Source organism: Pantoea sp. B9002, from assembly GCF_013385945.1.
Taxonomy (GTDB): Bacteria; Pseudomonadota; Gammaproteobacteria; order Enterobacterales; family Enterobacteriaceae; genus Pantoea.
Genome location: NZ_JACAPA010000033.1, coordinates 57672 through 173014, shown reverse-complemented (window position 1 = coordinate 173014; position 115343 = coordinate 57672). Strand labels below are relative to the sequence as shown.

At 53.8% G+C, this 115343-nt stretch carries 92 protein-coding genes, 1 tRNA gene, 1 pseudogene and 1 riboswitch (2 of these 95 cut by a window edge); of the genes and pseudogenes, 38 read left to right on the top strand and 56 right to left on the bottom strand.

All coding sequences use genetic code 11. From position 1 onward, the window contains the following. A protein-coding gene (locus HX773_RS16610) for an ABC transporter substrate-binding protein (RefSeq protein ID WP_176972433.1) crosses the window boundary here: on the top strand, nt 1-353 show its 3' portion. Its footprint begins 445 nt before the window's first position; only the last 353 of its 798 coding nucleotides appear in the window; the start codon falls outside the window, past its left edge; its stop codon occupies nt 351-353. A gap of 112 nt (nt 354-465) precedes the next feature. Continuing rightward, on the top strand, nt 466-1581 hold the full coding sequence (locus tag HX773_RS16605) for a succinylglutamate desuccinylase/aspartoacylase family protein (protein ID WP_176972432.1): 1116 nt from the start codon (nt 466-468) through the stop codon (nt 1579-1581). A gap of 33 nt (nt 1582-1614) precedes the next feature. Here HX773_RS16605 and gndA read toward each other — a convergent pair whose 3' ends face one another. From gndA to wbaP, 25 genes are all read right to left on the bottom strand, one after another. Continuing rightward, the gene (gene gndA, locus HX773_RS16600) at nt 1615-3024 is read right to left on the bottom strand and encodes an NADP-dependent phosphogluconate dehydrogenase (RefSeq protein WP_176972431.1); all 1410 of its coding nucleotides are present in this window, start codon (nt 3022-3024) and stop codon (nt 1615-1617) included. Nucleotides 3025-3154: 130 nt separating this feature from the next. After that, nucleotides 3155-3928, bottom strand: a complete 774-nt coding sequence (locus HX773_RS16595; protein ID WP_061717720.1) for an ABC transporter ATP-binding protein — start codon at nt 3926-3928, stop codon at nt 3155-3157. Between the two features lie 4 nt (nt 3929-3932). After that, the gene (locus tag HX773_RS16590) at nt 3933-4733 is read right to left on the bottom strand and encodes an ABC transporter permease (protein ID WP_101763379.1); all 801 of its coding nucleotides are present in this window, start codon (nt 4731-4733) and stop codon (nt 3933-3935) included. Next, on the bottom strand, nt 4733-6028 hold the full coding sequence (locus tag HX773_RS16585; RefSeq protein WP_176972430.1) for a rhamnan synthesis F family protein: 1296 nt from the start codon (nt 6026-6028) through the stop codon (nt 4733-4735). Before HX773_RS16585 ends, HX773_RS16590 begins: the two co-directional genes overlap by 1 nt. Nucleotides 6029-6045: 17 nt before the next feature. Further along, nucleotides 6046-6981, bottom strand: coding sequence for a glycosyltransferase family 2 protein (locus tag HX773_RS16580; protein ID WP_176972429.1), 936 nt, complete (start codon nt 6979-6981; stop codon nt 6046-6048). Between the two features lie 55 nt (nt 6982-7036). Next, a complete protein-coding gene (gene rfbC, locus HX773_RS16575) occupies nt 7037-7585 on the bottom strand; it encodes a dTDP-4-dehydrorhamnose 3,5-epimerase (protein ID WP_176972428.1) in 549 nt (182 codons plus the stop codon). Further along, entirely contained in the window at nt 7585-8466 is an 882-nt protein-coding gene (rfbA, locus tag HX773_RS16570; protein ID WP_061717725.1) for a glucose-1-phosphate thymidylyltransferase RfbA, read from the bottom strand. The genes rfbC and rfbA overlap by 1 nt, the downstream gene beginning before the upstream one ends. A gap of 39 nt (nt 8467-8505) precedes the next feature. Then, nucleotides 8506-9393: a dTDP-4-dehydrorhamnose reductase gene (rfbD, locus tag HX773_RS16565; protein WP_176972427.1), complete on the bottom strand. Its 888-nt coding sequence runs from the start codon at nt 9391-9393 to the stop codon at nt 8506-8508. Beyond that, entirely contained in the window at nt 9393-10472 is a 1080-nt protein-coding gene (gene rfbB / locus HX773_RS16560) for a dTDP-glucose 4,6-dehydratase (protein WP_176972426.1), read from the bottom strand. Before rfbB ends, rfbD begins: the two co-directional genes overlap by 1 nt. Nucleotides 10473-10894: 422 nt before the next feature. Beyond that, the gene (gene galE, locus HX773_RS16555; RefSeq protein ID WP_176972425.1) at nt 10895-11908 is read right to left on the bottom strand and encodes a UDP-glucose 4-epimerase GalE; all 1014 of its coding nucleotides are present in this window, start codon (nt 11906-11908) and stop codon (nt 10895-10897) included. Between the two features lie 48 nt (nt 11909-11956). Further along, nucleotides 11957-12850, bottom strand: a complete 894-nt coding sequence (gene galF, locus HX773_RS16550) for a UTP--glucose-1-phosphate uridylyltransferase GalF (protein ID WP_176972424.1) — start codon at nt 12848-12850, stop codon at nt 11957-11959. Nucleotides 12851-13176: 326 nt separating this feature from the next. Further along, entirely contained in the window at nt 13177-14517 is a 1341-nt protein-coding gene (locus tag HX773_RS16545) for an MOP flippase family protein (RefSeq protein ID WP_176972423.1), read from the bottom strand. Continuing rightward, entirely contained in the window at nt 14514-15737 is a 1224-nt protein-coding gene (locus tag HX773_RS16540) for a glycosyltransferase (protein ID WP_176972440.1), read from the bottom strand. Before HX773_RS16540 ends, HX773_RS16545 begins: the two co-directional genes overlap by 4 nt. A 4-nt stretch (nt 15738-15741) precedes the next feature. Then, nucleotides 15742-17004, bottom strand: a complete 1263-nt coding sequence (gene wcaK, locus HX773_RS16535; protein WP_176972422.1) for a colanic acid biosynthesis pyruvyl transferase WcaK — start codon at nt 17002-17004, stop codon at nt 15742-15744. Nucleotides 17005-17253: 249 nt separating this feature from the next. Continuing rightward, nucleotides 17254-19464: a phage tailspike protein gene (locus HX773_RS16530; protein ID WP_176972421.1), complete on the bottom strand. Its 2211-nt coding sequence runs from the start codon at nt 19462-19464 to the stop codon at nt 17254-17256. Nucleotides 19465-19521: 57 nt separating this feature from the next. Then, nucleotides 19522-20556, bottom strand: coding sequence for a glycosyltransferase (locus tag HX773_RS16525; protein WP_176972420.1), 1035 nt, complete (start codon nt 20554-20556; stop codon nt 19522-19524). A 157-nt stretch (nt 20557-20713) separates the two neighbouring features. Further along, nucleotides 20714-21466, bottom strand: coding sequence for a glycosyltransferase family 2 protein (locus tag HX773_RS16520; protein WP_154155945.1), 753 nt, complete (start codon nt 21464-21466; stop codon nt 20714-20716). A gap of 73 nt (nt 21467-21539) precedes the next feature. Next, nucleotides 21540-22457, bottom strand: a complete 918-nt coding sequence (locus HX773_RS16515; RefSeq protein ID WP_176972419.1) for a glycosyltransferase family 2 protein — start codon at nt 22455-22457, stop codon at nt 21540-21542. A 73-nt stretch (nt 22458-22530) separates the two neighbouring features. After that, nucleotides 22531-23709, bottom strand: a complete 1179-nt coding sequence (locus HX773_RS16510; protein WP_176972418.1) for an acyltransferase — start codon at nt 23707-23709, stop codon at nt 22531-22533. A 24-nt stretch (nt 23710-23733) separates the two neighbouring features. Further along, a complete protein-coding gene (locus HX773_RS16505; RefSeq protein ID WP_176972417.1) occupies nt 23734-24456 on the bottom strand; it encodes an SGNH/GDSL hydrolase family protein in 723 nt (240 codons plus the stop codon). 15 nt (nt 24457-24471) lie between these two features. After that, entirely contained in the window at nt 24472-25608 is a 1137-nt protein-coding gene (locus HX773_RS16500; protein ID WP_176972416.1) for an EpsG family protein, read from the bottom strand. A 180-nt stretch (nt 25609-25788) separates the two neighbouring features. Then, nucleotides 25789-27966 (bottom strand): tyrosine-protein kinase Wzc, encoded by a 2178-nt coding sequence (gene wzc / locus HX773_RS16495; protein ID WP_176972415.1) that lies wholly within the window; start codon nt 27964-27966, stop codon nt 25789-25791. A 12-nt stretch (nt 27967-27978) separates the two neighbouring features. Next, the gene (locus tag HX773_RS16490; protein ID WP_061717739.1) at nt 27979-28413 is read right to left on the bottom strand and encodes a protein tyrosine phosphatase; all 435 of its coding nucleotides are present in this window, start codon (nt 28411-28413) and stop codon (nt 27979-27981) included. A 9-nt stretch (nt 28414-28422) separates the two neighbouring features. Further along, entirely contained in the window at nt 28423-29553 is a 1131-nt protein-coding gene (locus HX773_RS16485) for a polysaccharide export protein (protein ID WP_155726391.1), read from the bottom strand. A 273-nt stretch (nt 29554-29826) separates the two neighbouring features. After that, nucleotides 29827-31260: an undecaprenyl-phosphate galactose phosphotransferase WbaP gene (gene wbaP, locus HX773_RS16480; protein WP_176972414.1), complete on the bottom strand. Its 1434-nt coding sequence runs from the start codon at nt 31258-31260 to the stop codon at nt 29827-29829. 789 nt (nt 31261-32049) lie between these two features. Here wbaP and HX773_RS16475 point away from each other — a divergent pair. Next, on the top strand, nt 32050-33606 hold the full coding sequence (locus HX773_RS16475; protein WP_176972413.1) for a TerC family protein: 1557 nt from the start codon (nt 32050-32052) through the stop codon (nt 33604-33606). 56 nt (nt 33607-33662) lie between these two features. On the opposite strand, the gene asmA is transcribed toward HX773_RS16475, so the two are convergent. The 3 genes from asmA to udk form a co-directional block, all read right to left on the bottom strand. Then, complete coding sequence (asmA, locus tag HX773_RS16470) at nt 33663-35462, bottom strand: outer membrane assembly protein AsmA (protein WP_176972412.1); 1800 nt, start codon at nt 35460-35462, stop codon at nt 33663-33665. A gap of 144 nt (nt 35463-35606) precedes the next feature. Further along, a complete protein-coding gene (dcd, locus tag HX773_RS16465; RefSeq protein WP_007888946.1) occupies nt 35607-36188 on the bottom strand; it encodes a dCTP deaminase in 582 nt (193 codons plus the stop codon). A gap of 72 nt (nt 36189-36260) precedes the next feature. Next, nucleotides 36261-36899, bottom strand: coding sequence for a uridine kinase (udk, locus tag HX773_RS16460; RefSeq protein WP_008104883.1), 639 nt, complete (start codon nt 36897-36899; stop codon nt 36261-36263). A gap of 230 nt (nt 36900-37129) precedes the next feature. On the opposite strand from udk, the gene HX773_RS16455 reads away from it, so the two are divergent. From HX773_RS16455 to yegD, 3 genes are all read left to right on the top strand, one after another. Beyond that, nucleotides 37130-37741 (top strand): phosphatase PAP2 family protein, encoded by a 612-nt coding sequence (locus HX773_RS16455; RefSeq protein WP_176972411.1) that lies wholly within the window; start codon nt 37130-37132, stop codon nt 37739-37741. 161 nt (nt 37742-37902) lie between these two features. Next, nucleotides 37903-40467 (top strand): diguanylate cyclase, encoded by a 2565-nt coding sequence (locus HX773_RS16450; protein ID WP_176972410.1) that lies wholly within the window; start codon nt 37903-37905, stop codon nt 40465-40467. Between the two features lie 77 nt (nt 40468-40544). Further along, nucleotides 40545-41897, top strand: a complete 1353-nt coding sequence (gene yegD / locus HX773_RS16445) for a molecular chaperone (RefSeq protein ID WP_176972409.1) — start codon at nt 40545-40547, stop codon at nt 41895-41897. 114 nt (nt 41898-42011) lie between these two features. Here the strand turns inward: yegD and HX773_RS16440 are convergent, their stop codons facing one another. Both HX773_RS16440 and HX773_RS16435 read right to left on the bottom strand, forming a co-directional pair. Further along, nucleotides 42012-43346, bottom strand: coding sequence for a carbohydrate porin (locus HX773_RS16440; protein ID WP_176972408.1), 1335 nt, complete (start codon nt 43344-43346; stop codon nt 42012-42014). Between the two features lie 218 nt (nt 43347-43564). Continuing rightward, nucleotides 43565-44527: an aldo/keto reductase gene (locus HX773_RS16435; RefSeq protein WP_176972407.1), complete on the bottom strand. Its 963-nt coding sequence runs from the start codon at nt 44525-44527 to the stop codon at nt 43565-43567. Nucleotides 44528-44764: 237 nt separating this feature from the next. Between HX773_RS16435 and HX773_RS16430 the strand changes: the two genes are divergently transcribed. From HX773_RS16430 to yegS, 10 genes are all read left to right on the top strand, one after another. Further along, the gene (locus HX773_RS16430; protein ID WP_176972439.1) at nt 44765-45991 is read left to right on the top strand and encodes an MdtA/MuxA family multidrug efflux RND transporter periplasmic adaptor subunit; all 1227 of its coding nucleotides are present in this window, start codon (nt 44765-44767) and stop codon (nt 45989-45991) included. Continuing rightward, the gene (locus tag HX773_RS16425) at nt 45991-49113 is read left to right on the top strand and encodes an MdtB/MuxB family multidrug efflux RND transporter permease subunit (protein WP_176972406.1); all 3123 of its coding nucleotides are present in this window, start codon (nt 45991-45993) and stop codon (nt 49111-49113) included. Before HX773_RS16430 ends, HX773_RS16425 begins: the two co-directional genes overlap by 1 nt. Then, complete coding sequence (mdtC, locus tag HX773_RS16420) at nt 49110-52181, top strand: multidrug efflux RND transporter permease subunit MdtC (protein ID WP_176972405.1); 3072 nt, start codon at nt 49110-49112, stop codon at nt 52179-52181. Before HX773_RS16425 ends, mdtC begins: the two co-directional genes overlap by 4 nt. A 71-nt stretch (nt 52182-52252) precedes the next feature. Beyond that, nucleotides 52253-52486 carry a type II toxin-antitoxin system VapB family antitoxin gene (vapB, locus tag HX773_RS16415; RefSeq protein WP_176972404.1) on the top strand — a complete coding sequence of 78 codons (234 nt, stop codon included), beginning with the start codon at nt 52253-52255 and terminating at the stop codon, nt 52484-52486. Beyond that, nucleotides 52486-52884 (top strand): type II toxin-antitoxin system VapC family toxin, encoded by a 399-nt coding sequence (locus tag HX773_RS16410; RefSeq protein WP_137386130.1) that lies wholly within the window; start codon nt 52486-52488, stop codon nt 52882-52884. Before vapB ends, HX773_RS16410 begins: the two co-directional genes overlap by 1 nt. A gap of 16 nt (nt 52885-52900) precedes the next feature. Beyond that, nucleotides 52901-54307, top strand: a complete 1407-nt coding sequence (mdtD, locus tag HX773_RS16405) for a multidrug transporter subunit MdtD (RefSeq protein ID WP_176972403.1) — start codon at nt 52901-52903, stop codon at nt 54305-54307. Continuing rightward, nucleotides 54304-55689 carry a two-component system sensor histidine kinase BaeS gene (baeS, locus tag HX773_RS16400; protein ID WP_176972402.1) on the top strand — a complete coding sequence of 462 codons (1386 nt, stop codon included), beginning with the start codon at nt 54304-54306 and terminating at the stop codon, nt 55687-55689. Before mdtD ends, baeS begins: the two co-directional genes overlap by 4 nt. A gap of 9 nt (nt 55690-55698) precedes the next feature. Next, nucleotides 55699-56406 carry a two-component system response regulator BaeR gene (baeR, locus tag HX773_RS16395; protein ID WP_176972401.1) on the top strand — a complete coding sequence of 236 codons (708 nt, stop codon included), beginning with the start codon at nt 55699-55701 and terminating at the stop codon, nt 56404-56406. Between the two features lie 145 nt (nt 56407-56551). Continuing rightward, nucleotides 56552-57919, top strand: a complete 1368-nt coding sequence (gene yegQ / locus HX773_RS16390) for a tRNA 5-hydroxyuridine modification protein YegQ (RefSeq protein ID WP_176972400.1) — start codon at nt 56552-56554, stop codon at nt 57917-57919. Nucleotides 57920-58150: 231 nt separating this feature from the next. After that, nucleotides 58151-59050: a lipid kinase YegS gene (gene yegS / locus HX773_RS16385; protein ID WP_176972399.1), complete on the top strand. Its 900-nt coding sequence runs from the start codon at nt 58151-58153 to the stop codon at nt 59048-59050. Nucleotides 59051-59141: 91 nt separating this feature from the next. Here yegS and HX773_RS16380 read toward each other — a convergent pair whose 3' ends face one another. Beyond that, nucleotides 59142-60263 (bottom strand): Gfo/Idh/MocA family protein, encoded by a 1122-nt coding sequence (locus tag HX773_RS16380; RefSeq protein ID WP_176972398.1) that lies wholly within the window; start codon nt 60261-60263, stop codon nt 59142-59144. Nucleotides 60264-60569: 306 nt separating this feature from the next. Between HX773_RS16380 and HX773_RS16375 the strand changes: the two genes are divergently transcribed. The 5 genes from HX773_RS16375 (at nt 60570) to HX773_RS16355 (ending at nt 65533) form a co-directional block, all read left to right on the top strand. Further along, nucleotides 60570-60645 (top strand) — tRNA-Asn (locus HX773_RS16375). A gap of 219 nt (nt 60646-60864) precedes the next feature. Further along, nucleotides 60865-61875, top strand: coding sequence for a Zn-dependent oxidoreductase (locus tag HX773_RS16370; RefSeq protein ID WP_176972397.1), 1011 nt, complete (start codon nt 60865-60867; stop codon nt 61873-61875). A gap of 84 nt (nt 61876-61959) precedes the next feature. Then, nucleotides 61960-63243: an MFS transporter gene (locus tag HX773_RS16365; RefSeq protein ID WP_176972396.1), complete on the top strand. Its 1284-nt coding sequence runs from the start codon at nt 61960-61962 to the stop codon at nt 63241-63243. Nucleotides 63244-63287: 44 nt separating this feature from the next. Next, nucleotides 63288-64748, top strand: a complete 1461-nt coding sequence (locus HX773_RS16360) for a mannitol dehydrogenase family protein (protein ID WP_176972395.1) — start codon at nt 63288-63290, stop codon at nt 64746-64748. 98 nt (nt 64749-64846) lie between these two features. Continuing rightward, nucleotides 64847-65533: a GntR family transcriptional regulator gene (locus HX773_RS16355; RefSeq protein ID WP_176972394.1), complete on the top strand. Its 687-nt coding sequence runs from the start codon at nt 64847-64849 to the stop codon at nt 65531-65533. Nucleotides 65534-65724: 191 nt separating this feature from the next. Here the strand turns inward: HX773_RS16355 and fbaB are convergent, their stop codons facing one another. The 3 genes from fbaB to thiM all read right to left on the bottom strand — a co-directional run bounded on the left by fbaB (nt 65725) and on the right by thiM (nt 68507). Next, on the bottom strand, nt 65725-66777 hold the full coding sequence (fbaB, locus tag HX773_RS16350; protein ID WP_176972393.1) for a class I fructose-bisphosphate aldolase: 1053 nt from the start codon (nt 66775-66777) through the stop codon (nt 65725-65727). Between the two features lie 147 nt (nt 66778-66924). Next, on the bottom strand, nt 66925-67725 hold the full coding sequence (gene thiD, locus HX773_RS16345; RefSeq protein WP_176972392.1) for a bifunctional hydroxymethylpyrimidine kinase/phosphomethylpyrimidine kinase: 801 nt from the start codon (nt 67723-67725) through the stop codon (nt 66925-66927). Then, nucleotides 67722-68507: a hydroxyethylthiazole kinase gene (gene thiM / locus HX773_RS16340; RefSeq protein ID WP_176972391.1), complete on the bottom strand. Its 786-nt coding sequence runs from the start codon at nt 68505-68507 to the stop codon at nt 67722-67724. The genes thiD and thiM overlap by 4 nt, the downstream gene beginning before the upstream one ends. 33 nt (nt 68508-68540) lie before the next feature. Continuing rightward, nucleotides 68541-68636, bottom strand: a riboswitch (TPP riboswitch). A 267-nt stretch (nt 68637-68903) separates the two neighbouring features. On the opposite strand from thiM, the gene HX773_RS16335 reads away from it, so the two are divergent. The 6 genes from HX773_RS16335 (at nt 68904) to HX773_RS16310 (ending at nt 77523) form a co-directional block, all read left to right on the top strand. Then, nucleotides 68904-70301 carry an OprD family outer membrane porin gene (locus HX773_RS16335; protein ID WP_176972390.1) on the top strand — a complete coding sequence of 466 codons (1398 nt, stop codon included), beginning with the start codon at nt 68904-68906 and terminating at the stop codon, nt 70299-70301. Between the two features lie 51 nt (nt 70302-70352). Continuing rightward, nucleotides 70353-73016 carry a beta-N-acetylhexosaminidase gene (locus HX773_RS16330; protein WP_176972389.1) on the top strand — a complete coding sequence of 888 codons (2664 nt, stop codon included), beginning with the start codon at nt 70353-70355 and terminating at the stop codon, nt 73014-73016. A gap of 53 nt (nt 73017-73069) precedes the next feature. Beyond that, nucleotides 73070-74194: a sugar efflux transporter gene (locus HX773_RS16325; RefSeq protein ID WP_176972388.1), complete on the top strand. Its 1125-nt coding sequence runs from the start codon at nt 73070-73072 to the stop codon at nt 74192-74194. Nucleotides 74195-74250: 56 nt separating this feature from the next. Then, on the top strand, nt 74251-75285 hold the full coding sequence (gene galE, locus HX773_RS16320; RefSeq protein WP_176972387.1) for a UDP-glucose 4-epimerase GalE: 1035 nt from the start codon (nt 74251-74253) through the stop codon (nt 75283-75285). Continuing rightward, nucleotides 75282-77147 carry a GNAT family N-acetyltransferase gene (locus HX773_RS16315; protein WP_176972386.1) on the top strand — a complete coding sequence of 622 codons (1866 nt, stop codon included), beginning with the start codon at nt 75282-75284 and terminating at the stop codon, nt 77145-77147. Before galE (HX773_RS16320) ends, HX773_RS16315 begins: the two co-directional genes overlap by 4 nt. A gap of 178 nt (nt 77148-77325) precedes the next feature. Next, nucleotides 77326-77523, top strand: a complete 198-nt coding sequence (locus HX773_RS16310) for a hypothetical protein (protein WP_176972385.1) — start codon at nt 77326-77328, stop codon at nt 77521-77523. A gap of 21 nt (nt 77524-77544) precedes the next feature. Here the strand turns inward: HX773_RS16310 and HX773_RS16305 are convergent, their stop codons facing one another. From HX773_RS16305 to HX773_RS16265, 10 genes and pseudogenes are all read right to left on the bottom strand, one after another. After that, complete coding sequence (locus HX773_RS16305) at nt 77545-78165, bottom strand: response regulator transcription factor (RefSeq protein WP_176972384.1); 621 nt, start codon at nt 78163-78165, stop codon at nt 77545-77547. Between the two features lie 33 nt (nt 78166-78198). Further along, on the bottom strand, nt 78199-79278 hold the full coding sequence (locus HX773_RS16300; protein ID WP_176972383.1) for a fimbrial protein: 1080 nt from the start codon (nt 79276-79278) through the stop codon (nt 78199-78201). Beyond that, nucleotides 79279-81267, bottom strand: coding sequence for a fimbria/pilus outer membrane usher protein (locus HX773_RS16295; protein WP_255433245.1), 1989 nt, complete (start codon nt 81265-81267; stop codon nt 79279-79281). Nucleotides 81268-81330: 63 nt separating this feature from the next. Beyond that, nucleotides 81331-81792 (bottom strand): annotated as a pseudogene (locus HX773_RS26170) (FimD/PapC N-terminal domain-containing protein); the annotation flags it as partial. A 151-nt stretch (nt 81793-81943) separates the two neighbouring features. Next, a complete protein-coding gene (locus tag HX773_RS16290) occupies nt 81944-82666 on the bottom strand; it encodes a molecular chaperone (RefSeq protein ID WP_176972381.1) in 723 nt (240 codons plus the stop codon). Between the two features lie 56 nt (nt 82667-82722). Beyond that, complete coding sequence (locus tag HX773_RS16285; protein ID WP_176972380.1) at nt 82723-83250, bottom strand: fimbrial protein; 528 nt, start codon at nt 83248-83250, stop codon at nt 82723-82725. 26 nt (nt 83251-83276) lie between these two features. Beyond that, the gene (locus HX773_RS16280) at nt 83277-83813 is read right to left on the bottom strand and encodes a fimbrial protein (RefSeq protein ID WP_176972379.1); all 537 of its coding nucleotides are present in this window, start codon (nt 83811-83813) and stop codon (nt 83277-83279) included. 311 nt (nt 83814-84124) lie between these two features. Beyond that, nucleotides 84125-85513, bottom strand: a complete 1389-nt coding sequence (locus tag HX773_RS16275; RefSeq protein WP_176972378.1) for an FKBP-type peptidyl-prolyl cis-trans isomerase — start codon at nt 85511-85513, stop codon at nt 84125-84127. Beyond that, nucleotides 85510-86337: a tetratricopeptide repeat protein gene (locus tag HX773_RS16270; protein ID WP_176972377.1), complete on the bottom strand. Its 828-nt coding sequence runs from the start codon at nt 86335-86337 to the stop codon at nt 85510-85512. Before HX773_RS16270 ends, HX773_RS16275 begins: the two co-directional genes overlap by 4 nt. Before the next feature lie 7 nt (nt 86338-86344). After that, nucleotides 86345-86734: a hypothetical protein gene (locus HX773_RS16265; protein WP_176972376.1), complete on the bottom strand. Its 390-nt coding sequence runs from the start codon at nt 86732-86734 to the stop codon at nt 86345-86347. Nucleotides 86735-87307: 573 nt separating this feature from the next. Between HX773_RS16265 and HX773_RS16260 the strand changes: the two genes are divergently transcribed. Then, nucleotides 87308-88012 (top strand): response regulator transcription factor, encoded by a 705-nt coding sequence (locus HX773_RS16260; RefSeq protein ID WP_176972375.1) that lies wholly within the window; start codon nt 87308-87310, stop codon nt 88010-88012. Here the strand turns inward: HX773_RS16260 and HX773_RS16255 are convergent. The 4 genes from HX773_RS16255 to ahpC all read right to left on the bottom strand — a co-directional run bounded on the left by HX773_RS16255 (nt 87978) and on the right by ahpC (nt 95016). Beyond that, complete coding sequence (locus tag HX773_RS16255) at nt 87978-90290, bottom strand: ATP-binding protein (protein WP_176972374.1); 2313 nt, start codon at nt 90288-90290, stop codon at nt 87978-87980. The two genes, HX773_RS16260 and HX773_RS16255, sit on opposite strands and share 35 nt — an antisense overlap. A 126-nt stretch (nt 90291-90416) precedes the next feature. Continuing rightward, on the bottom strand, nt 90417-92693 hold the full coding sequence (locus HX773_RS16250) for an ATP-binding protein (RefSeq protein ID WP_176972373.1): 2277 nt from the start codon (nt 92691-92693) through the stop codon (nt 90417-90419). 123 nt (nt 92694-92816) lie between these two features. Next, on the bottom strand, nt 92817-94385 hold the full coding sequence (gene ahpF / locus HX773_RS16245) for an alkyl hydroperoxide reductase subunit F (protein ID WP_176972372.1): 1569 nt from the start codon (nt 94383-94385) through the stop codon (nt 92817-92819). A gap of 67 nt (nt 94386-94452) precedes the next feature. Continuing rightward, nucleotides 94453-95016, bottom strand: a complete 564-nt coding sequence (ahpC, locus tag HX773_RS16240; protein ID WP_007889514.1) for an alkyl hydroperoxide reductase subunit C — start codon at nt 95014-95016, stop codon at nt 94453-94455. A 325-nt stretch (nt 95017-95341) separates the two neighbouring features. Between ahpC and HX773_RS16235 the strand changes: the two genes are divergently transcribed. Then, nucleotides 95342-95794: a GNAT family N-acetyltransferase gene (locus tag HX773_RS16235; RefSeq protein ID WP_176972371.1), complete on the top strand. Its 453-nt coding sequence runs from the start codon at nt 95342-95344 to the stop codon at nt 95792-95794. On the opposite strand, the gene apbC is transcribed toward HX773_RS16235, so the two are convergent. Beyond that, nucleotides 95791-96903 carry an iron-sulfur cluster carrier protein ApbC gene (gene apbC, locus HX773_RS16230; protein WP_176972370.1) on the bottom strand — a complete coding sequence of 371 codons (1113 nt, stop codon included), beginning with the start codon at nt 96901-96903 and terminating at the stop codon, nt 95791-95793. The genes HX773_RS16235 and apbC overlap by 4 nt on opposite strands. 161 nt (nt 96904-97064) lie before the next feature. On the opposite strand from apbC, the gene metG reads away from it, so the two are divergent. The 6 genes from metG to sanA all read left to right on the top strand — a co-directional run bounded on the left by metG (nt 97065) and on the right by sanA (nt 104104). Then, nucleotides 97065-99098, top strand: coding sequence for a methionine--tRNA ligase (gene metG, locus HX773_RS16225; protein WP_176972369.1), 2034 nt, complete (start codon nt 97065-97067; stop codon nt 99096-99098). Nucleotides 99099-99301: 203 nt separating this feature from the next. Further along, the gene (locus tag HX773_RS16220) at nt 99302-99685 is read left to right on the top strand and encodes a CidA/LrgA family protein (protein ID WP_176972368.1); all 384 of its coding nucleotides are present in this window, start codon (nt 99302-99304) and stop codon (nt 99683-99685) included. Next, entirely contained in the window at nt 99678-100370 is a 693-nt protein-coding gene (locus HX773_RS16215) for a CidB/LrgB family autolysis modulator (RefSeq protein ID WP_176972367.1), read from the top strand. The genes HX773_RS16220 and HX773_RS16215 overlap by 8 nt, the downstream gene beginning before the upstream one ends. A gap of 124 nt (nt 100371-100494) precedes the next feature. After that, complete coding sequence (gene cdd, locus HX773_RS16210) at nt 100495-101391, top strand: cytidine deaminase (protein ID WP_176972366.1); 897 nt, start codon at nt 100495-100497, stop codon at nt 101389-101391. Nucleotides 101392-101551: 160 nt separating this feature from the next. Continuing rightward, on the top strand, nt 101552-103249 hold the full coding sequence (locus HX773_RS16205) for an NAD-dependent malic enzyme (protein ID WP_176972365.1): 1698 nt from the start codon (nt 101552-101554) through the stop codon (nt 103247-103249). Nucleotides 103250-103384: 135 nt separating this feature from the next. Beyond that, nucleotides 103385-104104: an outer membrane permeability protein SanA gene (sanA, locus tag HX773_RS16200; protein ID WP_008104952.1), complete on the top strand. Its 720-nt coding sequence runs from the start codon at nt 103385-103387 to the stop codon at nt 104102-104104. Nucleotides 104105-104200: 96 nt separating this feature from the next. Here sanA and mglC read toward each other — a convergent pair whose 3' ends face one another. The 7 genes from mglC to HX773_RS16165 all read right to left on the bottom strand — a co-directional run bounded on the left by mglC (nt 104201) and on the right by HX773_RS16165 (nt 112427). Continuing rightward, entirely contained in the window at nt 104201-105211 is a 1011-nt protein-coding gene (gene mglC / locus HX773_RS16195; RefSeq protein ID WP_007889502.1) for a galactose/methyl galactoside ABC transporter permease MglC, read from the bottom strand. Nucleotides 105212-105229: 18 nt separating this feature from the next. After that, nucleotides 105230-106750 carry a galactose/methyl galactoside ABC transporter ATP-binding protein MglA gene (gene mglA, locus HX773_RS16190; RefSeq protein WP_110866613.1) on the bottom strand — a complete coding sequence of 507 codons (1521 nt, stop codon included), beginning with the start codon at nt 106748-106750 and terminating at the stop codon, nt 105230-105232. 70 nt (nt 106751-106820) lie between these two features. Next, complete coding sequence (mglB, locus tag HX773_RS16185; protein ID WP_176972364.1) at nt 106821-107816, bottom strand: galactose/glucose ABC transporter substrate-binding protein MglB; 996 nt, start codon at nt 107814-107816, stop codon at nt 106821-106823. A 303-nt stretch (nt 107817-108119) separates the two neighbouring features. Next, nucleotides 108120-109160, bottom strand: coding sequence for an HTH-type transcriptional regulator GalS (gene galS, locus HX773_RS16180; RefSeq protein WP_176972363.1), 1041 nt, complete (start codon nt 109158-109160; stop codon nt 108120-108122). A gap of 142 nt (nt 109161-109302) precedes the next feature. Continuing rightward, the gene (gene yeiB / locus HX773_RS16175; RefSeq protein ID WP_176972362.1) at nt 109303-110463 is read right to left on the bottom strand and encodes a DUF418 domain-containing protein YeiB; all 1161 of its coding nucleotides are present in this window, start codon (nt 110461-110463) and stop codon (nt 109303-109305) included. A 53-nt stretch (nt 110464-110516) separates the two neighbouring features. Next, complete coding sequence (gene folE, locus HX773_RS16170; protein WP_049852430.1) at nt 110517-111182, bottom strand: GTP cyclohydrolase I FolE; 666 nt, start codon at nt 111180-111182, stop codon at nt 110517-110519. Nucleotides 111183-111299: 117 nt separating this feature from the next. Beyond that, the gene (locus HX773_RS16165) at nt 111300-112427 is read right to left on the bottom strand and encodes a YbfB/YjiJ family MFS transporter (RefSeq protein ID WP_176972361.1); all 1128 of its coding nucleotides are present in this window, start codon (nt 112425-112427) and stop codon (nt 111300-111302) included. A 99-nt stretch (nt 112428-112526) separates the two neighbouring features. Here HX773_RS16165 and HX773_RS16160 point away from each other — a divergent pair, with 99 nt between their 5' ends. From HX773_RS16160 to fghA, 3 genes are all read left to right on the top strand, one after another. Continuing rightward, nucleotides 112527-113438, top strand: a complete 912-nt coding sequence (locus tag HX773_RS16160) for a LysR family transcriptional regulator (protein ID WP_101763711.1) — start codon at nt 112527-112529, stop codon at nt 113436-113438. A 67-nt stretch (nt 113439-113505) separates the two neighbouring features. Beyond that, the gene (locus HX773_RS16155; protein ID WP_176972360.1) at nt 113506-114630 is read left to right on the top strand and encodes an S-(hydroxymethyl)glutathione dehydrogenase/class III alcohol dehydrogenase; all 1125 of its coding nucleotides are present in this window, start codon (nt 113506-113508) and stop codon (nt 114628-114630) included. A gap of 12 nt (nt 114631-114642) precedes the next feature. Further along, nucleotides 114643-115343 carry the 5' portion of an S-formylglutathione hydrolase gene (gene fghA, locus HX773_RS16150; RefSeq protein WP_176972359.1) on the top strand. The gene runs 142 nt beyond the window's last position, so 701 of the gene's 843 nt are visible here — the first part of the coding sequence; it begins with the start codon at nt 114643-114645; its stop codon lies beyond the right edge, outside the window.

Genomic DNA, 115343 nt, shown 5'->3' with positions numbered 1-115343 from the left:
AGGAGCGTTATGCGCTGGCCAAATGGCAGCCGCATGGCGTGCAGGTTGTACCTTATGGCGATCAGGCGCAGGTGGAAAGCGACCTGATTTCGGGTCGACTTGACGTGGTATTTACTGATGCCGCCCAAGCCGCAAATGGCTTCCTGAAACATCCGCAGGGCAAAGATTTCGAATTAGCAGGCCCGATTGTGCAGGATCCGATTATCGGTCCGGGCACCGCGATTGGTCTGCGTAAAGGCGACACCGAACTGAAAACCGCGCTTGATAACGCTTTTGCCGAACTTAAGAAGAACGGCACTTTCGATAAAATCCAGAAACAGTACTTCGCTACCGATATCTCCATTCAGCAGTAATCTTTTGGGCGGCTTTTTTGCCGCCCTTTTTGCACTCAGCACTATAATTCCATCAGAAAATGAATCAGGCGTCGCTGAAAGCGTGCCATGAATAAAGGACATCGATAGCGTTATGCAACAACAACATCATCCTCTATTAAGCGCCTCGCTGGGCACGCAGCGCGAAATTGTTAGCTTCCACTTCGGCACCGATTCGCAGCAACGCGTCTATATTCAGGCTGCGCTTCACGGTGATGAACTGCCGGGTATGGCGGTGGCGTGGTACTTGAAACAGAAGCTGTTAGCACTGGAATCTGCGGGTCAACTCAAAGCCAAAATCACATTGGTGCCGGTAGCGAATCCTTTAGCCATGGGACAGCATTGGCATGGTAGCCATTTGGGGCGTTTCCATACGTTATCAGGACAAGACTTTAACCGCCGCTTCCCGGCATTGGGTGAAGCGCTGGTAGAAGAACTGGCTGATTCTCTGACGCAGAGTGAATACGAGAATAAACGCCTGATCCGCGAAGCGATTGATCGTCATTATCGTGACCGTATCGCCCACACCGAACTCGATGCCCAGCGCTTTACGCTGATGCGTATGGCCAGCCAGGCCGATTTAATGATTGATCTGCACTGCGACTGGGATGCGCTGCCGCATCTCTATACCACGCCGCACGCATGGCCGGATATCGAACCGCTTGCCCGGTGGCTGGGAAGCGAAGTGCAGTTGCTGGCGCAGATTTCTGGTGGTGAACCTTTTGATGAGGCTTGCTGTGAACCGTGGCTGACGCTGGCAGAGCGTTTTGGCGATGAGTATCCCATGCCGCGAGGCTTGCTGCCGGTAACGCTAGAACTGCGCGGTGTGGCGGATGTATCGCCTGATATGGCGGAGAAAGATGCTGACGCGATTATCAATGCGCTGATTGAAAGTGGGTATATTGCGGGTGAAGTGGGTGAATCCCCTGCCCTGATTCATCCGGCGACGGAGTTGGCGGGATGTGAGTATATCCATGCGGCACATTCAGGGTTGGTGCTGCATCGTCGTAAGTTGGGTGATTCGATTAAGGCTGGGGAAGTAGTGGCTGAGGTTGTTGACCCGATTACTGACCAGGTAACGCCGCTGGTGGCTGAGTTTGGTGGTGTGCTGTATGCGAGGAATTTGACTAAGTTTGTGACGGCTGGGATGTTGGTGGTGAGGTTGGCTGGGGAGAATGCGGGGCGACGTGGGGAGTTATTGGTGGGGTAAAAATAAGGCTTCCCGAAGGAAGCCTTAATGCTGTTAGTCCAGCCATTCGGTATGGAACACACCGTCTTTATCGATACGCTTGTAAGTATGCGCACCAAAGTAGTCACGCTGAGCCTGAATCAGATTCGCCGGCAGAACTTCTGAACGATAGCTATCGTAGTAAGCAATAGCAGCTGAGAAGGTCGGCGTTGGGATACCGTTCTGAATAGCGTAAGACACTACATCACGCAGCGCCTGCTGGTACTCATCTGCAATGTTCTTGAAATAAGGATCCAGCAGCAGGTTAGCAATATTAGCGTCCTGTGCGTATGCATCAGTAATCTTCTGCAGGAATTGCGCACGAATAATGCATCCGGCACGGAAAATCTTCGCAATTTCACCGTATTGCAGATCCCAGTTATTCTCTTCCGACGCAGCGCGCAGCTGTGAGAAGCCCTGAGCATAGGAAACGATCTTGCCCAGATACAGAGCGCGACGCACTTTCTCGACAAACTCAGCCTTATCACCAGTAAATGCTTTAGCCTGAGGACCGCTCAGCACTTTAGAAGCTGCAACACGTTGGGTCTTCAGAGAAGAAAGATAGCGGGCAAATACTGACTCAGTAATAAGTGAGAGCGGTTCGCCAAGATCCAGTGAGCTCTGGCTAGTCCACTTACCGGTGCCTTTGTTAGCGGCTTCATCCAGAATCACGTCAACCAGGTATTTACCGTCTTCATCTTTCTTAGTGAAGATATCTTTGGTGATATCGATCAAGTAGCTGCTTAACTCACCGTTGTTCCAGTCAGTAAAGGTTTTTGCCAGCTCTTCATTGTCGAGGCCTAACGCGCCTTTCAACAGTGCATAAGCTTCAGCTATCAGTTGCATATCACCGTATTCGATGCCGTTATGCACCATTTTTACATAGTGACCAGCACCGTTTGGACCGATGTAAGCAACGCAAGCTTCGCCATCTTCCGCACGAGCAGCAATCTTATCTAAAATTGGTGCAACCAATTCATATGCTTCTTTCTGGCCGCCAGGCATGATGGAAGGCCCTTTCAGTGCGCCCTCTTCACCTCCAGAAACACCGGTACCAATGAAGTTGAAGCCCTGGTCAGAAAGTTCTTTATTACGGCGGACAGTATCTTTATAGAAGGTGTTACCACCATCAATCAGGATGTCGCCCTTGTCCAAATGCGGGGTCAAAGAAGCAATCGTTTTATCTGTAGCTTCACCAGCCTGTACCATCAAAAGGATACGGCGTGGTTTTTCCAGCGATTCAACGAACTCTTCAACTGTATAAAAAGGTGCCAGTTTCTTGCCTTGGTTCTCAGCGATGACTTCATCCGTCTTTTCGCGTGAACGGTTGAAAATAGAGACTGTGTAGCCGCGGCTCTCAATGTTAAGAGCCAAGTTACGGCCCATCACTGCCATACCGACAACACCGATTTGTTGCTTGGACATTATCTACTCCTGTCTGAAGTTACCGTCACAAACACAAGTTTGTGATTGAAGTGGCAAATATGTTAACTCATCTATCACCAATAAAGGTAGTGAATGGTGCGATGATAAAACACACAAGAAATGTGGATGATTATGTATTGGTTAACAAATCACCTTTTTTGATATTTGACTTGAAATATAACGGCAGCACTTCCTCTGGCGTACCGTCCATTTTTACCGTGCCGTGCTCGAGCCAAAGAATTCTTGTACAGGTTTTTCTTAACAATTCGTTACTATGGCTTGCAAGAATCAATATCTTCGTTGCATTAATAATATTGGTTAATCGAGTTTCAGCTTTTTCTTTAAAGCCTTCATCACCTACAGATAGCCATTCATCCATAAGGAGGATTTCGGGAGTGAAAATAGTACTAACACTAAAACCCAAACGCATCTGCATACCAGACGAGTAAGTACGAACAGGCATGTCAATAAAGTCACCCAGATCGGTGAATTCAATGATCTCTTCAATTCGCGCATCGATTTCTTTTTTCCGCAATCCTAATAAGGCACCGCGAATATAGATATTTTCTCTGCCCGTAAATTCCTGATTAATCCCTAATGAAATAGAAATTAAAGAACCAATGTCGCCTTCAATCGTAGCGCTGCCACTGGTTGGATGATAGACTTTACTAAACATCCTCAGTAGCGTTGTTTTACCCGCACCATTATGGCCAATTAGCCCTACTCGCTCGCCATCTTTTATTTCGAAGTTAAGATTATTAAGGGCCGAAACCACAACTTTACCATCGTGCTGACCAACCTTTCCACCGGTAGCAAAATTGATAAAGTTCTTTTTAATCGATCTTGCCTGGGCGTTGAATATTGGGAAATCAATACCCACATTTTCAAATTTAATAATAGCCATTACATTACACCCAATAAGGAACGCGGTATTTATATTTGCTCGTCATCGCAATCGATAGAGCCAAACCGACTACGGCCATAACGCCAGCAATGATGTAACTGCTCATCATTGGGATCTCACCTAATAATGGACCTCTTACCAAGTCAATCAAATGGTAGAGAGGGTTAAAGGTGAGTAACGCTGCGGCAGCACTATGTGAAAGAAGTTTCGGCATCCAAATTACTGGGGTCAGATAGAAGATAACCTGCATAATACTTAACACAATTTGTGTCATATCACGGAAGCGCGCACAAATCATCGAAAGAATCATTAACGCCCAGGTTAAATTCAAAATCAGCAGGATAAAACCTGGTATCACCAGGAAAACAGTCCAGTCCACGCTTTTCTGCACTGCAATCAGGACCAGAGGGAATATAACGATATTATGCAGGAAGATGATGAAATTTTTCCAAATTACACGCATTACGTGAACATGTAATGGAACGGGTAACTGCTTGATAATCCCCTCTGAAGATATCAGGGCATCACAACCTTCTGAGATGGAGCTTTGGATAAAGCTCCATGTTATCAAACCAAGAGTTAGATAGGGCAAAAACTCTTTGACGTTGGTTTTGAAGAGATTACCAAAAACCAATCCCATGGTCGTGATCATAACTGCCATACTGATTGTGATCCAAAACGGCCCCATCTTGGACCGTTTGTATCGCATCTTGATGTCCTGACCACCCATCACTTTTACAACGTGAAAGTTTCTTAACGCAGAGGTGAAGTCATCCCACCCTACTGATTTTTGCTTATTCGACATTACAAAATTCCAAATTGGTATGCCAGACGATTCAATCCGACAAGGAACTTATCACCGCACAGACGAGCCAGGATCAGTGTCATAAACTCTTCCCTTTGGGATTCTTCAAGCTGATCTCTCAACTTGATAATATCATTCATGCTACAAACGCAGCGGAACATCAGATCAAGCTTAATTATAGGTAAACCACAATTATGTAATGCGAGGCAGTTGACGTGGATTTGCGACCCCATGGTAAATTCATCCAGATACAAAGATATTAATCTTTGTTTGAACTGGCTATTCAGTAATGCTTCTTTGTGCGAGTAATTTCTGAAGAAATTTACTGCTTCTAAATAGTCAACTTTGCTTGAACTTAATGTTGAATATTCTTTATCAACAGAGTTGTATTCCACAACATTGTCACTAGCAAATGCCAACTTTTCAGCTCTCTTATTAGAGAGAATGTATTTATTATAATAAGATGATAAGACTTCATCATTTGCTATTAAACCGGTAATGGATTTATTTGTCCAGGCACTGACACCTTCACGACGGTAGTAATAGTAATTCTCATAGAAAACTTCATCAGTGCTAAGCTTTTTCTCCATGAACGAGACATTGAAAAGAGACTTGAAGTTTTGCTCAGAACTAACCAGTGACTTAAGAAGCTTACTTAAACCGAACTCACCTCTTTTTATAACTAAAGGTCTTACGTTCGATGACTTATAATTTAACCAAAAACTTTTGAATTTTTCATTCTTAGTTATTTTACCCGCTACTGAAATACAGAATGAACCTAGGTGATGAGAGTGCTGACTATTTTCTGTAGCACCGATTACTTCAACGTTAGTATCAAATAAATTTTTAACAAATTCAGACAAGCCATTCTTTGAGAAAAATACACTGTCATTGATGATAAGTAACCGTTCACATTTTTCTTCAAAACCTGCATCGAAGAAATATTTCATCCCTGCTTTATAGCTGCCGAAATCACGCCCATAATTATCACGCTCTATATAGACATCGGTTAACTCAGAGGGATAATTTTGCTCTTCCAACCTTAAGGTATTAACGGCAATAACAAATACATTATTGCGTTTCGCTTCTTTTAACAGCTCTAGCGTATCATTTCTAAGCGATGATTTCTCATAGAGCGCAAGCAGCATAACCTTGCCACCCGTGAAATCATTCTTGACTTTAACATTCGTATATTTTTTTGTCTTAATATCATCGCGAATTGATAGCACGCCATAATATAGATAAATTACAATTTTCAGGAAAAACCTGATAATCATAAAAATAATTCTTTTCATATTGACACCGTCGATGGTTAAACTAATTTCCTAAAGAGATTCATGATAAAGAAAGCACATGTTTCAATGAAGCTTTGTCTATAAAATCCACCCTTAATAAAGTTAGTAATTCGTTTCAAAAGACTTCCATTCAAAGCACTAAATCTTTCATAATCACGTCTATTCTCGGCCGGCATCCTGTCTTTCAAACACTCAAGCGCCATACAATTTTTCTCGCTCCAGCATTTAAATTCACCTGCAAATAAACGATTAAATCTTGTGAGCTTAGACAAAACACCCGTGTTGCTGCCCACTAAATTTTGCCCATGCTGGCGGTAGAGAATCTTTGGTTCACGATCGTAGATTACTGTTCCATTCATTGCACTGCATATGATGTACAAAATCCAGTCATGAGAAACAATCGGAAGCTTGGCAGGGAATGTCTCGAACACCGTTTTTAGTCCACGACTAAAAACCATCGTGTTGCCGCCCGCATAGCTTTGCAAAAGTGCATTACTAAAAGTAAATTCTTTGACAAAACAGGGTGAAAAACCGATATTAACTTCATCAGAATCAATCAGCTTTGTGCGTGAACCATATAAAGCATAGTTGTCAGGAGATAAATCATTTGTTGTTAACTGATTAATAGCTTCTTCCAGCTTATTGTCACACCAAATGTCATCCTGATCACAGAAGGCATAAAACGGCGAATCAATATCTTTTCTATTAAGCAGGCTATAGAAATTGGCAGCAAATCCTTTACCTGGCCCCTGAAACAGAATAACTCTACCTTCAGAGAATTCTTTGGCAAAACGGGTAATGATTGCACAGGTGCTATCTGTTGACCCATCATCAGAAACAATCAGCGTCCAATTAGTATAAGTTTGAGAAGCAATGGAACGCAGCTGCTTTTCTAAATATTTCTCGCCATTATAAGTACCCATCAGGATACTTATTTTTCCTTTATCGCTCATCATCATCAGCTATATAAAAAAAGGATGAGTTAATCCTCATCCTTAGTTTCGGGAATCAATCAAATGTCACTGCTTGTGCAAATGGCGTTCCGTCTTTATCTTTAGCAGAAAGCGCGGGGAGTTCATTTGCACCGATTGGCCAGGTGATATTGAGATCTGAATCGTTCCAAAGTAATGAATGTTCATTTTTAGGATTATAATAATCAGTACATTTGTAAACAAATTCAGCACTTTCAGATGTTACATAAAAACCATGAGCAAAGCCTTCTGGAACCCACAGCTGACGCTTATTATCAGCTGACAGGTATACACCAACCCATTTTCCAAAAGTTGGTGAGGATTTTCTCATATCAACTGCCACATCATACACTTCACCAGAGACAACCCTGACGAGTTTACCTTGTGTATTTGTGGTTTGATAATGTAAGCCACGCAAAATACCTTTAGAAGATTTCGAATGGTTATCCTGTACAAAGGTACGTGGACACACCAGCTCTTCAAACTTCTTCTGTTGCCAGGTTTCCATAAAGAAACCTCTTTCATCACCAAAAACGGCTGGCTCAATGATTTTTACATCAGGAATATCAGTATCAATAATCTTCATTAGAGCTTTCCGTTATAGAGCGCCATCAGGTATTTGCCGTAATCATTTTTGAGCAGTGGCTGTGCCAGCTCTTTCAATTTTTCAGCATCAATAAAGCCCATGCGGAACGCAATTTCTTCCGGACAAGCAACTTTAAGTCCCTGACGGGTTTCGATGGTTTGTATAAAGTTATTCGCTTCAATCAGGCTCTGGTGAGTACCCGTATCTAACCAGGCATGGCCACGTCCCATAATGGACACAGACAGTTCACCCTTTTCAAGATACAAGTTATTAATATCAGTAATCTCTAACTCACCACGCGGTGAAGGTTTAAGATTTTTAGCCAATTCAACAACGCTATTATCATAGAAATACAGACCAGTAACTGCGTAGCTACTTTTAGGTTCAGTTGGCTTTTCGACTAATGAAACCGCCTTACCAGTTTCATCAAATTCAACCACGCCATAACGCTCTGGATCGTGAACGTGATAAGCAAACACCGTTGCACCGTGCTTTTTATTTGAGGCTTCTTCGAGTTGCTTATGTAAATCGTGGCCATAAAAAATGTTATCGCCCAGAATCAACGCGCAGTTATCGTTGCCGATAAACTCTTCACCCAGAATGAAAGCCTGCGCCAAACCGTCCGGGCTTTCCTGCACTTTATATTGAATGTTCAAGCCCCATTGGGAACCGTCGCCAAGCAGGCTTTCAAAACGCGGCGTATCCTGCGGTGTGCTAATAATTAAAATGTCACGAATGCCCGCTAACATCAGAGTGCTGAGCGGATAATAAATCATTGGCTTGTCGTAGATTGGCAATAGTTGCTTACTGACTGCCATCGTCACTGGATAAAGGCGTGTTCCTGAACCGCCAGCAAGGATGATTCCTTTTTTACTATTCACAACGTTATCCTTTAATTTAGTAATCTGACTCAATACGGCTTAATTATAAAGTTCATCCAGCATACGCTTTACACCAACCTTCCATTCCGGAAGCGTTAATTCAAAAGCGCTGGTGAACTTGCTGGTATTGAGCCTTGAATTAGATGGGCGTTTTGCTGGCGTAGGGAAAGCGGCAGTCTCAACAGTATTAACTGATTGTACTTTCAGCTCTAAACCTTTTTCACGGACACAATCAATCACGAACTCAGCATAGGCGTGCCAGGTTGTTACGCCTGAAGCGATAAGATTGTAAATGCCCGATTTTTCAGGATTAGCCAGAGTCGCTTTGATTGCATGCGCGGTACTGTCCGCAATCAATTCTGCGCCGGTTGGTGCACCGAACTGATCATTGATAACAGATAGCGCTTCTCTTTCCTGCGCCAAACGAATCATCGTTTTAGCGAAATTATTGCCTTTGGCGGCATAGACCCAACTGGTGCGCAAAATTAAATAGTGTGGTGCATTGGCGATAATGGCTTCTTCACCCTGACGCTTGGTCTTGCCGTAAGCGTTAAGTGGTGAAGTCGCATCGTCCTCGTTCCACGGACGCTCGCCGCTGCCATCAAAGACATAATCCGTTGAGTAGTGAACCAGCAACGCCTTAACGTCACGCGCAGCGCAGGCCAATGCTTTTACGCTGGTCGCGTTGATCAACTCAGCATTGTGCAGGTCGCACTCAGCTTTATCGACAGCCGTATAAGCCGCGGCATTCACAATCACGTCAGGCTTAATATTCCGTACCGTTTTTTCGATTCCGGCAGGATTGGTTAAATCGCCGCAGTGATCTGTTGAATGACGATCTAAAGCAATGATCTCACCCAACGGTGCCAAAGCACGCTGCAGCTCCCAACCAACCTGACCATTTTTACCTAATAGCAAAATTTTCATTAGCTACGCTTCTCGTAGTTTTGCTCAATCCAGTTCTGATACGCCCCGCTTTTCACGTGCTCAACCCACTGCTGGTTGTCGAGATACCACTGCACGGTTTTACGTAAGCCAGTTTCAAAGCTTTCCTGCGGTTTCCATCCGAGATCGCGTTCAATCTTTGAAGCGTCAATCGCATAGCGACGATCGTGGCCCGGACGGTCTGCAACATAGGTAATTTGCTGGGCGTATGAAGTCTCTTTAGGACGCAGCTCATCCAGCAGTTCACATACCTTGTGAACCACTTCGAGATTTTGCTTCTCGTTATGGCCGCCAATGTTGTAAGTGGTGCCAGTTTTCGCCTGCGTCACTACGGTATAAAGCGCACGAGCATGATCTTCTACATACAGCCAATCGCGGATTTGGTCACCTTTGCCATAAATTGGCAGCGGCTTTCCTTCCAGCGCATTGCTGATGATCAGCGGGATGAGTTTTTCCGGGAAATGATAAGGGCCGTAGTTGTTGGAACAGTTGGTCACAACGATCGGCAGGCCGTAGGTGCGGCCCCATGCGCGAACCAGATGGTCACTTGCGGCTTTAGTGGAAGAGTATGGGCTGCTTGGTGCGTACGGGGTTTCCTCAGTGAACAATGGAAGTTCACCGGAGGTTTCATCGGGATGAGGTAAGTCGCCATACACTTCATCCGTGGAGATATGGTGGAAACGAAAAGCCTGTTTTTTATCAGCGGCTAATGCAGACCAATATTGGCGGCTTGCTTCCAGTAACTCATAAGTTCCGACAACGTTAGTCTGAACGAATTCTGATGGTCCAGTAATAGAGCGGTCAACATGGCTTTCTGCCGCCAGATGCATTACCGCATCAGGCTGAAATTCGTTGAATACATTCAGCAAGGCCGCACCATCGCAAATATCAACTTTTCTAAAGTTATAACGCGCATTTTGGCTTTCAGCTTTCAGTGATTCAAGGTTGCCAGCGTAGGTCAGTTTATCGACGTTAATCACTTCATCATTGGTATGGTTGATAATATGACGAACAACTGCCGAACCGATAAATCCTGCACCACCTGTAATTAAGATTTTCATAACGTCCCGTTTTTCCTGACTCGCTCAGTGAGGCTTATACCAAATGGAATTAATATGCAGTTTCGTTCAGCCACGCTACCGCCCTTGGGTTGCAGCTCCCACATAGCTGATGTTTAAGGCAAAATTTAATTAAAAGCACGCCGGCTTTTATGCTGCTATCTTGCTGTTAACTCTATTCTTTATTACCGAAACCAATAAATATGGTTTAACGGTAAGCAGCTAAGAATTCTACCACTCGTAAAGTTCAATGACGAACAAATTACAGATTTTCCGGGGGTGTTAGTTTAAGTATTGACCGCTTTGGGTCGGAGATGATGTTTGCTGAGTCAATAATTCAACTCAATCAGATTTTGATGAAAGCTTAGACGTGGTTTTTCAAACGAGGCGTCAAAAAAATGCGGGCGCTAAGGCCCGCAGTAGTGTTATTCGAATCCATTCGGATTCTTACTCTGCCAGTTCCACGTATCACGCATCATGGCATCGATCCCGCGCGTCACGCGCCAGTCCAGTTCATTGTTTGCCAGAGTCGCATCCGCCCAGAACGCCGGCAGATCGCCGTCACGGCGAGGCTTAAACTCAAACGGAATCGGCTTACCGGAAGCTTTCTCAAACGCCTTGATCATCTCCAGCACGGAGAAGCCCACGCCGCCGCCGAGGTTGTAAGCTTTGTAGCCTTCAACTTTAGCTAAGTGATCCAGCGCCTTCAGGTGCCCTTCTGCCAGGTCGACAACGTGAATGTAGTCGCGCTGTGCGGTGCCATCTGGCGTATCGTAGTCATCGCCAAACACGCCCAGCTTCTCCAGACGGCCAATCGCCACCTGCGCGATGTACGGCAGCAGGTTGTTAGGAATGCCGGTTGGATCTTCACCGATTTCGCCAGATTCATGCGCGCCAACCGGGTTGAAGTAGCGCAGCGCGATGGCTTTGAAGTTCGGATCGGCTTTAGCGAAGTCGCGCATCACGAATTCGATCATCAGCTTCGAAGTACCGTACGGGCTGGTGGTGCCGCCGATTGGCGTGGTTTCCACGTAAGGAACCGGCGCATCCGCGCCATAAACGGTCGCAGAAGAGCTGAAAATGAAGTTCCACACGCCTGCGGCGCGCATCTCTTCCAGCAGTACCACGGTGCCAGCCACGTTGTTTTCGTAGTATTCCAGCGGCATGCGCGTGGATTCACCAACGGCTTTCAATGCAGCGAAGTGAATCACAGCGCTGATATCGTTAGTGGCAAACAGGTCACGCAGGCAGGCGCGATCGCGGATGTCGCCTTCAACGAACACCGCTTTTTTACCTGAGAGCTTTTCCACGCGATTAACGGCTTCGCGGGAAGCATTGCAAAGGTTATCCAGGACCACAACGTCGTCGCCACGCTCTAACAGCGCCAGCACCGTATGGGAGCCGATGTAACCCGCTCCGCCCGTTACCAAAATAGCCATGTGTACTCCTTTAAACCGCGCTAAAGGCGCGGTAGAGAATGAGGAAGCTTATTTCGCCAGGATTTTCTGAATGGATTCGCGGAAATCGCGGCCCTGATCGTTGTTACGCAGGCCGTAAGAGACGAACGCCTGCATGTAACCGAGTTTACGACCGCAATCATAACTGGTACCGGTCAGCAGCTGCACATCAACCGGCTTCTTCTTGCTCAGGGATGCGATGGCATCTGTCAGCTGAATACGGCCCCATGCGCCTGGCTCAGTGCGCTCCAGCTCATCCCAGATATCCGCAGAGAGTACGTAACGGCCCACAGCAGTGAGGTCAGAATCGGTAGAACCCGCTTCTGGCTTCTCAACAAAGCTGGTGATGGTGCTGATATCGCCTGGGTTATCAATCGGCTCTTCGGTGGTCAGCACGCCGTATTCGGTGAGATCTGCACCTGGCATGTGTTTCGCCAGAACCTGGCTGTGGCCGGTGTCTTCGAAACGCGCAACCATCGATGCGAGGTTATAACGCAGGTGGTCAGCGGTGGAGTCATCCAGCAGCACGTCTGGCAGCACCACCACAAATGGGTTGTCGCCAATCATTGGACGCGCGCACAGTACGGAGTGGCCCAGACCCAGCGGGTTAGCCTGACGCACGTTCATGATGGTCACGCCCGGCGGGCAGATTGACTGCACTTCGCTCAGCAGCTGACGTTTAACGCGCGCTTCAAGCAGCGCTTCCAGCTCATAAGTGGTATCGAAGTGGTTTTCCACTGCATTTTTGGAAGCATGGGTGACCAGCACAATCTCCTTGATGCCAGCCGCGACGCATTCGTCAACAATGTATTGAATCATTGGTTTGTCGACGATTGGCAGCATCTCTTTCGGAATGGCTTTCGTCGCAGGAAGCATATGCATACCGAGACCCGCAACGGGGATTACTGCTTTAAGCTTGGTCATATTTATTCCATTTCATGAAGTGAATACGTGGGCTCGATTATGCAGGATCGGCCGGTCGAGCAAGTATAATCTTTATCTGAAAATCCGACACTAACTCTCTGTCACGACATCAAAAATCGCTAATTTGGCCGGTAAAAATGTCGAAGTTCCAATGGGAAACCGATGCGCTAAACCGCTGAAAAATCGTGAAAGGATTTGTGATGATGAGACCAGAGATTTACTGAAAGGTGTGCCAACATTGCGCCATAAATGGCGCCGCTACGGACCGTGTAAACATAGAGTTATCTGTAGCGGCGCGATTCATCGCGCGAGTTTGAGGTTGACGATTACAGCCAGCCCTCAAACCATTCCGGCATGACGAACAGATTGAAGTGATTGACCAGCAGCATCAAGCCAACAAACACCACCGACACCGAAACCCACTGGCGCGCATATGGCATAAAGCGGATGCCAATCACCGGCTTGATGAAGAACGGATGCGCGAAGGCCGAGATCAGCACCTGCGAGATCGACAGCGTTAACGCCACATACAGCACGTTTGGCCAGATGTAGGTTGTCGCCAGTACCGCGACAACCACCAGACTCGCCACAATGTTCCAGTAGAACTCAACATTGGTGCGGCCGTTGGCCTGAGAGATCGCGCCGGTTAAGCCGCCCATCGGACGCAGCATGCCAAACAGCAGCATCAGCGGAATCAGATGATAAACCTGCTCATGCGAAGCACCGTACAGCACACGCACAATCACCGGAGACAGAATGCCAATCGCCAGGTACATCGCGCTGCTGAACAGCATGATGACGAAGGTGCCTTTCAGGAAAAGCTTCTTCAACTGCTCTGGATCGTGCTGCTTCTCGGCAAAACGCGGCAGCGCCAGGCGGTTAATCACCGGCGAAACCAGCTTCAGCGGTTGCAGAATCAGCTCTTTTGCCAGCGAGTAAATCCCCAGCATCTCGGCGCCCATTACTTTACCGACGATCAGCGCATCCGCCTGAGTTCGCAGCTGGTTAATGGTCTGCGAACCGAGCTGATACACGCCGTAGCGCACCGCACTAACAAAGGTTTTGCCATCGAATTCCCAGGTCGGACGCCACGCTTTCTCGCCAAAGTAGATCATGCAGAGAATACGCGTGAAGGCGTTGATGAACAGACCAAGAATCGCCGCCGCCACGGTGAGCGAAGTGTAATACAGCATCGCGACGGTACACAGAAAGGCAAACAGCTTGGTGGCCATCTCAATCTTCGCCAGCGTCACCATGCGTTTGGTTTTCACATAGTGCGCCTGATACTGCGACAGATGTCCCAGCACCAGGAAGTTGAGGCTGGTGAGCATGATTAAGCCCACCAACTCCGGCAGATGGTAGAACCACGCCACCGGATAGGCTATCGCCAGCATAATCAAACCGGTACAGAAACTGAGCGACACGTTCACCCAGTAAATGGTGCTCTGTTCGCGGCGATTAATGTTCTGGCGATGGACGATATAACTGCTCATGCCCATGTCTTGCAGCACGGTCGCCACCGCCAGAATCGCGTTGATGATCGCCAGTAAACCTAGCTCGTGGGTTTCCAGTTTGCGCGCCAGTACGGCGAGCTGTAACACCTGAAGCAATGCGGCAAAGCAGGTACTACCAAACAGCCAAACGGCCTGTTTTTTTAATCCGCTCACACCATGCGCTCCAGAATTTTCGCCAGCTCACCGTAAGCGATGTGCTGATTGAACTCGGTTTCCACTTTGTGTCGCGCTGCGGCGACAACGGGCGCCACGTCCACATCACCGCGTGACAAACGCAGCAGCGTGGCTGCCAGCTCGTCAGCGTCGTCTTCCGCCACCAGCCAGCCGCTGACGTCATTTTCAATCAGTTCAGGAATGCCGCTGTGATAGGTGGAAACCACCGGCAAGCCGACCGCCATCGCTTCCATCAGCGCCACTGGAATGCCTTCCATATCGCCATCTGCGGCGGTTTTGGACGGCAGCAGGAAGATGTCCGCCTCGTTCAACGCCTGACGAATCTCATCCTGCGGTTTGAAACCCGGCATGGTGACGTAATCCTGCAAGCCAGCACGCGCAATGTGCTCACGCATCATGCCGTCCTGCTCGCCGTTACCGATGATGGTGAACTGGAACTGACCGCCGTTGTTGCGCAGGATTTCGCTGGCTTTCACCGCCACATCCAGACCTTTTTTCTCAGTAAGACGTGCCACTGAAACGATACGCAACGGTTGATGGAAGGCTTCGCGCGGACGGAAGTTAAACTTCTCCGGCTCGATGCCCATACGCGTGACATGCACCTTGGCGCGCGGACAGCCCATCTCAATCAGCTTGTTCTCCCACAGGTGGCTGATAGGCAGCATCAGTTCACTCTGTTTGAACAGGTTGACGTAGTCGAGCTTGTGCTCTTCCAGGATGTGACGACGCGAAATATCCGCGCCGTGGAACACCGTCGCCTGCTTGCCTTTCAGCACGCCGAGTTCGCGCAGCTTGTTCGCCAGCGCGCCGGCATAGCCGAAGTGCACCAGAAACACATCCGCGGTGTAAGGCTGTTTAGTGTTGGCGACAATCGCCGGCAGCAGCAGTTTGCTGGCCTGTGCACCGTAGCGACGCACATTCAGCGACTTAAGCAGCGCGCCTTTGGTGATTTTCGGCAGTATCAACCCGATACGCTGCGTCAGCTTATCAAGGTTGGATACTTTCTCTTCCGGCAGTAAATAGTGGGTTTTCGCTGCCAAATTGTAGTCATCGAAGGCGGCGTGGCGATTGATCATATCGCCTGGAAACACGGAGATAATCTCCACGTCGTAGCCTGCGTCGATGAAATGCGTCACCTGATTGAGCACAAACGTCTCAGAGGCAACAGGAAAACGCATGGTGAAAAAGGTCAGCTTCATCACTTCACCCCAAGACGTTGAGAATTTCGGCTGTAATGCGGTTTCCAATCTCACGCTCCTGCGCCACCGCGGTATCAACTTTGTGTTTCACGTTGTCGTAGTCGGCCAGCACCGTCTGCACTTTATCGATGAGCGAGCCATCCATCAGGCTCTGCACATCGGTTGCCATCTGCGGCAGGCCAAGCTGTTTCATCACGCCGAGCGACTTGTGCTCGTAGTTGATGGCCACAGCTGGCGTACCAAAGTTCATGGAGATGATGGCGGAGTGCAGGCGGGTACCAATTGTCAGATGACAATGGCTAAGGAGGATGCCGAGTTCGAGGTCGTTGAACTCGTCCATGATGACATGGTAATGCTCGGGATGCTCGACATGATCGCGCAACGTCAGCGCCACCATGCGGTCATCTTTGGCGTAGCTATCAATACCGGTACAGGTAGAGAAAGCAACCACCTGATAACCCTCGGCAATCATCGCGTTGATCACGCGGCCAAAGGCAGCTTCATACTCTTTCTGCGTTACGCCGAGACGTTTGTCGAACGGCGCCAGTTCACGCACGGTAATCGCAATGGTTTTGCGGGCGCTGATAATCGCTTGCCAGTGCAGCAGGTTATGGCTTGGATTGGCCACTTCACGCGCTTCAACAAGGAATGCGGTATCAACGCCCTTCTTCACTTTGCTGGTGGTTACGCCATCCTGCTTCAGACGGTCGTAGCTCACCTCTTCGCGTAGCACCAGGCTGTCAACGCGATCAAAGACAAAGTTCGCCAGCGCATTAACGCGCGGGTTTTCGAATGGACCGACCGAGTGACCGACCATATGCAGCGGCTTTTTCGCCATCAGCGCACAGAGCGCGTGGTCGAATTGGGTCACGCCGTAGAGATCGACGAAGAACGAACCGCCAACCTGAATAATTGCATCGTACTGCGCAAGGCTTTGGGTGAACGCCGCCAGATGCGGTGGCACCGAGAAGGATTTGTACACGCCGCCTTTGCCAAGGTGCGCCATCATGATGTCCGGCATCAAGCGGTTCGCCACTTTGCGTTTCAGGCTGCCAACTAAACCTTTGCCCGATTTGCTGTTGTGCAGGAACAGGGAATCCTGCTGGATATCCTGCTGCAGTAAATAGCCAGAGCTTGTTGGATAACGGCTGATCACATCGATATCCAAATCCGCGCGCGTGGATTTCAGTGAATCAATCAGCCCACGTAAAATCGCGCCATCCCCACGATTTCCACAGGTATGGTTTCCTACCAATAAAATCTTCATAAAAAAACTCCGGAAAAATTTTTGTAATTTTTACAAGCCGCCAATAGCTGCACTGGCAAAGTGAACTCTGTTTAAAAGGACTGCAATGGGAGTAAACCCCAAAAAGTGGTGCTAATTGCATTTCTATTCAGTACTGCTTACAAACTATGCACATTCCGTAGCGGCGCGATTTATCGCGCATACCTGAAATTGGCATTGCTGCCCATCCCGGCATTGCGCAATAAATTGCGCCGCTACGATCGGTGTGCGTTACGACTTCACGGCGAAATACGGCATAGCAACCTGTTCGCCATTAATCACTACCGAAATGAAACCTTTGGGTTCGCGCGTATCCACTTGTTCCGGCTTAAGCGCGCGCGAGGCAAGCAGCAGATCGCCCTGCTCGTTACCGCCAACACCGGCTTTGCCGTTGTGCAGGCTAAAACGCTGCGGTGCCTGCTGCGCTCCGCTGCCCGGCGCGCCTTTATCCATCACGGCGTCAACGCGCGCACATTGGCCGGTCAGGAAGCGATCCTTGGCGGTGCTTTTAATCAGCACGGCGGTGGTCGGCGTCCAGCCCGCTAATTTAACGAACACTTTGGTGTCGGTATCGCTGCGCGGTTCGAAACGTACGTCCACCACCGGCGAGCTACCTTCCGCTGACCAGCTGGCTTCCGCTTTGTTTTTCTTGCGCTGCAGATGAATCACCGCGCGGCCGCCGGTACCTTTGCCGTTGATAACATCCATCAGCGGCTGATTGGCGGTGCCGTTATTGAACTGCGACTGACCAAATACCTCGATCTCCCAGCTATCGCCCACCGTTGGCGAGTAGAAGTTACCGAGTTCAAACCAGGTTTGCTGATCGCTGTTGTTGGTCAGGCGGAAGCGCGAGGTGATGTAGTTGTATTTCAAACTGCCATCGATGGCGACGCCGTAAGATTCGACGCGCGTCGAGCCCATTTCCCAGATATTCAGCCAGCGTTCGCCTTCCAGCGAGTTATCGATCCAGCTGCCCGACTGCAGATTGGTCTGGCGCATATTAAGGCGTGAGTTGCGCGCATTGAGCGGGTTCTTGCAATCCTCAATGCTCAGCGCATCGACAATCCACTGGCCGTTCGAGATATCGCCAGGGAAATCGCTGTGCTCAATCCAGCCGTTATGGATGATGGATTGGCTGCAGCGCGGCAGATTCAACACCATGCCGCCTTTACAGTGCTGGGCGTTGAAGTTGGAGAGCTCAATTGCAGTGCTGTGATCCCAGGCGCCGGCTTTTTGCCCCGACCAGCTGGCTTTAATCACATCGCCGGTACAGGCGTTGGCGTACCACTGATCGATTTTGCAATCCAGCGTATCCAGCAGGCTGAGCGAGACGCCGCCAACCTGATTAAAGCGCAGGCAAGCGCCACGGAAGAACTGGCCGCCCGGACAGGTATTGCGGAACAAACCCTGTTTGTTCGGACGCTTGTCGGTGTTGCCGTTGAAATTCAGGTTGGAGATTTCCGTCCAGCGCGCATTTACCTGGAACAGGAACTCGGAGCGACCGTCGGAAACCAGCGTGGTCGCCGGGAAATAACCGAAGTTGACCATCGCGCCGGAGATGCGGAAGAAGCGACGTCCTTCGTCACCGAAATCACATTCGGAGACAAAGAAGGTGCCGGCAGGGAACTGCACACAGATCTGCTGGCTGGCATCGATCGACCATTGATACATGGCTTTGATCGCCGGTGCGGTATCGGTTTTGCCGTCGGCGATAGCGCCGAAATCAAACAGCGTCAGGCGGTTATAATCTTCCACCACGCGACGCCAGGTGAAACCGTTGCCGCTGAAGTTCACGCCGCCATCGTCTTTGCCATCACCAAAGGTGCCAACGAACTCGCCGCCGCCCACTTCCAGCCCTTCGTGCCAGCTTTTCAGCTTGATTTTGGCACCGGCAAACAGCGGACGGGTTTTGCGCAGCTCTTCAACCGACGGGATCTCACCAATCAGCTGGTAGCCGTTTGGCTGCGCCAGACGCTGGCTGAAGTTGCTTTGGTTTGGACGTGAAACATCGCTGATGGAGAACAGCGTGTGGCCCTGATCGTCTTCCACCACCATTGAGTGCGCAGGATTGGCGATCAACGCCGCATTATCATGGATGAACTGAGCGAAGTTGCCCTTATTCAACGCAATCGGCTGACTGATTTGTGACACTTTGCCATTGGCATCGCGCAGAAACACCGGAATCTGATTGCCGGCCTGGCTGGCATCGCTGCCCGCCTTACCGATCCACAGTTTGCCCTCGAAGTTCTGCCAGAACTGCGGCGGCATGGTGTAGACATTTTCTGGCGTCAGAATCGGCACATCGCCCGCCGGTACGCTAGACGGATCGACGGATTTTAACGTTGGCTGACCACTTTTTGCGGCGTAGCTGGAAAACGCACTCACTGAGAGCGCAGTAACAATCGAGGAGGCTGCGGCCTGCAAGACTTCTCTTCTTTTCATGCTTCAATTCCCGTGGTTGTGCGGCCAAAAAGGATTCCCGAGGCACGATAATTGTTGCTAAACAAGGGCGAGCCAGCTCTGCTTGATCTGGTTACCGTCAAACTTGAGCGCGGTTTCTTTGGTTTTTTCACTCATGGCGTAGAACAGGCCATCATCGCTGGCGAGTTGCTCCATACGCTGGATAAAGGTGGTTTTGTCGTTCATCGGCACCAGGAAGCCATCTTCACCGTGGTTGATGATCTCCTGCGGCCCGGTCGGGCAATCGTACGCCACCACCGGCAACGACCAGGATTTGGCTTCCAGCAGCACCAGCGGTAAGCCTTCATAGCGCGAAGTCATCAGCGCCATGTCGCTTTCGCGGTAGTAATCGTTGATGTTGCTGACTTTGCCGACGAAGTTAACGCTATTAGTGATGCCTAACGCGGCAGCCTGATCGTGCAGCTGCTGTCGCAGTTCGCCGTCACCGGCAATCACCAGTTTCCATTCAGGATGTTTCTTACTGAAGTCGGCCCAGATATCCAGCAGCAGGTCGAAGCCTTTCTGGTTATCAAGACGCCCCACCGCCAGCGCCTGACGGCTGCGCGTTTGACGTTGAAACGCTTTGTACACCACCGGATTAGGGATTTGCTGGCTGGCAATGTTCCAGCGGTTGAACACCTGATGATCTTTGTCGGTCAGGACGATCACCTGGTCGTAATAGCGCAGCATCAGCCACTTCAGCAGCTTAATCGGCTTGCTGAACGAGTTAATCGCGATGTGTTCGCAGGCATACGCCTTGAAGCGTTTCTTCTTCAGCGCCATCAGGTTCCAGAAGGCGAACATCACACTCAGGCGGCCCATGCTGATCAGGAATACGCTGTCGAAGCCTTCCTGATGAATGCTGGCAACGGCGCTTTTAATCGGGTTGCTGTGGCCTTCAAAGCTGACAATTTTCTTCACCCGTTCAAACGGATAAAAGGTTTTGCCGTTGCCTTCCAGCGAGTAAATGGTGACTTCATGCTGCTCGCCGAGGCACTCAGACATAAAGTTGCAGATGTTTTCCGTGCCCGCATACGAGTAGGCATCTTTAATCACCAAAACGATCTTTTTCATAAAATCCTTTCCACCTCAAACGACTGTTTAATTGAGACCCAAATCATTCGCGCTGCAACAAGGCGGCAAGTACGACCATCCCCCGGAGCTTACTTCAGTAAGTGACTGGGGTGGACGTGCGCAGCCAACGCAGTTGCAGCGTGAAGGATGCCGGGTATCAACGGTGTTTCAAGGCGAAAAGAACCCCATTCACCATATACCAGACGTAATAGTAATATACTTTTAACGGATTGTTTTTATAGATAATTCTTAATAATTCGAGGTGCCACTTCGCCGCTTTATTTTTGTTGCGCGACAGGGAATCGCCCAACTCGTAATAGTTGACCAGGGTTTTCTGGATCACGCGGGCTTGTTTGTAGCGGAGGAACAATTCATAGAGGAACAGGAAATCTTCGTGGCCTTTACGCTGGAAGAAGATGCCCTGTGGAGGACGGCGGAAACACACCGAGGAGAAGCAAACACGATATTGCTTCTTCACGAAGTTTTCCTGCTGCAGGTAGGGTTTGCTGTAGTTGATATCGTGGTCAGCGGTTTTGGTTTTGTAGTGATAATGCGTGATCACGAAATCGTCGCCGGCGGCGATCGCGGCCGTCTGCTCGGCCAGTTTTTCGCGGTGCCACTCGTCATCGCTGTCGAGAAACGCGATGATCTCTTCTTTCGCCGCGCGCAGCCCAACGTTACGGGTTTCGGCTGCGCCCTGATTGACCTCGTTGTCGAGAATGGTGATACGCGCGTCCTGACAATGTTCACGCACAAAGGCCAGTGAATCATCGGTGGATTTGTCGTTGATCAGGTAAAGATGCCAGTCGCTGTAGGTCTGGTTGATGATCGACTCAACCGCGCGCAGAACGGTATTTCGCGCGTTATACATCGGCATCACAATACCGACGGTGCCAACATGATTTGTCATTTGTCTACCCGGAGTTTCAGGAACCAAAAAATTGCCCCCGTGTAGGGAGCAAGTGAAAGTGTTTAAAAGTGAATCAGGAGACGGCTCTTCTGCCCGAGAAGCGCGACTTCACTTTATCGAGCAGGCGATTCATGAAGTAGGCGCGGTTGTCACGGTTGGTGAGGAAAAAGTAGCGCGCAAAGCTGAGGCTGGCCTGCAGCGATCTACCATCCATCTTGTAGCGCAGTGGCAGCTTGAACGCCTTGTAAGTATGGATGTCACGCGTGGTCAGATGCGGCTTCATGGTGTCGAGCCAGAAGAAGGAGTATTTGACCGACTCGCCTTTGTGCTTGGAACCAAATTTGGTCACCAGATGGTAGGTTGCCAGCGGCTTGTCGATCATCACGAACGCGTAACCCATGCGGTCAGCGCGGATGCAGAAGTCATAATCCTGATGGCGAATATAGCGCGCATCAAACTGGATCTGCGCAGCATCTTCGCGCTTCAGCACAATGGTGCTGGTTTGAATAAAGCCGTAACAGCCAAACAGATACTCGGCCACGGTTTCGTTCTTGCCGGGCGGTTGCATCGGCATCACCTTGAGGAAACTGCCATCCTGATGGATGTTCACCTGACTAAAGATGACATAGCGCGATTTGCCCTGCGCTTCCAGTTTGGCGATGGTTTCACTCGCCACCAATAACTTGTCCGGATGCCACTCATCGTCGGCATCAAGGAAGCTGATAAAGTCGCCGGTTGCCAGCTCAATACCTTTGTTACGGGCGCCAGCGCCGTTGAGTTTGACCTCAGACAGCTCCAGTTTGATAGCCAAATCCTGATAACGCTCGCTGCGTACCACCTGCGCCAGTTCGGCCGCATCGGCCGATTTGTCATCAACAATAATGACTTCAAAATTGCGATAGGTTTGCGCTTTGACACAATCTAGCGTCGTGACAATCGATTTCGACGCGTTATACGCGGGAATAACAATTGAGAAGCGAATCTCCTGCATTGCCAGCACCTCATTAAAAAGTTACAAAATCAATGATATAACTTGTGGGCTCAAAAGAATAATGGGTGATGTCCTAATTTGTCGGCGAGGTCTTCATCGCCACTTTCTTCTTGTTGCTACTGCCGATAAACGGTTTCTCGACAAACAGGTAAGTCAATTTCGCCACATAGAAGGAGGCGACAAAGAACAGCGTTGAAAGCAAGGTGTAGAACAGGAACGAATGGGGATAGAGCGTTTCCGGGATCTGCTTGATGAAATAGAGCACCACACCGTGAATCAGATACAGGCTGTAACTCACCTCACCAATCGACATCAGGGTTTTGTTTTCCAGAATGCCGAACACGGCGTTGCCGCTGCTCACAATAAAGAAGATCGCCGTCAGGCAGCAGAGGAAAATCAGATACCAGAAAGTGTTGCTGGTGAACGACAGCGAGAACAGCGACAGCACAATCACCGCGCAGGCGGCCAAGCTGGAGGTTTTGTAGTGCGCAAACCTGTCGCGATATTTATACGCCAGATAACCCATGGCGAAGCCCAGCACCGGACGCGGATCGGTATAGGTTTTACCCCACAGACGCAGGCCAACAGCCACACAGAAAATCACGCCGATCGAGCCTAAAATCAGCAGCGTTTTGTATTTGCCTTTGGTGGCGCGATTAAGCACGTAAATCAGCGGAATCGACAGATACAGCAACCATTCGAGGCGCAGCGTCCATTCCACACCGGCGTTGACATCCGCCGTCATGAAATCACCAATGCGATAGCTGCCAATAAACAGCAACCACAGCACGGCATCTTTCACCGCCGTCAGGCTATAAGTGAGATCGCCCTGCACCACGCCTACCGCGATGATGACAAAACCGGAGAACCAGAACATCGGAACGATACGGCGGATACGCGACTTTAGCAGCTTGTGCGTCAGCTGCCCCGGCGTCAGGGTTTCATTATCCAGCCAGCGATAGAACAGGAAGGCGGAGATCATGAAGAACAGCAGCACACCGAATTTGCCGGAGTTAACGAAGAAGTTGCCTTCGGAGAACCAGGCAAAATAGTCTTTATCGAACACCCACTGACCATCCAGCGAATAGATGTAGTGAGCGAAATGCGAGAACGCCACGATGCTGGCCAGCAGCGCGCGCATACCAGAGATACTTTTAATACCAGTTTCGTTGTAAACGCCTTTGTGGAAGGAGAATACTCGCAGAATGATTAGCGCCAGACAAAATGACAGCACCATGATTAATACATACATGTCAGCTCCTGAATCTGAGTTGGGTTAGCTGCTGTGCCGTGACAAAACGCTATCGAAAGTGCTGCTTAAGACGTTGAAGGTTCTTTCTGCTTTCTGTTTATAAAGCATCTCGTTCGGGTGAATGCAATCAGGTGACATCTCAGATTGCCAGTCACGGTTCTCTTTGATGACGCTGAACTGCTTCACAATCGGGACTTGCTGCTCTTTAGCCACTTCATTTAACTGGTAAACATACGGCCAGACATTCCAGCGCTCGGCTTTGCCACAAATTGGATTCGGTTCCTGTAAAACCACCAGCTTGTTGTTCGCCTTCGCGCCTTTCACCAACTCGGTCATGATGCGCTTGTACTCTTCCGGCGTTTCAATGCGCTCGCCTTTGTCTTTGAAGAAGTTGATGCGCGCATCGTTGATCGCATAATTAATCAAAATCATATTGGCATCGGATTTCGCCATGCGTTCTGACCAATCCATCGGCGTATTGTCCTGGTTATAAACCAGCACCGAGACCTGTGCGCCCGGCATACCGTGGTTCTTCACCTCAATGTTGTTGCCGTACTTCTGGCGCAACATCTGCTGCAAAAAACTCACTTCGTTATTTTTGCTGATGATATTGCGATCGCCCGAGGCGGTAACGCCTGCGGTGGTGGAGTCACCGTAGGCCGCGATGATAAAGGTGCCGGGATGATCCTCTGCCTGCGCCAGCAACGGCGCAGCGGTGATCAGAACTGCCAGGAAGGTCTTCCGCATATTTCCTCTCATCAGTTAATGAAACAATTTGAATTCACGAGCAACTTCATAGCCAACAACGGCTTGCTTCAATGAGATCGTGTTGTAATAGAGGTAATAAACAAGGAAGAAAGCGAACATCGCAAACATCGCCGGTTTAAGCGCGCGTTTTGACTGGAAGATCAGCGACGTCAAAATAATCGGTTCGACCTGGAGCAGATAGTTCGACAGGCGCGCACCCGATGAGTAGTTATAGAAGAAGATCCTGATGCCGCCGCCGATGGCAAAGGTGAGAATCAGCAGGTAGTTCAGCTTCCACACATCGTACTGTTCGCGCTTGAGCTGGTTGCTCAGCATGAAGTAGACAAAGATAAACACCAGCATGATGTTTTTCAGGTTGGACACTGACACCACGCTGCCGTCACCGGCGTTCGAGGCTTCGTTACTGTAGCCTGCGGCCCTCTCGCCCATCGATCCCAGATGTCCGGCGATCAAGGCGATAAAGCCGGTCCCGCCCACCACCGAAAGTGGCACACTGAACATAATGATGATCACCGGCCACCAGCGCGATTCCCGAATAAACAGGAACGGAATGATGGTCACCACCATCACCGCGGTGTTGTGACTCATGAAGGACAGAATAAAGAAGGCAAACGCCCACCAGTATCGCTTGATGTAGATGGTCCAGATCACGCCGAGAAACAGCGCCGAGCTCAGGCCAAAACGAATCTGGTTAACGTCTTTGTTGATGAAGATGTGCGCCGAGTAGAGCGCCAATGCCAATACCGGATACGGCGACATCTTTTTAAAGAAGATGGCGTTAGTGGAGACCGCCAGAATACTGAACACAAACAGGAACACGCTGGCATTGTGTGAAAACAGGCTGGTGATCCACGCGATAGCAAAAATCAGCGGTTCATAACGGAAGAAGGCGACGGTGTTAGCAAAACCGTTGACCTCAATACGGCGGACGAAGTCGGCAAAGAAGCTGCGATATTGATAGTCGTCCATCCCGGTGCCGAGACCGCGAATACCGGCGAAAATAATCAGCGTGACGGTAGCGATGCACAGCAGGTAAGTCAGAATATGGGTGGTGCGTTCGTCTTTCTTCAACAGGATTTCGACCAGCGCAAGCAACAGTACAAACCCTGATAAATACCAATATGGAGCCATGGTGTGATTCCTTAATTCCACAAGTTCTCATGCCAACAGTGGCTTTTATGGCGTTATAGAGAGAATCACCTGTGTAAATCGTTGCGTGTCGTCATTCAAACGGTGCGATCAAAAGGGGCGGTCAACCCGCCCCTTTCTTCACCGGATTACCCTCATCATTAACTGTGAATGACGGGCAAATTAACTTTTGGTCGGTTTGCCATACTCGTAGTCGTAATAGTCGTAACCGTAACCATAAGAGTTGGCAGCTTTACGCACCACGGCGTTGAGGATCACACCTTTAATCTCAATACCGTTCTGGGCAAAGCGTTTGAAGCTGACATCCAGTTCTTTCGGCGTGTTGGTTTCGAAACGCGCCACCATCAGCGACGTACCGGCCAGCTTACCGATGATTGACGCATCGGTTACCGCCAGAATCGGAGGCGTATCAATCAGCACCAGATCGTAGTTCTTGCTCGCCCAATCCAGCAGCTCACCCATGCGACGATGCATCAGCAGTTCAGATGGGTTTGGTGGCACCTGGCCGCGTGGCAGGAAGTCAAAGCCGTACGGGCCTTTCTGAATCAGCGCGGTGCTGAACTCGGTTTTGCCCGACAACACGTTAGACAGACCGGATTTGTTATCGGCTGACAGCAGTTCGTGGGTGTAACCGCGACGCATATCACCATCGATGAACAGCACACGTTGGCCCGCTTTGGCGACCAGCGTTGCCAGGTTGGCACAGATAAAGGTTTTACCAATACCTGGGCTGGCGCCGGTGATCATCAGGATGTTGTTTTTCGCTTCCATCATCGCGAAGTGCAGGCTGGTACGCAGGCTACGAATCGCTTCGATTGACAGGTCAGTTGGATTACCCAACGCCAGTAGCGTTTCGTGTGGATCGGTTTTCACCTTGTTGCCACGACGCGCCAGTGCTTCGGTATCTTTCTTACGTTGCCATTCTGACAGCGGTACGCTGGCATAGACGTTCATGCCCAGCTCTTCCAGCTGCTCTGGATTCTCGATGCCGTGATGCAGCAGCGCTTTCAGCAGGACCAGACCAACAGAAACCATCAGACCCAGAATCACGCTCGCCGCAATGATCAGCAATTTCTTCGGTGCCACCGGGCTGTTGCCGGTTGCTGCGCCATCGATGATGCGCACATCACCTACGGTGCTGGCTTTGCTGATACCCAGCTCTTGCTGACGGTTCAGCAACTGCATGTAGATTTCCTGACCCGACTGCACATCACGCGTCAGACGCAAGATCTCTTGCTGCGTTTGTGGCATCTGAGAAATCTTTTTGTTCAGCGTAGCCTGCTCACCTTCCAGCGTTTTGCGTTTTTCCAGCAAGGCGCGGTAGGTTGGGTGATCTTTGGTAAACAGCTGAGACACTTCGGCTTCACGGAAGGTCAGTTCGTTCAACTGGCTCTGCACGCTAACAGAAGAATCCAGCGCCGATTTAGCTTCCAGCGACAGGTCAACCGACTCGTTCTGGCGACGGAAGGTATTCAGCTTATCTTCAGCATCATCCAGCTTGCCACGCACTTGCGGCAGCTGATTGCGCAGGAATTCCAGGCTCTTTTCCGCTTGCTCAGATTTACGCTCAACGTTCTGCAGCAGGTAGTTATTGACGATTTGGTTCAGCACTTTGCTGATCTGCTCTGGATCTTCACCCAGATACTCCAGACCCAGCACGCCCGTATCTTTGCCTTTATCCGCAACGGTCAGGTTGGCCAGCACGGAGTTAATCGCCTGCAGCTCGTTCAGCTTGGTGACGCTGAAGCTGGTGCCTTCATCGGCATTAATGCCGCTCACCAGCATGGTTACTTCACCGTGCGTTTCCAGCTGACCGACTTTACCTTTGAACAGCTCATCGCCATCCGCTGACACGGTATACGAGTCAGGACCGGTCACTTCCAGTTCAACGGTACGTTTATCGATGGTGCGTGGAATTTCCAGGCGAGAGATGGCGACGGTTGATGGCTTGTTACCCATCAGGCGCGACAGACCTTTACCAATCACCGGGAAGTAGTTCTGGGTGACAACGGTGTCCAGACCCAAATCATCCACGGTTTTACCGATAACCATACGTGATTCCAGAATCTGAATCTCGGTATCGGAAGCCGGCGTTGGCGGCAGAATGCTGTCTAACTCGTTCAGTACTGAGCTGGCATTCTTCTGTTCAACCTGAACTAACGCATCCGCGCTGTAGATTGGTGTAGCAAACAGTGTGTAGAGCGTCGCCACCAGCATGAAGAAGGCGGTAACGGCAACAATGATCCAGCGATGATCAATCAGCTGTCCCACAAGATGCGCCAGATCCCATCCATTCGAATCTTCCTTTGGCGCGGTCATAACCTTGTTTTTGATATTCATGGATAATCCCAACTATCGGCTTAATACGTTGACCCATTTCTGGGTAGCGTTTTCCAGTAACCCGTAGACCTCTTCAAAGGCCTCGCGACTTTTTTTGTACGGATCCGCAATTTCCTGCTGGTTGAGCCAGTGGCCAAGCAGCATGGTTTTTCCGCGTGCGGCTGGATCGATGCGATTCACCTGCTCAACGTGGCGCTTTTCCATTACCAGAATCAGGTCATAGTCACGGCACATGCTGGCCGTTAACTGCTGTGCCTGATGCCCATCCAGCGACACGCCGTGATCGGCGGCCACCTCAAGGGCTTTCTGGTCCGCCGGATAGCCTTTCAAGGCGCTGAGCCCTGCGGAGGCGATCCGGGTGTTTGGTAGCGCGCGTTTGAACAGACGCTCCCCGGTTGGGGAGCGGCAAATGTTGCCGACGCAGACGACTAACACGGACTTAATCATGGCGAACCCTTAGTTCGACCAGTTGCGGAAACGAAGCGCCGCGGAGCTGGCATCGTCAACACCTACGATGGTCGGCAGCAGGCTTGAAATCACACGGTTCCAGCGGGTAATTGGTGTAGCGGTGACATAGACGATGTCGTACGGCTCCAGTTGGAATTCGGTGCCCATCACCATTGATGCCGCATCTTTGGTATTCAACTGATAGATGTTGGCGATCTTGGTGCGGTTGGTGCCGCGAATCGGACGAATCACGAACACGCCGGTGGCATCAGAAGTGGTCTGATCCATACCCTGCGAGTTGCCCAGTGCTTCGGCCAGCGTCATGCCGCTGCGGTCCATCTTCAGCGTTGACTGCTGCTTCACTTCGCCCATCACGAAGACTTTGAGATCGTCGTTACGTGGCACGTAAAGGATGTCGCCCGGATAGAGCAGATGGTTTTGGCTCAGGTCGCCGTTTTGCATCAGCGCCTGCAACGAAAGACGTTGTTCTTTGCCGTTGTGCGTCAGCACCACGTTGCGCCAGTCAGCGTCAGCGGCTAAACCGCCTGCGGCGTTGACGGCATCCAGTACGGTCAGCGGCACGTTAGTGATCGCCTGTTGTCCGGAGGTGGTGACTGAACCGGTAACGTAGGCTTTTTGCGAACGGAACGAGGCGACGTTAACGTCAACCTGCGGACTTTCGATGAACTGTGCCAGACGACGCGCAACTTCGCTGCGGATCTCGGTGACCGTTCGGCCTGCTACGCGCACTTTACCGATGTACGGGTAGAAAATGGTGCCATCTGCCTGTACCCAGTTACCGGTGTCGCTGGCGCTACGGTACTGACCGGCAGGTGTGGTCAACTCTGGGTGATCCCAGACGGTGACGTTCAGCACGTCGCCAACACCGATACGGTATTCGTAGCTCTGAATTTCATTTTGCAGCATCGGGTTAGCCTGCGCGACTAACGGCTTCGGACGCATCTGTTCAACCAGACGCGGCGTCAGCGGGAAGACGTTGACATATTTGTCGATGTCATAGTTGCTATCCTGTTGCTCTATGACATCTTTTCCACTGGTGGAAAGGTGAGAACCCGGCTCAATGGTACATCCGGAGAGAAAAGTCGCGGATACCAGTAAAGGTATCAATTTAATTTTCATTATCATCTGATTCTTCGCTATCAGTTATTGATTGATAGAGGCGAAATCGCCCGCTGTGTAGCGTCTTACAAAAATTGAATGTGACGGGTTAAACACTGAAACTGTGGGTCATTATTATGCGCTCCCTTGGTTTTATGTTGTCACCGAGTCTAAAGACGACATCAATTAAAATGGTTATACAGACTCAATCAGTGCAGCTGTCTAATAACGACACACCCAGCACCCGCAGTTTTCAACCGGGAAGCTTCGTGCCCTCCCCGGCTTAGCTGTCTATCAATAGGCGCCATCGCGTTTCAGCACTACGCCAACCGTCTTAAACAGAATCGCGATGTCATTCCACAGCGACCAGTTCTTGACATACCACGAGTCGAAATAGACGCGTGTTTCATAGTCAACGTCGTTACGACCGCTAACCTGCCACAATCCCGTCATGCCCGGTTTCGCCATCAGGTAATAATCGACATCACCGGCATAACGGCAGAGTTCATCTTCAATCACCGGGCGCGGACCCACCAGGCTCATATCGCCACGTACCACGTTCCACAGCTGCGGCAGCTCATCCAGACTGGTTTTACGGATGAAATGACCGACTTTGGTAATGCGCGGATCGTTCTTCAGTTTGAAATCTTTATCCCACTCGGCGCGGGCAACAGGATCGGTACGCAGTACCTCTTCCAGCACCTCTTTCGAGTTGATCACCATCGAGCGGAATTTCAGGCATTTGAACTTACGGCCGCCTAATCCAACACGTTCATGACCGTAAATCGGTGGTCCGCCATCGCGGCCAACCATAAATCCAAGCACCAGCAACGCCGGCGACAGCGCCAGGATAATGCTCAGCGCGCCGACGATATCGAATGCACGCTTAAGGAAACGTGAAGTGCGCTTCGCCAGGTTGTTATTCACACGCAGAATCATCACTTCATGGCTGAAGATGTAAGCCATGTCGGTGCCGTACAGCGGTACACCGCGCAGCGTTGGAATAACGGAAACCGAACGGCAATTGTGCATCGCCAGGGTTTTCAGCCAATGATCGCGGTGCTGGCTCTGTTCGAACTCCACCGCCACGATGAACTGGGTTTCGCTGTTGGTCAGCTGCCACAACTCTTGTTCGTTGTGCAGCACAGGTACGCCAGAGATGCTGGCCTGCGGGCTGCTCTTATCGACATCGAAGAAGGCGATAACATCAAAGCCCATCACTTCTTCGCTCTGCAGCGCCTGCCAGGCTTCCTGCGCATTGCGGCTGCTGCCGATGATGATGGTTTGCTTCTTCCACATGCCGTAATGATTCAGCACACGTTTAGAGATGGCGCGCGCTAAGGGAATCAGAATCAGCGCCAGCACCCAGGTCGCAACCCATACAAAGCGCGACATTTGCCATTGTGAAAGTGCTGAAATTGACAAATCAATGACAGAGAAAATAAGAATGGTACGAAAGATCTCTTTGAGCTCGAACCAGAATGGCTTGCGATAGGTATAATGACGCAGGCGAACCCAGAACCAGCCTACGCAAATAACCGAAAGCGCAATGTGCGTAGCAATTTTTAAATGCAGGTATTTTTCAGATATATCTGCCAGTGGAGAATGGGTGAACGAATTAATCATCGCCATCGCAATAAATAATGCTGCGTTGAAACAAATTAAATCCGAGCACGCCAGTAAAATTTTGGTCAGAAGACTTTTATATGTAATTTCGTTATCGCGCATATTTAACTCTTTTATATTATTTCTTTAATCCCTAATGCCTCAACGCTGTTTAATAAATGAGCGAAACATTCACTGCATTTGTTGAGGCAATCTGCGGTAAATTCTCTGAGGCCAAATCAATTCTCACAATAGTAAGCAAGAGAATTGTGATTAATACCAACAGATTAGTCCGACTTCCCTTACCACAGTGGCAGACCGTTAAACCAAGAGAAAGGCGCTTCAGGCACGCTACCGCCCTTGGCTGTCGCTGCCAATACCGCTTTCATCTTCCTAATTACAACTTGTTTTATGCGGCATTTTTGCGCTAATTACTGGCCGTGGTCCGCGTGCGATCACAGTTCGCAACATTAAGAGGCTCAGGAGCACGCTATTAACAACATTGGCGCAGACATTTACTAACACGTTGCTATACTAGTTATTACTGGCTTGTTTACAAGTAGGCCCTGTCTTGCTTACACTATTTTAGGAAAAAGACTACCAGCCATAAGTATTGATGCCATCCCTTTCATGCCATTCCTCCGCAAAATTCAGATTAATTCGATACTCAACGCGGCATTTAGTCGCATTAAAAATGCAGGTGTTTACTTACGGGTGAGAATAAATAGCCCCAGGTTCGCTGGTTGCTTTTTATCCATACTTTAATGTTATCTTTCTGCATACTCAAACAAGACTATTCTTCACTTTTAGCCAGAGCGGCGTATTTCCTGGATCGGCCCCTATTTGTCGCCGCTTAGCCGATTCACTATCATCAGATTAGGCGCATAACACAGACATTAAGGTGATTAACACATGTTGGAGTGGATCATTGATCCGTCGCTCTGGGCCGGATTAGTAACGCTAATCGTTCTGGAGCTGGTGTTGGGCATTGATAACCTGGTTTTCATTGCCATCCTCGTCGAAAAGCTGCCGCCGAAGGAACGCGACCGTGCGCGCATTATCGGCCTGCTACTCGCGCTGGTGTCGCGTTTAGCGCTGCTCGCCTCACTTTCCTGGCTGGTTACGCTCACAAAACCGCTGTTTACCCTGTTGCATCACGACTTCAGCGCCCGCGATCTGCTGTTGCTGTGCGGCGGCTTCTTTCTTCTTTATAAAGCCACCACCGAGTTGAACAGCCGCCTGGAAGGCGCTGACGAGGAAACTGGTCAAAATAAGAACGGTGCTAAATTCTGGCCAGTGGTGGCGCAAATAGTGGTGCTGGACGCCATCTTCTCGCTGGACTCGGTGATTACTGCCGTTGGCATGGTCAATGAGCTGCCGGTGATGATGGCAGCGGTGACGGTGGCGATTCTGCTGATGCTGCTGGCGAGTAAGCCGCTGACGCGTTTCGTCAACGGCCATCCGACCATCGTGATTCTCTGCCTGAGCTTCCTGCTGATGATCGGCTTCAGCCTGGTGGCCGAGGGTTTAGGCTTTATTATTCCGAAAGGTTATCTCTACGCGGCGATTGGTTTCTCCATCGTCATTGAGATACTCAATCAGCTGGCGATGTTTAATCGCCGCCGCTTTCTCACTGCCGGCCGTCCATTACGTCAGCGCACCTCGGAAGCGGTATTGCGTATTCTGCGCGGCGAGGCGCAGCGTGCGGAACTGGACGCCGATACTGCTTCACTGGTGAGCGACAGCGAAGAAGGCGCACTATTTAACCGCCAGGAACGGCGCATGATTGCGCGCGTGCTGGGACTTGGTCAGCGCCAGATTAATAGCATCATGACGTCGCGCCATGACGTCGAACATATTGACCTCACCGAAGATCCGGCAGAGATTATGGCGAAGCTCGATCGTAACCAGCACACGCGTATTCTGGTGACCGAACAGGGCCGCGACCCGCTCGGCGTGGTGCACGTGATCGATTTACTGCATCAATCGTTGCACAGCAAATCACTGGATTTACGTTCGCTGATTCGCCAGCCGTTAATCTTTCCTAAGCGCGTCACCTTGTTGCAGGCGCTGGAGCAGTTCCGCAACGCGCGCACCCACTTCGCCTTTGTAGTGGATGAGTTTGGTTCGGTGGAAGGCGTGGTCACGCTGAGCGACTTGATGGAAACCATCGCCGGCAATCTGCCGAATGAAGGGGAAAAAATCGATGCGCGCTATGATATTCAAGTGCTGCCCGACGGCGGTTGGGTGGCGAATGGTCACATGCCATTAGAGGATTTAGCCGTCTACGTGCAGCTGCCGCTCGATGAAAAGCGCAATTACCACACGCTGGCGGGATTACTGATGGACAGCCTGCAACATGTGCCGCAGGAAGGCGAAGAGTTGCAGATCGGCGATTATCTGCTGCGTACGTTGCAGGTAGAAAACCACCGCGTACAGAAAGTTGAGATAGTGCCGATCGCACCGTAATTTACCAGGTCGCCATAAATGGCGACCCTACCACGATCGCGCATGGCGACGTTAATTTACGGTTGTTTCGCCGGTTGCTGGCGATCCAGCCACTGATTCAGACGCGACTTCGCTTCGCTTTGCAACTGCTGACGCACCACGTCATCCACCGGCAACGAGTACTGCAGATTATTCCAGCCGCCATACATGCGCAGCGGAATAGTTTGCTGGTTCAGCAGCGCGGCTAATTTGTCGTCGCCCTGCCAGCCGCGCAGCATCATATTAATGGTGACGTCGAGCTGCTGTTTAACCATATCGACATTGCCTTTGGTCTGCACCGCCAGACGACTGTTGCCGCCCTGCAGATCCGGCAAGCTGAAGATGCCTTGCTTGAGACTGACGCGCCCACTCAACTGCTGAATGCCCTGATCGTCGGGCTGATCGTTGGTGACACGATTACTGACGCGCGCCACCGCACGACGCACCATCTGCTGCAGATTCAGCTGCGAAAGCTGTAAATTGGTCGCTTCCAGATCCGCACTGCCCTGCCAGTTACGTTTTGCCTCTTCGATGCTTAATCCAGCGCCGCTCACATCGCCTTTCAGTGAAACCGTGCCTTGCAGCGTTTCTGGCAGTTCCAGCGCTTTCAGCAGCGGCGCAATGGCGATGTTATCCAGCTCAGGCTGGAATGCCACTTGCGTCACCGGTTTGCGGATATCTACCGAACCGGGAACGGAGAAATGGCCTTCGCCAAATTTGCCTTGCAGCTTACTTAGCGTCATCAAACCTTGCTGATTGCTGGCGTCGAGCTGCAAGTTGGTCAGCGTCAGGCCGCGCCACACGCTGCTATCGGCGGTGAGGTTGAGGGTCAAATCCAGCTGATTCAGCGGCGAGTCGCTGTTGTCACGCATCCGCGGCTCCGCAATCACTGGCGTGCTCACCACGTTGGCACGCTGCGGCGCGCTGCTATCGGTCACCGGTGCATTTGCCATCAACGCGTCGATGTTTAAACTGGTGGCATGCAGCACCAGATTAAGCTGCTGCGGCAGCGCCAGACGTCCCTCGGCGCTGCCATCCAGTGCGCTGTCATTGGCGGTAAGCTGCATCTTCTGTAAGGAGAATCGCTGATTGTCGCCGTTCCATTCGCCCTGACCGCTCAAGGTACCTTTAATCCCCTGCGTCGGCAGATTGGCACCGTCGATGGCGTAATTCAGCTCATCCAGCTGCCCGACCAGACGATGTGGATACTGCGCCACATTCATCTGCCCTTTGAGATTGACGCTGACGTTGCGCTGATTACGTGAAATTCGGGTAGCCAGATTGATGCTGGCCTGTTTGCTGGCATCCTGATCGAGGTTGAGATTGAGGTCGCGGAAATTATATTCGTCGCCGCCGGGCTGCTGCCAAATCAGCAGGCTGTCGGCAAGACGCAGTTTGCCAATGTTGAATGACCAGCCGTTATTGCTGCTGCTCACCGGCTCGGCATCGCCCGGCCCCACCGGCGCGCCGGTGGGCTTTTGCGCGGCGCTGTCTGGCGTGACGCGGATGATGGCGTTTTTCAACATCACCTGACTGACGCTCAGCTGATGCGACAACAGCGGCCAGAGATTGACATCCAGCCGCATATTATCGGCGGTGACCATCGGCTGCGTGGCGCCAGGCGCGGTCAGACTCATGCGCCCGGCGAGAATGCTGAGCTGCGGCCAGACGTGCCAGCGCAGATCGCCGCTTACCTGAAGCTGATAACCACTGCGCTGTTCAACCTGCTTTACCATGTAGGTACGAAAGTCGTTGGGATTGACCAGCAACACCAATGCCGTCATGCCCGCTACGACCACCACTAACAGGATGGCCAGCGTTGTTATCACTCTTCTCATCAAATCCTCATTGCCTTCATACTTCAAGTTGCAGCAGCGTTGGCTGCGCTCGCTCACCCCAATCACTCGCTGATGTAAGCTCCCGGGGATTGACTCGCTTGCCGTTTTGCTGCATCTCGAAGTATTTTGGCAAGCATTTTTTAGTCAGTCTTTGTCGATGCGGCTGGCATCCGCGCCCTGCTGACCACGATATTTGGCATCTTCGCGACGGTTATACGGTCGCGCAGCCGGGCCCGACAGCGGCTCAAAGCTCAATGCACCAATTAACATGCCTGGACGCAGCGCCAGCGGCAGTTTGCCTGAGTTATAGAACTCCAACACGATGCGACCTTGCCAACCTGGATCGATACGGTGCGCCGTGACGTGCACCATCAAACCCAGGCGCGCCAGCGAAGAGCGGCCATCCAGCCAGCCGACCAGATCGTCGGGAATGGTGACCGATTCCAGCGTTACCGCCAGCGCCAGTTCGCCAGGATGCAGGAAAAAGGCTTCGCCTTCCGGCAGCACAATCTCATCACTCATCACGCGATCCAGCGCGGCACTGACTTCGTGCTTTGGACCACTCAAATCAATAAATGCCGCCGTGTGTCCGCTAAAGGTGCGGAACTGGTTGCCGAGGCGTACATCCACCGTGGCACCGTTGATGCGTTCCACTGGCGGGCGCGGCTCAATCGCCAACTTTCCGTTGTCCAGCCAGGCTTCAATATCGCGATCGCATAATCTCATCGCAGGTACTCCATGAATTAAGTGTAGCGAATGGCTACGACAGCGCGTCACGCCGGGGCGGACGCCATGTCGTCAAAGATACTGATTAATCTTGGCCTTGAGGATATCAATCGCGATACGGTTTTTTCCGCCGCGCGGCACAATGATGTCAGCGTACTGCTTGGAAGGTTCAATAAACTGCAGGAACATCGGACGCACGGTCTTCTGATACTGGCTCATCACCGAATCCATGGAGCGACCGCGCTCATTCACATCGCGCTTCATGCGGCGCATCAAACAGATATCCAGCGGCGTATCGACGAAGATGGAGAAATTCATCTCCTGACGCAGGCGCGCATCGGTTAACAACAGGATGCCTTCGAGGATGATAACTTTCTTCGATTTGAGATGAATACAGTCGCTGGTGCGGGTGTGCTCAACATAGCTGTAAACCGGCAACTCGATTTCCTGACCGGCTTTAAGCGCGCGCAGGTGCTGCAACAACAGATCATGATCCATCGCACTCGGATGGTCATAGTTGGTTTTCACCCTCTCTTCCATGGTGAGGTGGCTCTGATCTTTATAGTAGGCATCTTCGGGGATCACACCGATATGCTCGTCACCGACCTGGTCACGGATTTCACGATAGAGCGTGCTGGCGATAAGACTTTTTCCGGATGCGGATGCACCTGCGATGCCAACGATCACGCACTGATGAGACTTGTCAGTCATACTTTTTTAAGACCTGATAACTGGAGCCTGTCTAAGCCGAAGCTGCAACGGGCCGAATGAGAGGGTTAGTTGGCGGCAATTATAGGTATTTCACCGGTTTGATGCCAGAGAAATGGGCCAACGGCTTTTCAGATTATCCCCTTTTGCAGCCAGACGCTTAATCGATACACTGTTCATCTGCCAACACTGAAGCGAGCGTTGGCACTCCGAATGTAGCCGCAAGGAAAAGTATGAGCTGGAAAACCCTGACCTATTTTGGCGACAGCATGTTGCTGATCCCGACCGCGGTGATCATCGCGCTGGTATTGCCATGGAAAAGCGACAACCGCCAAACCGTCTGGTATTGGGTGCTGGCGTTTGGTCTGGCTGGCCTGGTGGTGAGCGTCTCGAAAATCCTGTTTCTCGGCTTTGGCATTGGTAGCGCCAGATTCAACTTTACCGGCTTCAGCGGTCACAGCGCGATGTCCGCCACGCTCTGGCCGGTGATGATGTGGCTGATCTCCGGCCGCTGGTCGCCGCGCTGGCGCCTGTTTACCATTGGTATCGGCTATCTGATCCCATTGATGGTCGGCCTGTCGCGCCTGGTAATCCACGCGCACTCTAAAAGCGAAGTGCTGGCGGGCCTGATGCTCGGCTTCACGCTCAGCACCGCGTTTCTGCTGACGCAGCGCCGTACTTCACTAAAGGGCTTTAGCCTGCCGCAGATTGGCGTCGCGCTGCTGGTGCCGCTGTTGCTGCTGGGTCACGGCCGCGTTGCCACCACGCAACAGTTCCTCGAACGCTTCTCTGCCAATCTTGCCGGCTTAGAAAAGCCGTTTACCCGCGCCGATCTTTTTCGCTAACACCGTTTGGCCCTTTGCGCGCAAAGGGCAAATCAATTCAGTGAATAACGACTAAAGTCGAATTCCCCGCAGATATCTCAAACAGATGTGCTAGCATGCAAAACAGTGATTGATTGGCGCATTTTCCATCGTGAATCAGGTGCGCGCAGCTGGATTCTTGCATGACCCTCGAGATACTAACTTCACAGGAAAGACCACAGCGAACCTGGCTCAATGCCTTGCTCATTGGCGGTCTCACTTTTCTACTGACGCTATTTTGCCTGGAACTGATTGTTGTCAGTGGCCGTATTTCTCCGCTTTGGTACTCCACCGCGCTGATGACGGTGATCGTGTTTCGCGCCCACTCCAAACACGTTCCCTTGCTGCTGCTCGCCTGCGTACTGGGTACAGCGCTGGCGAATCTGATCATTATTGGTCCCGCGCTCAGCAATATTAAGTTCGCCATCTTAAATATGGTGCAGGCGATTCTGGGCGGCGTAATGCTGCGCGCGTTGCTCGATCGCCGCGCCCCGCTCAATTCGTTGCTCGACTGGGTGCGCTTTGCCCTGTGCGCCGGCCTGATTGCGCCGCTGTTAGGTGGCGTCGTGGCATTGTGGATGTTGCATGTTGGCAGCAACGCGTCATTGCCCTTCTTCTCGACGTGGGTGATTTCTGAAGTGATTGGCGTGCTGGCGTTTGGTCCGGTGTTATTACTGTGGCCAAATAAACCGCTGCGCCAGATTTTAACGCCAGGCCGTCAGCTGGAAACCTGCCTGACGCTGCTCGGCACGCTGCTCGCCAGCTATTTATCGCTGCGTTTTCTGCCGTGGCCCTTCACCTTTATTGTGGTGATTCTTTTTTGGTGCTCGGTGCGGCTGCCGAAGTTCGAAGCGTTTCTGCTGTTCTTCCTCAACGCCAGTTTCATCTCGATTCTGCTGGCCTTTAACTGGGTCAACCTGGCGCAAAACGGCATGCTGCTCGGCCAGGTCAGCACCTGGCTGCCGTTCCTGTTGGTGCTGCTGCCGAGCCACGTGATGGCGCTGGTGATGGATGCCTTCCAGCGCGAAAAGCATCATATCAGCGAGAGTGAAACCCGCTTCCGTAACGCCATGGAATACTCCGCGATCGGCATGGCGCTGGTTTCGCCAAATGGCGGCTGGCAGCAGGTGAATCAGTCGCTGTGCCAGACGCTGGGTTTCCCGGCCGATGAACTGAAAAAACTCACCTTCCAGCAAATCACCCATCCCGACGATCTCAACAGCGATTTGCAGCAGCTGGAGCGATTGGTGGCGGGTGAAATCATGACCTACACCATGGAAAAGCGCTATTTCCGCAAGGATGGCGAGATCGTCTGGGCGCGCCTGACGGTGTCGATGGTGCGCGACGCCGCGCAACAGCCGCACTACTTCATCGCGCAGATTATCGATATCTCCGAACTGAAGCAGAGCGAGCAGGTTAATCGCCGCCTGATGGAGCGCATCACGCTGGCCAACGAAGCCGGCGGCATCGGCGTGTGGGAGTGGAATCTGCTGACCGGCGAGATGTTGTGGGACAAGCGCATGTACGAGCTATTTGGCTTAAGTCCGCATCAGACGCCCACCTACGATCTGTGGGTGCATCTGCTCGATCCGGCCGAGCGGGAAACCGCTGCGCTGGTGGTGCAGCAGGCCATCGAACGCCGCAGCGCTTTCCAGCTGGAATACCGCATTAATTTACCAGAAGGCCCGCGCTACGTGCGCTCTGAGGCCAACCGCATTCTGAGTCAGGATGGGCAGATCGAACGCATGCTCGGCATCTGTCAGGACATCACGCCGCTGCGCGCGCTGAATGAAGCGCTGTTCCAGGAAAAAGAGCGTATGGCGATTACCCTCGACTCCATCGGCGAAGCGGTGATCAGCACCGATGATGAAATGCGCGTCACCTTTATGAATCCGGTAGCTGAAACGCTGAGCGGCTGGCCACAGGAAAAAGCTGCGGGCGTAGCGATTACCGAGCTGCTTAACATCACGCGCGGCGCGAGCGGCCCGCGCGTTGATAATTTGCTGCTGTGCCAGCTCCCGGGCGAAAAAATCTCCCCCGATCTCGACGAAGAGCTGGTGCTGCACACGCCAGACGGAACGCGCGTGGAAATTCACTACAGCATCACGCCGCTGAAAACCCTGACCGGCGCCAGCATCGGCGCGGTGATGGTTATTCAGGACGTCAGTGAATCACGCAAGGTGATGAAACGCCTGAGCTACAGCGCTTCACACGACATGCTGACGCGGCTGCCCAATCGTCACAGCTTCGAGCAGCGTTTGAAGCAGTTGGTAAACGATGCGGCGAACAACAATACTCAGCACGTATTGGTGTTTATCGATCTGGATAAATTCAAAGCGGTGAACGATACCGCCGGACACGCCGCCGGTGATGCGCTGCTGCGCGAACTGGCAGAGCTGATGCCGCATCATCTGCGCAGCAGCGATATGCTGGCGCGTCTGGGCGGCGACGAGTTTGGCGTGCTGCTGCCGAATTGCGAAGTGGATCAGGTGCGCGAGGTGGTGCAGCGTATCGTTACCGCCGTGAGCGAATACCGCTTTATGTGGCTGGATCAGCCTTATCACGTCGGCGCGAGTGCCGGCATCACGCAAATTGATCAACGCAACTGCATCAGCAATGTGGTGATGTCACAGGCCGATGTCGCCTGTTACAGCGCAAAACACGCGGGCCGTGGTCAGTATCACGTTTATCAGGAAGTGCAGATGTAATCTGCCACGTCTGCCCATTGCCAGCCCGCGCTGGCTGCGCTAAAGTCGCCCCCTTTTTTCCGGCATGGGGGATAAATATGTTTATCGGATTCGATTACGGCACAGCAAACTGCTCAATTGCGGTCAGCGATAGTGGCACGCCGCGCCTGCTGACACTGGAGAATGGTCAGCGCCTGCTTCCCTCCATGATTTGTGCGCCAACGCGCGAAGCGATCAGCGAATGGCTGCATCGCCATCATCAGGTGCCAACGCCCGACAGCGAAGGCACCGCCTTATTGCAGCGTGCGCTGCGCTATAACCGCGAAGAAGATATCGACGTCACGCCGGGCAGCGTGCAGTTCGGTTTGACGGCGCTGCAGCAATATATGGTCGATCCCGAAGAAGTGTGGTTCGTGAAGTCACCGAAATCCTTCCTCGGCGCTAACGGCCTGAAGCCGCAGCAGATCGCTTTCTTTGAAGATCTGGTGTGCGCCATGATGCTGCACATTCGTCAGCAGGGCGAAACCCAGCTCGATCGACCGATTGAGCAAGCGGTGATTGGTCGCCCGATTAACTTCCAGGGTTTAGGCGGCGAAGAGGCTAACCAGCAGGCGCAAGGCATTCTGCTGCGTGCGGCACAGCGCGCCGGTTTCCGTGATGTCGAGTTCCAGTTTGAGCCGGTGGCGGCGGGCCTCGATTTCGAAGCCACGCTGCAGAAAGAGACGCGCGTATTAGTCGTCGATATCGGCGGCGGCACCACCGACTGCTCGATGCTGCTGATGGGGCCGGAATGGCGTCATAAAACCGATCGCCGAGAAAGTTTGCTCGGCCACAGCGGATGCCGCGTGGGCGGGAACGATCTCGACATTATGCTGGCGTTTAAAACCCTGATGCCGCTGCTGGGCCTCGGTGGCAATACGCAGAAAGGCACCGCGCTGCCCGCGCTGCCGTGGTGGAATGCGGTGGCGATCAACGACGTTCCGGCACAGAGCGACTTCTATTCCGCGGCCAGCGGCAAACAGCTGCGCGATTTGATTCGCGATGCCGAACACAGCGACAAAGTGGCGCACCTGCTGAAAGTGTGGCAGCAGAAGCTGAGCTATCGTCTGGTGCGTGCGGCGGAAGAGAGCAAGATTGCGCTGTCGGATGTGAAAGAGACCGATGCCTCGCTGGCGTTTATCGCCGCGCAATTGCAGGCGCAAATCAGCGCTGCGCAGCTCGAAGAGGCGATCAACCAACCGCTGGAACGCATTCTGGAGCAAGTGCATCTGGCGCTCGCCACCTGCGAAACCAAGCCGGAAGTGATTTATCTCACCGGCGGTAGCGCACGTTCTCCGGTGTTGCGCGCGGCGTTACAACAAGCGCTGCCCGATACGCCTATCGCCAGCGGCGATGACTTCGCCTCGGTGACCGCCGGCCTCGCCCGCTGGGCCGAAGTGATGTTCAGATAATCCCCTCTCCCGCTTGCGGGAGAGGGTTAGGGTGAGGGCCAGACCGCTCCGTGCGATTATCCCCTCACCCTGCCCTCTCCCAAGGGGAGAGGGAAAGCCACAGATTCTGCCAGATTAGAAATTCACGTTCGCACTGATCCCACCCACAAACGCATCTTTCACTTCACTCACCGCACCCGGCGCGACCACATACTGCAGGTTCGGACGCAGCTGCAGCCATTTGGTCAACTGCGCGTTGTAGTAAATCTCATAGTTGTACTCTGAGCCATCCTGAATCGGCAGATAGGTTGGGCTATTGAAGTCGGTCTCGCCGTTAGCGTTGTTCTGCTCACGCTGCGAACGCGTGTAAGCGCTGTTAACGTGAATACGTGCCGCACCAACACCAATCTCATCCTGCGGACGCGCATCAAACGGCCCTTTCCAGGTGAAGCTCACCGACTGATAATTATCAGTTTTCGAGGTTTTGTGGTCGTTCATCACCGCTTGAACGGTGATGCCCAAGCCACGGCTGGCATCGCCACCCTGCGCGGTCAGCTGCTGTTGCAACAGCACGTAGCCGCCGTAAGCGTGATCCTGGCTTTGATAGGCACCATCGCGCCAGCTGCCGTAGTTGTCGCCGTTAGCCGAAGAGTAGTAATAGCCGATGCGATAATTACCCGGCAGCTTGTCGGCGCCTAACGTCGGTTTCCAGCCCAACTCTACCGGCACCAGATTGCCTTCGGAGTTGCTGGTATCGAGACGGAAGCCGTCGCCGCGATCGTAGTTGGCGCGGTTCTGGTTATAGAAGCCCACCTGGAAGAACACCTCAGGCGTGATATTCACCTTCACGCGGCCGCCCCATTGGGACACCGGCCAGTTGAACCAGCGATCGCCACGCCAGTTACCTGCCTGGCCGCTACCGAACGCCAGGTTCTGGAACTTACTGTCAAAGTTATCGAAATCTTCACCCACGGTGACGCGACCCGCTTTCAGGTTCACGGTGTTATCGAACAGACCTTTGCTCAACCAGAACTGGGTTAAACGCCAGGTTTGGCCGCGTCCGTACACTTCCTGAGTGGAGGACAACATGCCGGTACGACGATCGGCGACCTGATCGGAGATGTTCTGACCATTACGATCGGTAATCGTCATCTGGAATTGCGCATCTTGCCAGTTGAGCAGTTTTTCCAGGTCGAAGTTAGCGCCAAACGCCCACTGATCGCTGTAGCGCATCGAGGTGTTGGTATCGGCGCCGCCCGCCAGATTGGAGCCGCTTTCCATGGTGTAGTTAACGTCGAATTTAATGCCGTCATTTTCCAGCTGCGTTCGGTAACCGCCCCAATCACCAAACATATAGGGAGAGTCGTAACTGAAAGCATCAGCGGCCAGCGCAGATGCACTCAGCATCGCAAACATCAGGGTTCCCGCTGCCAGGCGGGGTAAATGCTGCACTGCTTCTTTTCTGTTCATGATGGTTATTCTTATATGAAGTTACTGGAATGGATCGAACAGAGGATAGTGCTGAGGATTTGTCAGTTTTTGCAAATATGTGCGCAGTTTACCGCAGGTTGATAGTGCGTTAGCGCAATTGTGACGTCGGTCGATGATTGAAAATCTTTTGCGGGAAATGGCACTTTTTGTGAGGCAGAGCAGAAAAAAGGCGGGACGCCGCAGCGTCCCTGAAAACATTACAGTTTGCTGGCGCTCGCCAGCTCTTCAATCTCTTGCTTGCTCAGTTCCAGCTGGGTAGCTTTCACCAGTTCATCCAGCTGCTCCAGCGACGTGGCGCTGACAATCGGGGCGGTAATGCTCGGACGGGCAATCTGCCACGCCAGCGCCACCTGCGTTGCCGACACATCGTGCGAGGCGGCGACATCTTCCAGCGCTTCAACAATGCGCTTGCCGCGTTCATTCAGATATTTATCGACGATGCCCTGCCCGCGCTTACTTTTGCTGGCATCTTCTGGCTTTTTGTACTTACCGCTGAGGAAGCCGCTGGCCAGCGAATAGTAGTTAATCACGCCGAGGCCGTTTTTCACCGCAACCTGCTCCAGACCGCTTTCATACTCCTGACGATCGTAGAGATTGTACTCCGGCTGCAGGGTTTCATAGCGCGCCAGGCCATGTTGCTTGCTCACATCCAGCGCTTCCTGCAGACGTTGAGCGTTGTAGTTAGAGGCGCCAATCGCACGCACTTTGCCCTCTTTGATCAGCGAATCGAAGGCTTTCAGCGTGTCCAGCAGCGGCGTGGTGTCATCATCGCGGTGCGCCTGATAAAGATCGATGACGTCGGTTTGCAGGCGGCGCAGCGAATCTTCTACCGCCTGACGAATGTAAGCCGGCTTAAGGCCGGTTTTCTCTGGCGATAACTCCATGCCGACTTTGGTAGCCAGCACGATGCTGTCGCGCTTGCCGCTTTTCTTCAACCATTTACCGATGATGGTTTCCGATTCGCCACCTTCGTTACCCGGCGCCCAGCGCGAATAAACGTCGGCGGTATCGATGAAGAACAAGCCTTTCTCCACCAGCGCATCCAGCAGGGAAAACGAGGTTTTCTCATCCACCGTCCAGCCAAATACGTTGCCGCCAAAGGTGAGACGGGGAACTTCAATACCGCTGTCGCCAAGCTGGCGGAGTTTCTGTTGACTCATTTTGTTCTCCTTATTCAAACGAGACAGGTCTGCATTGAGCTTAGCAAAGGAAATCGCCGCGCTTATGCGTATTCCTCGCAGAATATTTACAGAATATGAATACTTACCTTCACTGGGGCGATATTCTTATTTCCTTCAATTTTTGCCCGGTCCGGGCGACTACAATCATTCGTTTGCGCAGTGGCCGTTTTACTACGCACTTGGGGAATACGAAACCGCTGGAGAGCACACACCTTGATGAACCGTCGAATTAAAACAAGCTTACTGGCCGTAGCCGTGATTGCCGTGCTGGCAGGCGGATATTATTGGTGGCAGCATCCAGCGGAACCGAATAAACAGCCGCAGGCCGAAGGTCAGCAGCATCGTGGGCGCGGCGCAGGCGGCGGTGCGCGCCGTCCGTTAGCGCCGGTTCAGGCGGCAAGCGCCACCACGCAAAGCGTGCCCTACTACCTCAGTGGCCTCGGCACCGTCACCGCCGCCAACACCGTTACGGTGCGCAGTCGCGTTGACGGACAGCTGATGGCGCTGCACTTCCAGGAAGGGGAGCAAGTGGCCGCTGGCGCGCTGCTGGCGGAAATCGATCCGCGTCCTTATCAGGTGGCGTTAACTCAGGCGCAGGGCCAACTGGCAAAAGACCAGGCCACGCTCGCCAACGCACGCCGCGATCTCAACCGCTATGAAAAACTGGCGAAAACCTCGCTGGTGTCACAGCAGGAACTCGATACGCAACGTTCGCTGGTGAGCGAAACGCTCGGCACCATTAAAGCCGATGAAGGCAACGTCGCCAGCGCCCAGCTCAATCTGACTTACAGCCGCATTACCGCGCCGATTGGTGGACGCGTCGGCTTGAAGCAGGTTGATGTCGGCAACTACATCACGTCCGGCGATACCACCGGTTTAGTGGTGATCACCGAAACGCATCCAATTGACGTGGTGTTCAGCGTCGCCGAGAACAACATCAGCCAAATCCTCAAGGCGCAGAAAAGCGGACAGCCGCTGATCGTCGAAGCCTGGGATCGTAGCAACAAAACGCTGCTGACCAGCGGCACGCTGTTGAGCCTCGATAACCAGATTGATGCCACCACCGGCACCATCAAGCTCAAAGCACGCTTCAGCAACGAAGATGACACGCTGTTCCCTAACCAGTTTGTCAATGCGCGTCTGAAAGTGGATACCTTGCAGGATGCAGTGGTGATCCCCACCGCTGCGCTGCAGATGAGCAACGACGGTCACTTTGTCTGGGTGGTCAACAGCGACAACAAAGTGAGCAAGAAACGCGTCACCGCCGGTTTGCAGGATAGCCAGAAAGTGGTGATCAGCGCGGGCCTCGAAGCGGGCGATCGCGTGGTGACCGACGGACTTGATCGCCTGACGGAAGGCGCCACCGTTGAAGTGGTGGCGCCACAAAGCGCCGCAACGCACAGCACGCGCGCTGCGCAGCCCGCACGCGGAGAGCGTCAATAATGCAGGTGATGCCTCCTGACAACAGCGGTGGACCTTCGCGCCTGTTTATTCTGCGCCCGGTCGCCACCACGCTGCTGATGATCGCCATTCTGTTAGCCGGCGTGCTCGGCTACCGTTTTTTGCCAGTCTCCGCGTTGCCTGAAGTCGATTATCCGACCATTCAGGTGGTCACGCTCTATCCCGGCGCCAGCCCTGATGTAGTGACCTCCTCGATTACCGCGCCGCTGGAACGCCAGTTTGGCCAGATGTCTGGCCTGAAGCAGATGGCGTCGCAGAGTTCGGGCGGCGCGTCGGTGGTGACATTGCAGTTCCAGCTGACGCTGCCACTGGATGTTGCCGAGCAGGAAGTGCAGGCGGCGATCAACTCCGCCACCAATCTGCTGCCGAGCGATCTGCCGAATCCGCCGGTCTACAGCAAAGTGAATCCGGCCGATCCACCGATCATGACGCTCGCCGTTACCACCACCAGCATGCCGCTCACGCAGGTGCAGGACATGGTGGAAACGCGCGTGGCGCAGAAGATTTCTCAGGTTTCGGGCGTGGGTTTAGTGACGCTGTCGGGCGGGCAACGTCCTGCGGTGCGCGTGAAGATGAACACCCAGGCGCTGGCCGCGCTCGGCCTGACCAGCGAATCGGTGCGCACCGCCATTACCAACGCCAACGTCAACTCGGCGAAAGGCAGCCTCGACGGCCCAACGCGCTCAATTACGCTGTCGGCCAACGACCAGATGACCTCGGCGGAAGACTATCGCAAGCTGATCATCAGCTATAACAACGGCGCGCCGGTGCGACTGGGCGATGTGGCCACCATCGAACAAGGTGCCGAGAACAGCTGGCTGGGCGCATGGGCGAACCGTCAGCAGGCGATTGTGCTCAACGTGCAGCGCCAGCCCGGCGCTAACATCATCGCCACCGCCGATAACATTCGCGCCATGCTGCCCGGTTTAACCGCCACGCTGCCGAAATCGGTAGATGTGAAACTGCTTACCGACCGCACCACCAACATCCGCGCTTCGGTCAGCGATACCCAGCACGAACTGATTCTGGCGATGGGTTTGGTGGTGATGATCATCTACCTGTTCCTGCGTAACGTTCCGGCGACCATCATTCCTGCCGTCGCCGTGCCGCTGTCGCTGGTCGGCACCTTTGCCGCGATGTATTTCCTCGGTTTCTCGATCAACAACCTGACGCTAATGGCGCTGACCATCGCCACCGGATTTGTGGTCGATGACGCCATCGTGGTGATCGAGAACATCTCGCGCTATATCGAAAAAGGCGAAAAGCCGATGACGGCGGCGCTGAAAGGCGCGGGCGAGATTGGCTTCACCATTATCTCCCTCACCTTCTCGCTGATTGCGGTGCTGATCCCGCTGCTGTTTATGGGCGATGTGATTGGCCGCTTGTTCCGCGAATTCGCCGTGACGCTGGCGGTGGCGATTTTGATATCCGCCGTGGTGTCGCTGACGCTGACGCCGATGATGTGCGCCCGCATGTTAAGCGCCGAATCGCTGCGCAAGCAGAATCGCTTCTCGCGTGCCAGCGAAGCGATGTTTGACCGCATTATTGCCAGTTACGGGCGCGGCTTGACGCGCGTGCTGCTGCATCCGTGGATCACCTTATCGGTAGCGCTCGGCACCTTGCTGATCACCGTGTTGCTGTGGATCGTAATCCCCAAAGGCTTCTTCCCGCAGCAGGATAACAGCATTATTCAGGGCACTTTGCAGGCGCCGCAGTCGGTCTCTTACGCCAACATGGCTGAGCGCACGCGCGATGTCGCCTCGATCATCATGAAAGATCCGGCGGTGCAGAGCATGACCTCGTTTGTCGGCGTCGATGGCACCAACGCCGCGCTCAACAGCGCGCGCCTGCAAATCAACCTGAAGCCGCTGAATGAACGTGACGATCGCATTCCGGCCGTGCAGCAGCGCTTGCAACAGGCGTTAGCCAAAGTGCCGGGCATTTCGCTGTGGCTGCAACCGGTGCAGGATTTGACCATTGATACCCAGGCGAGCCGCACGCCGTACCAGTTCACGCTGCAATCCGGTTCGCTGGAGTCGCTGAGTTTGTGGGTGCCGAAACTGCTGGAGCAACTCAACACGCTGCCACAACTGCGCGACGTCAGCAGCGACTGGCAGGATCAAGGTCTGGAAGCTTTTGTACGTGTCGATCGTGACAGCGCCAGCCGCCTCGGCATCAGCATGGCCGACGTGGATAACGCGCTGTATAACGCCTTTGGCCAGCGCCTGATCTCGACCATTTACACCCAGGCCAACCAATATCGCGTGGTGCTGGAACAGAACAGCGATGCCACGCCGGGACTGGCGAGCCTTGACGGCATTCGCCTGACCAGCAGCGACGGCGGCAGCGTGCCGCTCAGCGCCATCGCGCAGATTGAGGAGCGCCACGCCGCGCTCAGCATCAACCATCTCGATCAGTTCCCGTCGGCGACCTTCTCGTTTGATGTCGCGGAAGGGTATTCGCTGGGCGATGCGGTCAAGGCGGTGAGCGCAGCGGAAGATCAGGTCGGCATGCCCGCCGAAATGATGACGCAGTTCCAGGGCAGCACGCTGGCCTTTGAAGCGGCGCTGTCCAGCACCGTGTGGCTGATCGTGGCGGCGGTGGTGGCGATGTATATCGTGCTCGGCGTGCTGTATGAGAGCTTTATCCATCCAATCACCATTCTCTCGACGCTGCCCACCGCCGGTGTCGGCGCGCTGCTGGCGCTGATGCTGAGCGGCAACGAGCTGGATATCATCGCCATCATCGGCATTATCTTGCTGATCGGTATCGTGAAGAAAAACGCCATCATGATGATCGATTTCGCGCTGGCAGCGGAACGTGAGCAAGGCATGCCGCCGCGCGAGGCGATTTATCAGGCGTGCTTGCTGCGTTTCCGTCCGATTCTGATGACCACGCTGGCGGCGCTGCTCGGTGCGCTGCCACTGATGCTGAGCACCGGCGTTGGCGCCGAGTTGCGTCGTCCGCTGGGGATCGCCATGGTGGGCGGTTTAGTGGTGAGCCAGGTGCTGACGCTGTTCACCACGCCGGTGATCTATCTGTTGTTTGATCGCCTGTCGCACGCTACGCGCCGTCGCTTCAAGCGCTCGGAGGCGCAGTCGTGAAGTTTTTCGCGCTGTTTATCCATCGCCCGGTCGCCACCACCTTGCTGACGCTGGCGATTGCGCTGGCCGGTATTCTCGGCTTCCGCCTGCTGCCGGTGGCGCCGCTGCCGCAGCTGGATTTCCCGGTGATTTTGATCTCGGCTTCGCTGCCCGGTGCGTCGCCGGAAACCATGGCGGCATCGGTGGCAACGCCGCTGGAGCGCTCGCTTGGGCGTATCGCAGGCGTCAGTGAAATGACCTCCACCAGCTCGCTGGGCAGCACGCGCATCATTCTGGTGTTCGATTTTGATCGCGACATCAACGGTGCGGCGCGCGATGTGCAGGCGGCGATCAACGCCGCGCAAAGCCTGCTGCCGACCGGCATGCCGAGCCGTCCCAGCTATCGCAAAGCCAACCCTTCCGATGCGCCGATCATGATCCTGACGCTGACCTCGGACATTTATAATCCCGGTCAGCTGTATGATTACGCCTCAACGCAATTGGCGCAGAAGCTGTCGCAGATTGAGGGTGTGGGCGATGTGACGGTCGGCGGCAGTTCGCTGCCGGCGGTGCGTGTCGAACTCAATCCGCAGGCGCTGTTCAATCAGGGCGTGTCACTGGATGCGGTGCGCACCGCCATCAGCAACGCCAACCAGCGCCGTCCGCAGGGCGCGATTGATGACGTGCAGCAGCGCTGGCAGTTACGTACCAACGGAGAATTGCAAACCGCCAGCGAATATCAGCCGCTGGTGGTGCACTACAACAACGGTGCGGCGGTGCGCCTCAGCGATGTCGCTAACGTGCAGGATTCGGTGCAGGACGTGCGCAACGCCGGGATGACCAACGGTAAAGCGGCGGTGCTGCTGGTGGTGCGTAAATCGCCGGAAGCTAACATCATTGATACTGTCGATCGCATTCGTGGCGAATTGCCGGAACTGCATGACGTGATCCCCGCTGCCATCGATCTGCAAATTGCGCAGGACCGCTCGCCGACGATTCGCGCCTCGCTGCATGAAGTGGAGCAATCGCTGATCATCGCCGTGGCGCTGGTGATTCTGGTGGTGTTTGCCTTCCTGCGCGACTGGCGCGCCACGCTGATCCCCGCCGCTGCGGTGCCGGTCTCGCTGATTGGCACCTTCGCCGCCATGTATCTGTGCGGCTTTAGCCTGAATAACCTGTCGCTGATGGCGTTAACCATCGCCACCGGTTTTGTTGTCGATGACGCGATTGTGGTGCTGGAGAACATTGCGCGTCACGTCGAAGCGGGCATGAAGCCGCTGCAGGCGGCGCTGACCGGCGTGCGCGAGGTCGGTTTTACCGTGCTGTCGATGAGCCTGTCGCTGATCGCCGTGTTCCTGCCGCTGCTGATGATTGGCGGCATTATTGGCCGCTTCTTCTCGGAGTTCGCCATTACGCTGTCGGTGGCGATTCTGATCTCGCTGTTTATCTCGGTCACGCTGACGCCGATGATGTGCGCTTATCTGCTCAAGCCGCAGATCAAACGCAGCCAACCGCGTATTCGTGGTTTCGGCAAGCTGCTGATGAAGGTGCAAAACGGCTACGCGCGCTCATTGAGCTGGGTGCTGAATCACGCCATTTGGGTGCTAATGTTGCTGCTCGGCACCGTGGCGCTCACCGTGTGGCTGTTCATCTCGATCCCGAAAACCTTTATGCCGGAGCAGGATACCGGCCGCTTACAAGGTTTTATCTCGGCGGATCAGAGCATTTCGTTCCAGGCGATGCGCGGCAAACTGCAGGATTTCATGAACATCATCAAAGCCGATCCGGCGGTGGATAACGTCACCGGCTTTACCGGCGGTTCACGCACCAATAGCGGCTCGATGTTCGTCTCGCTCAAGCCACTCTCCGAGCGCAGCGAAAGCGCGCAGGAAGTGATCGCCCGGCTGCGTATCAAGCTGGCGAAAGAGCCCGGCGCCAATCTCTATCTCAACGCGGTGCAGGACATTCGTATTGGCGGACGTGAGTCCAACGCCAGCTATCAGTACAGTTTGCTGTCGGATAACCTGAATGACCTGCGCGAATGGGAGCCGAAAATCCGTCAGGCGTTCGCCGCCCTGCCCGAGCTGGCGGACGTCAACTCGGATCAGCAGGACAACGGCAGCGAAATGAACCTGACTTACGACCGTGAAAGCATGGCGCGGCTCGGCATCGATGTGTCTGCCGCTAACGCCCTGCTGAATAACGCCTTTGGTCAGCGCCAGATCTCCACCATTTATCAGCCGCTTAACCAGTACAAAGTGGTGATGGAAGTCGACCCGCGCTACACCCAGGACATCAGTTCGCTCGATCAGATGTTTGTGATTAACAGCGACGGCAAAGCGATTCCGCTGAGCTGGTTTGCCAAGTGGCAACCGGCCAACGCGCCGCTGTCGGTGAACCACGAAGGCTTGTCGGCGGCATCCACTATTTCGTTCAACCTGCCGGAAGGCGTATCGCTGTCGCAGGCGTCTGAAGCTATCGATCGCACCATCACCGCGCTAGGCGTGCCCGCCAGCGTGCGCGGCAGCTTTGCCGGCACTGCGCAGGTGTTCCAGCAGTCGCAATCCAATCAGCTCTACCTGATGCTGGCGGCGATTGCGGCGGTGTATATCGTGCTGGGCATTCTGTATGAGAGCTACGTGCATCCGCTGACCATCCTCTCCACGCTGCCGTCGGCGGGCGTCGGTGCGCTGCTGGCGCTGGAGCTGTTCAACACCCCGTTTAGCCTGATTGCGCTGATAGGCATTCTGCTGCTGATCGGTATCGTAAAGAAAAACGCCATCATGATGGTCGACTTCGCGCTGGATGCCGAGCGCAACGGCAATCTGTCGCCGCGCGACGCGATTTTCCAGGCGTGCCAGCTGCGTTTCCGCCCGATTCTGATGACCACGCTCGCCGCGCTGTTTGGCGCACTGCCGCTGGTGCTGACCAGCGGTGACGGCGCGGAGCTGCGTCAGCCGCTCGGCATCACCATCGCCGGGGGTTTGGTGATGAGCCAGCTGTTGACGCTCTATACCACGCCGGTGGTCTATTTGATGATGGATAAGCTGCGGCGGCGTAAGAAAAAGGTTCAGCTGATAGCTGAATGACTTGCTACACACGCTTGCTATGTAGCATCAAGAGCGTAAACTTTAACCAGTTCATCACTGAGGAGGTTTATATGTCACAAGGTACCGTGTTCACCAGCAACAGGACGCAAAACGTTCGCATTCCAGCAGACGTTCGTTTTCCTGATGATGTGAAAAACGTCACCGTCAGAGCGAATGGCAAGGAGCGAATCCTCACGCCCATAGAGAACGCCTGGGACAGTTTTTTCCTCGACGGTCCGACGGTGAGCGATGATTTTATGGATGAGCGCGCTTCGCAGGAACAATCTGAGCGGGAAGCGTTTTAATGCATCGCTACATGCTGGATACCAATATTGTTATCTACGTCATCAAGCGGCGGCCCATTGAGGTGCTCGAACGTTTCAACGCCAATGTGGGCCGTATGGTTATTTCGACGATCACGCTGGCAGAGCTGTTCCATGGCTCAGAAAAGAGCGCCTTTCCAGAGCGGAACTTACGCATCGTTGAAGATTTTGTCTCACGTCTTGATGTGCTTAATTACGATGCCAAAGCGGCTTTCCACTATGGCGCTATCCGCGCAGAACTGGAGAAAAATGGCACGCCTATCGGTTTGAACGATCTCCATATCGCCGCTCATGCCCGCAGTGCCGCCCTGACGTTGGTATCGAACAATTTGCGTGAGTTTTCACGCGTGAATGGGCTGATCTGCGAAAACTGGATCTGACATAACGGGTACTTGCATGTCACCTCAAAACGCCACCGTGCGCTGGCAGCTGTGGATCGTCGCGTTTGGCTTTTTTATGCAGGCGCTGGATACCACCATCGTCAACACCGCGATCCCGTCGATGGCGCGCGATCTCAACGTCAGCCCGCTGAATATGCACTCGGTGATCGTCTCCTATGTGCTGACCGTGGCGATTACGCTGCCGATCAGCGGCTGGCTGGCGGACCGTTTTGGCGTGCGCAATATCTTCTTCTGCGCCATCGTGCTGTTCAGCATCGGCTCGCTGCTGTGCGCCTTCTCCGCCACGCTGGATGAGCTGATTATGGCGCGCGTGGTGCAAGGCATTGGTGGCGCGATGATGGTGCCGGTGGGCCGGTTAACGGTGATGAAAATTGTGCCGCGCGAGCAATATATGTCGGCGATGACCTTCGTCACCACGCCGGGACAAATTGGTCCGCTGCTCGGCCCGGCGCTGGGTGGGATTCTGGTGCAGTACGCCAGCTGGCACTGGATTTTCCTGATCAACATTCCGGTTGGCATCATTGGCGCGATTGCCACGCTGACGCTGATGCCGAATTACACCATGCAGACGCGGCGCTTCGATTTCCTCGGCTTTGTGCTGCTGGCCGTCGGCATGGCGACCTTAACGCTGGCGCTGGATGGCCAGCGCAGCTCCGGCGGATCGCCGCTGTTGCTCGGCTTACTGATTCTGGTTGGGGTGTTTTCGCTACTGTTCTACCTGATGCACGGCCGCAACAACGATAACGCGCTGTTTAGCCTGAAACTGTTTGATAACCGCATCTATTCGATTGGCCTGATCGGCAGTTTTACCGGCCGCATCGGTAGCGGCATGCTGCCGTTTATGACGCCAATTTTCCTGCAGGTCGGCCTCGGCTATAGCCCTTTCCACGCCGGATTGATGATGATTCCAATGGTGCTCGGCAACATGGGCACCAAACGCGTGGTGGTGCGTATCGTCAACCTGTTCGGCTATCGCAATGCGCTGGTCGGCGCGACCCTGGCGCTGGCGTTAGTGGTGCTGCTGTTCCCGCTGGTGGCGCTGCTGGGCTGGATCTGGCTGCTGCCGGTGGTGTTATTGCTGCAGGGCATGGTCAACGCCATCCGCTTCTCTTCGATGAACACGCTGACGCTCAAAGAGCTGCCGGACGATCTGGCTTCCAGCGGTAACTCGTTGTTGTCGATGATCATGCAGTTGTCGATGAGTATTGGCGTCACCGTGGCCGGTTTGCTGTTGGGCGCATTTGGCCACGGCGTGGTAACCGACAGCGCGGCGGCGCATCAAACCTTCATTTACACCTATCTGTGCATGGCGCTGGTGATTGCGCTGCCGGCGCTGGTGTTCTGGCGCGTACCGAAGGATGTCAGTAAAAACGTTGACCTTAGAGGCAGGAGCAAAGGATGAAGCGGCCAGTAAAATGGGGCATTGGCGCCAAGCTGTTTGCGGCGATTTTTTCCACCTGCATGCTGGTGATCATCACCATGCATTGGGGCGTGCGGCTCAGCTTTGAGCACGGCTTTGTGGATTACATCAAAAAAGGCAACGAGCAGCGCTTAACCCTGCTGAGCGACGCGCTGGCCGATCAGTATGAGCAGCACGGCAGCTGGGATTTTCTGCGCACCAATGACAAGCTGATTTTTTCTATTTTGCGCTCGCTGGAGCAGAATCCGGGCAGCGTTAATCAGTTACCGCCGCACGGCTGGCGCACGCAGTTCTGGATTATCGATCAGCAATACAAAGTGCTGTCAGGGCCGCGTCAGCCGGTGCCGCCGGAAGGTACCAGGCGCAATATCACCACCAGCAACGGCAAGATTGTTGGCTGGGTGATTGCCTCACCGGCCGAACGTCTGACGCGCAGCACCGATATCAACTTTGATCAGCAGCAGCGACGTACCAGCTGGATGATCGTGGCGCTGACCGGTTTACTCGCCGCGCTGGTCACCTGGCTGCTGGCGCGCGGTTTACTGGCACCGGTGAAACGGCTGGTGGATGGCACGCACCATCTGGCGGCGGGCAATTTCGCTACCCGCGTGGAAGTGGGCAGCAGCGACGAACTCGGTCAACTGGGCCGCGACTTCAACCAGCTCGCCAGCTCGCTGGAGAAGAACGAAAGCAACCGCCGCGCCTTTATGGCCGACATCTCCCATGAACTGCGCACGCCGCTGGCGATTCTGCGCGGTGAGCTGGAAGCGATGCAGGATGGCGTGCGCAAGCTGACGCCGGAAGCCATCAGCTCGCTACAAAGCGAAGTGGTGGTTCTCACCAAACTGGTTGACGATCTGCATCAGCTGTCGCTATCCGATGCGGGTGCCCTCGCCTATCGCAAGCAGCCGGTTGATCTGGTTAATCTGCTGGAAGTGGTGGCCGGCAGCTTCGGCGAACGTTATCGCAGCCGCGGCTTGGCGCTTAATCTGGCGTTGCCTGCACAGGCGCACAGCTTTGGCGATCCCGATCGCCTGATGCAGCTGTTCACCAATTTGCTGGAAAACAGCCTGCGTTACACCGACAGCGGCGGCGCAGTGCAGCTCTCGATGCAGCTGGCGGGCGAAAACTGGCAGCTGCGGTTTGCAGACAGTGCGCCGGGCGTTGATCCTGCCCATCAGGCACAATTATTTGAACGATTTTTCCGCGCTGAAAGTTCACGCAATCGCGCCAGCGGCGGCTCTGGGCTTGGCCTCGCGATCTGTAAAAACATCGTGGAAGCGCATGACGGCAGCATCAGTGCGGATCACTCTGATTTAGGTGGACTGCAAATCACGCTAAACTTGCCGTATGTTCCTCACTAGACGCCACTTATGAGCCCGGAAAATAGCGATCCTCTGATCCTTGTTGTAGAAGATGAACCCAAACTGGCGCAGCTGATGATTGATTATCTGCAGGCGTCCAACTATCGCACGCACCACATTGCCGACGGTAACGAGGCGTTGAGCTACGTTCAGCACACGCCGCCGGATCTGATGCTGCTGGACTTGATGCTGCCCGGCCGCGACGGCTTAACGCTGTGCCGCGAAATTCGCCGCTTCTCCGAACTGCCGATCATCATGGTGACCGCGCGCACCGAAGAGATTGATCGTCTGCTGGGGCTGGAAATCGGCGCTGATGACTATATCTGCAAGCCGTTCAGCCCGCGTGAAGTGGTGGCGCGCGTCAAAACCATTTTGCGCCGCGTCAAACGTTCGCCGGAAGAGGCGCAGCAGGAATCGCATCTGCATATTGATGAGAGCCGCTTTCAGGCCAGCTGGCGTGAACAGCAGCTGGAGCTGACGCCCGCCGAATTTCGTCTGCTGAAAACGCTGGCGCTGGAGCCAGGAAAAGTGTTCTCGCGCGAGCAGTTGCTCAATCATCTCTACGACGATTACCGCGTGGTCACCGATCGCACCATCGACAGCCACATCAAAAACCTGCGCCGCAAGCTGGAAAGCCTCGATGCGGAACAGCCGTTTATTCGCGCGGTGTACGGCATGGGTTATCGCTGGGAAGCGGACGTCTGCCGCTTGCTGTAGCCTGCAACGGCTTACATTGATCCAGGTCAATTTACATCGGGTGCGGGCCTGCCTACAATTCCCCACCTTTTGCAGGGCCGTATAATGCGGCCGCTGCACCTGCCATCCACGATGGCATGCTGACCTGACATCAGTGAGAAAATCCATGTTAAAACCTGAACTGCTTTCTCCAGCGGGATCGCTGAAGAATATGCGCTATGCCTTCGCCTACGGCGCTGATGCCGTCTACGCTGGCCAACCGCGCTACAGCCTGCGCGTGCGCAACAACGAATTCACCCACGAGATTCTGGCGCAGGGCATCAATGAAGCCCATGCGCTCGGTAAGAAATTCTACGTGGTGGTCAACATCGCCCCGCACAACGCCAAACTGAAAACCTTTATCCGCGATCTGACGCCGGTCATTGCCATGCAGCCGGACGCGCTGATCATGTCCGATCCCGGCCTGATTATGCTGGTGCGTGAAGCCTTCCCGCAGATGCCAATTCATCTGTCGGTGCAGGCCAACGCGGTTAACTGGGCCACGGTGAAATTCTGGCAGCAGATGGGGCTGACACGCGTGATTCTGTCGCGCGAGCTGTCGCTGGATGAGATCGCCGAAATCCGTCAGCAGGTGCCGGAAATGGAGATTGAGATCTTCGTGCACGGCGCGCTGTGCATGGCTTACTCCGGTCGCTGCTTGCTCTCCGGCTACCTTAACAAACGCGATCCTAATCAGGGAACCTGCACCAACGCCTGCCGCTGGGAATATAAAGTGGAAGAAGGCAAGCAGGATGAGATGGGCAATATCGTCGGTTTCCATGAGCCGGTTAAGGTGCAGGAGCCGACTTTGGGCGCCGGCGCGACCACCGACCACGTGTTCCTGCTGGAAGAGAAGATGAAGCCGGGTGAGGTGATGAGCGCCTTCGAGGATGAACACGGCACCTACATCATGAACTCAAAAGATCTGCGCGCGGTGGCGCACGTTGAACGCCTGAGCCAAATGGGTGTTCACTCGCTGAAAATCGAAGGCCGCACCAAATCCTTCTACTACTGTGCGCGCACCGCTCAGGTTTATCGCCGCGCCATCGATGATGCCGCGGCGGGTAAACCCTTCGATCCGGCGCTGCTGGAGACGCTGGAAGGTCTGGCACATCGCGGTTACACCGAAGGTTTCCTGCGTCGTCATACCCATGACAGCTATCAGAACTACCAGCAAGGTTTCTCCATCTCCGAGCGCCAGCAGTTTGTCGGAGAATTCACCGGCGAACGTCGCGGTGACTGGGCGCAGATTGCGGTGAAGAATAAGTTTATGCTCGGGGATTCTGTCGAGATCATGACGCCCGAAGGCAACCTCAATTGCACGCTGGAAACCATGCAGAACGATAAAGGATCGGCGGTGGACGTGGCGCCAGGCGATGGACACCGCGTGTGGATCCCGGTTCCGGAATCGGTCAACCTCGTCTTTGCCCTGCTGCTGCGTAACTTCACCGATGGCAACAGCACCTACGATCCCCACGGGAAAAATCGCACTTAAAGAAAAGATTTCGGCGAAGTTAGATTAGGATCACAGACCCTCTCTTCGCCTCGCTTTAAAATCCCGCCTGCTGCTAACGAGTAAGAATAAAAGCAGGTAGTACCAGGAACCACCTCATTCACCCGCCCGGCTCCCCCGTGCGGGTTTTCTTTTTTTCGTCGCCCGCCGATAAAGTTCTCTCCCCAGCTATGCTATAACCTGTGCTCTGTATCTCGCATCAAGGAACTGATAATGCAAAACAAACCGCTGACGCTGCTGATCCTCAACGGGAAAGGCGCAGGTAATGAAGATTTGCGCGCTGCGGTGAATACGCTGCGTGATGAAGGCTTTAATCTGGCGGTGCGCGTCACCTGGGAAAAGGGTGATGGCGATCGTTATGTACAAGAAGCGGTCGCTTTGCAGGCAGAAACCGTGGTGGCTGGAGGCGGCGATGGCACCATCAATGAGATCGCGACCGCGCTGGCGGGATTGCCCGAGCAGCAGCGTCCGGCGCTGGGCATTTTACCGCTTGGCACCGCCAATGATTTCGCCACCAGCGTCGGTATTCCGGAAGGCATGGAACCGGCTTTACGTCTCGCGCTGGTGGGTAAAGCCACGGCTATCGATTTGGCGCGCGTGAACGGCGATCGCTACTTTATCAATATGGCGACCGGCGGATTTGGCACGCGCATTACTACCGAAACCCCCGAAAAGCTGAAATCCGCGCTCGGCGGCGTGTCGTACTTTATTCATGGATTGATGCGCGTCGATGCGCTGAAACCGGATCGCTGTGAAATCAGCGGCCCCGGCTTTAACTGGCAAGGCGATGCGCTGGTGATTGGCATTGGCAATGGACGTCAGGCCGGCGGCGGACAAAAGCTCTGCCCGGATGCGCTGATCAATGACGGACAGCTCAATCTCAGCATTGTCACCGCGCAAGAGTTGCTGCCAACGTTGTTGCATTCACTGACGCGTGATGATGAGAATCCGAATATCGTCACGGCGCAGTTGCAGTCGCTTACCATTCGTTCACCGCATGAGATGACGTTTAATCTGGATGGCGAACCGCTGACGGGAAGTGAGTTTGAGATTGAAGTGATGGCGGGCGCACTGAGCTGCCGTTTGCCGCCGCAGTGCCCGTTACTTGTTTAACGCACATTACCGTAGCGGCGCAATTTATCGCGCGCTTTTCAACGGCGCGCAATAAATTGCGCCGCTACGATTGTGTTTAGTTAACTATGAATTACACCTTCATCCAGCGGCGTTCCAACGCGGAAATCGCTACCGCTTCGAGTACTTTCTGCACCTGCAATCCTTCGGCGAAATCCGGCCACATGCGATCGCCGGCGGCAATACCATTGATTAAATCGCGAATCTCAACGGTTTTCTGATCGTTGAAACCGATGCCGTGCCCGGCAGAGACGCAGAAATTGGCGTAATCCGGATGCGCCGGACCGGTCAAAATGGTTTTGAATCCCTGACGCCCTGCCGGTTCATCGTGGATGTACAGTTCCAGCTCGGCCATACGTTCCTGGGTGTAACGCAGCGTGCCTTTGGTGCCGGTAACCACATAGGTCAGGCCCATTTTGCTGCCGCAGGCGATACGTGAGGTTTCAAACACACCGTGTGCACCGTTTTTAAAGCGCAGCAAGGCGCTGGCCTGATCTTCGTTTTCCACTGGCAGCAGGCGCGAAGCATCCTTTGGATCCGGACGCTCCTTAATCACCGTCATCATATCGCCGCTGACTTCTTCAATATCACCGACCAGATAGTGCGCCATGTTCACAATATGCGCGGCGAGGTCGCCGAGTGCGCCTAATCCGGCCAGCGCTTTCTGGCAGTGCCAGTCGAGCGGCGTTTCCGGACGTGCCAGATAATCTTCATTGTGCGTACCGTAGAAGTGCACCACATCGCCGATTTCACCACGAGCGATAATCTCGCGTGCCAGTTGGCTGGTCGGGTTTTTCATGTAGTTAAAGCCGACCAGCGTTTTCACGCCCGCCTGTTGTGCCGCTTGCACCATCTCTTCCGCGTCGGCCACGGATAGCGATAACGGTTTCTCCGAGTAGACGTGTTTGCCGTTGCGAATCGCTTCCAGCGCCATCTCTTTATGCAGGAAGTTCGGTGCGCAGATATCAACCACATCGATGTTCGGATCGCGCACCAGCTCATGCCAGTCGCCAGTTGAACGGGCAAAGCCAAAGGTTGCCGCCTGTTTCGCTGCCAGCTCAGGATTCACTTCCGCCAGCATCTCACGCACGATCTCGCCTTTCAGGGCAAAAACCGTAGGTGCCTGAGCGTAAGCAATCGCGTGACAACGACCGATGTAACCACTGCCAATCATTCCGATTCTGACTTTGTTCATGACTATTCCCGCATTCGCTTAAGAGTTGATCTGGAATATATGTTTCGCTTTTGGCCCCGACAACGGCGAAATGAAATATCTGTGATCATGCATGCGAGGTATCTGACAAAATCGACAAATCAGAATGTAATTTTGCATAGAGATAGTGATCATCGTCACAAAAGAGCGGCCGTCAGCGGCGATTTTGCGGCTCTGAGTTGATGCCGAGCGTGCAATTGACGCTTTATTCAGCAGTCAGACCGAATTGTGAAAAAGAGTTTTGACAAGGCGAGGTCCGCTCGATAATATGCGCCCCGTTCAAACGATTCCTCTGTAGTTCAGTCGGTAGAACGGCGGACTGTTAATCCGTATGTCACTGGTTCGAGTCCAGTCAGAGGAGCCAAATTTAAAAACCCGCTCAGGGAAACCTGAGCGGGTTTTTGTCATTGTAGGGTCGCCATTTAGGGTGACCGCTATGTCAGGTCGCCATAAATGGCGACCCTACGAAACCTTCCCCCCTGATTCTCGCTCTGTGATTCTGTTCACAACTCTTTAACGCCGACTTGTATGGTAGTATTTGTGCGCGTATTTTTTCATCATTGCATTCCCGCTGGAGTAAATGATGAAAAGTGTAGTGATTGAGCAACCGGGTGAACTGGTATTGGCAGAGCGTCCGCTGCCGCAACCCGCTGCAGGTGAAGTACGCGTGAAGGTGCAATATGCCAGCATCTGCGGTTCCGATGTGCATATCTGGCACGGTCACAATCCTTTCGCTAAATATCCACGCGTGATTGGTCACGAATTCTTTGGCTTGATTGATGCGGTCGGCGATGACGTTGCCGCCAGCCGCATTGGCGAGCGCGTGGCGGTTGATCCAGTGGTCAGCTGCGGTCACTGCTATCCCTGCTCGATTGGTCGCCCAAACGTCTGCAAAGAGTTGCAGGTGATTGGCGTGCACCGCGACGGTGGCTTTAGCGAATATGCCGTGGCGCCGGCAAAAAACGCCTTCCGCCTGCCGGATAGCGTTCCCGATAAACTCGCCAGCATGGTCGAACCCTTCACCATCGCGGCCAATATCACCGCCTTCCTCAAACCACAGCCAAACGATGTGGCGCTGATTTACGGTGCCGGTCCAATGGGTCTCACCGCCATTCAGGTACTGAAAGGCGTGTATGGCGTTGAACAGGTATTGGTGGTCGATCGCCTGCCAGAACGCCTGGCGCTGGCGCAGGAGAACGGTGCCGATCAGGTGTTCAACAACAGCGAAATTCCGCTCGCCGCGCAGCTGGAAGGCGTGCAGCCAACGCTGATTATCGACGCCGCCTGCCATCCTACGATTCTGGCAGAAGCCGCCGCCCTCGCCTCACCGGCAGCGCGTATCGGCCTGCTGGGCTTTTCTGGCGAGCCGTGCAGCATCACGCAGCAAAGTCTCACCAGCAAAGAGCTGTCGCTGTTCACCTCGCGTCTCAACAGCAATCGCTTCCCGCAGGTGATTGAGTGGATTGAGCAAGGCCAGATCCAGCCGGAGAAACTGGTGACGCACTATTTCCCGCTGGCGGACGTTGAGCAAGCCATGACGCTGTTCGAAAAAGATCCCCGCACCTGCTGCAAAGTGATCCTACAAATGGGTTAAGTTAACCCGCACACCAGGTGTACCCATGCCGGTCCCTTACCCGCCGGCATTATTACTATAAAAAATGACGATGACGGAGTTTCTATGTTTAAGAACCTGCGCTGGACCCTCGTACTGCTGTTGTTCCTGGTGTTTATGATCAACTACCTTGATCGTATCGCCCTCTCTCTGACTGTACCGCTGGTGGAAAAAGACCTGATGATCAACGCCGAACAGTTCGGCATGATTTTCGGTAGCTTCTTCTTTGGTTATGCCCTGTTTAACTTCATCGGTGGCTTAGCGACCGATAAATTCGGCCCGACTATCGTGCTCGGCACCGCCGTTGGCATGTGGTCGCTGTTCTGCGGCCTGACCGCGATGGCGACCGGCTTTTGGTCGATGATGATTCTGCGCGTGCTGTTTGGCATGGCGGAAGGCCCAATCTCCGCCTCGGCGAACAAAGCCATTAACGGCTGGTTCCCGAAAAAACAGGCCGCCACCGCGATGGGCTTACTCAGCTCAGGTTCACCGCTGGGTGGTGCCGTTGCCGGTCCGATTGTTGGCTATCTGGCGCTGTCGTTCGGCTGGCGTCCGGCGTTTGTGGTGATCGCCGCGATTGGTTTCGTCTGGCTGGCGCTGTGGTTCTTCTTCGCGTCAGATAATCCGGCGAAAAGTAAGCGCGTCTCGGCTGAAGAGCGCGCCTTAGTAGAGAAATTGAAAGCTGAAGAACCGGCCGACGTGATCGACTCAAGCGGCAACGCACACGGTTTGGGCTTCTATCTGCGCCAGCCGATCATTCTGGTCACCGCCTTTGCCTTCTTCTGCTACAACTACATTCTGTTCTTCTTCCTGAGCTGGTTCCCGGCGTATCTGGTGCAGGCGCACGGCCTCGACATCAAAGCGATGAGCATCACCACCATGATCCCGTGGATTGTAGGCTTCGTGGGCCTGGCGCTGGGTGGCTGGATCTCCGATAAGATTTTCAACATCACCGGCAAGCTGCTGCTTTCACGAAAAATTGTGCTGGTGGTTTCACTTACTGCCGCGGCGATTTGCGTGGCGCTGGCAGGTACGATAAAAGAGGTCAACTCGGCGGTGATCATGATGTCGATCTCCATCTTCTTCCTCTACATCACCGGCGCAATTTACTGGGCGATTGTGCAGGACGTAGTGCATAAAAGCCGTGTCGGCAGCATCAGTGGCTTTATCCATCTGATTGGTAGCCTGTCCGGCGTGATCGGCCCGGTGGTTACTGGCTTCATCGTGCAGCACTCCGGTAAGTTTGACAGCGCCTTTATCCTCGCGGGTGCGGTAGCCGGCGTCGGCGCGCTGCTGGTGCTGCTGGTGATTCGTGAACCTAAAGCCACCAATAAACCGGTTTCAGTGTAAATCTCATGGGGCGCTGAGCGCCCCATTTGCTAAAAGGAATGACTATGTTAGAGCTTGAACGCCTCCCCGCTGATGTCCAACGTCCCGCTTACGATCGCAGCCAACTCAAAACCCGCATGGTGCACATCGGCTTTGGCGCCTTCCATCGTGCACATCAGGCGCTGGCGACCGATAAGCTGGCCGCTCAGGGCAGCGACTGGGGTTATTGCGAAGTGAATCTCAACAGCGGCACGCTGATTCAGGCGCTGCGTCAGCAGGATCTGCTCTACACGCTGACCGAAATGGCCGATGAGAGTTTACACACGCGCGTGATTGGCGTGGTGACGCAAGCGCTGCATGGCAAAGGCGACGGCATTGAGGCAGTGATTGAGGCGATGAGCCAGCCAGATGTGGCGATTGTCTCGATGACCGTGACCGAGAAAGGTTATTGCTACATGCCGTCGAGCGGCAAGCTCAATCCCGATCATCCCGATATTGTGCACGACCTCGCTCATCCGACTGAGCCACGTTCACTGCCCGGCTTAATTCTGGCGGCCATTATCCGCCGCCGCGAACGCAATCTGCCGCCGTTTAGCGTGATGTCCTGCGACAATATGCCAGAGAACGGTCATGTCACGCGTAACGTGATTACCCAGTTGGCCGAGCGCCACAGCCCCGCGCTGGCGGATTATATCCAGACGCACATCACCTTCCCTTCGACCATGGTCGATCGCATCGTCCCGGCCATGACCGATGCGGCGTTCGACTCGCTGGCGGCACGTTTAGGTAGCCGCGATCCGGTGGCGGTTGAAGCCGAACCGTTTTTCCAGTGGGTCATCGAAGACAACTTCGTTAACGGACGTCCGGCGTGGGAAAACGCGGGTGCGGAGCTGGTCAGCGATGTGCTGCCGTTCGAAGAGATGAAGCTGCGCATGCTCAACGGCAGCCACTCGTTCCTCGCCTATCTCGGTTTTCTCGCCGGTTATGAGCACATCAGCGATTGCATGGCCGATGCCAGCTATCGTGCGGCGGCGCGCGCGTTGATGTTGCAGGATCAGGCACCGACGCTGCGCACGCAGGGCGTCGATCTCGAAGCCTACGCCGATTCCCTGATTGCGCGTTACGAGAATCGCGCGATTAAGCATCGTACTTATCAAATCGCCACCGATGGCACGCAAAAGCTGCCGCAGCGCCTGCTGGATAGCGCGCGCTGGCATCTGCGCAATGGCACCTCGTGCGATTTCGTGTTGCTGGGCGTGGCGGGCTGGATGCGCTACGTCAGCGGCGTGGATGAGCAAGGTCAGGCCATTGAGATTCGCGATCCGCTGAAAGATCAGCTGGCGGACATTGTGGCCAACAGTGAGGACGGTGCGCCACGCGTTAAGGCGTTGCTCGGCCTAAACGCCGTGTTTGGCGATGACTTGCAGCAGCAGCCAGCCTTTGTCTCACGCGTGACTGAACTCTATCAGCAACTGGCTCAACAGGGCGCGCGCGCCACGGTTCAAAGCCTCGTCACACAAGGCTAAGCGCCTGCACAAATGTGTAGCGCAGACGCAGCGTGCTGATTAGACTGAACCTTTCTTAACGGGCTGGCGGATGCCGGCCGTAATACGGATATTGCTGCATGTCGACTTCCTATACCATAACCACCAGCGAACCGGTAAATCAGCAGATCTATCGTTATCTGCGCAAAGATATTGTGACCTGCGTTATTCATCCGGGCTCGCTGCTGTCGGAGAAGGAAGTGTCGGCGCGTTTTAACGTGTCACGTCAGCCGGTACGTGAAGCCTTTATCAAGCTGGCGGAAGCCGGACTGGTGCAGGTGCTACCGCAGCGCGGCACCTTCGTACGCAAAATCTCCGCCCAGCGCGTGGCCGACGGTCGCTTTATCCGTGAAGCGGTAGAAATCGCCGTGGTACGCCGCGCCGCGCAGGAGATTGGTGTGACGGGATTGATGGCACTGGAGCATAACCTGCAGCTGCAGCGTCTCGCCGCTGAACGTCATGACAGCCAGGCTTTTCTGGGGCTGGATGATGAGTTTCACCGTTTGATTGCTGAAGGGATTAATTGCCTGCTGGCGTGGGAAACAGTGGAAAACATCAAAGCCACCATGGACCGCGTACGCTTTCTGACCTTGAGCGAAGTGTCACCGCCGGAACGTTTGATTCAGCAGCATGAAGATATCTATAACGCGTTGAAAGCGCATGATGTTGACGCGGCTGAAAGCGCGATGCGCCGTCATCTGCAGGAGATGATTTTGACCATAACGCCGATCGCCGAGCGTAATAGTGAGTGGTTTGAGGCGCCGTAATTTAGTGCTCGCTGTCCCCCTCCTCGGTCCTCCCCCATTAATGGGGGAGGAAGATGCTGCAATATGTAAGTGTTGAAGCAGCATGTGGCAGCATCTCCTTCCCCCGCTTGCGGGGGAAGGCCGGGATGGGGGACAGCGAGCACTTATGGAGGAGGACCGAGGAGGGGGGCAGCCAGCACAAACCCACTCAATCAAGCAATCGTCACATCCTTCGACAGATACACATCCTGCACCGCATTAATCAGCTGCACGCCCTCTTTCAACGTCTTCTTGAACGCCTTGCGCCCCAGAATCAATCCCATGCCGCCGGCACGTTTGTTGATCACCGCCGTACGCACCGACTCCGCAATATCCGTTTCACCTGCAGAAGCGCCGCCGGAATTGATCAAACCCGCGCGCCCCATATAGCAGTTCGCCAACTGGTAACGCACCAAATCAATCGGGTTCTCGGTAGTCAGCTTGCTGTAAACGCGCTCATCGGTATGACCAAACTTCACCGCGTTATAGCCGCCGTTATTCTCCGCCATCTTCTGCTTCACGATATCCGCACCAATGGTTGCCGCCAGATGGTTGGCCTGGCCGGTTAAATCGGCACTGGCGTGATAATCGACGCCCTCTTTCTTAAACGCATCATTACGCAGATAAGCCCACAGCACCGTCACCATGCCCAGCTCGTGCGCACGCTCAAAGGCCGCGGAGATCTCTTCGATCTGGCGACGTGATTGCTCAGAACCGAAGTAGATGGTGGCGCCAACCGCCACCGCGCCCAGATTGAAAGCCTGTTCCACGCTGGCGTACAGCGTCTGATCGTATTGCGTCGGATAACTCAAGGTTTCGTTGTGATTCAGCTTCACCATAAACGGAATGCGGTGCGCGTAGCGACGTGAAACCGAAGCCAGCACGCCGTAGGTGGAGGCGACGCAGTTACAGCCGGCTTCAATCGCCAGCTCAACGATGTTTTTCGGATCGAAATAAGCCGGATTGGCCGCAAAGGATGCGCCCGCCGAGTGCTCAACGCCCTGATCGACTGGCAAAATCGATAAATAGCCGGTGCCCGCTAAACGTCCGGTGTTGTACAGCGTTTGCATGTTACGCAGTACGGTGGGAGAACGATTGTTGTCGATCATCACGCGATCAACATAATCCGCGCCTGGTAAATAGAGGCTATCCGCTGGAATGGTCATGCAGCGATGTTGAAGAAGGCTGTCCGCCTCTTTGCCCAATAACTGTACGATGTCCGTCATGTTCGCTCCTGATAAATGGCTGGATTGGAACCGGCCGTTGCCGATTCGCCCCCAACAGCCTGGACCGGAATGCGCCAGGCTGGCAAATTGCTGACTCCATTTTTCAGACGGATGCGCAGTGAAAAAGCGGCAATCTGGCGTTACGCCCTACCACCATTGATGGAAATGGTGCACCGGCCCAATGCCTTTACCGACCTCCAGCGAATCGGCGTGCAGCAGCGCCTGTTGCAGCCAGGCTTTGGCTTCAGCCACCGTTGCCGCCCAGTCATCATGACGCGGACGCAACGCCGCCAGCGCCGCAGAAAGCGAGCATCCGGTGCCGTGCGTGTGGCGCGTATTGACGCGTGGCGCGGTAAAGCGCTGACGTCCGTCGCGGGTAATCAGCCAATCCGGGCTTTCAGCATCGCTAAGATGTCCGCCTTTCATCAGCACCGCTTCGCAGCCGAGATCGAGCAGCGCATCGCCCTGCTGCAACATGATTTTCTCATCTTGCGCCATCGCGCGTCCCAGCAGTGCGGCGGCTTCCGGCAGATTTGGCGTGATCAGCGATACCTGCGGCAGCAGCAATTCGCGCACGCTGGCCACCGCATCCGGCGACAGCAGCGCATCGCCGCTTTTGGCAATCATCACCGTATCCAGCACCACAAACGGCAGGCTGGCCCGTTTCAGCCGCTCGGCGACCACTTCGACAATCGCGGTTTCGGACAGCATGCCAATCTTCGCGGCATCGATGCGCACATCATCCAGCACCGAATCGAGCTGTGCGCCAACAAAATCAGGTTCGATGCGATACACCGACTGCACGCCGCAGGTGTTCTGCGCCACCAGCGCGGTGATCACGCTGGTGCCATAAGCGCCCAGCGCGGAGAAAGCTTTGAGGTCGGCCTGAATACCGGCGCCGCCGCTCGGATCGGTGCCGGCAATAGTCAATGCGTTGATGCGTTTCATGCCTCTACCTCCAGCGTCCACAGCGTATCGAGGAAGGCGGCGGCAAAGCTGCCCGGCCCGGCGACCTGGCGAGCTGTCTGCTCACCCGCTAGCGACATCACGCGGCAGGCCGCAGCGACATGCTGCAGGCGATCGCCCGGCAAGCTGGTGCATGCGGCAACCACCGCCGACAGTGCGCAGCCGGTGCCGACCACGCGCGTCATCAGCGGGCTGCCGCCGGGGATGGCGAATGTCTGCGCGCCATCGGTGACGTAATCCACTTCACCGGTCACCGCCACAATGGTTTGGCAATCACGCGCCAGCTGCTGGGCGGCACTCAGCGCGGCATCGGCCTGATGCAGGCTGTCAACACCGCGTCCGCCGGTGGCCTGATGCGCCAGCGCAAGAATTTCTGAGGCGTTACCGCGAATCGCCGCCGGTTGCAGGCTGAGCAACTGTTGGCAGAAGGCGGTGCGCAGGGATAATGCGCCGACCGCCACCGGATCCAGCGTCCACGGCGTGCCTGCGCTTTGCGCCGCCTGCACCGCCGCCAGCATTGCATCACGACGATCGCGCGTTAAGGTGCCAACGTTGATCAACAACGCATCGGCAAAACCGGCGAACTGCGCCGCTTCTTCGGGATCGATTACCATCGCGGGCGAAGCTTGCAGTGCCAGCAGCACGTTGGCGGTAAAGGTTTGCACCACGTCATTGGTCATGCAGTGCACCAGCGGCGCTTGCTGACGCAGCAGTTGCAGAGAGTGCGCGAGTTGCGCGGGGGAAAGAAGGTCAGGCTGTTTCATAAGGCTCCCAACCGGCGATCAAGAAGGCGAATGCGGTCAGGCATCTGACTTCCCTACGCTGGCATTATCCAGATCAGGTCAGCGGGTGTATCTCAGCCCTGTATTAGAGGGGCACCCCGAGTCAAAACTACGTTGGCGAGCATAGGCAACAAGCCAGATGAAAGCAAGCAGTCGCCCCTTTCTCTGGAACCGGATCGCAAAGTTACACATTACAGGCTCCTCTAACTGATTGATTAAATTCCTTAAAAAACCCCTATTTTTGCGTGCCATGTCATACTTTGTAATAAATCCCATTGATAATTCGCGTCGCGAAAAATAGCATCCCCGGCAACTTGTTTCATGACGAAACAATACGGATTTATTAATTGTTTATGGAAGCATCACGGAGGATTTGCTATGCGTCGGATTCCACGCGCGCCGCTCTCTGCGGCAATTATCTCTGCCCTGTTTGCCGGTGCTTTTGTGCCGGTTCCCTCCGCCCACGCCGCGGGTTTTGTCGAAGACTCCACACTCTCTGGCAATCTGTTTTACTGGCAACGCCAGCGCGATCGCAAAGAGATGGATCCGCAAAAAGGCTCGTACGGTCAGTACGATGCCAATCTGCATCACGCCTCTGCTAACGCCAATCTCGACTTCTCATCCGGTTATGCCGGTGATGTGATAGGCCTCGATCTGGCGGCATTTGGCGCGCTGGAGCTAAGCAACGGCGGCCCGGCGGCACCGAATGAAATTGGTTTCAGCAATGCCCGTACGCGCTGGGATGAGGACTGGAGCGGAGATAAGAGCGGCTTAAGTCTTTATAAAGCGGCAATCAAGGCAAAATGGCAGGAAAACTGGCTGCGCGCAGGCTATCTGCAACCCACCGGACAGACGCTGCTGGCACCGCACTGGAGCTTCCTGCCCGGCACCTATCGCGGCGTTGAAGCCGGCACCACCTTTGATTTTAGCGACGCCGGCGCCCTTTCCGTCTCCTGGATGTGGACAGACGAATACAAAGCGCCGTGGTATCGCGACATGTACAACTTCCGCAAAGCCGATGGCGTAACGGAGATTCCGTGGCTGCAATCCTTTGGTGCCAAATATGATTTCAAAAACTCGCTGGTGCTGGAAGGCGCATACGGTCAGGCGGCGAATTACATGGATCAGTATTTTGCCAAAGCCTCTTATCAGCTGCCGCTGGCCGATGCACCGCTGCGCACTAGCTATCAGTTTTACGGCGCGAAGGATCGTGACAACAGCGGCGTTGGCCAGGTCAACGATGTTTACGATGGCCTCGCGTGGCTGCAGGCGCTGACGTTCGGCTACACGCTCGGCGCGTTTGATTTCCGCCTCGAAGGCACATGGGTAAAAGCCGAAGGTAATCAGGGCTTCTTCCTGCAACGTATGACGCCGTCTTACGCCAGCTCGAATGGCCGCATGGATGTGTGGTGGGATTCCCGCTCGGACTGGAACGCCAACGGTGAGAAAGCGCTCTTCGCTGGTGTGATGGTCGATCTGGGACACTGGCAATTACCGGGCTGGCAGGTCGGTACATCATACGCCTACGGTTGGGACGCGAAGCCTTCCACCAATCCCCTCTATGACCAAAACCAGCGCCTGAAAGAGTCCGCGTGGAGCCTCGACATGGTTTACACCATCCAGCAAGGCCGCGCCAAAGACACCCAATTCAAACTGCACTACACCCGCTACGACAATCACAGCGATCTTCCCAGCTATAGCGGTGGTTACGGCAACATCTTCCAGGACGAGAAAGACATCAAATTTATGGTCGTCGCGCCATTCACCCTGTTTTGACCCCGATCTGGCAGGAGCCAGAGACTTACCTCCGTGGAGAAGGATAACAGCATGAAAAAGTTAAAAATCAGTTTACTGGCGCTGAGCGTGATGGGCCTTGCCGCCTGCAGTTCATCCCCGCGCAGTAATCAGCAGGTTGTCGACCAAATCAGCCAGTTCGGCGTGCAGTATCAGGTCACTGACAACCAGGCGGCGGATCACGGCGTGAACTGCGCGAAACTCGGTGCCGATTGGGCATCCTGCAATACCGCCACCATCACGCTGACCAACAACGGCCCGGCGCTCACTAGTAAAAACTGGGCGATCTACATGAGCAACGTGCACGAAACGCTGCGGGTGGATAACGATCAGTTCAAAATGACCCATATCGTCGGCGATTTAACCCGTCTTGAACCGACGGAAAAATTCAAAGGTATCGCGGCTGGCGAGTCGATTGAGATCCCTATCGTCAACGAATACTGGCAGCTGTTTATCACCGACGTGATGCCACGCTGGTATGTCACCGCCGCCAATGCCACACCAAAAATTATCACCAGCACCGATACCGAAAACCTCAGCGACTTTGTTAAGCCTTTTGGTGACCAATGGAAGCGCATCGCCGACGATAAAAACGTGCTGATGCTGCCGCAAAGTCGCTTCACCAAGAATGCCGATGTGGCGCAACTGCCTGCCAGCGCGCTGCGCGGACAAATCACCCCAACGCCACGTTCGGTGAAAGTTCATGCGGCGGATGTCGATCTGAGCCGTGGCGTTGCCTTGCATCTTGAGGTATTGGCGAACAATCAAGCCGATGCGGTTAAACAGCGTTTCGATTTGATGGGGCTCAAACTGCAGTCAGCGGGTTATGCGGTTCATACCCGTATCGCCGTCAATCATTTCCAGGGTGCAGATGCGGTTTCCGGTGCTTATGAACTGCGTATTACGCCGCGCGGCACCGATATCATTGGTTACGACCAGGCTGGCGTCTATTACGGCTTGATGTCGCTACTGTCGCTGGTGCCGGCTGAAGGTAAACCGATTATCGCCACGCTTGAAGCGAAAGATGCACCTCGCTTTGCCTATCGCGGTGCCTTCCTCGATGTGGCGCGTAACTTCCACAGCAAGCAAGCGGTGCTGCGCATGCTCGATCAGATGGCGGCGTGGAAGATGAATAAATTCCACTTCCACCTGACCGATGACGAAGCCTGGCGTATCGAAATCCCCGGCCTGCCAGAGTTGACCGACGTGGGCAGTAAGCGTTGTCACGATCTGACAGAGCAGCAATGTTTGCTGCCGCAATTGGGCTCAGGCCCGTTCACGGATAACAACGGAACCGGACATTTCAGCCGCGCCGATTATATCGAGATCGTCAAATACGCCCAGGCGCGCAACATCGAAGTGATTCCGGAAATCGATATGCCCGCCCATGCACGCGCGGCGGTGATCTCAATGGAAGCGCGTTATCAGCAACTCATGAAAGCGGGTAAACCGCAGCAGGCCAGTGAATATCGACTGGTGGATCCAACGGATACCTCGAATACCCGTTCCGTGCAGCTGTACGACCGCACCAGCTACCTAAACCCTTGCCTCGATTCCTCAAAGCGCTTTGTCGATAAAGTGATTGGTGAAGTGCAGGCGATGCACCGCGAAGCCGGCCAACCGTTGACCACCTGGCACTTTGGCGGTGATGAAGCGAAAAACATCCGCCTCGGTACCGGCTACAGCGATGTTAAGAACCCGAAAGCGGGAACGGGCATTTTAGACCAAAGCAAAGAGGACAAACCCTGGGCAAAATCTCAGGTCTGCCAGGCGGTGGTGAAATCCGGCAAGGTTGAAGATCTGGAGCACTTGCCAAGTCACTTCGCGCTGGAAGTGAGCAAGATGGTGAAAGCGCACGGCATTCCGGTGATGCAGGCCTGGCAGGATGGATTGAAAGATGCCACTGACGCGCACGCCTTCGCCACGTCGCGCGTACGCGTTAACTTCTGGGACACGCTCTACTGGGGCGGCTTTGACACCGCCAACGACTGGACGCTGAAAGATTATGAAGTGGTGATCTCTAATCCGGATTACGTCTACATGGACTTCCCGTATGAGGTGAATCCTAACGAGCGCGGCTATTACTGGGGCACACGCTTCAGCGATGAGCGCAAGATGTTTGGCTTCGCGCCGGACAACCTGCCGCAGAACGCTGAAACCTCGGTGGATCGCGACGGGAAAACCTTTGATGCCACCTCGAATAAGCCGTGGTCAGGCGCATACGGCATTTCAGTGCATCTGTGGAGTGAAACCACGCGTACCGATCAGCAGATGGATTACATGGTATTCCCTCGCCTGCTGTCGGTGGCCGAACGCGGCTGGCATCGCGCGGAGTGGGAGCTGGATTATCAGCAAGGCCGCACCTTTAAAGGTGGCGAAACCCACTTCGTAAACCAGCAGCAGCGCAATCAGGACTGGCAGCGTTTCGCCAACCTGTTAGGCCAGCGTGAGCTAGGCAAGATGGATAAAGCCGGTATTCACTACCGTTTACCGGTGCCGGGTGCGCGCGTCGAGAATGGCACGCTGACCATGAACATTGCGCTGCCGGGTCTGCCGCTGGAGTACAGCCTGGATGATGGTAAGCGCTGGCAGCGTTATCAACCGCATGCCAAACCGGCGATTACCGCTAGCGATAAAGTCTGGGTACGCAGCGTGAGCCCGGATGGCAAACGCTTCAGCCGCGCTGAAGCACTTTAAAAACTTTTCGCCCCTCGCTGGAGTGCCTGGGGCGAACACTGACAAGGATGTCGATGAACCATTCAACGTTCTCTTTTTATGTTGTTGCGCTGGGTGCCGGTTTAAGCGGCGCCCTGTTCATTCCAACACTCAGCTTATTTCTAGCCAGTGAACTTAACGTGGCAGCCTGGAAAATCGGCGCTTTCTACAGCGTAAATGCACTCAGCAGTATTGCGATGAGCTTACTGATTGCCCGTTATTCAGATCGTGTCACGCAGCGTCGCCCGCTACTGCTCTTGTGCTTATTCGCACTGGCGCTCAATGCGCTGCTGTTTATCTTCTGCCGCAATTATCTGCTGTTAATTACGCTTGGCTCGCTGCTCAGTGCTTGCGGCAGTGCGGCGATACCGCAACTGTTCGCGCTGGCGCGGCAAACCCGCAGTGACAACGCTTTCAGCGCCATCTTACGCGCGCAATTTTCGCTGGCGTGGGTATTCGGTCCGCCGCTGGCGTTCTGGATTATTCAGCTGGCCGGTTTCACCTGGCTGTATGCCATCATGTTCGTGCTGTTGCTGAGCGTAACGCTGCTGGCTGTCACCTTGCCGCCTGGCGAGCAGATAGCCAGCGCTGCTCCTGCAAAGCAACCGTCCCGGCAGCCGCTGGGTCACAACCTCAGCTTCCTGATGCTTGCCACCTTGCTGGTATGGAGCTGCAGCGCACTCTATCTGATTGCATTTCCTCTGCATCTGGCAGAGCAGCCAAGCTTGTCTGCCGACTGGAGCGGCGTGCTGTTTGGCCTCGCCGCGGCGCTGGAAATACCGATCATGCTGCTCAGCGCCAGAATGCTCAAACGCTGGAGTAAGAAAACGCAAATGCAGGCAGCGATGCTGTGCGGCGTGATTTTTTATGCGGGGATTTTCTTCAGTGAAAGTTTTATCCCGCTGATGTTACTGCAAATTTTCAATGCCATTTTCATCGCTATCATCGCCACCGTTGGCATGTTCTGGTTTCAGGACTTACTGCAACATCGTCAGGGAATGGCGGCAACGCTGTATACCAATTCGATGTCCATCGGCGTGCTGCTTGCTGGCGTTTTACAGGGAATTATCACCACAGTTTCACCGCTGGCCATCTGGCCGGCAGCCTGTGTGCTGTTGGTGATGTCATTACTACTGATAACAAAGGTCGACAATGTTTAAACACCCTCATTCGTCGCGCATCGCTGCGCGCAACAAAACACATGGAGTGTACGTAAATGAATGTCTTAATTACTGGCGGTGCGGGCTATATTGGCTCACACATTGCCCTTAGCCTGCTGCAGAAAAATCATCATGTCATCGTGCTGGATAATTTGTGTAATAGCTCGCCGCTGGCATTAACGCGTGTCGAAGCATTAAGCGGAAAGAAAATCACTTTTCATCAGGGCGATATTCGCCACCGCGCCGATTTAAATCAGATTTTTAATCAGCAAACAATTGATGCGGTTATTCATATGGCCGGGCTGAAATCGGTAAATGAATCGCTGCAGAAACCGGTGAAGTATTATCAAAATAACATTGCCGGAACGCTAACGCTGCTGGAAACCATGAAGCAGCATCAGGTGAAAAAACTCATTTTCAGCTCATCCGCCACGGTTTATGGCATTCCGGTAAAGATTCCGCTGTGTGAGAACTGCGATACCGGCAATACCACCAATCCTTATGGCGCCTCCAAATATATGGTGGAGAAGATCATGGGTGAAGTGGTTGATGCGCAACCTGAGTTAGCCATTACCGCACTGCGCTATTTTAATCCCGCCGGCGCGCATCCTTCCGGCCAGATTGGTGAGCATCCTGAAGGTATTCCCAACAATTTGCTGCCCTATCTGTTTCAGGTTGCCAATGGACTAAGAAGCAATCTGCCGGTATTTGGTGATGACTATGCAACACCCGACGGCACCGGCGTGCGCGACTACATCCACGTGATGGATTTAGCCGAAGGTCATATTCAGGCGCTGAATCATCTTAAACCGGGCTATCGCCATTACAATTTGGGCACCGGACAAGGCTACTCGGTGCTGGAAATCGTGCAGATGTTTGAACAGGTAAGCGGCCGACGCGTGCCGCTCGATATGCGCCCGCGTCGTCCTGGCGATGTCGCCATCTGCTTATCCGATCCCGGTCAGGCGAAGAAAGAACTGGGCTGGCAAGCAACGCGCGATCTTGAAGACATGCTGCGTGACGCATGGCGCTGGCATACGCAGAATCCGCAAGGCTATGTTGCACAACCAGCTGGGAGCGAAATCTTATGATGACGCGCGAAACGTTTTTACCTCACTACGAACGCCAACTCGCCACGCTAAAAACGCGCTTTACCTATCCCGCGACAGCAGACTGGCAGCAAGCGTTGCGTCAGTTTAAACAGTGGCAAGTGAAACATCAGCCGCACGAGGTGTGCGTCGCGGAGCTCTCTTCGATGTTCGCGGTGCCCACCAGCCGACTGACGGGCAATGAATGCACGCTCCATCGCGTCTGGCTCGGCGGACCATCGCCACTCAACGTCAACCGCACCATTGCCCAATGGCAACGCGCGATAGAAGCCAGCCGCAGTGATTTCCGGCAAACGCTGTGGGTGTGGGATGCACAGCAGCTGGCGGCAGAGGATCGCTTCGTGGCTCAGCAGGCAAACAGCGCCTTACAAGTTGGCTCGCTGTTTCTGCCCGATGCGCTGGTGCAGGTCAACAGCCTGAGCGCACTGATGCAGTCGTTTGATGGCGCGCTGATTGATGTGCTGCAGCAACTGCATGACAAACGCTATTACGCTACGCTCTCTGACTTCTTCCGCCTGGCGATTCTCAATAGCTGCGGCGGCGTTTATCTGGATGCCGACACACTTCCCGCTCAACCTGCGACGCTGTTTTTATGTCAGCCAGAACTGCCGGATTTTGCACGAGAACAGCAGCAAATTAACTGGCTGAATCTCTTCACCGATGAAACCGGCATGATCATCAGCCATCAAAACAATCCGGTGCTGCAGGATTTGCAGCAGCGACTCAGTGCGGTGTATCGCGGATGGCCTCAGCCAATCACAGCCAAAACGCCGGAAAGCGAACGCGCCATCTTCGAGCCTTTTTACCAGCTATGGTGCGAGCAATTGCAGGTCACGCAGCTGAGCCATCAGGATTTCAGCCGGTTTGCCGTATGTGGCTTTGATGTCCAGCAGCATCGTGTGAGCGGGATTAAAGGCATGCGCCTGACGGAGGATATTCTCAGCGGTGAACGTCGCCCGCTGAGTGGTGAAGAGCAGCAGCATTATCAGCATACGATTACTCAGCTAGCACAACGCGACTGGCAATTAAGCGATCCTCTGCAGTTGGGTGAACTGGTACCTTTGCTTTCTGAATGCGATATCCTGCAAATTGCTTATGCGCCGCAGCTGCGCGCTGAAATTCCCTATTATCACTATTACGGTGTGCTCTCTCAGGATCCGCAACTGGATAAAGTGAATGCGTTATTCAGCGATTTTTTAATTGCACTTACCGCAAAGAATATTAAAGCAGGTGATTTCTGGCAGCCGATCGATAGTCAGAAAGCGTCGCCGCTGTGCTTTAAACCGGGAACGATTACAGACAAGCATGAACAGCTCGCGATGGCGAAATTAATCTTCAGCACCAGCTATCTGGAATATTGCTCGGTCGATAATATTTATGCCACCGATTTAATCACCTTACAGCTGCGACAGAATATCCAGCCTTTCCTGCAACAGATCTCAGTGATGTATAACCCGCAGGGAAAAATGGTGGGTTTCGTTAACGCTGCGCCGATTCAGGATTACGATCACATCAAGGTGGAATATGGCTATCGTCAGGAAGTATTTCCGCTGGATGTGGCTTACGACAGCTTTGTTAATCAGCACCGTCAGCCGGACGATTTCTTCATTTGCAGCGTGGCGCTGTTGCCCGAGGAACAGGGAAAAGGCTACTTTAATCAAATTATGTCGCAGCTGGTAGAACAAGCAACGCAGCGAAAAATGCGCCGCATCACCTTATGCGTCTGGCAATCCAGCCCGGCAGCTATGATCTATCGCAAGAAAGGTTTTAAGGTGGTGGGCAGTATGAAACAGGAGGTTGCACGGTTTAATGATGAAATCGTGTTTATGGCGCTGACGCTATAATCCTTCCGCGATCAAATAATCCGGTGCGAATTCATTTTTTATTCGCACCGGAAGCAACAGAAGTTCAGAGAAACCCGCAAAGTCTTAAGCACCTTGATACTTATCAAATTTATCACGCGAAAAAACAGGCCTAATTGCGCTCCGGAATTGAAAACATTCACCAACTCCGGAAGCGATAATGAAATTTTTCAGCTTTATTCCGCACGCACACCGTTGGCACAACATCACTATTACACGCAAAGGCGCAATATCGCCTTCTGGACGCACCTGTCTCGCCACTTATGTTCAGGCGCAATGTAAAGGCTGTGATGAACTACTGCATAAGATCTATTATCGCGATATTACCGATGAACAAGCGCGGCGCTGGCTGGGTTAGGTTTCACTATAAATATATTTATTAGAGCTCATTGAGCTTTAGGCGAAAAATATCGCTATCACGATTAAGCGCCAGTTTACGCATTGCCGAGCGCTTCTGTGAGCTAATGGTTTTAACGCTGCGCGACAATCGCAATGCCGTTTGTGACACCGTCAATCCGGCATGAAGATATTCGACAACAAGTTTCTCCTTTGCTGAAAGACGTGGCTTGATGAAATGCCCGGCATCAACAGAATCATCCAGCAGCAGTTGCTCACTCTGACAATGACTAGCCCAGATATGACGCAGGCCCGTGATCAAATTCTCCGGCGTCAACGATTTACAAAAGTAGGATTTAATCTGCGGCTTAAGTGTATCGCTAAGCTGCTGCTGCTGGGGACAATCACCCATCGCGACAATCGTCATTCGGGGATGGTTGAGACTTAATTGATTAACCAGCGCCCTGATATTCATATCACCTCTTGGCCGTGAACAGTCAATCAGGGCGATATTGGCGGGTGCCAGACTCAGTGAAAAAAACAGCTCACGGCTATTTTTGCAACAGTCCGTCACGATGAACTCAGAATCGTGATTAATAATTCTTTTCAGACCTTCGAGAAATATCGGATGGTCATTGAGAATAATGACATTGTTTTTATTCATAGATAGTTTACTGATGTTGTTTAAGTTAAAAAACTATTGAATCGTTATAGTGTATGTCGCAACCGCATTGAAGCTACCGGTTTGCTGATGATCCGCCCCCGGCAAATAACGCAAGAACCAATACCAGGTTTGCGCAAAATGACTTTTATCGCCGCTGATTGCTGCGTTGTAAGGCATCGATAATTTCTCACCAAACTTCTGCCAGTCGCCGCCTTCCGCTTTAGTTGAAAAACGGATCGCCATATCATCAATCGACGTGGCTAATGCAGTGTCGTCGTTATCCAGTAACTGGCCGGCCTGAAAGGTAATCGCCACGTTGTAATTATTGGCGGCATCATCACGTAGCGGCGAGCAGGAAACTTCAATCGGCGTTACCTGCGCCTGGCCGAGCGTTGCTTCCTGAGTGCCCGATTTGGGTCGATAAATGGTGCCGAAATTCACCGTACGATTCTGTTCAGTGACCAGCGTGCAGCTGGCTTCGGTGGCGATGCTCGGTGCCAGCAAGCCACTGTTCAGCACATCCACCTGCTGTTGCGTCGCGCCATTTGATTCCAGCAGCAGCGTGCCACCGTTGGTCAATTGCAGCGTACGCTGCGACTGGATTGGCGTGTTATTACTGATTTTCACCAGCTGCGCCTTGAGGCTGAAATCGACACGGCGTGTACCTTCACCTTCACGGCTGATTGAACAGCTGGCGGATTGACCTGCGGCAATAGCGCCGCTGCCGATACACTTACCGCCTTCGCTATTCGCATCCGCAAACAAACGGACACCGATGCCATTTACATTGGTTGCCAGCACATCGCGGCCCGGACCAATCCAGTCCAGCGCGCCGCTCTCTTTCAAACCCAACGATACCGGTGCGCTAATCGGGCCATCACACTGCACACCAATATCCAGCAGCGTATGTGGTGCATCGCCGATGGCGGCAAACAGCGGTGTAGCGGCAGGAATTTTTACCAGGCCGTTGAGCGGTTGCTGTTCGCTGCGGGTATAACTGCAGCCATTCGGTAAATCCGACAGCGCCAGATTTTGTGCCCACGCGGCATTGCTGCCCAAAAGCGCGGCAACTGCGCTGCTTAACAGCAGTTGTCTGCCAAACACTTTACTCATTTAAACTTCCTCACTGTTTTGGCAGACGCTCTGTACCTGAAGCGGTACGCCGTCCATCTGATTTTCACTGGCGGATTTCAGGTTAAAGCGCACCTGACATGAAGCATCCGCGCCGCGTCCCCACTGCACGTCGAGCGAGCCGCTGTCTGGCATGCCGGAGATATAGAGCAATCCTTCATCGCCGACGATGCTGCCGTTATTCTGCTCGCCTTCCTTCAGCAGCAGTTTGGCGGTGGCGCCGAACGGTACATAGTCGCCGTTGGCTTTACGCAAGGTCATCATCACCTGATGACCGCGCTGGGTTTTGAAGTCCGCTAGCACAACCGCACCGCGAGTTGGCGTTACGGAGGTGCTGGTTTGATCGAGCGCGACGTTGGTGCCTAAACCTTGCGGATCCAGTGAGATGTCGGTACGACGATATGGCGTCATATACGGCATCACTGCATAACCGCGCCAGTCAGTGGACAGCCCGGTTTGGTTGTTCACTTTGATATTGGCTGCGCCCGGCGCACGCACCAGCGCCACGGTGTCGCTCATCTCCTGCGACAAGGTCACGCCATACGGATGAGCGACGATGCCGCCGCGCAGGCCGTAGTTGATCTGCTCCTGCGCCTGGCTGCGGTTATAACCCGCTGACACCGTGCCGCTGTTGCCGCGATAGGATGCGGAGAGATTGCTGGTGTTATTGTCATTACCCAGCGTCTGGCTGACGTTGTAGTTGAGCTGGTTATCCAGCGCGTTACCGCTCAGACCGGCTTGTTGCGTGGTGCCCTGCCCTTTGGCATGCGCCATGCCGTAGTTCAGCTGCATGGAGTTACGGGAATCCCCCGCCAGCCAGCGGCTCAACGGCACCGATGCGGTTAGCGCCAGACGACGATCTTCTTTGCCGCTGTCGCTATCCTGCGACTGGCTGAGATTGAGGCCGTAGCTGACGCCAAACACGTTGGTGTTGTAGCCCAGCGTGTAGGTGCGCAGATTGCCCGCTTTGTTCCAGTAATCACGTTGTGAACCCGATACATACATCGAACCGGCATCACCCAGCGACTGGTTCAGCATTACCTGGAATTCACCGCGCGGACGGTAATTGCGGTTCAACGCACCGTTCAGTGCATCCGACGGATTAGTCATCGCATCCTGCAAGGTGTAATAACCCTCGGTGGAGTAGCGATAGGCCGCCAGCGACACCGAAGTGCCGGTTTCGACGATACTGCGCGAATAGCGCAGGCGATAAGATTGTCCCTGACTTTTCTCACCGTTCGGTAGCGTGGCACTGGATTGGGTAATATCCGCAGAAACCGCGCCAAGGCGACCAATACCCAATCCGATACCGGCGCTGGCAGAGAGATACTCTTTCGCCAGCTGCATGCCGCCGTACACGGTAATGGCGTTCGGCAAGCCGTAAATCAGCGTGCCCTGAACAAATTTTGCCGCGCCGGTGGTGATCGCGCCGCCGCTGTTGCGCAGTTTGCCGATGGTCATGGCGTATTTCAGCTGACCTTCACGCTGCATGATGGCGATAGAAGAGTAAGGCTGTGAAAAGGTGCGCTCGCTGCCATCATTCTCTTTAACGGTGACCACAAGGTCGCCGCTTAGTGAAGCGGGATAGAGATCGTTGATCTCAAACGGGCCCGGCGGCACATAAGATTGATAGATCACGCTGCCGTTCTGGCGGATCGTCACTTCTGCGCCCGATTCGGATACGCCACGAATCACCGGCGCAAAGCCGCGCAGGCTGTCCGGCAGCATGCTGTCATCCGAGACCAGTTGGCCGCCCTGGAATTGGACGCTGTCAAACACATCAGCTGGCGTAGCGCTGTCACCAAGGGTGAGCTGGCCTTTGATGACATGGATGTCGCGCTGCAGATAGGTGCTGATGACATCAAAGTTTGAGTTGGATCCCTGACGAGCGTCATTACGCTGTTGATAGGTCGCGTAACTACGCAAACGCCAGCTGCCCATATTTAAGCCGCCACGAAGATTAGTATACAAACTACTATTCGTTCCCTGGCTATGATCACTTAAAGAACGCGTTTGATTACCGGTCACATTATAATTAAGCAACGCGGCAGTTAATCCCTGGTCCCAACTGCTTGGATCGACATAACCTCTGGCACGCCGTTTTACCAACATTTGCGGAACACTTAGATCGAGCCGCATTTCACTAAAGCGCAGATCTGCCGATGCAGAAGGAATATATTCTTGTAAATTAACAATAGCATCGTCCGGCAGTTCTTTAAGGCCTTCGAGCGCATCAACGCGTAACCCTATTTGCTCATATTGATGCCGGGTTAATTGAGGTAGTAGCATATTATTAGTAGAGCTCTGAAAATTGACATCACGCTCGTCAATAAACTGATTATTCAGGTAGAGAGCAACCTTATACTCTCCCGGTGCCTGACCACCCGCTTCAAAATGACTTAGATCAGCTATTTTAGCAACAGAATTCCTTTCTCCCGGCATGGATAATAATGCAGGATTGAAATAGTCATCTGCAAAAGCTTCGCCAATAATCATTACACTTCCCATGCTAAGAAGTGCCAAGTGTCTGGCTGGAGCAATCCTGCTTAACTGTCCTGGATTAACTACCTTAAGATTATAATTTTTTTTCATGATTATATTTTTTATTTTCCCGGGGCAAAGAAAATTAGTGCGTTTTTAACGAAAATCAATTTACTAAAGATTTCCTTTCTTCAGGCATGATACCGCCCATATCATTTAAAACGCGAAAAGATACTGTTTTTCCGCTGGCCTTTTCAGGTAATGCATAGCTCTGCTTACCAAATGGTGGCACCATATCCGTCACATTCTTGACTTCACTTTGGCCTAATGACAATTTATTTATTGTAATATAATAAGGCGTTGAATTCGTCGCGATTAACTTATTACCCACCTGGCTAAATGATAATTCTTTATAGGCATTATTAGATGAAGATGTCAGGCTTTCTGGGCGATAAAACAATTTAACCTTCAACACATAGGCAAATGAAAGGGTATTTTTATTTTGATTTTCTTTTGACTGTGCAGGAATAGCTTTAACGTTCAACCAGAAAACTGACTCACGATCTAAAGGCAAGTCTCCACCATTACGAATAATGCGCAACGTATTTTTACCTTGATCTTGTCGATATAGCGGTGGTGTAACCACAAAAGGCGGCTTGCTATTTTTATTTTCTTCGTAGTTATCAATCCATGTCTGTGCAAGGAATGGTGCATTTTTGGCAGAGTTAATAACGGTTATAGTTGCATCTTTTTGTTCTCCGTTATAGATAACCCGCGTACTTCCCAGACTAAATCCCCCTTTACCATCAGCCAATGCGGGGGAGGATAATAAAGATGAACTTAGAACAAGAGAGGCAATAATGGGAATTAAAAACCTGGCTATTTTCATATCGTTACCTATTTAAAAATCAGGTAGAAACTGTTATCTCTACCTGATTTAGATCATTACTGAGTTACAAGAGTTACGATTGCAGTGGAAGAGATCAAACCCTCTACTGGAGTTGAATTGCCTACACGGTAAGCCTGGATTTTTGCATTGACTTGTGCGGTACCTGTCCCAGTGTTGTAATTGCTTGCACTGATTTCGTCACCGTTGTTGATTAATGTATCCGCAGCATCTGTAACACCAAAAGCAACACCTTCTGCATCACCGTTGTTAGCCAGATATTTTGGATTACTGGCATCAGCTGTGAAGTCAAACTTTACGCCGACATTCGTTACTGATGTTGGGCAACCGGTAACATCAAAATCAATATTTTTACTTGATATGGATTCACTATCGGCTTTTTCGAGAATTTGGGCAGTAGTTAACTCAGAGAAATCGATCGTTCTCGTCAGCTGATCAAGAGGTACCTGACAGGTCGCACCAGAAACATTACCACTCATTGTCACTGTTCCAGTCTCATTAGCAAAAGCTACATTTGATAATAATACTGATGTAATAGCTGTGAAAATTATTTTTTTATTAATCATAATTAGGCCTGAGAGTATTGTTCAAGTTAATTAAAAGACAGTTCTAAGTCAGTAGTAGTTGAGAAATTGCCTGCAACAGGTTCTAACTCCCCATAAACCCCACTGGTTACTCGAATCAAATGAGGTGTGAATTTCACTGAGGCCGAACCATTAGTTACTGCAAAATCTTCGGTATAACCAGTAGAAGCCCAACCGTTGGTTTGAGTTGACGTTCTAAACATAACAGCGGCACCTCTCATAGTTGTAGTTCCTAAATCAGCACGTGAGTTACCTGCATGCGGATATACAACTTTCAACCTGGCATTATTAATATTTGGTGGACAACCACTAACATTATAATTCACTTCCAATTTTTCAATAGTTGCATTCTGATTTAGGTTTTTGATGTCGCGGGTACTGAGGTCAGAAAAAGAAACCGTCTGATTCAAGTCTCCAACAGTGCATGTACCATCACTAACTGCACCTGTAAAATTTAAGGTACCTGAAGTTGCCGCATTTGCAGATGATAAAGCTGATGTAACAATTGCTGAGGTAATGAGTATCGAACTCAGTGTTTTTTTCATTTTATAATCCTCTTAGGATTGCCTAACGCTTTGCATATTTATCATATGAAAGCCCGATGATTTACTCCAGGTTCTCATCCCAAACAAAAGGAATGAAATACGCCCTCAAGAGACAAATAAACCACATCAATTAAAGTCCCTCGATGACTTATTATCGCCAACTCCAATTTCATCCACTACAAGAGCACTCTCAAAAAAACAGATAAATCCGAAAATGAAAACAAAAAAGCCACACTAAAAAGTGTGGCGCGAGGCAATGAGTCAGGCATCTTCCTCAAGGTGACGACAGCCCCCTGTCGACGTCAGTTTATTCAGGAATTAATTTTAATATCGAAGATTAATGTTGCACCCGGCGGAATAATTTTATCTACGCCCGCATCACCAAAGGCTTTATCCGCTGGCAATATTACTTCCACTTCACTGCCCTTTTTAAGCTGGCTTAACACCTTAGTTAACGCCGGTAATAAGGAGTCCAGCTTCACGCGCTGCACCTTATTCTCCTTACCGCTGTTATCAAATACTGTGCCATCCGATAAACGTCCGGTTAGCAATATATCCACGCTGCTTTCTGCCGTAAGTTTTTCGCCTTTACCGGCTTTGCTCACCACGTAATAGGCACCCTCCAGCGTTTTCACCCCTTTGCGCTGTTTGGTTTTCTCAATCAGCGCTTTACCGGCTTTCTGCTGTTTCTCGCGTTCGGTTGCCTGGGATTGCTGCTGCATCTGCAGTTTTTCATTCAGCGTCACATCCAGCTCGGTGACCAGTTTCGCCACTTCATCGCTATTAAGTGCCACGCGCTGGCTGAAGGCATCTTTGATTCCCGCCAGCACCATCGGACGATCCGGCTCAACACCGAGGTTTTGCTGCGCGCGCAGGCTCTGCACAATATTGCTGGCAAAGGCTACACCGTTGGCATAAGAGAGTTTCTGCTCATGACTTTCCGGTGCCGCGCTCTGCTGCAGCGCCTGCTGTTTGGTCAGCTGCTCACGCATTGCGGCCTGCTGTTTTTCCGCATCCAGTAAGGTGATTTGCAGTTCGGCGATACGATCCTGATGCTGCTTCAGCTCCGCGAGCTGTTGCGTATCGGGCTGCTTTTGCGCTTTGAGCGCTTGCGTTTCGGCGCGCACTTCTTCCATCTGCTTGCTGAGCGCCAGCACGATCTCTTCCTTCTCTTTCAGCTTGCCCGCCAGTGAAGATTGTTGCAGCGCATGGGTATCCACCAGCAGTTGATGTGCGGCTAACTGGGTACGCAGTTCACTCAACTGCTCTTGCGAACCGCTCTGCTGGTTTTGATGCTCGGCGAGTTGCTGCTGCAGGGATTCCAACTGCTGGCGTTGCGTTTCAACGGTGGCTTTATCCGTTTCTAAAGCTTGCAACTGCTGTTGCAACGCCTGCTTCTCCACCTGATGACCGGCCAGCAACTCTTTATTAATACGCTGTTGCTCATTCAGTGAGTGTTCCAGCGCCTGCAGTTTTTTCGTCTGCTCCACATTGTGCGTGGTGGCAGGACGCAAAGGCTTTTTCTTCGGCGCCGGCGCTTTTACCCACGGTTTCGCCGCTTCGGTTTCATCGAACAGTGAATAAGGAATGGTGTGATCCGAGCTGTAACCGGTCAGCGCCGGTGCCGCCTGGCTGGCGGATGACCACAACGTTGCAGCCACTGCCAGGCCAATCAGCGAGCGGGTAAATAAGGGTTTCATGGCAGTGCTTCCTTGTGCGGTTTGACATACTGCTGGGTGAATTTCTGTGCCAGCTGGCGCGCCTGCGTGGCTTTACCGCTGCGCGTGGCGCTGGCGTACATGCGTAATTTCATCTGCTCGGCGATTTGCGTTAGGTGGGGATCGTCGCTGTTTTGCACCGCAACGTGATACCAGGCGTAAGCCTGCAGCGGCTGGGCTTTGACGCCTTCTCCCGCCTGATAAGCACCGGCCAGATTAAACTGCGCCAGCGCATTACCCTGCTCGGCGGCTTTGCGATACCACTCTGCCGCGCGCGCAGCATCTTTTTTCACGCCAAACCCGCGACTGTAAGCGGCGCCGACATCGTTTTGCGCCTGTGCGTCGCCCTGCTGCGCGGCCTGTAGCAACCAGTTAAAGGCTTGTTGCTTATCTTGCAGCAGCGGATTGCCGCTGCGATGGTAACGCGCCAGTTGCTGCGCGGCGGCGCTGTTGCCCTGCTCGGCGGCACGCTCTAACCACTGTTTGCCATCGCCAGGTTGATGCTCAATCAACAACTTGCCGAGCTGATACTGCGCTTCAGGCTGGCCGCTTTCGGCAGCGGCCTTGAGCAGCGGTTGCGCCGCATCGCGTTGACCAGCCGACGCCAGCCAGCCGCCATACTGTTGCTGCGCGCGGTGTTCACCGGCTTCGGCCTGTTGACGCGTAGCTGTCATCTGCTGATTGAAGTCGCTGAGTAAAAGCGGTTGAGCAAAAGGCTCAGTGGCAGGTGATACGTGCGGCTGCACGTGTGTGACACAGCCACTCAGCAAGGCGCTCAGTGCTACGAAAGAGAAGAGAGTTTTCATCGCCGCATCACTCCCCATCCGCCTGCGCCAGCATGGCGCGGAACAGTTCGCTGTGAATCTGCTGACAACGCTTTGCCAGCTCAGCCTGATACACGCTGTCGAGCGTGGCTTGCATATCGGCGGCAAGTTGCGGGCGGGTAAGCAGGTATTTGGCGCTGCGATCCATCAGCCCGTTGAGCGCATCGTGCTGTTGCTGAAAACGTGCCTCATCGTACTGCGCCAGCGCAGAAACTTCGGCCTGGCAGCGATTGAGGCTGGATAGTTGATTAGCATGCTGCGCGGCCGGGATGGTTTCCGCGTGATAGGATGCATTGGCATTAGGCAGGGAAAAACAGCCGGTAAGCATTAATACGCTACCGATAGTGGCTCCGAATTTAAAATATCCTGAAAGTTTCATGACTAATAAGTTCCAGTCGATTGGGGGCAAATTAAGTCTCTCGCTTCAATCTGCTGGCGCATTTATTTTATTGCAGGATGCGGGATGTTTTTATCCCTTGCGGCGCTCTCGTTATCCCGTTATTACCCAAGGTGTTCGGTAATATCAATAGCTGTAACTGGCCCTTTCCTTGTGGCTATACCGCAGGAAATTAGGTGTTTAACATCAGTGGATAACGTGCAAAATCTTGTTCGGAGAGGCTTAACGTTCGGGTGACATAATAGGCAGAGCCACTATTCTTCGCTACGAGAGCACTCTCAAAAAATATTCCCGTTCTCGTAGCGAACATCATGAAGATTAATAGTCTTCACAGGCCAGGCTAATCTGCGGCGATATATTCACCCTTTCTGGAAATTTTTGGCGGCTGACGCCAATTATCAAACAAAAAAGATGACATTGGTGGTTAAGCGCGGTAATTTCCGGCCGCTGTAACCTTGACACGTCGCGCTTTCAACAGCCGCTTACGTCATACAGCCAGCAAAAATACAGTACACTGATTCTCACCCCCCTATTGATAAGCAAGAGTGTTTGAGGATGAAAACATTCCGTCGTAATAACGTCTCTATCGCCCTGCTGGATGATCACTTCCTGGTGTTGCGCGGGCTCAGTGATGTACTGCGGGAAAATCCCGACTTCGATGTAGTGGGAACCTTTACCAGCAGCAAGGAGTTGCTGAACTGCATTAAAACCATCAAGGTCGATGTGGTGATCGCCGATTATGAACTGGCACCGGCCGATGTCGATGGCCTGAACCTGATCAAAACCTTGACGCGTTTACACCCGGACGTCGCGGTGCTGGTGGTGTCAGCACATTACAATCCCGCCACGGTGGCGCTGGCACTGCGCGGAGGTGCTCAAGGCTTTATCGGTAAAAATCGCCCGTTTGAAGAGATTCAAAACGCGGCGCTGGAAGTGAGCCGTGGCCGCACCTTTATTGAACCGCAGATGGCGCAGGAACTGGCGAATCAGCAGCGCCATGGCGAAGTGCTGATCAGCGGCAACTACAGCGAGGCCAATGTGCGCCAGGCGGTAAGTTTGTCGGCGCTGTCGCCGAAAGAGCAGGAAGTGATTCGCTGTTTTCTTGCCGGCATGACGGTAACCGACATCGCCGAGAAGTTTAACCGCAGCCTGAAAACCATCAGCGGCCAAAAGCAGAGCGCCATGCGCAAGCTTGGACTGAAAGCCGATCATGAACTCTTTATCATCAAGGACGAATTGCTGAAGTCACTTCACATCTAAGCGAATCCCACCATTGGCGGGCAAGCTCTTCACTGACGGTTGCACCTGCGCGCAGTTGGCTTTCGATGGTTCCCGCCAACTGCGCCAGGCCGTTCATCTGAAAGATTTGTGCGGTGCCGCGCAGACGATGCACATGGTGCTGCATTAAACGGGTGTCCATCGCCTCACAAGCATGATTGAATCCGCTAACATCTTCCTCCAGCCACGCTTGTAGCTCCTGTTGTTCGGACTCTTCACGTTGCACATGCACACCGCTCGCTGCCGCCAGATGGCACCAGCGACGTAAACAACTGGCCAATGCGGTGAGGATAATCGGTTTACTGAGCACCGCATCAAAGCCGCTGGCTTCGCATTGCTCAAAATGCGCATCGTCACTCATGGCGGAAATCGCCACCACCGGCGTGGCTTCATTACCGCGTTCGCGCTCCAGCACGCGTAAGCGCCTGGCGATGTCATAACCGCTGATGTCTGGCAAATTAACGTCCAGCAGAATCACATCGTAGTAATTCTCCTCTTCCAGCAACGCTAACGCTTGCGCGCCGTTCTCCGCCAGTTCCACCTGACAACCGAGCGTGGCCAACTGCGCCTGGAAAGTCCGCTGCGCGGCGGGATGATCTTCCACCAGTAGAATCATGGTGTCCGGCGTAAAACGCGGTAACGCAGGCTCAAGCGCCGGGGATTTTGCAGTGCAAAGGCGTAAAGGCACTTTCAGGGTAAAGGTGCTGCCCTCGCCCGGCTGGCTTTGGCAGGTCAGCGCACCGCGCATTAGCGTTACCAGTTGTTGTGAAATCCATAAACCTAATCCGCTGCCGCCATAACGGCGATCGGCACCGTCATCGACCTGCGTCCAGGCATCAAACAAGTTTTTTTGCGCTTCCGGCGCAATACCAATGCCGGTATCCGCCACCGCCAGCGCGATCATGCAGGTGTTATCGGCGAAGAATTCTGCCTCCAGCGTCAGCGAAATAGCGCCCTGATGGGTGAACTTAATCGCGTTAGAGAGCAGGTTATTGATGATTTGGCGTAAGCGATGAGGATCGCCTTTCATCCACTGCTTTTTGAGCGGTTCATCAATGGTAATTAACAGATTCAGCCCTTTTTCCGCCATCATCGGGCGATAACTCGCGCAAATGGTGTTGATCAGTTCGCTGAGGTCAAAAGGCTGGCTATCAATAACGATGCACTCTGCGGAGAGCTTGCTGTGATCAAGAATATCGTTGAGCAGATCGAGCAGGCTGCGTGCCGACGAAGAGGCGAGCGCCAGATATTGCTCCTGCTGATGCGCATTCTCGTTACGTTTCATCAGTTCCAGCGAGGCAATCATTGCATTCATCGGCGTACGGATTTCATGGCTCATCATGGCGAGAAACTGAGTTTTGCGCTCCTCGCTGGCGGTAGCGCGACGGCGATGCATAATCGCGCGCTGTAGCAACCAGCCCAGCAGCAAAACTAAAAAGCAAAAGGTGAAGATTTCCCAATGGTAGAGGGAAAAAATCACACCCATCGATGGATAGCCAAGGCGCATGTCACCTACCCAACGGCTAAACATCTCGTTGGCATCGGCGGCTGGAATGGCGCTTAACGCTTTATTGATGATGCTCAACAACTGCGGATCGGCGGCGGAAACGCCCATCGTTAGGCTGGCAGATAATTCGGGAATTTGGCCGGCAATCGCCAGCTTGTGGGAATAGTAGCGCCACAGCAGTGGACGCATCACCAGACTAGAGCCAATGCCTAAATCGGCGCGATCTTCATACACCGCCTGAAACACTTCGCGCGTATGGTTCACCGGCAATAACAGAATGTCGGGGCAGTTCTCTTTCAGCCAGCTTTCATATAGCGTTCCGCTACGCACCGCGACACGTTTACCGCGCAGTTGCTCAAGGGAGTGAATGGTTGCGCTGTTGTTGTGGGTGATCACCGAGGCGCTGGTCGCAAGCCAGCGATTGCTGAACAGCCAACCTTCCAGCTGATCCACCGCCAGCAGCTCAGGCGCTATCGCTGAAATTAACTTCGGTGACTGCCCGCTCTTTTCCGCCAGCACAAAGCGCAGGCCGGTTATCTCGCTTATTTGATCCAGATAATCGCGACTCAGCCCAATATGTTGATTCTCTTCCTGATAATCCAGCGGCCAGCTGGCGATGAAGTGGTAAGGAACATCACGATGCGCAGCGATCCAGCGCTGCTCATCCTCGGTAAAGGCGATCGGTGCAGCGAAAGTGGAGTAAGAAAGTAGCAGGCCGGCCAGAAGCAGCAAGCCCGATAGCAAAGCGCGCATAACGTAATAACCTGACAAATGAGACCAACTGCTGCGCGCTTAACACGCTGATGCAGCAGGATTAGGCAGGCTATTTGATGAAAAAAACGTCATCCGCTCTACGAGAGCACTCTCAATTGCCTTATCTCAGGGCATCAGGTTGTTAACCTGCGTTTGCCAATCCATTAAGGTTTCTGCGGCGGGCAACGGTTGCTGGCGTAGCTGGGTTTCAATCTCTTCGGCTTGCTGAGCCAGTTCCGGCAGCTGATACATCTGCGCCACGCCGAGAATGCGATGCACAAAGTGGATCATATGCGGCACATCGCGCTGTTCACAGGCGTGAACAAAGTTATCCCGATCTTGTTGCAGCCATAACATCACTTCATCACTTACCAGCGGCGTATCCGCTTCGCTGATGGCGAGATAGAGTCCCAGTTTCTCTGCTAGCTCGGCTAAGCGAATCGGTTTAACCAGCACATCATCCATACCGCTGGTTAAACAACGTTGCCGATGCTCAAGACTGCTGACGGCGGAGATCGCCACCAGCGGCGTGCGATCGCGCTGCTGTTCGGTTTCAAACTGACGAATTTGCTCGGCCAGCCAGTAGCCATCCTTGCCCGGCAAATTGCAATCTAACAGCATGATATCGTAGTAATTTTCCTCTTCCAGCAGCTGTAGTGCCTGTTCGGCGCTCTCGACCATTTCATAATGGCAGTTCAGTTGTGTGAGCTGCGCTGCCAGCACCTGCTGATTTGCCGGATGGTCTTCCACTACCAAAACCGACAGCCCAGCCGGAAGTGCGGACATCGGGCGCGGTGCTTCGATGCTTTCTGGTGTGCGACTTTGATTAAGCGGCAAAATACAGGTGAAGACGCTGCCTTTGCCCTCTTCACTGCTCAGCGTTAAATCACCGCCCATGCGTTTCGCCAGCGTACGACACAGATAGAGCCCCAAACCGCTGCCGCTGCGCACGCGTGCACCACGACTCTCCGCCTGCTGCCAGGCCTGAAACATGCGCTGCTGATCGGCGGGCGCGATACCGATGCCGGTATCTTCCACCGCGAGGGTTAAGGCATGCGGTAATCCCGGCTCGCTTTGCCAATCGGCTTTTAAAGTAATAGTCCCGCTATCGGTGAACTTCACCGCATTTGACAGCAAGTTATTCACAATTTGCCGCAAACGATGCGCATCCACTTCCAGCCACAATGTCTCCAGCGCGGGCTGCAGATCGAGGAGTAATTTCACCCCCTTGCGCTCAGCCGAAGGGCGCTGGCTGTCGCAGACTGCCGCCAGTAATTGACTGATTTCACATGGAGCAGGATGCAGAGGAATATCCTGCTGAGTGAGTTTGCTGTGATCCAGTACGTTATTAAGCAGCTCGAGCAGATCCTGCGAGGAGGAGAGCGCCAGCGCCTGATACTCTTGCTGCTTTTTCTCCGTCGCCGGCTGTTGCAGCAATTCCAGCGAGGCGATGATGGCGTTCATCGGGGTGCGAATTTCATGGCTCATGATGGCGAGAAATTCTGACTTACTTTTTTCACTCGCCTGCGCACGGCGGCGCGCTTTAATCGCACTGCGCAGTGCTAACAGCAGTAACAGCAGCAGCGTGGCAAACGCGATAAGCTGATAACGATAGTGCTCAACAATCACGCCAATCGACGGCGTGCCCAAATCGACAATGCCCACCCAGCGTTTAAAGATGTTTTGCGCGTCGACACCATTGATGGTGATAAAGGCCGCATTAATGATGTCGCGCAATTCGGGATAGGCCGGATCGATAGCCATATTGATGCCGCTGGCCATTTCCGGTACCTGTCCGGTCACTGCCAAATCGCCTGCGTAGGAACGCTGCAGTATCGGCAGAATGATCAAACCGGAACCAATCACCGCATCAACCTGACGCTCATCAACAGCGCGCAACGCTTCGCTGACGCTGGGATAATCGACCAGTTGAATCGCCGGATAATGCTTCCTGATCCACGGCTCATATTCCGATGATTGTGCAATTCCAAGCCGTTTTCCGTCTAAACGTTCGATAGCGCGAATATCCACCGTCTCTTTGCGGCCCACCAGCATCGGCATGGTTTGCATCCAGGATTGAGTGAACAGCCAGCGCTGTTTCTCATGCGGGGGAATCAGCTCCGCGCTGACTGCCGCGTTAATCATCGGCGGATTGAGTAGCGCCTCTTCAGGTGCAACGTAGGTGAAATGCAGCCCGGTACGTTCGCTGATTTCATCGAGGATGGTGCGGCTCAAACCCACCGGTTTACCGTTTTCACGGTAATCCTGCGGCCAGCGATCGGTGACGGTATAAGTGATGTCGGGATGCGCCTGAATCCACGCTTGTTGTTGTGGCGTCAAAGAAATGCGCTGCGCCTGCGCCACATTCACCACTAACAGCAAGATCAATAACAGCCTGTTCATCCGCGCTTCCTCTGCTCATCGTCACCCATTCGCAGTGTAGCCGCGTTGAACACGCATGGAAATGCAGATAAAAAAAAGCCCCGCAACACAGGTTGCGGGGCTATTGCGTGGCTATCGCAAAACTTATTCAGCCGGTTTGGTGCGGATCAGATAATCAAAGGCGCTGAGTGAGGCTTTCGCGCCTTCACCGCTGGCGATGATGATCTGCTTGTACGGCACCGTGGTGCAGTCGCCTGCGGCGAACACGCCTTTCAGGCTGGTTTCGCACTTGGCATCGATGATGATTTCGCCCATCTTGTTGCGCTCAACCGCACCTTCCAGGAAGGTGGTGTTCGGCAGCAAACCAATCTGCACGAAGATGCCGCTCAGCGCGATTTCGTGGCTGCTCTGGTTGTTACGGTCGATGTAGGTCAGGCTGGTGACTTTGCTGCCGTCGCCTTTCACTTCGGTGGTCTGTGCGTTCAGAATCACATCGACGTTTTTCAGGCTGCGCAGTTTGTCCTGCAGCACTTTGTCGGCGCGCATTTCGCTGGCAAATTCCAGCAGCGTTACGTGCTCAACAATACCGGCCAAATCGATTGCCGCTTCCACGCCTGAGTTACCGCCGCCGATCACCGCCGTGCGTTTGCCTTTGAACAGTGGGCCGTCGCAGTGTGGGCAATAGGTTACGCCCTTGGTGCGATACTGCTCTTCGCCCGGTACGCCCATGTTGCGCCAGCGTGCGCCGGTAGCAATGATGATGCTGCGTGATTTCAATACCGCGCCAGAGGCGGTTTCAATCGCGTGCAGACCGCCCTCTTTCGCCGCCGGAATCAGCTTGATAGCGCTCTGGGTATCAATCACATCGACGTCGTAATCATCAACGTGGGCACGCAGAGAACCGGCCAGCTTAGCGCCTTCGGTTTTCGGTACCGAGATGTAGTTTTCAATGTCTACGGTGTCCAGCACCTGACCACCGAAACGCTCGCCCATCAGGCCAGTGCGGATACCTTTACGTGCAGAGTAAATTGCTGCTGCTGCGCCCGCTGGGCCGCTGCCGACGATCAGCACTTCGTAGGCATCACGTTTGTTCAGCTCTTCTGCCGCACGCTTGTCAGCGTTGGTGTCCACTTTACCGACGATTTCCGCCAGGCTCAGACGGCCCTGACCGAACTCTTTGCCGTTAAGGAACACTGCCGGCACGCCCATCACGTTGCGCTCGGTGATTTCGTTCTGGAACATACCGCCGTCAATCGCGGTATGGCTGATACGCGGGTTCAGTACCGCCATCAGGTTCAGCGCCTGTACCACGTCAGGACAGTTGTGGCACGACAGTGAGTAATAAGTTTCGAAGTGGAAGTCGCCTTCCAAAGCCACAACCTGATCCAGCAGGCTCTGCGCTTCTTTCGAAGGGTGTCCACCGGTTTGCAGCAAGGCTAAAACCAGTGAAGTAAATTCGTGACCCATTGGCGAACCGGCAAAGCGCGGACCGCTCTGGCTGCCTGGGTTAGTAATCAGGAAAGAGGGTTTACGCACCGGACGATCGTTCTCTTCACGGAAGCTGACTTTGTCTGACAAGCCCGCGATATCGGCCAACAGAGAGCGGATCTCTGCGGATTTGGCGCCATCATCCAATGTGGCAATCAACTCAACCGGTTTCGTTAGTTTCTCAAGGTAAGCCTTGAGTTGGGTTTTTAAATTGGTGTCGAGCATAGTGAGTTCCTGTCATGAAAATCGGGTGCCGTAGCACCCGATAGAGAAAGATCGAATGGCGGCTAACTTAGATTTTGCCAACCAGGTCCAGTGATGGAGCCAGAGTTGCTTCGCCTTCTTTCCATTTAGCCGGGCAAACTTCACCTGGGTGAGAAGCAACGTACTGAGCTGCTTTCACTTTACGGATCAGGTCAGATGCGTCACGGCCAATGCCTTCTGCAGTGATTTCGATCGCCTGGATGATGCCTTCCGGGTCAACGATGAAGGTACCGCGGTCTGCCAGACCTTCGTCTTCGCGCATGATTTCGAAGTTACGGGTCAGCGCGCCAGTTGGGTCACCGATCATCGCGTATTTGATTTTCGCGATGGTGTCAGAAGAACCGTGCCAGGCTTTGTGGGTAAAGTGCGTGTCAGTAGAAACAGAGTAGATATCTACACCCAGTTTCTGGAATTCTTCGTGATGGTCTGCAACGTCACCCAGTTCGGTTGGGCATACGAAGGTGAAGTCAGCCGGGTAGAAGAAGAAAACACTCCATTTACCTTCAACGTCTTTCTCGGTGACTTCGATGAATTCGCCGTTTTTGAACGCTGCGTTTTTAAATGGTTTGATCTTGGTATTAATGATGGACATGGTGACCTCCGTTAAAAGATGTGATGCAAGTTACAGAATTTTCGGGCCAACTTCTAATATGCAGACGTTATCAATCAGATAACCAAAAGCTATCAAAGCGCCGACGCCAGATTTCATGCGGCTCGCGGAGGCATTCTACACAAAAATGGCGCGGTTCTGACAGGCTTTATCTTTTTGCGGTGAAACTGCTACTTTAAGTTGCGTTATTGCACGGATTTGTAGCGGCGCGATTTATCGCGCATCTCTCAGACGGAACAAACGTCAACAGCGCGCAATAAATTGCGCCGCTACAGCATCTGTGCATCTCATTAAATGGAGCTCTCAGGTGCATATACGTTTTTTTGACGAAGCCGATCGGCCTTTTCTGCGCACGCTGTATCTTGCCGCGCGACGCCATAACTGGACGTGGCTGGATGGCGATGATTGGCAGTTAGAAGATTTCGATGCGGTGATTTTGGGTGAAACCGTGCTGGTCGCCGAACGGGACGGGCATCGCGTGGGGTTTGCGGCGGTGCTGGATAATGACAACTTCCTGCATAGCCTGTACGTCGATCCCGATGCGCAGGGACAAGGCGTGGGCAGCGCGCTGTTAGAAAAAGTACAGTCGCGATTTAGCTCGACGGGCGCCTTGAAATGCCTGCAACAGAATCAGGCGGCGATGGATTTTTATCTTAAACACGGCTGGCGGCGCGAAGCGGTTGGCGAGAGCGAGCAGGGAAAATATGTGCTGATGCATTTCCCGCTGGCGACGCGCGCCAGCGGAAATGGACGGCGTTAAACCGCGCGGAACGCGATATCGCCAGGGATAATTTCTCCCTGCCAATAGAGCTGCGCCGCAACGCGACCCGCCAGTTGGCGGTAGAGCGCGGTGAAATCACTCTCCGGACGGCGCACCACGGTCGGTTCGCCATCATCCAGATCTTCCCGCAGCGTAATGTGCAGCGGCAGCTGGGCCAGTAAGCGGGTGCTGTAATCCTCCACCAGCTTCTGCGCACCGCCAGTGCCGAAAATCGGCTCGTGATGTCCGCATTGGCTGCAGATGTGCATGCTCATGTTCTCGACCACGCCCAGCACCGGCACGCTCACTTTCTCGAACATCACCATCCCTTTACGCGCATCAATCAAGGCGATGTCCTGCGGCGTGGTGACCACTAACGCGCCGGTCACCGGCACGTTTTGTGCCAGCGTCAGCTGAATATCGCCGGTGCCTGGCGGCATATCGAGAATCAGATAATCGAGATCCGGCCACATAGTTTCGTTGAGCAGCTGCATCAGGGCTTTGCTGGCCATTGGACCGCGCCACACCATAGCGTTGTCGTCGGTGACCAGATAACCAATCGAATTGGTCGCCAGACCGTGCGCCATAATGGGTGCCATATGCGTGCCATCCGGCGAAGTCGGACGCTGATTTTCGGTGCCGAGCATGTTAGGGATCGACGGACCGTAAATATCCGCATCGAGAATCCCCACGCGCGCCCCTTCGGCAATCAGCGCCAGCGCCATATTCACAGCGGTGCTGGATTTGCCCACGCCACCTTTGCCGGAACTGACGGCGATGATGTTCTTCACACCGGTCGCGCCCGGATGATTTTTCACTCGCTTCAGCGTGGCGATGTCGTGGCGCAGCCGCCAGTCAATGGCGCTGGCGTCCGTCAGGCGCAGCAGTTCGGCGCTGGTTTGCGCTTTCAGCTCTTCAAAAGCGCTGGCCCACGCGAACGGCATCACCAGTTCGATATGCAGCTTGTCATCCAGCAGTGCGACGTGGCGCAGCGCTTTCAGCGTTGTCAGGTTGTGTTGCAGCGTCGGATGTTCAAAGTCACTTAGCACGCCGATAACCAATGCTCGCAGCGCTTCAGGTGAATGATGTTGCTGGGATTGTGAAGTCATCCCCTCTCCTTGTTTATTCGTCACGCCAGATTGCGGCGGTGTCTGTTCAATAATATCAGATAGGCGCTAAAAGTGACGCGGATGTCCAGCTGTGTTTACGCCAGAGGGTGCTTCGGTTAACATCTAACACCGATTTTTCTTCAACGGAACGCTACGCAAACATGACTCAAGTCGCTAAAAAAATTCTGGTAACGTGCGCACTGCCGTACGCAAACGGTTCAATCCATCTCGGTCACATGCTTGAACACATTCAGGCTGACATTTGGGTCCGTTACCAGCGAATGCGTGGCAACCAGGTTCACTTCATCTGTGCAGACGACGCCCACGGCACGCCGATTATGCTGAAAGCTCAGCAGCTGGGCATCGCGCCGGAGCAGATGATCGCGGAGATGAAGCAGGAGCACGAAACGGATTTCGCTGGCTTCAACATCAGCTACGACAACTATCACTCAACGCACGGCGACGAAAACCGTCAGCTGTCCGAGCTGATTTATGGTCGTCTGAAAGAGAACGGCTTCATCAAGAACCGCACCATTTCGCAGCTGTACGATCCTGAGAAAGGCATGTTCCTGCCGGACCGTTTCGTCAAAGGCACCTGCCCGAAATGTAAGTCACCGGATCAGTATGGCGACAACTGCGAAGTGTGCAGCGCGACCTACAGCCCAACCGAGCTGATCGACCCGAAATCTGTGGTCTCAGGCGCGACGCCGGTGCTGCGCGATTCCGAGCACTTCTTCTTTGATCTGCCCTCTTTCAGCGCGATGCTGCAGGCGTGGACGCGTTCAGGCGCGCTGCAAGAGCAGGTGGCTAACAAGATGCAAGAGTGGTTCGAGTCTGGCTTGCAGCAGTGGGATATCTCCCGCGACGCACCTTACTTCGGCTTCGAAATTCCTGGCGCGCCGGGCAAATATTTCTACGTCTGGCTGGATGCGCCAATCGGTTACATGGGTTCATTCAAAAACCTGTGCGACAAACGCGGCGATATCGATTTTGACGAATTCTGGAAGAAAGATTCCACTACCGAGCTGTATCACTTCATCGGTAAAGACATCGTCTATTTCCACAGCCTGTTCTGGCCGGCGATGCTGGAAGGCAGCAACTTCCGCAAGCCAACCAACCTGTTCGTACACGGTTATGTAACGGTGAATGGCGCGAAGATGTCTAAATCGCGCGGCACCTTTATTAAAGCCAGCACCTGGTTGCAGCATCTGGATGCCGACAGCCTGCGTTATTACTACGCGGCCAAGCTCTCTTCACGCATCGACGACATCGACCTGAATCTGGAAGATTTCGTGCAGCGCGTGAATGCGGACGTGGTGAACAAAGTGGTAAACCTGGCGTCACGTAATGCGGGCTTCCTGACCAAACGCTTTGGCGGCAAGCTGGCGAGTGAACTGGCGGATCCGGCGCTGTATCAGACCTTTGTGGATGCTTCAGAGAAGATTGGTGAAGCCTGGGCCAGCCGCGAATATAACCGCGCGATCCGTGAAATCATGGCGCTGGCCGACCTGGCGAACCGCTATGTCGATGAGCAGGCACCTTGGGTGGTGGCAAAGCAAGAAGGCCGCGATGCCGACCTGCAGGCGATCTGCTCCATGGGTATCAACCTGTTCCGCGTCTTGATGACCTGGCTGAAGCCGGTGCTGCCATCGCTGACCGAACGTACCGAAGCCTTCCTGCAGAGCGAACTGAGCTGGGATGCGATTGCCCAACCGCTGCTGGATCATGAAGTGGCACCGTTCAAAGCGCTGTATGGCCGTATCGAGATGACCAAAGTTGACGCGCTGGTTGAGGCTTCGAAAGAGGATGCGGCGGCGGCAAACAAGCCTGCGGCAACCGGTCCTTTGGCGGATGCGCCGATTGGCGACACCATCACCATCGATGATTTTGCTAAGGTCGATATGCGCGTGGCGCTGATCGAGAAAGCAGAGCTGGTAGAAGGTTCCGATAAGCTGCTGCGTCTGGAGCTGGATGTGGGTGGCGAGAAGCGTCAGATTTTCTCTGGCATTCGCGCTGCCTATCCGGATCCGTCGGTGCTGGTCGGCAAGATGACCATCATCGTCGCCAACCTCGCGCCGCGTAAAATGCGCTTCGGTATTTCAGAAGGCATGGTGCTGTCAGCGGGCCCGGGCGGCAAAGACCTGTTTGTGCTGTCCGTTGATAGCGGCGCAGTACCGGGCATGCCGGTTAAGTAAGCTAACAAGCCGCCTCAGGGCGGCTTTTTTGTACCTGTTGATCCTGCGCATTGTGGGGTCACCATAAATGGCGACCCTACAAAGGATTGGCGCGTTTTTCGTAGGGTCGCCATTTATGGCGACCAGGTCAGACAGTATTGTGATCGCTAGCACGCTAATAGCTTAGTGCGTATGATAAAGCGCTACGAAAACAGGAGCCTGACATGCCTGCCGTTCTCTCTGCTTGTTGGCGCTATGTGCGCGCCTTCGTGATCATTTATGCGGCGCTTTACGCCGGAATGGGGATTTCTGCCCTGCTCCCGATAACCATTCCCGGCAGTATCATCGGCATGCTGCTGCTGTTCCTGCTGCTGGGTCTGCAAATCATGCCGGTTGAGTGGGTGAAGCCCGGATGCCATTTGCTGATTCGCTATATGGCGCTGCTGTTTGTGCCGATTAGCGTCGGCGTAATGGGCTATACCGATATCCTCACCGCGCAGTTTGGACCGATTGTGGTGTCGTGCATTGTCAGTACTTTTATGGTGCTGCTGATTGTCGGGCTCAGCGCAGAGCGCTTGCAGCGCCCGCAGGAGAAGTCGAATGAGTGATGCATGGTGGTCGCTGCCGCTGACCGTGATCGCCTATTTTCTGGCGCGTAAGCTGGCGGCGAAAATTAATATCTCCATCGTCAATCCATTGCTGGTAGCGATGGCGATTGTCATTCCGATTCTGCTGCTGACTAACCTGCCTTACACGCGCTATTTTGCCGGCAGCAGCCTGCTCAATCAGTTGCTGCAACCGGCGGTTGTGGCACTGGCGTTGCCGCTGTATGAGCAGATGCATCAGATTCGCGCGCGCTGGAAAACCATTATCAGCGTCTGCTTCATCGGTAGTATTACGGCGATGGTGTCGGGTACCGCGATTGCGCTGTGGATGGGCGCAACGCCGGAAATCGCCGCCACCATTATGCCGAAATCCGTTACCACGCCGATTGCGATGGCGGTCTCCGCCTCGCTGCACGGCATTCCCGCCATCAGCGCCATCTGCGTGCTTATCGCCGGCGTGCTGGGTGCGGTGTTTGGCCATATGCTGCTCAATCTGTTTAAGGTGAAAAACAAATCCTCGCGCGGATTGGCGATTGGTAACGCATCGCACGCGTTAGGTACCGCGCGCGCAGCCGAGATCGATTATCAGGAAGGCGCGTTCAGCTCACTGGCGCTGGTGATTTGCGGCATCATCACCTCGTTACTGGCACCGCTGCTTTTTCCGCTATTAATGCATTGGTGGGGCTGAAACTTGCGAGAGATCTCGCAAAGTTGAAACAACCCAATCAGCTTGCATTGTCAGAGCGACTTGGATCACATATAAAACGTCAGGCGGCGCATCGCCGCTAACGCGTAACTGAGGCCATCACATCATGCATTCACGATTCCTTACTGCTTTTTCCGCCCTGCCCGCTGCGCTGCAAGCTGCGATTCAGCCGCTGCTGGATGCGCCGGATTTCCATGGCGTATTGCGTCCGCAAGATGTCGCGCAACTGAAACAGCTTACCGGTCTGGATGATGATGCGCTGGCGCTGGAACTGCTACCGCTGGCGGCGAGCTGCGCCGTGGCAACCGTGTCTCATTTTAATGTCGGCGCGATTTCGCGCGGCGTCAGCGGCCATTGGTACTTCGGTGCCAACATGGAGTTCCTGCATACCCCGCTGCAGCAGACGGTGCACGCCGAGCAAAGTGCCATAACGCATGCCTGGCTGCGCGGTGAAGAGAAGCTGGCGGCGATTACCGTTAACTACACGCCGTGCGGACATTGCCGTCAGTTTATGAATGAGCTGAACAGCGGCACGGCGATTCGCATCAGCCTGCCGGGACGCGCGGTTAGCACGCTGGGCGACTATCTGCCGGATGCGTTTGGCCCTGCCGATCTGAACATCACTGAACGTCTGCTGACGCCGGTCGATCATGGTTTTGCGGTTGCAGGCGAGGCTTTGCAACAGGCCGCTATTGCCGCCGCCAATCACAGTCACGCGCCTTACAGTCAGAGCTACAGCGGCGTGGCGCTGCGCAGCCAGAGCGGCAAGGTCTTTATCGGTCGCTATGCGGAAAACGCCGCCTTCAACCCAAGCTTGCCGCCGCTGCAGGCCGCACTGATTTTGATGAACATGAGCAACGAAGCGCTGGAGACAATTCAGCAAGCGGTTTTGGCGGAATGTCAGGACAGCACGCTGAGTCAGCGGGATGCCACCCGCGCTACGCTTAAGGCGTTAGGATGTGAGGATTTCTCACTTACTTTAGTTTCGAAAACATCAGTTTAGTGATCCTTTTACCGCTTTTGTGACCTTCTGTTAACAAAAGCTGTACATCTGCAGGAATTTTCATAGGATCGGGCGCCAGAACCTCTTCACTTCAAGATGGACTGGCGTTACCTTTTCCCGGCGATACGTCAGAAAACACTGCAACCGGAGCAAGCACTGCATGGAACTCGACTACGAAAGTAAACGCCCGCTGTATATTCCTTATGCGGGTCCGATCCTGCTGGAATTTCCGCTGTTGAACAAAGGCAGCGCCTTCACCCTCGAAGAACGTAACGAATTTAACCTCAACGGCCTGCTACCGGAAGCGGTAGAAACCATCGAAGAGCAGGCAGAACGTGCCTGGCGCCAGTTCCTGGATTTTAAAAACAACAACGACAAGCATGTCTATCTGCGCAACATCCAGGACACCAACGAAACCCTGTTCTACCGCCTGCTCGACAATCATCTGGAAGAGATGATGCCGATCATCTACACCCCAACGGTCGGCGCGGCCTGTGAACACTTCTCTGAAATCTATCGTCGCGCGCGCGGCGTGTTCATCTCTTATAACAATCGCGACCGCATTGAAGACATGCTGCAGAACGCCACTAAGCAGAATGTAAAAGTGATCGTGGTGACCGATGGCGAACGTATTCTCGGCCTCGGCGATTTGGGTATCGGCGGCATGGGCATCCCAATCGGTAAGCTGTCGCTGTATACCGCGTGTGGCGGCATCAGCCCGGCTTACACCTTGCCGGTGGTGCTGGATGTTGGTACCAACAACCAGCAGCTGCTGAACGATCCGCTCTATATGGGCTGGCGTCATCCGCGTATCACTGGCGAAGAGTACGAAGAGTTCGTCAATGAGTTCATTCAGGCGGTGAATCGTCGCTGGCCGAACGTGCTGTTGCAGTTCGAAGACTTCGCGCAGAAAAACGCCATGCCGCTGCTGGAGCGCTATCGCGATGAGATCTGCTGCTTCAACGACGATATTCAGGGCACTGCCGCAGTGACCGTCGGCACCCTGATCGCCGCCAGCCGCGCTGCCGGCAGCCGCCTGTGCGAGCAGAAAGTGGTGTTCCTCGGTGCCGGTTCTGCCGGTTGCGGTATCGCCGAGCAGATCATCGCGCAGATGAAGTCGGAAGGGTTGAGCGATGATGAAGCACGTGCCCGCGTGATGATGGTCGATCGCTTCGGTCTGCTCACTGACAAGCTGCCGAATCTGCTCAATTTCCAGAGCAAGCTGGTGCAGAAGAGCGACAGCCTGAAAGATTGGGACACCAGCAGCGACTCAATTTCGCTGCTCGACGTGGTGCGCAACGCCAAGCCGGATATTCTGATCGGCGTGTCTGGCCAACCAGGCCTGTTCACCGAAGAGATCATCCGCGAGATGCACAAGCACACCAAGCGTCCGATTGTTATGCCGCTGTCGAACCCGACTTCACGCGTTGAAGCGACGCCAGCCGACATCATCGCCTGGACCGATGGCGCCGCGCTGGTTGCCACCGGGAGCCCGTTCTCACCGGTCACCTGGAAAGGCAAAACCTACCCAATCGCCCAGTGCAATAACTCCTATATCTTCCCTGGCATTGGTTTGGGTGTTATCGCTGCGGGTGCCAGTCGCGTGACGGATTCGATGCTGATGACCGCCAGCCGCGCGCTGGCCGACTGCTCACCGCTGGTTAACGATGGCGAAGGTCCGGTTCTGCCGGAGATCAAAGACATTCAGGGCGTTTCCAAGCTGATTGCCATCGAAGTGGGTAAAGCTGCGCAGCTGGCGGGCGTGGCGGTGGTGACGTCGGAAGATGTGTTGTCGAAAGCCGTCAGCAACAACTTCTGGCTGCCGCAGTATCGTAATTATCGTCGTACCTCGATTTAATCGGATTTATGGCCGGATCGCTTAGATCCGGCCATGCTTAAAAATCCAGCGCATAATTGCCCTTAGCTTGCTTCCCCCGCCCGCCTCAAGTAGCCTTTATCCATTCTGAATTCTGCCAACCGAGTGCCCGCGCGCATGATTAAACGCGTTTTCTTTGGTCTGTTTTTCATCATCTTACTGATGGTGGCGACCGCGCTCGGCCTGGATCGCTGGATCAGCTGGAAAACCGCGCCCTTTATTTACGAAGATGTCACCTCGCTGCCGCATCGTCAGGTCGGCGTGGTCTTGGGCACAGCGAAGTATTACCGCACGGGCGTTATCAATCAGTATTACCTCTATCGCATTCAAGGCGCGTTGAACGCCTATAACAGCGGCAAGGTCAATTACCTGCTGCTGAGCGGTGATAATGCGCAGCAAAGCTATAACGAACCGATGACCATGCGTCGCGATTTGATCAAAGCGGGCGTCGCGCCGTCGGACATCGTGCTGGATTACGCCGGCTTCCGCACGCTGGATTCGATTGTGCGCACGCGTAAAGTGTTCGACACCAACGACTTCATCATCATTACCCAGCGTTTCCACTGCGAACGTGCGCTGTATATCGCGCAGCATCTGGGGATTCAGGCGCAGTGTTATGCGGTGCCATCGCCGAAAAACATGTTGTCGGTACGTTTCCGCGAAGTGGGTGCACGTTTAGGTGCGCTGGCGGATTTATATTTGATGAAGCGCGAGCCGCGTTTCCTCGGCCCGTTAGTGCCGATTCCTGCGGTGCATGAAGTGCCGGAAGATGCGCAGAGTTATCCGGCGGTGACGCCGGAGCAGTTGCTTGAGCTGGAAGAGAAGCTGCAGAAATAGGTGTGGCCGGTGCGTTTTTTGTAGGGGCGCCATTTATGGCGACCGCCAATGCAAAAAGGGCCGCATTGCGCGGCCCTTTGTTTGCTGGGTGATGTCTTATTTTTTACGTGCGTACTTCAGTGAATCCAGCGCCACGGCGAAGATGATGATGCCGCCCTTGATGATGTACTGCCAGTAAGGGTTAACGCCGATGTAGGTCAAACCGTAGTTGATTACGGTGAAGATGATGACACCGGTCACCACGCCCGCCACAGAACCTACGCCACCGGCAAACGATACGCCGCCGACCACACAAGCCGCAATCGCATCCAGCTCATACATAAAGCCGAGGTTGTTGGTGGCGCTGCCGATACGGCCCGCTTCCAGCATCCCGCCGAACGCGTAGAACACGCCAGACAATGCATACACCAGAATCAGGTTGAACGGTACGTTCACGCCAGACACTTTCGCTGCTTCCGGGTTACCACCGATAGCGAAGATGTTTCGGCCGAAGCGGGTTTTATTCCACAGCACCCAAACAAAGACGATGGCAATCACAGCGTAGAAGGTGATGAACGACAGCTTAAAATCACCGAAACGCAGGAAGCCTTGAGCAAATTTGGAGAAGCCAGGATCGAAACCGGCAATCGGCGATGCACCCACGAAGTCGTAATAGAGTGAGTTGATGCCATAAACGATAATCATGGTGCCCAAGGTGGTGATAAATGGCGTTACCTTGAGGTAAGCAATAATCACCCCGTTCACCAGACCAATCACGCCGCCGATGATGCACACGGTCAGGATAACCACCGGAATTGGCACGGTATCCAGATGCGGGAATACCTTGTTGGCGTTATCCATCGCCTGCAGCAGCGTGGCTGCCACCACCGCCGCTAAGCCAACCTGACGACCCGCTGAAAGGTCCGTACCCTGGGTGACAATCAAGCCGGCCACGCCCAGTGCGATAATAATACGCACCGAAGATTGAGTCAGAATGTTACTCAGGTTCATTAAACTTAAGAACGTTGGATCCTGGAAAATAATAATTGCCAGCAGTACAAACAGGACAACGTAAATGCCGCCCTCTTTTAACCAGGTTAGCGCATTCTTTTTAGTAGTCGCTTTCATGTTAAAGCCCTTGCTTCATTAAAGGTGTAATGACGCTAAACGCAGGATTTCATTCTGCGAGGTCGTTTTGGTATCAACAATGCCTGCTACCTGGCCATTACTCATCACTAAAATACGATCGGTAATACCCAACAGTTCTGGCATTTCAGAAGAGATAATAATGATGCCCTTCTCTTTCTTCGCCAACTCAGCAATAAGTTGGTAGATTTCGAATTTCGCGCCCACATCAATCCCGCGCGTCGGTTCATCAAGCATCAATATTTCCGGCTGCGTTAATAACCAGCGACCAATAATCACTTTCTGTTGGTTACCACCGGAAAGCGAACCAATTTGCGTATGATGACCCGGCGTTTTCACGCGCATCGAATCAATGACCCATTGGGTGTCGCTTTTCATGCGTTTATTATCGAGCAGGCCCATGCTGGATTTATACTTTTTAATATTAGAGATAAGCGAGTTAAAGCCAATATCCAGATACGCATAAATACCGGTGGAGCGACGCTCTTCCGTCACCAGCGCAAAGCCGTGATTAATGGCTTCATTGGCGCTGTGGTTATTAATACTCTTGCCGTGCAGCTTAATGGTACCGCCCGACTTTTCACGAATACCAAACAGGGTTTCGACGATGTCGGTACGCTTGGCGCCCACCAAACCGGCAATACCAAGAATTTCACCTTTACGCAGGTCGAACGAGATATCACGAATCGACGGCTGACGCAGTGAGGTTAAATGGCGCACCTCAAGAATGGTTTCCCCCGGCACGTTGGTTTTATCCGGGAAGCGCTGGTTCAATGAACGGCCCACCATCATCGAGATGATCTTGTCCATGTCCAGCCCTTCCAGCGGCTGGGTGGCGATCCACTGTCCGTCACGCAAAATGGTGATCTCATCGCACAGCTGGAATATCTCTTCCATCTTATGCGAGATATAGACAATGCCGCAGCCACGATCTTTCAGCTTACGAATAATCGTGAACAAGTGGTTCACTTCTTTTTCGGTCAGCGACGATGTCGGCTCATCCATAATGACGATTTTGGCGTCATAGGAGAAGGCTTTGGCGATCTCGATCATCTGCATCTGCGACACCGATAAGGTGGCAACTTTATCGCGCGGATCGATATCAATATCTAACTCATCAAAGATCGCTTTGGTATCGCGATACATTTTATCCTGATCAACAAACACGCCTTTACGTGGATAACGGCCAAGCCACATGTTATCCATGACGTTGCGTTGCAGAACCAGGTTTAATTCCTGATGCACCATGGAAACGCCATTTTCCAGCGCCTCTTTGGAGCTCTTATAATCAATTTCCTCACCCTGAAACAGGATGCTCCCCGTATCCTTTTTATAAATCCCAAACAGACATTTTAATAATGTAGATTTCCCGGCGCCGTTTTCTCCCATTAATGCATGGACGGAGTGCGGCCGCACTTTTAAATTCACATTATCTAAGGCTTTAACCCCTGGAAATGATTTCGAGACATTCGTCATCTCCAGCAGATATTCACGCTGTGTGGTCGGATTCTCACTGGCCATAATTTACCTGGCTAAATAAAGCGTTGGTCAGATGCAATAAGGCGCGGCGAAATGCCGCGCCCAGGATGAATTACTTCACAAACTGCGACAGATTTTCTTTATCTACTGGTACGTAAGGAACACGTACGATTTTGTTTTCCATCTTGAAGTTAGTGCCTGCAGTTGGCTCTTTGCCATTGGCCAGATTGTTAGCAATATCCAGCGTCGCTTTCGCCTGGTTTTCCGCATCGTTCAACACGGTACCAGCCAGCGCACCTGATTTCACCAGCGCCAGCGCTTCTGGCAGTGCATCGACACCAAACACCGGAATGCTGGTTTTGTTGTGCGCTTTCAGCGCTTCAACCGCACCCATCGCCATCGCATCGTTGTTGGCGATGATCACTTCGATTTTGTTGGCGTTCGGGCCAGAGAGCCAGGCGTCAACTTTGTCTTTTGCCTGCGCGGTATCCCACATTGCGGTATCCATCGCCAGCTGCTGCGTTTTCAGACCGTCTTTGTTCAGGGTATCGATCACGTATTTGGTACGCGCTTCGGCATCCGGATGGCCCGGCTCGCCTTTCAGCAGCACGAACTGAATGGTACCGTCTTTGTTCAGATCCCAGGCTGGCGTGGCTTTCCAGTGCTTCTCAATCAGCTGACCCTGGATGATGCCAGACTCTTTAGAGTCGGTACCGACGTAATACGCTTTCGGATAGCTGGCCAGCACTTTGGCGTTAGGTTCTTTGTTGAAGAACACCACCGGCACATCGTTGCCGCGCGCTTTATCAATCACCACTGCCGCAGCAGCCGGGTCCACCAGGTTGATAGCCAGCGCTTTCACGCCTTTAGCCATCAGTACGTCAATCTGGTCGTTCTGTTTGGACTGGTCGTTCTGTGAGTCGTTCATCAGCAGCTGAATGCCGCCCAATGATTTCGCTTCTTTCTCAATGTCCTTACGCACCATCGACATGAAGTTGTCGTCGTATTTGTAGATGGTCACGCCAATGCGGGTATCGGCGGCGTGCGCAGTTGCACCAAACATCATGCTGGCAACCAGTGCTGTGAGCGTGAAAACCTTCTTATTCATGGTATCTCCGGTTTTTTATGTAGGGCATTTCATTGCGCTATTTGCCTGCGGGCAAACAGCGCCGTCGGTTGTAAACCTGATAATGGGCGGACGCGTAACGCAAAGCCGGGCCACCATCGCAATCCTGACTTCCCTGTAGGTAAACGCTTCCTGAAGAGTGTTGTGAACTATTTCAATCGGCTACTGAAACCTGCTGGGAAGAGGATTTCCCGGCGTTACATGATGTTTCAGTCCGGTAAGACGCTGCCATCATAGTGAGCGGCATGTTAATTAACTGTGAATGCAATCACAGATTGGAAACGGTTACACTGCGCTATCGCCTGAATTAGTGACCGACTCCACAATTTGCCGCTGGGCGACAGAATGGCGACGCACCAGCGTGGGCATAAAGCAGTGTGTAGCCAGCTGATCCAGCTCGCCTGCGGCACCTTTAAGCGCTAACTCAGTGGCGAGTTTCGCCATAGAAACAATAGGATAGCGGACCGTGGTTAACTGCGGATCGGTGTAGCGGGAGATGGGAATATCATCGAAGCCAATGACAGAGAAATGCTGCGGAACCTGGATGCCGTTGTCCTTTAAAGCGGTCAATGCACCCGCCGCCATGCCGTCATTGTAGGAAAACACCGCTGTTAAATGTAAGTTACGGCCCAGCAGTTCCACCATCGCTGCTTCGCCGCCTTGCATGTCAGGTTCAGCATGCGCAATCCATGACTCCTGCGGGCGAATTCCCTGCTCTGACAAGGCCTGCAGCCAGCCTTCACGCCGCTGCGTCACATCCTCAATCGGGTGGCTGGAGCTAAGAAAGCCGATGCGTTGATGTCCCTGTTGTAACAACATGCGCGTTGCTACCTGCGCGCCGGTGACGTTATCCAGGCAGACGCAACGGTGTTCATAACCGGGAATTGTACGGTTAATCAATACCATACCGGGAACCTGATCCATAAACTGCGTCAGTTCGGCGTCTGAAAGCGTTTTCGCGTGTACCACCAATGCGTTACATCGTTGACGTATCAGCACCTCAATTGCGTGACGTTCTTTCTCTTCCTGATGCCAGGAGTTACTGATTAACACGTGTTTATGCACGCGCTGCGCTACGGTATCAACCGCTTTCACCAGCGCGCCAAAGAAGGGATCGGAAACATCCATCACCACCACGCCAATGGTGTCACTGATTTGCGTGGCCAGCGCCTGCGCGTTAGCGTTCGGGCGATAGCCTAACGCGTCAACGGCGGCCAGCACGGCTTCACGGGTATCGGCGGTGACTGCACTGCTGTTATTGAGCACACGCGACACGGTGGCTACTGACACACCGGCCTGACGGGCGACATCACGAATCGTTATCATGCAGCTGTTCCACAGAGGCTGAAAATGCGCGACAAGCGCGTAACGGCGCTATTCTGTCAGGGCACATGGAACGACTACGTGAATCACGTCACAGCAATGAAAACGGTTACATACAATTCTGCAACCTTTGTGATGAACATCATTATCTGAGCGAGGAGGAAGGGTCAGGTTTTCCCGCGGCAAGACGCGTCAGTTTGCGCCAAATCCACTCCATTGGGCCTTGCGGGAAGACGCGCAGCCACAGCACGGAAAACAAGATATTTACCAGCCAGATAGCCGGTACAAAGGCCAGCAGCTGCAGGCGATCGAACTTGAGGAAGAGATCAAAGCGGTAGAACAGCGTGGTGCAAATCAGCGTCTGTAACAGGTAATTGCTCAATGCCATGCGGCCAACGCATTGAATGGCGTAGCTGATGCGCGTTGACGCAATTTGCGGCCAGAATCCCAGGCAAAGCGCGGCATAACCGAGGCTGATAAACGGGCTGGCAAGATCGCGCGGCACCTGCAGGAAAAAGCCGGTCCAGCGGAATTCCCAGCCAATCATCCACTGCGCGGCGATGCCGGGAATGGCGATCAGCCAGCCGATGGTCAGCAGCAGCGCCGCCGAACGGCGATAGTGCTGCACGCTAAATTGCCCGCTGAGCCAGCCGCTGCGCATTAATGCCGCACCAATCAGCATCAAACCCGCCAGCTGCCAGCCATATTGTGATGCCAGCGCCATCAAGCCGGATGACAGATGATCCAGCCGGTTCTGCACCGCTTCCCAGCCGCCGAGCAGTTTCCAGTAGCTCTCATATTGCAGATCCGCTGCACCCGGCAGCCAGGATCGCGTGGGATTGGGACTGGAGACCGCGCCGAATATCAGCAGCACGCCGCAGCCGACCAAATAGAGTAATGCGCCGGTTTGTAACAACGCGCGGTCGGACGGCACATCACGCAGCATGCGCCAGATAATCAGCCCAATCAGGCCGTAATCCAGCAGGATGTCGCCTTCCCAGAAAAAGATGCCGTGAATGAAACCGAGCAGCACCAGCAGCGTCAGGCGCGCCGACATCCAGCGGCTGCCGCGCGGCGCCTGCATGTAAAGGCCAGCACCAAACAGCAAGGCAAACAGCGTGAGGAATTTCAGCTGCGCCAGGCCATCCATGATCGCCCACGTCCAGGCTTCGGATGTTGCAGCCTCGCCGCGCCACGCCGGATTGAGATAGGCGGCCGATGGCAACGCAAAGCCGACAATGTTCAGCAGCAAGATGCCGAGAATGGCGCAACCACGAATGAAATCCAGCGCGAGATAGCGTTGCATCGAGTGCCCTGACGGAGAGAGGAAAACGGGCGACAGGCTGTCGCCCAAACAGATTAGCTGTGGCGAACCGCGCGCAAAAACTCCTGACGCGTGTTCTGGCTGGATTTGAACAGGCCACCCAGCGAGGTGGTGGTGGTGGCGCTGGTGGCATCTTTCACGCCACGCGCTTTCACGCAGTAATGCACTGCATCAATCGATACCGCAACGTTATTGGTACCGAGCAGCGTTTGCAGCGCCACCAGCACTTGCTGCGTCAGGCGCTCTTGCACCTGCGGACGCTGGGCAAAGAACTGCACGATACGGTTGATTTTCGACAGGCCAATCACTTTCTCTTTCGGGATATAGGCCACGGTGGCTTTGCCATCGATAATCACAAAGTGGTGTTCGCAGGTGCTGGTCAGCGTGATATCACGCACGGTCACCATCTCATCCACTTTCATCTTGTTTTCGATGACGGTGATTTTCGGGAAGTTGGCGTAATCCAGACCTGAGAAAATCTCATCCACATACATCTTGGCGATGCGGTGCGGCGTCTCCATCAGGCTGTCATCTTCCAGATCCAGGTTCAGCAGCTGCATGATTTGCGTCATGTGGCCGGCAATTTCGCGTTTACGCGCAGCGTCATCCATTTCACGCACCGGAGCGCGTAACGGTGTTTCCAGACCACGCGCCAACAGCGCTTCGTGAACCAGGGCGGCTTCCTGACTTAAGGTGCTCATTTACTCTTCTCCGACAGGTGATGCGCCCGCGGGTTTTCGCCCACGGGGGAAATTCTGAGCGCGTATTGTGAAATACTCCGCGCCCTTAATCCAGTAATCATTCTGATAAGCTTTTCATCACGTACGGCGACGTAAAACCAGCATTCCCGCAAGGATTAAGCTGGCGCCCGCCACCCACAGCGCCGGTTCCAGTTGATGCCACAGCATGCTGGAAATCCACGACAGCAGCGGACCACCTAGTTGCCCGACCGCATAACCGGTGGTGAGCAAACCGGCAAGATAGCGCGCATGCTGCGGTGCCAGCTCACGCCCATATTGCAGCGTCAGTTGCACCACGCACAGGAAGCCGCCGCCAATCAGCGCTGCGCCCAGCATCAGGCCGTTTAATCCGGGCAGCACAATCGCGGCGATAACGCCCAACGCCTGCGCCCACAGCACCATGGCCAGACGCACATGGCTGCTGCCCCAGTGACGCGTCAGGATGCCTAACACAATGCCGATCACCGCCGCGCCACCAAACACCGGCCAGACAAACTGGGCAAAGGCGCTGTCAGGAAAACGCGCCGCCGCCATTTGCGACATAAAGGTGGCGGGCAGAATGTAGCCAAAGCCGGCGAGGCTGTAGCTCAGTACCAATCGCTTGAGATCGCCATTCAGCACCAGCGGCGATGCAGTTTGATCGGGGCGATGTAACTGGCCGGTACGCGGCAGGAAACGCGCAATCGCGGCAATCAACAACAGCGCCAGCAAACCATAAGCCGCCCACGCAAAGGCCGCGCTGACACCGCTGGCGTGCAGCGCCACGGCCAGCATGCCGCTGATAAAGATGCCGGTGCCGGGCCCGGCAAACACCGCCGCCAGCAAGCCTGGACGTCCATGATGATGCAGCTGATCGCTGGCCCATGCCGCCAGCAACACCATCGCCCAACCGCTGGCCCAGCCAATCAGGAAACGAATCAGACCATGTAACCACGGACCGCTGACGCAGGCCGAGAGCAGCGTTAATATCACCGCGCCCCACACGCCCGCCTGTAAACGCCACTCGACGCGGTTGCGCGCGCGCATCGCATCAAACGAGCCAAACAGATAACCGAGATAGTTGAGTGCCGCCACCAGACTGGCGCTGGTGAGCGTCAGTTGATGGTCATGAATCATAAGCGGAACCTGCGGCGTGAAAGCAAATCGCCCAATCCCCATCGCAACCACTAAACTTAAGAACGCGCTAAGCGCGACACGAAACGCCATACCGACCTCAGGATGTTTTATCACTTGTCACTAGCATGCATGACGTTTAAACTCACGGAAAGTGAATAATACTAACCAAGTTGTTTACGAGAAGAGAATATGGATTTAGTACAGCTCCGCATGTTTTGCTCCGTGGCCGAATCCGGTTCGCTGGCCCGTGCCGCCGAGCAACTCCATCGCGTACCTTCCAATCTCACCACGCGTCTGCGCCAGCTGGAAGATGAAATTGGCGTTGATCTGTTTATTCGTGAGAAGCAACGCATTCGCCTGTCGCCGATGGGCCACAATTTTCTTAACTATGCGCAGCGTATCCTGGCATTGAGTGATGAAGCGCTGAACATGGCGCGCGCCGGTGAGCCGGGCGGTAACTTCGCACTGGGTTCGATGGAGAGCACCGCCGCGACGCGGCTGCCTGCCCTTTTGGCGGCCTATCACCAGCGTTTTCCGGCGGTGGAGCTGTCGCTGATCACCAATACTTCCGGTGAAATCATCGACAAAGTGCGCGAAGGCACGTTGGCCGCCGCGCTGGTGGATGGCCCGGTGGCGCACGACGATCTCAACGGTTGCATTGCCTTTAATGAGCAGATGGTGCTGATCACCAGCCCGGAACATGCGCCGATTGCCAGCGCGCGCGATGTGCAAGGCGACACGCTGTTTGCTTTCCGCAACAGCTGTTCCTACCGCACCAAACTGGAAGCCTGGTATCGCGAAAGCCAGACCGCGCCGAGCAGCGTGATGGAGATTCAGTCCTATCACGCGATGGTGGCCTGCGTGGCCGGCGGCGCGGGCGTGGCAATGATTCCCGCCTCGGTGCTGGCGCAAATGCCAGCCCGCGCCCGCGTACAAGAGCATGCGTTACCACCCGCTTACCGCGATACCGCCACCTGGCTGATGTGGCGGCGCGATGCGTTTACGCCCAACGTTGAAGCGCTGAAGTATTTGATTATTGAACTGTTTGACGATCGCCCGGTTAACGACGAGTTGCGACATCCGCTGCACGTTGCCGAGTGAGTTTCTGTTTTATCGACATCACGACCATCGGGGCCACTTACCCCGCATCTACAGGAAGAGGGATTGCATGAACATGATTAAAACCCGCGCCGCCGTTGCCTGGGCAGCTGGCGAACCGCTGAAAATCGAAGAAGTGGATCTGATGCCACCGCAAAAAGGTGAAGTGCTGGTGCGCATCGTGGCTACCGGCGTGTGCCACACCGATGCTTACACCTTGTCGGGACAAGATCCGGAAGGCGTATTCCCGGCGATCCTCGGCCACGAAGGCGGCGGCGTGGTGGAAGCGGTGGGTGAAGGCGTGACCAGCGTGGCCGTCGGCGACCACGTGATCCCGCTTTACACGCCAGAGTGCGGCAAGTGTAAGTTCTGCCTCTCGGGCAAAACCAACCTGTGTCAGGCGATTCGCGCCACTCAGGGCAAAGGTTTGATGCCAGACGGCACCACCCGCTTCTTCAAAGACGGCAAGCCGATTTTCCACTACATGGGCACCTCAACCTTCTCTGAATACACCGTGGTACCGGAAATCTCGCTGGCGGTGATCAGCAAAGAAGCGCCACTGGAAGAAGTGTGCCTGCTGGGCTGCGGCGTCACCACCGGCATGGGCGCGGTGATGAACACTGCCAAAGTGAAAGAAGGCGATACCGTGGCGATCTTCGGCCTCGGCGGCATTGGTTTGTCGGCGATTATCGGCGCGAAAATGGCGAAGGCCGGTCGCATCATCGGTATCGATCTCAATACCAGCAAATTCGATCTGGCGCGCAAACTGGGTGCAACCGATCTGATCAACCCGCAAGATCACGATAAGCCGATTCAGGATGTGATCGTTGAACTGACCGACGGCGGCGTCGATTTCTCCTTCGAGTGCATCGGTAACGTTAACGTGATGCGTTCGGCGCTGGAGTGCTGCCATAAAGGTTGGGGGGAATCGGTGATTATCGGCGTGGCTGGCGCGGGCCAGGAAATTTCAACCCGCCCATTCCAGCTGGTGACCGGTCGCGTATGGCGTGGTTCCGCGTTTGGTGGCGTTAAAGGCCGTTCACAGTTGCCGGGCATCGTGCAGGATTACCTCGACGGTAAATTCGCGCTGAACGATTTCATCACCCACAACCTGCCGCTGGAAGAGATTAACGACGCCTTTGATCTGATGCATGAAGGGAAATCCATCCGTACGGTGGTGCATTTTACTAAGTAATCAGGAGACGTTATGGCTTCCACTTTGGAGCTGTTAGAAGAGCATCGCATCTTTGGTGGCTGGCAGCAGCGCTGGCGTCATCAGTCGGCGGTGCTGAACTGTCCGATGACCTTCAGCATTTTTCTGCCGCCGCCGCAGAGTGACGCACCGCCGCCGGTGGTGTGGTTTCTCGCCGGATTGACCTGCAGCGATGAGAACTTCACCACCAAAGCCGGCGCACAGCGCGTGGCTGCGGAGCTGGGTTTGGTGCTGATTATGCCGGACACCAGCCCACGCGGTGACGATGTGGCGAACGACAGCGGTTACGATCTCGGCCAGGGCGCAGGTTTCTACCTCAACGCCACGCAGCAGCCGTGGGCGGCGAACTTCCGCATGTTCGATTACCTCAGCGCGGAGCTGCCGGAGTTGGTGGCGGATAACTTTAAGCTGAGCGATCGTCAGTCGGTGATGGGTCATTCAATGGGCGGACACGGTGCGCTGGTGCTGGCATTGCGTCTTGGCGGACGTTTTGCGTCGGCTTCTGCCTTCGCGCCAATCGTCAATCCGACCGAAGTGCCGTGGGGCCAAAAGGCCTTTACCGCTTATTTGGGTGAAGATCGTCAGACGTGGCGTGAATGGGATAGCTGCCTGTTGATGCGTGACGTGGAACAGCGCTTGCCGATTCTGATTGATCAAGGGGATAGCGATCAGTTCCTCGCCGATCAGCTGCGTCC

Coding starts and splice junctions, on each gene's coding strand:
- HX773_RS16540 (WP_176972440.1), bottom strand. CDS start 15,737: ATGAAGCTGACCTTTTTCACCATGCGTTTTCCTGTTGCCTCTGAGACG.
- mglA (WP_110866613.1), bottom strand. CDS start 106,750: ATGGCCAGTGAGAATCCGACCACACAGCGTGAATATCTGCTGGAGATG.
- cdd (WP_176972366.1), top strand. CDS start 100,495: ATGCATTCACGATTCCTTACTGCTTTTTCCGCCCTGCCCGCTGCGCTG.
- HX773_RS16365 (WP_176972396.1), top strand. CDS start 61,960: ATGTTTAAGAACCTGCGCTGGACCCTCGTACTGCTGTTGTTCCTGGTG.
- rfbB (WP_176972426.1), bottom strand. CDS start 10,472: ATGAAAATCTTAATTACAGGTGGTGCAGGATTTATCGGTTCGGCAGTT.
- fbaB (WP_176972393.1), bottom strand. CDS start 66,777: ATGACGGACATCGTACAGTTATTGGGCAAAGAGGCGGACAGCCTTCTT.
- HX773_RS16490 (WP_061717739.1), bottom strand. CDS start 28,413: ATGATTAAGTCCGTGTTAGTCGTCTGCGTCGGCAACATTTGCCGCTCC.
- wbaP (WP_176972414.1), bottom strand. CDS start 31,260: ATGCGCGATAACGAAATTACATATAAAAGTCTTCTGACCAAAATTTTA.
- HX773_RS16360 (WP_176972395.1), top strand. CDS start 63,288: ATGTTAGAGCTTGAACGCCTCCCCGCTGATGTCCAACGTCCCGCTTAC.
- HX773_RS16165 (WP_176972361.1), bottom strand. CDS start 112,427: ATGGCGTTTCGTGTCGCGCTTAGCGCGTTCTTAAGTTTAGTGGTTGCG.
- gndA (WP_176972431.1), bottom strand. CDS start 3,024: ATGTCCAAGCAACAAATCGGTGTTGTCGGTATGGCAGTGATGGGCCGT.
- HX773_RS16215 (WP_176972367.1), top strand. CDS start 99,678: ATGAGTGATGCATGGTGGTCGCTGCCGCTGACCGTGATCGCCTATTTT.
- HX773_RS16280 (WP_176972379.1), bottom strand. CDS start 83,813: ATGAAAAAAACACTGAGTTCGATACTCATTACCTCAGCAATTGTTACA.
- wcaK (WP_176972422.1), bottom strand. CDS start 17,004: ATGAAGATTTTATTGGTAGGAAACCATACCTGTGGAAATCGTGGGGAT.
- HX773_RS16455 (WP_176972411.1), top strand. CDS start 37,130: ATGAGCTGGAAAACCCTGACCTATTTTGGCGACAGCATGTTGCTGATC.
- rfbC (WP_176972428.1), bottom strand. CDS start 7,585: ATGAAGATTATTGATACTGATATTCCTGATGTAAAAATCATTGAGCCA.
- HX773_RS16435 (WP_176972407.1), bottom strand. CDS start 44,527: ATGAGTCAACAGAAACTCCGCCAGCTTGGCGACAGCGGTATTGAAGTT.
- yegD (WP_176972409.1), top strand. CDS start 40,545: ATGTTTATCGGATTCGATTACGGCACAGCAAACTGCTCAATTGCGGTC.
- HX773_RS16370 (WP_176972397.1), top strand. CDS start 60,865: ATGAAAAGTGTAGTGATTGAGCAACCGGGTGAACTGGTATTGGCAGAG.
- HX773_RS16325 (WP_176972388.1), top strand. CDS start 73,070: ATGAACCATTCAACGTTCTCTTTTTATGTTGTTGCGCTGGGTGCCGGT.
- galF (WP_176972424.1), bottom strand. CDS start 12,850: ATGACCAAGCTTAAAGCAGTAATCCCCGTTGCGGGTCTCGGTATGCAT.
- HX773_RS16265 (WP_176972376.1), bottom strand. CDS start 86,734: ATGAAACTTTCAGGATATTTTAAATTCGGAGCCACTATCGGTAGCGTA.
- mglC (WP_007889502.1), bottom strand. CDS start 105,211: ATGAAAGCGACTACTAAAAAGAATGCGCTAACCTGGTTAAAAGAGGGC.
- yegS (WP_176972399.1), top strand. CDS start 58,151: ATGCAAAACAAACCGCTGACGCTGCTGATCCTCAACGGGAAAGGCGCA.
- galS (WP_176972363.1), bottom strand. CDS start 109,160: ATGATAACGATTCGTGATGTCGCCCGTCAGGCCGGTGTGTCAGTAGCC.
- HX773_RS16220 (WP_176972368.1), top strand. CDS start 99,302: ATGCCTGCCGTTCTCTCTGCTTGTTGGCGCTATGTGCGCGCCTTCGTG.
- HX773_RS16310 (WP_176972385.1), top strand. CDS start 77,326: ATGAAATTTTTCAGCTTTATTCCGCACGCACACCGTTGGCACAACATC.
- HX773_RS16290 (WP_176972381.1), bottom strand. CDS start 82,666: ATGAAAATAGCCAGGTTTTTAATTCCCATTATTGCCTCTCTTGTTCTA.
- galE (WP_176972387.1), top strand. CDS start 74,251: ATGAATGTCTTAATTACTGGCGGTGCGGGCTATATTGGCTCACACATT.
- HX773_RS16580 (WP_176972429.1), bottom strand. CDS start 6,981: ATGAGCGATAAAGGAAAAATAAGTATCCTGATGGGTACTTATAATGGC.
- HX773_RS16595 (WP_061717720.1), bottom strand. CDS start 3,928: ATGGCTATTATTAAATTTGAAAATGTGGGTATTGATTTCCCAATATTC.
- mglB (WP_176972364.1), bottom strand. CDS start 107,816: ATGAATAAGAAGGTTTTCACGCTCACAGCACTGGTTGCCAGCATGATG.
- HX773_RS16355 (WP_176972394.1), top strand. CDS start 64,847: ATGTCGACTTCCTATACCATAACCACCAGCGAACCGGTAAATCAGCAG.
- udk (WP_008104883.1), bottom strand. CDS start 36,899: ATGACTGACAAGTCTCATCAGTGCGTGATCGTTGGCATCGCAGGTGCA.
- asmA (WP_176972412.1), bottom strand. CDS start 35,462: ATGAGAAGAGTGATAACAACGCTGGCCATCCTGTTAGTGGTGGTCGTA.
- HX773_RS16250 (WP_176972373.1), bottom strand. CDS start 92,693: ATGAACAGGCTGTTATTGATCTTGCTGTTAGTGGTGAATGTGGCGCAG.
- vapB (WP_176972404.1), top strand. CDS start 52,253: ATGTCACAAGGTACCGTGTTCACCAGCAACAGGACGCAAAACGTTCGC.
- HX773_RS16155 (WP_176972360.1), top strand. CDS start 113,506: ATGAACATGATTAAAACCCGCGCCGCCGTTGCCTGGGCAGCTGGCGAA.
- HX773_RS16380 (WP_176972398.1), bottom strand. CDS start 60,263: ATGAACAAAGTCAGAATCGGAATGATTGGCAGTGGTTACATCGGTCGT.
- thiM (WP_176972391.1), bottom strand. CDS start 68,507: ATGAAACAGCCTGACCTTCTTTCCCCCGCGCAACTCGCGCACTCTCTG.
- ahpC (WP_007889514.1), bottom strand. CDS start 95,016: ATGTCCATCATTAATACCAAGATCAAACCATTTAAAAACGCAGCGTTC.
- HX773_RS16450 (WP_176972410.1), top strand. CDS start 37,903: ATGACCCTCGAGATACTAACTTCACAGGAAAGACCACAGCGAACCTGG.
- sanA (WP_008104952.1), top strand. CDS start 103,385: ATGATTAAACGCGTTTTCTTTGGTCTGTTTTTCATCATCTTACTGATG.
- HX773_RS16605 (WP_176972432.1), top strand. CDS start 466: ATGCAACAACAACATCATCCTCTATTAAGCGCCTCGCTGGGCACGCAG.
- wzc (WP_176972415.1), bottom strand. CDS start 27,966: ATGAATATCAAAAACAAGGTTATGACCGCGCCAAAGGAAGATTCGAAT.
- HX773_RS16500 (WP_176972416.1), bottom strand. CDS start 25,608: ATGGCTCCATATTGGTATTTATCAGGGTTTGTACTGTTGCTTGCGCTG.
- HX773_RS16410 (WP_137386130.1), top strand. CDS start 52,486: ATGCATCGCTACATGCTGGATACCAATATTGTTATCTACGTCATCAAG.
- HX773_RS16510 (WP_176972418.1), bottom strand. CDS start 23,709: ATGTATGTATTAATCATGGTGCTGTCATTTTGTCTGGCGCTAATCATT.
- yeiB (WP_176972362.1), bottom strand. CDS start 110,463: ATGCAACGCTATCTCGCGCTGGATTTCATTCGTGGTTGCGCCATTCTC.
- mdtD (WP_176972403.1), top strand. CDS start 52,901: ATGTCACCTCAAAACGCCACCGTGCGCTGGCAGCTGTGGATCGTCGCG.
- HX773_RS16515 (WP_176972419.1), bottom strand. CDS start 22,457: ATGCAGGAGATTCGCTTCTCAATTGTTATTCCCGCGTATAACGCGTCG.
- yegQ (WP_176972400.1), top strand. CDS start 56,552: ATGTTAAAACCTGAACTGCTTTCTCCAGCGGGATCGCTGAAGAATATG.
- ahpF (WP_176972372.1), bottom strand. CDS start 94,385: ATGCTCGACACCAATTTAAAAACCCAACTCAAGGCTTACCTTGAGAAA.
- folE (WP_049852430.1), bottom strand. CDS start 111,182: ATGAGCACCTTAAGTCAGGAAGCCGCCCTGGTTCACGAAGCGCTGTTG.
- HX773_RS16205 (WP_176972365.1), top strand. CDS start 101,552: ATGGAACTCGACTACGAAAGTAAACGCCCGCTGTATATTCCTTATGCG.
- HX773_RS16275 (WP_176972378.1), bottom strand. CDS start 85,513: ATGAAACCCTTATTTACCCGCTCGCTGATTGGCCTGGCAGTGGCTGCA.
- HX773_RS16505 (WP_176972417.1), bottom strand. CDS start 24,456: ATGCGGAAGACCTTCCTGGCAGTTCTGATCACCGCTGCGCCGTTGCTG.
- HX773_RS16440 (WP_176972408.1), bottom strand. CDS start 43,346: ATGAACAGAAAAGAAGCAGTGCAGCATTTACCCCGCCTGGCAGCGGGA.
- HX773_RS16330 (WP_176972389.1), top strand. CDS start 70,353: ATGAAAAAGTTAAAAATCAGTTTACTGGCGCTGAGCGTGATGGGCCTT.
- HX773_RS16335 (WP_176972390.1), top strand. CDS start 68,904: ATGCGTCGGATTCCACGCGCGCCGCTCTCTGCGGCAATTATCTCTGCC.
- HX773_RS16285 (WP_176972380.1), bottom strand. CDS start 83,250: ATGATTAATAAAAAAATAATTTTCACAGCTATTACATCAGTATTATTA.
- HX773_RS16160 (WP_101763711.1), top strand. CDS start 112,527: ATGGATTTAGTACAGCTCCGCATGTTTTGCTCCGTGGCCGAATCCGGT.
- dcd (WP_007888946.1), bottom strand. CDS start 36,188: ATGAGATTATGCGATCGCGATATTGAAGCCTGGCTGGACAACGGAAAG.
- baeR (WP_176972401.1), top strand. CDS start 55,699: ATGAGCCCGGAAAATAGCGATCCTCTGATCCTTGTTGTAGAAGATGAA.
- HX773_RS16305 (WP_176972384.1), bottom strand. CDS start 78,165: ATGAATAAAAACAATGTCATTATTCTCAATGACCATCCGATATTTCTC.
- thiD (WP_176972392.1), bottom strand. CDS start 67,725: ATGAAACGCATCAACGCATTGACTATTGCCGGCACCGATCCGAGCGGC.
- HX773_RS16530 (WP_176972421.1), bottom strand. CDS start 19,464: ATGAAAAGAAGAGAAGTCTTGCAGGCCGCAGCCTCCTCGATTGTTACT.
- HX773_RS16270 (WP_176972377.1), bottom strand. CDS start 86,337: ATGAAAACTCTCTTCTCTTTCGTAGCACTGAGCGCCTTGCTGAGTGGC.
- galE (WP_176972425.1), bottom strand. CDS start 11,908: ATGGCTATTTTGGTAACGGGCGGAGCGGGTTACATCGGCTCCCATACG.
- rfbD (WP_176972427.1), bottom strand. CDS start 9,393: ATGAAAATTTTGCTATTAGGTAAAAATGGTCAGGTTGGTTGGGAGCTG.
- HX773_RS16300 (WP_176972383.1), bottom strand. CDS start 79,278: ATGAGTAAAGTGTTTGGCAGACAACTGCTGTTAAGCAGCGCAGTTGCC.
- metG (WP_176972369.1), top strand. CDS start 97,065: ATGACTCAAGTCGCTAAAAAAATTCTGGTAACGTGCGCACTGCCGTAC.
- HX773_RS16590 (WP_101763379.1), bottom strand. CDS start 4,733: ATGTCGAATAAGCAAAAATCAGTAGGGTGGGATGACTTCACCTCTGCG.
- HX773_RS16430 (WP_176972439.1), top strand. CDS start 44,765: ATGAACCGTCGAATTAAAACAAGCTTACTGGCCGTAGCCGTGATTGCC.
- HX773_RS16475 (WP_176972413.1), top strand. CDS start 32,050: ATGTTGGAGTGGATCATTGATCCGTCGCTCTGGGCCGGATTAGTAACG.
- HX773_RS16315 (WP_176972386.1), top strand. CDS start 75,282: ATGATGACGCGCGAAACGTTTTTACCTCACTACGAACGCCAACTCGCC.
- HX773_RS16425 (WP_176972406.1), top strand. CDS start 45,991: ATGCAGGTGATGCCTCCTGACAACAGCGGTGGACCTTCGCGCCTGTTT.
- apbC (WP_176972370.1), bottom strand. CDS start 96,903: ATGACTTCACAATCCCAGCAACATCATTCACCTGAAGCGCTGCGAGCA.
- HX773_RS16255 (WP_176972374.1), bottom strand. CDS start 90,290: ATGCGCGCTTTGCTATCGGGCTTGCTGCTTCTGGCCGGCCTGCTACTT.
- HX773_RS16260 (WP_176972375.1), top strand. CDS start 87,308: ATGAAAACATTCCGTCGTAATAACGTCTCTATCGCCCTGCTGGATGAT.
- HX773_RS16525 (WP_176972420.1), bottom strand. CDS start 20,556: ATGAAAAAGATCGTTTTGGTGATTAAAGATGCCTACTCGTATGCGGGC.
- HX773_RS16585 (WP_176972430.1), bottom strand. CDS start 6,028: ATGAAAAGAATTATTTTTATGATTATCAGGTTTTTCCTGAAAATTGTA.
- HX773_RS16485 (WP_155726391.1), bottom strand. CDS start 29,553: ATGAAAATTAAATTGATACCTTTACTGGTATCCGCGACTTTTCTCTCC.
- baeS (WP_176972402.1), top strand. CDS start 54,304: ATGAAGCGGCCAGTAAAATGGGGCATTGGCGCCAAGCTGTTTGCGGCG.
- HX773_RS16520 (WP_154155945.1), bottom strand. CDS start 21,466: ATGACAAATCATGTTGGCACCGTCGGTATTGTGATGCCGATGTATAAC.